Source organism: Chroococcidiopsis sp. CCNUC1, from assembly GCF_023546805.1.
Taxonomy (GTDB): Bacteria; Cyanobacteriota; Cyanobacteriia; order Cyanobacteriales; family Chroococcidiopsidaceae; genus Chroococcidiopsis; species Chroococcidiopsis thermalis.
Genome location: NZ_CP097480.1, coordinates 4,842,806 through 4,955,832, shown reverse-complemented (window position 1 = coordinate 4,955,832; position 113,027 = coordinate 4,842,806). Strand labels below are relative to the sequence as shown.

Here is a 113,027-nt window from a genome sequence, read left to right as displayed (position 1 = left end):
TAGTTCCGAATTCCGAATTCCGAATTCCGAATTCTCCCCACGCACCAATCGCTTTAAGCCTCGCTTACTGGTAACTGGTAACTGGTGACTGGTAACTGATTCTGATTGTCGTTGACCCAGCTGCGATAGTCGGTTAAAAGTTGATGTAGCAATCGTTGCTTAATCGTCACCAACACGCTTTTGAGTAAGCCATTGCCAGTAGTCTCTACGATTGGTTGGGGTGTCATATTCAAAGGAAAGGGCAGTTCAACCTTTACCTCTAAATCCGCCTTACCTTTCAGTAGGGTAATATTCTGATGTTGATATGGAGATAAATGACCTTGAAGATTTAATTCAAAACGTTGGTTGATGTAATCTAACCCTAAAATTTCACAAGCAACCGATCGCAAATTCACCGTACCGTTCGGTTCCGTCCACACTTTCAAATCTGCGGTTGGTTGAATGTTCAGGGTCATAAATGAGAGCGGACGGATCTTCAACCGAAAGCTTTCACAATCTAACTGCTCGATCCGGCTGGGGTCTACCAGAGCTTTTACCAAACGTTGGGGTTGACGCAGGTAGTGTTGGATCGGTACGGGTTGTTCTGGGACAACAATTTCTACAGACTGAGAGGCGGTGAACCGAGTATACATGGGTTGCAATGTTGCCTATAGAGAGAATTTATAGTTTCTTTAAGCCCATGAGTTCATCCTACTGGAATTCAGTCCAAAAGATGAACGAATCATGAAGGTAATCTTTACACTTGTTAATGATTATAAAGTACTATGAAGTTCTTTGCTCAAATCAGTGGCTAGTGGCTGGTGACTAGTGGCTAGAATTGCTCCCTTGTCCCCCTTGTCTCCCCTTAGCTCCTCTGCTCCCTGCTATATTGAGTTATGACTTTTAGCGGCGCTAGCAGGCGAACATGACCGTATCGATCGCCCATTTGGGACCCAGTGGCACTTATTCCGAACAAGCTGCGATCGCCTATCGCGATCGATTGCAACAGGAAGGACAAGAGACAGTCTTGCATCCCTACCCCAGCATTCCTCAAACTCTCAAGGCTGTGGCGCAAGGAGAAGCACAGATTGCTGTCGTACCAGTCGAGAATTCGATTGAGGGCAGTGTTGCCGTCACTTTAGATATGATGTGGCTGTTGGATACTCTACAAATTCAACTAGCTTTAGTCTTGCCAATTGCCCATGTTTTGCTTTCCCACGCTCAAAGTCTGGATACGCTGCAAGTCGTCTATTCTCATCCTCAAGCACTGGCACAGTGTCAGTTGTGGTTCACGCAATTTTTGCCACATGTCCAATTGATTCCGACAAATTCTACAACTGAAGCATTACAGCACTTAGAGCGGGAGAAAACTGCGGGGGCAATATCTTCTCTACGGGCAGCAAAACTTTATAACTTACCCGTGTTAGCTAGTGGTATCTCTGACTATCCCGATAATTGCACGCGGTTTTGGGTACTCAGTCGTCAGTCCTCAACCGTAGGCAGTCACACGTCTCTAGCTTTTAGTTTACCCGCCAACGTTCCAGGTGCATTGGTAAAACCGCTTCAGGTATTTGCCCAAAGAAATATCAATCTCAGCCGGATTGAGTCTCGTCCGACTAAGCGATCGCTAGGAGAATATCTCTATTTTATTGACTTGGAAGGTGACTCTCATAACAGTGCTGTGGAGTCAGCTTTAACAGAATTAACGGCACATACAGAAATCTTAAAGAATTTTGGCAGCTACAAAGTCGTGCTGCTCAACCAAAACAACTAGGCAGGATGAATAGAGAATAGCAATTTTTCACAAGTATGGCGATCGCTTTCATATTTGTGGCGATCGTATTGCAATACTTAGAAACATTAGCACTAGCGATCCACTGATATGAGATCCTAAAAAATAGAAAACGCGATTAATAATGATTTAAGAAAATGGCACAACAGCAATCGACCGTTGTTATTACAGGAACTTCTTCGGGTGTTGGTTTGTATGCAGCAAAAGCCTTCGCTAAACGAGGTTGGTATGTCGTTATGGGATGTCGGGATATACCCAAAACAAAAGCTGCGGCTCAGAGTGTCAGCATACCGGAAGATAGCTATACGGTCATCCATCTGGACTTAGCTAGTTTAGAGAGCGTGCGACAGTTTGTCAAAGACTTTCGGGCAACAGGCAGACGCCTAGATGCTCTGGTGTGCAATGCAGCAATCTATATGCCCTTACTCAAGGAGCCATTACGCAGCCCAGAAGGATATGAGTTAAACGTTGCTACCAATCACCTCGGTCATTTTCTCCTATGCAACCTCATGTTAGAGGATTTGAAGAATTCGCCAGCTACGGATAAAAGGCTCGTCATTTTGGGAACCGTAACCCACAATCCAGACGAACTGGGTGGGAAGATTCCACCGCGTCCAGATTTAGGGAATTTAGATGGTTTTGCAGCTGGATTTAAAGCACCAATTTCGATGATTGACGGCAAGAAATTTGAACCCGTCAAAGCTTACAAAGATAGTAAAGTGTGTAACGTGTTGACAATGCGGGAACTACACCGTCGCTATCATGACTCTACAGGAATTACTTTTACGTCTCTTTATCCTGGTTGTGTTGCCGATACACCACTGTTCCGCAACCACTATCCGCTGTTTCAAAAACTCTTCCCATTGTTTCAAAAACACATCACGGGAGGATATGTATCTCAGGAGTTGGCTGGCGAACGGGTAGCTGCTGTAGTTATCGATCCTGAGTACAAGCAATCTGGTGCTTATTGGAGTTGGGGAAATCGTCAGAAGAAAGAGGGCAAGTCATTCGTACAAAAAGTTTCGCCCCAAGCCCGCGATGATGAAAAGGCAAGAAAAATGTGGGATTTGAGCGAGAAACTAGTAGGAATTGGGGTTCCGGTGTAGGCTATAGCTTTCTAAAATTGAGCTAAATTTTAAATGCGATCGCTTGTCTTTGTAAGGATGGGCGATCGCATTCGCCACTAAACGAAGCATTAAAAGTGGCAGCTTTACGCTACAAGCAAATAAAGTAGCGATTACAGGTTTAGATTAGGATGAGGGGTATTGAAGATTTAATATGTCAACCACCATCCAAGAAATTTATACTCAAGTTATTCGCACTTTGTCACCAGCAGAGCGGTTACGCTTGGCAACACTGATTTTAAACGATCTCGTACAACACGATGCCGAGCTTGTTGACCAAAGCGATACATGGACAGAGCAAGATCGACTTGATTTAGTGGCTTTTTCCATGCAGTATGCTGAAACGAGCTATCCTGAAAGCGAGGAGTTAGCCTAGTGACATTCGATCCAGGTGATGTTGTCACTGTTGATTTTCCTGGTGTCACAGGTGTTAAACGTCGCCCTGCTGTCGTTTTGTCTTCAGCAACGTATTATGCAAATCGTCCTGATATAATAATTGGGCTGATTACAACACAAACGACTGGGATAGGTGTAACCGATTATGTACTTCAGGATTGGCAAGTAGCAGGTTTACGGGTTGCATCTATTTTTCGGAGTTTCATTGTGACGTTGCCTTCCTCTGCTAACTTAGTTTGTATCAGGCATTTATCACAGCGCGACTGGCAAGGCGTTCGAGCTTGTGTAAATATAGCTCTTGCAGAATTAGACAATTCAAATCTCTCGTCAGAGTCATAACCGTGAGTTTTGTTGTTACGGTCGCCTCTCCTCAAAATTAAAGAAATTTAGAATATGCGATCGCTTTACCCAATATTTTGATTCAGTCTAATCCAGTAAATATAAGTTTTTTTGTTTGGTAAGAATAGTGCTTAAGACGGATCGCGTCTTGTACTTGTTCGAGCAGCTTTTTCGAACGCTGTTCCATAGGATGTTATACAGAAAAATTCCGTTTAAGACTCGCGATCGGGATGTTATACAGAAAAATTCTGTGTCACACCAAGGGATATACGGAAAAATTCCAGATAATCCTCTCGTGAAGGGTAGTTATACGGAAGAATTCGGTATAGTCCTCGAATAGGGATGTAAAAAAGAAATTGTCCATATATTCAGACAAAAAGTAGCTGTAATGCTTGATATATCTCGATCTAGAAAAAGATTATATGGAAACTTTCCGTATAATCAATAGTTATGCGGCTTCGTTTCTGGGTTAGGGCGTAGCCGAAAGTTGTCTGCGGGGTAGCTAAAATCAAGTGCTGCTAAGTTGATTACCGCAGCCTCAAACCCCATCGCTCATAATTCTGCTGTTATGCGGCGTGGAGATCGGATGCGAAATATCTGGGCGTTTGCTTGGGGAGCTTTAGTTGGGGTTCTTGGTGGACTCATTGGTTTGGGCGGTGCTGAATTTCGCCTTCCTGTTCTAGTAAGCATTTTCAACTACCGAACCCTACAAGCAATTATTATCAATCTCATTGTTAGCCTGGTCACAGTGACATTTTCATTTATATTTCGGAGCGGTGTTGTCGGTCTGGAAAATGTTGTTACAAACTGGGAAGTCATCATCAATATTTTGGCAGGCTCCCTGATCGGCTCGGATGTCGGCGTTCATTATGCAACTCGAATCAATGAGCGAGTACTAAATCGAGTGGTCGTAGTTTTTCTAACTTTTCTCAGCATTGTACTGATAGGGCATAATCTCATCTTTAGTCTCGGCAGTTTTCAACTGCCGAGCCTTGTGAAAATCAGCGTTGGATTCTTGGCGGGAATCATCATTGGTATCTTCAGTAGTATGTTGGGTGTGGCAGGTGGTGAATTAATCATCCCAACAATCATTTTGTTGTTTGCAGTAGATATTAAGTTGGCAGGAAGTTTAAGCCTTGCGATCAGCATTCCAACAATTGTGATGGGTCTATTCAAATACAGAAGCCAGCAAAGACTTAAGGAGGTTAAATCAGAGCAAGGTTTTATCGGGTCAATGGCATTCGGCTCAATTCTGGGTGCGTTTATCGGTAGTAGTCTTTTAAGGTATGTATCCAGTTCTTTGTTGTACTTAATCTTGGGTTTAATTTTGTTGTTGTCGGCGCTGAAGTTAGCGAAGCACAAGACAGCCGCATAACAACCCCCTTGCAGCAGACGGTCGAAAACTGTCGGTGCTGAGTTTGAGGTTACTTACCGCTGCTGAAGGGGAACGTTAAATCACTGAATTATCGATGAGAAAATGACGAAAGATTATCTATAGAAATACGATCGCATCCCCAGTTTTAAAACAGAATGCGATCGCACTTATTATGAATAAGAAAAATACAGTTGAGCGACTTCACTAACTTCTGATGCGCTACACTTGATGTATCTTCAGGAGTGGTAACTTGTCAACGCAGAAATAGTTAGAAATGACAGTATTCCTTTGTCAGGTGCTTTCTAATTTCTACCAGCCAATTCAAGTTTTTCGTTACGATCGAAAGTTAAAAACGCTTTACATCCAGGCTGGAAGGACTGATGAAATTACGCTGATAATATAAGAGGATGGAAACTGGAATTTTGTACCATGATGCCAGACTTATACCAAACGACAAATGCTGAACTAAAGCAATATATTTCTGTACAATGAAGATGAAGCATTTCGAGCTGCTTTGGAAGTTTTAATGAGCCGTCGTAACCCTGCAAATCTTCAGCCTTATCCCTTTGACCTGCCCGATCCTGAAGCTGAAGTCACGGCTATTTTAATAGAGAAATTGAAACAGGCTGAGTAGAACAGTAATATAGCGCGATCGCCTCTCCTCACAAAAACAAGCGATCGCGCCATGCAATACAAGTTGCGTCGCTGACTGTAGCGATCGAAGATAAATATTTAGGTAGTGCGATCGCACCTCATGGCTCGATAGGATGTTATTGGAACCTATTGCCTGTTTTGATGTCAATGACCGAGCAACGCGATCGCGAATTGCCCTCGTCCGACCGAATCACACATGAGACAGTTAAAGAGTCTCAGAGTGACGGGATTCATGCTGTCTGGAACCAAACAACAGCAAAGATAATGCAACTTCTGCCTGTAGATCGAGCAGCACAAACGATAGTCAACTGGTTCAGCGTCAGCGATGAACGAGTAGCGGAGATTTTAGCGACGGTACGCGCCGAACTACCCACGACAGAAGCTTTACTCATTGGCAAACCCCAGGCGGGAAAAAGTTCGATCGTGCGCGGCTTAACCGGAGTTTCAGCCGAAATCGTCGGACAAGGATTTCGCCCTCATACGCAACATACCCAACGCTATGCCTATCCGACTAACGATCTGCCGCTACTCATTTTTACCGATACAGTGGGATTGGGAGATGTAAATCGAGAGACGCAAGCGATCGCCCAAGAACTGATTGGCGATCTGCAACAAGCTAGCCATTGCGCTAGAGTCTTGATTCTCACGGTAAAAATTAACGATTTTGCTACCGATAGCTTAAAACAAATTGCACAAACGTTGCGCCAGAAATATCCAGATATACCCTGCTTGCTAGCTGTCAGTTGCTTGCATGAAGTTTATCCTACAGGGACAGCGGATCACCCAGACTATCCACCTCAATTTGATGTCGTGACTCGCGCCTTTAGTGCCATTCAACAGAACTTTAGCGGCTTATACGATCGCGCGGTTCTTATCGACTTTACCTTAGAAGAAGATGGCTATAACCCAGTGTTTTATGGTTTAGAAGCCTTGAGAGATACGTTAGCTGATTTGCTCCCAGAAGCCGAAGCTAAGGCAATCTATCAGTTATTGGATGAAAAAGCAGGTCAGCAAATTGGCAACCTCTATCGGGACGTGGGACGGCGCTACATGCTTGCCTTTGCGATCGCCGCCGCTACTCTAGCAGCCGTACCTTTACCCTTTGCTACCATGCCCGTACTCACAGCCGTACAGGTGTCGATGGTTAGCCTCTTAGGGAAATTATACGGACAGACATTAACCCCGTCGCAAGCAGGGGGCGTAGTCAGCGCGATCGCAGGGGGTTTCTTGGCACAGGCAATCGGGCGAGAATTGATTAAATTCATTCCTGGCTTTGGTAGCGTCATCGCTGCTTCCTGGGCTGCTGCATATACATGGGCGCTAGGAGAGGGGGCTTGTGTCTACTTTGGTGACTTGATGGGAGGTAAAAAGCCCGATCCGCAGCAAATTCAAGCCGTGATGCGATCGGCGTTTCAATCAGCACAAGAACGATTTAAAGGAATTAAACGTTAAGAAACCAAAAATATTGCTAATTCTTCAGTAGAGCGGATGTTTGATGTACCGGTTCGGTGCAGCATAGATAGTATTATGCAATGCAGTAGTCTTTGAGGCAGAAGAGGATGGTATCTACTTTAAATGAAGCCCTAGAATTTATCGCAAATTACGTGCCACCGAAATCTCCCGATGGTCGTGTTGCTTATCCAATATTGGAAGACGGTCTGAGTTACGCAGAAATTAAGCAAAAGCTGAAAGATTTACCCTTTGACTTACCCACAGAAGTTTACGAATTATATCAATGGAGTGATGGCGGCTTTTTAGGCAACTTACCATATCCAAATCGAAGCGATCGCAGCGAATACGCTAAAATCGACAAATTTATCTCTTTAGGGAGAGCTGTATCCCTGGCGAAAGAGTGGGGGAACGGTGCTTTTCCTCTATTTGAATACGAAGATGGAGATATTTGTTTTACTGTTGGTTCTCAAGTCAAGCAAAGAGTTGCGCCTATCTTTTGTCGCCATAAATCTTCAGTTGCAGAGCAACCGAAATACGATAGCTTGACGACTATGATGGTGAAGCTGGTAGAAGGAATCCAATCGGAAACGAGTAGGAGATAAGCAAACTAATTTACTCTCTATCAATTGGAGTTTGAGCAGGTTTTACATTGTTGCAAAACTCCTATTAAGTTTTATTTTTAACTTAAAAAATCTACTGTAATATGAATTGCAACGCAGATAAAGATAGGTTTTTACGAAAAATATCCACTTAGCGAGCTTCTTTGCGTCTAACGCTACGCTTCGCCTACGGCTGATGCGTGACATAAAACTTTATCTTCACTGAGTTTGAAAAATATTTTGTACCATTTTCTTATCCGTACTTGCCGCAGCGCGATCGAGTGCGTCAACTTCACTAGCATCCAATCGCCAACCCAAAGCCCCCAAATTCTCCTTTGCCTGCGCTACCGTTTTCGCTCCAGGAATGGGAATAGTGCCTTTACATATACACCAATTAATTGCCACTTGAGACATAGTTTTATTTCTCGAACTTGCGATCTCTTGCAAGCATCCTAACAACGGACGCACTCCTGGTAATAGCTGCCGAAATAATAAACCGCGAATTCCTTTGGGAAATGAACTTTTCTCAGTATACTTTCCAGTCAAGATTCCCAACGCTAAAGGACTATAGGCAATTAATTTGATCCCCAATTCATCGCATACATCTTTAATACCTAATTCGGTAACGGGATAGGTAGATAGCAACGAATACTGAACTTGTAGTGTTGCGATCGCAACGCCGCGATCGCGCAACTTTTTATAGACTTGTTTCAGCCGTTGGGAACCATAATTTGATAAACCAACTCCCCTGACTAAACCTTGTTCGTACAAATCGGCAAGACCATCCAACAGCGCCCACTCCTGCCAAGGGGCATAATTAGCTGTAGACCAATGCATTTGCACCAAATCGACATTTCTACCCAAACGTTCAGCAGAAGCTTTACCAGCCTTAACCATCGATTGACGGGTCAATCTCCAGGGATAAGCAGCTAGTTTAGTGGCAATACAAATATTTTCTTTCCCAGTCCCCTGATATTCTCTCGCAAATCGCCCCAACAGCATTTCGCTGCGTCCGTTTAAGCGCCCAGTACCATAAGAATCACCTGTATCGAATAAAGTCACGCCATTGCTGACACAGAGATCGAATACTGCTTGTAACTGGTCGTCCATGCTTTCATCGTAGCCCCAGAGCAAGCGATTACCCCATGCCCACGTACCGCAGCCCATTTCTGGAAGGTAAAGTTGACGAGTTTGCATACTTTTCTACCCTCGTTTTAGATCCCCCTAAATCCCCTTAAAAAGGGGGACTTTGAAATGCTGATTCTCTTCATAAAAAGGAGGACTTTGAAATGCTGATTCTCTTCATAAAAAGGAGGACTTTGAAATGCTTGTTCTTCCTTTTTCAAGGGAGGCTTTGAAATGTTTGTTCCCCCTTTTTAAGGGGGCTAGGGGGATCTTCTTACTTCGCGATCGCCTCTTGCAACCGTTGTTTATCTAAATCTTTCTGATGCAAAATCAGCCACGATTCAACGAGATCGGGACCGTGTAAGTCACCAGTGAGGGCAGCACGGAGCGATCGCATCACCAAGCCTTTTTTGACGTTTTGCTCCTTCATCACCTGTTTAATAATCTCCTGGGTGCTGTCTGCGCTTAATTCAGCCCTGCCATCCAGAGCAGTGATAATTCCTTGAACCACATTATCAGCCCCCGCTTGCTTGAGTTGTTCGGTTGCTTCGGCGCTGAATTCTACAGATTTGACAAAGAATAACCGACACATATCCACAGCATCCGGTAGCCGCGTCAAACTCGCACCAACTAAGGCTGTAATTTTTTCCAACCAAGCGCGATCGCTTACCGGATCGAATTCGTATCCTGCCTCTTGCCAATAGGGTATCAGCAGATCGGTTAACTTATCTACGGGCATACTGTGCAGGTATTGACTGTTAATCCAATCTAGTTTTGCCCAGTCAAATTTTGCCCCAGCTTTATTCACGCGATCGAAACTAAAGAGCTTTGCAGCTTCTTCTAAGGTAAATATTTCTTGGGTAGAATCCGGTGGCGACCATCCTAATAATGTCATGTAATTGACGATCGCCTCTGCGACAAAACCCATTTTCTTAAAGTCAGAAATGGATGTCACCCCATCTCGCTTAGAAAGTTTCTGCCCTGTCATATTCAAAATTAAGGGCGTATGGGCAAATTCTGGCACGCTTGCGTTAAAAGCTTCGTAAAGTAGAATTTGCTTGGCTGTATTGGCAATGTGATCTTCACCGCGAATCACATGGGTAATGTTCATATCCATGTCATCCACGACAACGGCAAAGTTATATAAGGGCTGACCGATGTTACCATCCTCCGAGCGACGTGCAATAACCATATCGCCGCCCAAGTCAGTTCCTCGCCAGCGCATCTCTCCCCGTACCAAATCGTTCCAGACAATTTCACGATCGTCGTCAATCTTAAATCGAATCACAGGATGACGACCTTCAGCCGTAAAAGCTGCTTCTTGTTCTGGGGTTAAATTTCGGTGGCGGTTATCGTAGCGGGGTGCTTCGTTTCTGGCTTTTTGCGCTGCCCGCATTTCTTCCAATTCTGCTTCGGTGGTATAACAGCGATATGCTAAGCCTTTATCGAGTAAGTCTTGTACTCGTTGCTTGTAGATATCTAGGCGATCTGATTGAAATATGGGACCTTCATCCCAGTGCATACCGAGCCAGTTTAAACCGTCGAGAATATTTTGAGTATATTCAGGGCGCGATCGCTCCGTATCCGTGTCCTCAACCCGTAAAATAAACTGTCCCCCGTGATGGCGGGCAAACAGCCAATTAAATACTGCGGTTCTTGCTGTACCGATGTGTAAGTTACCAGTAGGACTGGGAGCAATACGAACGCGAATCATAGATCCAGGTGATTTAGGTTAAACCAATGTAGAGGCGTTACATTGAACGTCTCTACATCAATACATTTTAACGGGACTGACGGGGCTCGAACCCGCAACTTCCGCCGTGACAGGGCGGTGCTCTAACCAATTGAACTACAGTCCCTTAGTCGGACGATTTATCATCATGCCATGTCTATTCTAGCTTGTCAAGCACTGTAGTGAATTTTTTTCAGAGGGAGCGATCGCTTCAAGTACTTGTTTCACGATCTTAGGATGTAATACCCTGCCAGCATGGAAAGGAATTACAACCCTGGTATCTTCTTTAAAATAAATTCTGTGACTTCCTCTTGTTCTGAGCAAGATGAATCCAGCATCAAACAATAATTTTTCTGCTTCTTGGGCAGTCAATCGCGGTAACCTAGGCAACTTGTACCTCTAATGTCATTGTCGATATCTCTTTATTGAAAACATCCCGTTTTTCCTCGTCTGAGAGTGTTTCTAGGTAGAGTTCAACTGCTTCTTGAATATTTGCTTTTACTTCTTCCAATGAATCACCTTGAGTTTGGCAACCCTCTAAACCAGGAGAATAAGCATAGTAGCCATGCTCATCTTTTTCAATTACGATACTAACTTTGTAATGCATAACTACATTTCTTAATTAAATTTGTCTTCAGTCCGCAAAGGCGAACTTTGCCTGTGTATTTCCGCGAATTCTATTCGCCTATATTTTGTAATTGTACTATGTTTACATTAACTATTCATCTGCTGAACAATCTTCATTGTCTCTACGCTTACCGTACAGACTCTTGACAGTAAATCGATGACTTGGGCTTTATAATCTGCAAAGCGATAGGTATTGAATTTTTCGGCAATTGTCAGATCTTTGGGTTTCTTTTCTTTGTATTGATCCAAAATCCATTCTATGGCGGAACGGTTGCCTAAAAGATATTCCCAAGCAATTTTAGGTACGCCTTCTAAAGTTGTGTTTTCGTCTAAAATGATGCTTCCTTTAGTTTTGTCTACTTTCAACTTTGGTTTAGGTGTACGTGTATTATCTCCGCAGGGTATATCAATTTGTTTTAGAGGATAAGATTCGACGGTTTCATAATTGATATGTAAATCCATCAACTGTTTACCCCAGTTCACCCATTTATGAAAGTCTTCATAGAAGGGTAAGCGCGGAAATTCTCGTTTTAGGTTGAGTTCGTATTTTTTTCGATATTCGGGATTGTGTAATACAGCGTAGGTATAGTGAAAAATATCGAGTTTGGTAATTGCAGAGTCGTTGTAATGGTTTTGGAATTGTTCTAATCCCCAGTTGGTAATGTTGTCAATGCGGTTTCCTTCTTTGTCGTAGCGGTAGAGAGGAATACATTGAGAATCACCTGTTAGATGTAAATCAATTATTGTATTGCTAGCTAAGCAGTGAAATGATTTGGTATTTCCGATTGCTGAAACAGCTATATATTTATTATCGGGATCATTTTTATTAAAAAGATCGAGCCATTGATAAGTCATTCCATTAAAATGCTTATCAAAGTAAAGACTCATTTTAACAAACGGTCTATATATGCTTTGCTTTATACTTTGAGTATCAAAGCTCTTACTTATACGTCGCTCTAAATATTTCGTAAGTTCTCTATCCCACTTAATATCTAATCTATCCTCGTTGAAGCCAGCAAGTTTATTTTTGTATACCTCTATAAAATAGCTCATCTTTTCAGTTAGCGTTTGAGATGAAAAGTCATATACCCATTCATCACGCTGAGTTGCAATTCCTCTTGAAAAGACTTGAAACACTGCTTGTTGAGCTTTTCCAGTTTTTACATCTTTATCAACTAAAGGTATTAAATTATCAAAATCATTCTCGACCTGGTTAATCCAGTTATGTTTTTTGTCTGGTGTAATATGTTCAAAATCAAGTTGAATAAATTTATTCGTAGATAAAAAATGTAACTTAGCTTCGGCTGTATCAAATTCTGAACAGCGACTATAAAAGATTTTACAGGAATTTAGAGACGCGCTAAAGCGCGTCTCTAAATTTTTTTTCACCATAAAGCATATAGCAACACCTGTTTGAATTCCAAAAACATTATGTGTAGTACCTGAGAGTTTGGGATTCTTTCTTACATCTCCACCTAAATCAATGAGATAAATTTCGCTAAACTCATCAGCAACTATTTTTCTAAATCCATCAAAAGTTCTACCATTGATAAAAGACGAATTTGTAATAAATGATACAACGCCATTCTTACCTAAACGATCCGATGCCCAACGTAAAAATCGAGTATACATATCATATACAACGATTCTGTTCTGAGCTTTGCTCTCTCTAATATATGTATCTTTAATTCTTTTGTCTATCGCTGTGTACGTGCGATTAGCATTATTCTCATTAAAATTCCCTTGTTTAGCATTATATGGAGGATTACCAATAATTACGGAAATAGTTTTGTCATTCTGGCGCTTAATCCTCGCAGTATTTTCCACAGATAGCGCAAACATATCTAGTTGCTTCTCATGAAAACTGGTATGTTCAAGCGTATCGACAAAACAGATATTATCGAACTCCTGATATTCACCCATTTTTTGTTTATAGGTGAACTCGATATTCAAGTTTGCAATGTAATACGGCAGAATCGCCAACTCATTGCAGTGAATCTCATTCTTATATTTGTATTCAAGTTTATTCTTAGGTAAATACTCAATTAACTCAGTAATGAAAGTACCCGTACCAGTAGCCGGATCTAAAATTTCAACATCTTTATCAGCTAAAATCTTACCAAAATGTTTATGGGTTAAATAATCTACACTTTCAATCATGAACCGAACGATTTCATTCGGCTTGTAGACAATTCCTAACCTGTCAGCCGCCTTCGGATTATATGCTTTGTAAAAATTCTCGTAAACGGCTTTTAAAAACTTCTGCTTCTCATGATGGTTGTAAATATTCGCCGCAGTTCTTCTAATCACTCCATAATAACGCTCAATTGTACCGAGCAAGTTTTTCTTCGTACCACCTGTAAAGAAGGTATCGATAACTCGCTGTAATTCCCGTGCAATATTATTTTCTCTATGAAACTGCGATTCATTAAATATATTAATAAAAATATCTTCGGTCAAAATATGCTGAATCATCATTTCCCGCACATCTAACAACGTGACTTCAGGATTGATTGATTTTTTGCAAATCTCCCAAAAGTTGTTTCTACACTCTCTAAATGCTGCATTACTTTCATTTTGCCGCTCAATTGTATCTCGTAGCGCATCTAGAATTTTTGGTAAATCTTGTTTAAAAGCTCCAATTGCAGTCCGAAAATCTTTGACTTCGGGACGAACGTAATTAATAAAGGTGGAAATAACTTTATCTAACGCATCTCCATCGCGCATAGGAACGCGCAAGATTTCATTGCTACTCTGAATTAAAACTGCTGTCTGGGAATCTTCAAATAGAATGTTGCTGTCAGGATAGCCTTTCTTCAGCTTTTTATCGATTTCTTCGTCTAGATTATCAAATTGATCTTTACTTTCCCAATACCCCCAGTCTAAGCGCAAAGCGTCTTTTACTGTACCGTCAGGATAGACAAGTTTGCCATTTCTAGTTTTGTAGTCTAATTCGGGAATTAGGTAAAATTCTCTCGGTTTGCAATATTCGTTAGGTAAGTTTTGAAAAGCCACCCGAATAGAAGTTTCTTTGCGCGAACCACCGTATTGAATTACTTTATCTACTTCAGCATGATATTGACTAATTAGTAGCCTAGACATAATTCAATTTATGAATTTTTCATGTCCAAGCTAGCCTGATGAATATGAGGGAAGCTTCAGAAGGTTTGCCGATTTTTGTTATAGAGGTAGACAATAAATATTGATGTGATAGTTCAATATCTCAGTAATAATGCGCTTGAAAATTTGATGGCATTAGACAAAAGTTTGAATTGACTTCAACTCAGTAATTTTAACTACGCAAAAATTCAGGATGCATAGCTATACACCCTATACGTTGATGCACTATGTTGCTGTAATATTCTGGCGATCGCTCTCTACAACTCGTACTGTATCGATATAAGATCGTAGGATTGCGATCGCTCATTTTTACTAATGGCTTAGCAATAGAATTTGTCAGGGTTTCATAACCCAAACTCTATTGTTATATGAGAGTTAAGTCAATCAATATTGAAACCCAAGCCTAGAATTTTTACTATAGAAATTAATCTATATTCAAACAAGAAATACCCTATTTGTTAAGTTATAAAATTGTTTATTAAGTTGTGAAAAATGCTAATGACTTTTGCAACAATAAAGTCAACAATTGTTTTAGAGGAAACTAGTTTCGTCCTATCTCACCGGAGGATAAAATAATGAGCCTTGTTGCCCAAGTTATAGCTCAGTCTGATGAAGCAGATCGCTTTCTTAGCCGCACGGAATTAGATAAACTACAAGATTTTTTTAAAACTGGAGAGACGCGACTTAAAGTAGCGCAAATCCTATCGAAAAACGAGCAAAAAATTGTCCAAGAGGGTAGCCAAAGATTTTGGAAGGTGATACCAAATACTCCTAGCAACAGCGGCGATCCGAAAAAAACTGCCTTATGTCAAAGAGATCAAGCCTGGTATCTCCGACTTATTACATATGCCGTATTAGCTGGGAACATGAAACCCTTAGATGATATCGGCATAAATGGAATGCGGGAAATGTATGTATCCCTGGGTGTTCCTGTCAGTAACATTGGCAGTTGTATGCGCTCTTTAAAAGAGGTTGCTACAGGTTTAATGAGTCGCGAAGAAGCCGATCTTGTCAAACCTTATTTCGATTATTTAATCCGAGCCATGTATTAAGTTTTGGTGAGGTAATTGGAGTTTGCCCTTGTTAAGGTTTAGACAACTCAAAACATCAAACTTTCAGCACATAAATTCTGCAATTAAAAACGAAGCAATCAGTTGGAGAAAAAATTATGCAAGACACGATTACTTCTGTTATCAATCCTGCGGATCGACAAGGTAAATATCTCGATACACCTGAGTTGGAAAAGTTGAGAAAATATTTCCAAACAGGAGAGTTGCGCGTCAAAGCAGCTGCTACTATCAGTGAAAATGCCTCTAGTATTGTTAGCCAAGCGGTAGCAAATTCGCTCCTATATGGAGATATCACCTGTCCTGGGGGTAATATGTATCCCACTCGTCGCTATGCAGCCTGCATTCGCGATTTAACCCTATTCTTGCGTTATGCTACCTACGCTATGTTAGCTGACGATCCTTCCATTATTGAAGAGCGGGTTCTTTTTGGGTTGAAGGAAACTTTCAGTACTCTGGGTGTTCCGATTCAACCCACCGTGCAAGCAATTCAAGCATTAAAGGAAGTCACGACTCGTTTAGTTGGTGCGGAAGCTGGGCAAGAAGTTGGGACGCATTTAGACCACATTTGTAGTGGTTTAAGTCAGTGACTGGTAGCTAGTTACCAGGTCGTTTAGATCCCCCAACCCCCTTAACAAGGGGGGCTTTTAGTTACCCCCAACCCCCCTAATAAGGGGGTCGTTTAGATCCCCCAACCCCCCTTAACAAGGGGGGCTTTTAGATCCTGTATCTTGCCACCAGTCACCAGCCATCGATAACTGATAACTTTGTACAGACGTTACATGTAACGTCTTTACACTGATAGCTGTTAACCCCCATACAACTTGCTAGATTTTTGTTTTTGGTAAGTAGTCTCGTAAAGATTCTGAGGCATGGGTGAGGGGTATTCTAATTTCGATTTTCCCTCACGACTAGAGCTTTCGTAAAAAGTCTTTTCTTCGTCATTGGGATAGTTGAATTGGTAAAGCACTTGTCGATGATTGGGCTGTAATTTTGTCCTTGTGGATGCAACTGAATTTGAAGAGGGTTCGTAAAGATAGTTCAAAGATTTTTGAGCAGATTCTTGGTAAGCAAAAGCTGGCTGAAGCTCAACTTGAGGAGATTCATAGAATGTATTCCAATTGGGTTGAGGCTGATGGCTGAAAGATCGCTGATACGCTACATTTGCAGTTCTAATTTCCGAGAAAGCTGCTTTCCAAGATTGTAGAACGGGTTCAAAGTAGCCAGATGCCAATCCAAAATGCCAAAGGGAACCTTGAAGAGTGAAGAACGATAGGTAAAAGTAGGTATTTGCCAACCAAACGCGAGTTGTAGGTTCTAATTGGTTTGGGTCAAAGTAGTGCGGTAATAAGGACGATTTGAGGCTTAAGGGCGCACCATAAAACTCAACTGGGTAGGCGAGGGTATTAAATCCGCAAAAGTAAGAGCCAGCAAATCCTGTCAAAGCAAGACTAAATAGAGAGTAAGAAAGAATGGCGTTACCAGAGAAGAGAAAACGTCGTTTGACCCAATCCCACGGTTCGCTAATCATGTGCCATATTCCTGCCACAATTAACAGCGCACCAACATAAATGTGACCGCCAACAACATCTTCGAGATTGTTGACATCAAAAAGATGACCGATGCGATCTATAATTATTCCAGGACTTAAAGTGGGATCGGTAACGACGCGCACTTGTCCGATATTAGCATCGTAAAGTCCGCCAAAAAACATGGCTTTTGCTACTAACAACAAAGCCCCTATTCCTAAGAAAATCAAGTGATTTCCTAAAATAAAACTCAATTTTTTGGGGTCGTCCCAACTAAAATGATATTGCCGCGCTAGAGGATTTTTGGACTCTTCTAAGCTTGCCGGAACTTGCCAGCGGTGAAATAAAGTGCCTGCTGTAAAAACTGCGGCGGAAACAAGCAGTACAACTCCAAAAGCAAAAAAGGGATAAGTGTCAGTCACTTGACCGTCAGAAACCTGACTCCAACCTTGTGTAGCCAGTCGAGGTAAGAGAAACAACCCTTGTTCTGACATCGGACGGTCGGGAGAATATCGATTAATTTCTAACAGTATCAGCGCACCAATACTAAAGGATACGATCGCAGCATGGGCAATGTGAGCAGTCAAAAATGTGCCTGATAAATTAGTTAGGCGCGCATTACCAGCCCACCAAGGATATTGGGCTTTGCGATCGCTTGCAGTTTCGATCATTATTTATTGTCCTCACTTTCAAATCGGTCTACTGAAAGTCGAGATAGCTTGTGAAAAAGCTTCTGTTACAAAACTTCAAATTAAGCGCTCAAAAATGAAAGAACGATCTTGACTTCCAAGCCAAATTCGGACGTGAAACAGCGCTGCAAAGATGGGGATTCCCTCTTTACCAATTTCGATCGCTTCAATGGAGAAAACTGTTACGATGAGCCTGCCAAGTCATGCAACAACAGTTTCAAGCAGATGCGATCGCAGTGAATGGAAATTTTAATTATTTTCATCTTTCATTATTTCGGAACTTGCAAACTATTCGCAATCACGAGAATTATTTCGTAATATTTATATATATCCTTTAATTTGCTTTTGCTAAGATTTATTAGCGATCGCGCAAAATGAAGACTAGATCGCGCGAAACGAACGCTCTTTATCGTTAAAGTAGAAACTCTAACTCCTTTCGTTCCTATGGTTGCTCTATCTCCTAGCTTGCAAGCTAGACTCTCAACACCTCTTAAAATCGGCTCGTTTGAAGTTAATAGTCGAGTCTTACAATCACCGCTATCGGGTGTAACTGACTTAGTGTTTCGCCGTTTAGTGCGCCGCTATGCTCCAGAGTCAATGATGTACACCGAAATGGTGAATGCTACAGGGCTGCACTATGTCAAAGAGCTGCCTAAAATTATGGAGGTAGAACCGCAGGAAAAACCGATTAGCATTCAATTATTTGACTGTCGCCCTGACTTTTTGGCAGAAGCAGCCATCAAAGCTGTTGAAGAGGGGGCAGATACAGTTGATATTAATATGGGTTGCCCGGTCAATAAAATTACCAAAAATGGTGGTGGTTCTTCACTGTTGCGACAACCAGAAGTTGCGGAAGCGATTGTCCGTTCTGTAGTGCAAGCCGTCGATGTACCAGTGACGGTAAAAACTCGCATTGGTTGGACGGATAAAGAAATAACCATCCTAGACTTTGCCAAGCGGATGGAAGATGCGGGGGCGCAAATGATTACCGTTCACGGGCGTACCCGCGCCCAAGGCTACAACGGTGCGGCAAAGTGGGAATGGATTGCACGGGTAAAGGAAGTGCTGTCGATTCCTGTAATTGGCAATGGCGATATTTTTTCGGTAGCAGCAGCAGTGAAGTGTTTGGAACAGACAGGTGCAGATGGGGTGATGTGTTCGCGAGGGACGCTTGGATATCCGTTTTTAGTTGGAGAAGTAGATTACTTTCTCAAGACAGGGCGAGAATTACCGTCTCCTACACCAGTCGAACTCTTGCAATGTGCTAGAGAACATCTTCAAGCACTGTGGGAATACAAGGGCGATCGCGGTGTGCGTCAAGCCCGCAAACACATGACCTGGTATGCTAAAGGTTTTAACGGTGCAGCTGAATTACGGGGACAACTCAGCGTTATTGAATCTGTGAGTGAGGGGTTAGAACTACTCGATCGCGCGATCGAACAACTCGACCGTCAGTTATCAGTTGTCAGTTAACAGTGACTAGTGACTGGTGGCTAGTGGTAAGTGGGGTATGGGGTGTTGGGTATGGAGAGGGATTGTAAATTTCTTTCTCCCTCATCTGGGCGACTCTCCCTTGTCTCCCCCCTCTCCCTTGTCTCCCTTGTCCCTCCACTCCCAACTCCTATACGGGCAGGTTTAGAAACTCGCCCCTACCGACTCCCAATAAAACAAGGCAAGAGACAACTCGATCCCTTGCCAATTTGGATCGCGCCTAACTCTTGAGAGTTTGACGCTTAAAAAGTTTTGTCGATGAAATCTTTAGCTTTATCTTTAACATCTTCTTGAGCGTGCATTGTGGCTGCATCCTCTTGTTTTGCTTGTCCTTCCAACTTATCTTTGGGATCGCCTGTCAGCTCGCTCATCGCTTCTTGAACTTTGCCTTCAACGTTCTTAGCAACTGCTTCAACTCTTTTTTCGATGCTCATATCAATCTCCTACTAAAACTACTGTAATGTCTGCTATAAGCAGGATGTAAAGTATTTATACGTATAGCTTGTGGGATGAACGAGAGATCTAACATCGCTCGTCAGTCAGATTTTCGAGGTGGCGATCGCCTATCTTAAGACCGATATCTGTGAGTCTTTAGAAAGATTTGAGTGTCAGTGCAAGAAAACAAAAAGCAGAACACTGAAGACTTACAGCTTTAAAATCGCCTTTTTCAACTATGTAATTACTATTACCAGGCTGTACCAGCATTGTTAATCGATGCTAAATAGACCTCCTGCGTGAATACTTGAATTGTCATCCACACGCGAAGCGAAACATCTGGGAGATTCTTCACTACACTGCGTTGCGTACCCTTCGGGAAGGCTTCGCCAACAGAATGACATCCATGATTTTTTGATTCATGCAGGAGGTCTAATGTATAGCTAGAGACAGCAACAATATCACCTCTCGTTATAAGCCGTACAGCAAATTTTAGGTAATTAACTGTACTAATCGATAAAATTATTTTTTAACTCTAATAAGAACAACTAATAACTTGCCGATCGAAGTTAATCACTACTCGATTTCAACCCTCGCAAACATAAAGAAATTATAAATTTATGACTGTCAGCAACTAGGAATAGATAACTCTCTTCTTGTAAAACTATCTCAAAAACCGTTCTGCTGAAGCTACCGCTACTAAAGGGGTTCAGGATTAAATCTCTATGAAGATAATCGGATTTAGCATCCGACTTTTCCGTAATTAGTAGCTGATTTCTAGTCGAACAATCGTTTTTGCAGTCCGTGGAAGTTCCGTATTTCGTTAAATCGGCATTTTCACTGAATCGACTCGCAAATTTTTCTTAAAGTTCAGCTTGTTTTTAACTATTGCCCGTAAAAATACTGTGGTTCCAATAATGAATCTAATATATATTTTTTAAGGATTTTGAAAAACTTAAAAAAAATTTGAAAGTTTTTTGACAGTTGTTGAGTATTGACGCGATATAAGAGTGCGAAGATTTTATGTAAAACAGTCAATTTATTTGATAGTAGAAATAATAAATATAGCTGAATTCACTAGGCTATAAAACAACAAAAAAGTCTGGTTGTAAAATTTCAATTTTAAAGGAGCGAGTTTATGTATTTAATGATGGTGTTAGTTGCCGCATTTGCTTATACCTTGGGTGGCATGTATATGAAACTTTCCAAGGGACTATCTGAACTCGTGCCTAGTTTGCTAGTTTATTTCTTTTTAATTGCCGGGGCTAGTATTGAAGCCATAGCCATGAACGACTCTAGTTTAGGAGTCACCTATCTTTTCGTGGTTGGGTTAGAATTTATTTTGGCATTTTTAGTTGGAGCTTTGCTTTTTCGCGAAAGCTATTCTCATGGCAACCTATTTGGTGTATCTTTGATTGTTGCCGGAATTATTCTTTTGAGTGCAGGAGAATGCTAAGCAGATGCTTCAGCGATCGCTTCATCTAAATTAAGTACTATAAAAAATTTTGACAGGGCAGTAAAATTAAACGTGTTTTCCCGATCGCCACTACAGCCACTAGTCAAAGCCCGATCGTACCTAAACAACTTCAATCAAACTTTTAAAAGAGATCTATGGGTCGTTCATTGTTGTTTCAAGACCTTAAACGTGCTATAAAAATCGGAATTTACGCCAAAAAAAATCATCTCTCAATCAGTCAGGGTATCGAACAGATAGCTCAGATGCAAGCCAGCGCTGCTCAATCCACGGTACGAGAAAGAGAAACCCAACTAATGGGAACGGCTTTGGGGAACGTAGCGATGCAGCTAGAGCGCTCTTACGTCTCGCCTCAGGGGGAGCGAGATGTCAAAATTGGCATTGTAGGCGCGGGATTGGCAGGTTTAGCTTGTGGCTACGAACTAAAACAGCAAGGCATCTCTGCCACAATTTACGAAGCGAGCGATCGCGTCGGCGGACGTTGCTATTCGCTGGGTAAAACATTCCCTGGAGCCGCGAAATTTCCTCACCAAGTCATCGAACGGGGTGGAGAACTCATCGACAGCCAAAACAAAACTATCCTGCGCTGGGCGCGACAATTTCAACTCACGCTGGAAGACGTGTCTCAGCAGCCAGGAGAATTCGCTTGCTATTTCAACGGACAGCATTACACTGAATTGGCGATTTTAGAGGAATATCAAGCGTTTCTAGCTGAAATAACGCGAGATTTACAAGAAATATCCGCCATGCCAACTGTAGATTGCTTTACGTCGGCGGACGCACGGTTTGACAAAATCAATTTATTGGAATATCTAGAAAAACACCAAGTAGGAGATACAATTAAGGCTGCGATGAATGCAGCCTATATGGCAGAATATGGGCTGGAGTTGGAAGATCAAAGCTGTCTGAATTTTTTGTTGGTGGTACGAGACATTGAAACATCACAAGCTTCTCCCTTTCAAATTTTTAGTGACGAGCGTTATCACATCGTTGAGGGTAACGAGCAAATCGTCCGAGGATTAAGCCAAGAACTCCAAGGACAGATTGAGTTGGGGATGAGACTGGTGAGGGTACGCAAGAATTCAACAAACCGCATAGAAGTCACTTTCGACAACGGCGATCGCACGATTGATGTCGCATACGATGCCGTAGTGTTAGCAATTCCTTTTGCATTACTGCGTCAAGTCGAACTAGACGCAAACTTAGAACTACCAGATTGGAAGCAAGAAGCAATTCATAAACTCGATCAAGCAACTCACGCCAAAATGATGCTGGGTTTTAACGGTCGTCCTTGGGCAGATCGTGGCAGTAGCGGTGCATCGTACTCTAATTTGTCCCACCATCAAACCACTTGGGAAACAAACCCTACTGGAGCAAGTGGCGATCGCGCCATATTAGTAGACTTTTCTAGTGGTAGAAGGGGAGCGACGCTCGATCCCAATCGCGTGCAAACAGAAGCGCACCTATTTTTGAAAGATTTGGAAAAAGTTTATCCAGGGGCGATCGCCCAAGCAACACGCGATCGCGCTGGCGATTTACTCGTACATCTAGAAAACTGGACTGCTAACCCCCTCGCCCAAGGTAGCTACTCCTGTTACAAGCCAGGGCAATTTACCACGATCTGCGGTAACGAAGGCAAGCCAGTTGACAACCTGTTTTTTGCAGGGGAACACACAAATTCTTTCTATGAATGGCAAGGCTACATGGAAGGAGCAGCCCTATCTGGGATTAAAGCCGCTAGCGACATTTTGCAACATCTCAAGCTGACCATCTTGCGATGCTGAAAATTTCCATAGCTAAAGTTTGCTAGCTAAATTTTGCATAAACCAACAAACACTCTAACAGGCGGTGATACTACCGTTTTCGGGAAGAACAATTTTTTGTAAAGAAAGAGATTAGCCCTATGGAAAAGCGATTCGATTTTTACGGTCGGCATTTGCTGCTGAATTTTTCTGGTTGTGAAGCTGACATGGACGATCTAGAACAGATCGAACGCGATATGGTCAGAGCAGTTAGTGCAGTAGGAGCTACCATTGTGGCGCATCTCAAGCACAAATTTGAACCTTGCGGTGTTTCGGTTGTGTTAATGCTTTCCGAGTCTCACGCCAGCATTCACACATATCCAGAATACCGAGCTTGTTTCTTAGACATATTTACCTGTGGCGATTTAGATGTCGTACCCTTTGGTGAAGTATTAGAAACACTCTGGCGACCGAAATGGGTGTCCAAGCAATTGCACGAAAGATTCGATCCGGCGATCGTTCAAGCCTCGCAGTTGCCTTTAATGCTGAGAAAGTGAGGTAGAAATGGTAGTGACGCACAGCCGTGCGCCACTACCAAAATAGACATCAGGAATCCATCAAATATGAGCTTAGAATTTAGTAGCTGGCTGAGCGATCAGACAACCTCAGAGGAAATTCGCCTGTTGCGGCGAGTCGGAGGTATGGAGGCTAAATCGACTCAGTTTCAAGCGATGGAATTTGCCAAAACAGCAGCTTACGGTGACGTGCTGGTGTTGGATGATACGATTCAATCGGCTGAGGTCGATGAGTATCTGTATCATGAGGCGTTGGTACAGCCAGCAATGATGACTCATCCCAATCCGCAACGAGTGTTAATTATTGGTGGTGGGGAAGGTGCAACACCGCGAGAAGTTTTGAAGCATCCCAATGTCAAATCTTTGGTGATGGTGGATTTAGATCGGGAATTGGTGGAATTTTGCCAGCAAAAACTCCCTTCTTGGCATCAAGGTGCTTTTAGCGATTCGCGATTGGAATTGTTACATACTGATGGTCGCGCATATTTGGCGCAGCAAGAAGCTCAGTTTGATGTCATTATCCTCGATATTACTGATGCTTTAGAAGAGGGACCCGCGATCGCGCTTTATACCAAACAGTTTTATTCCCTTTGTCAGCAGCGACTCTCAGAGTCGGGGGTAATGGTAGTCCAAGGGTTTTCTCTTTCGCCTCTGAAGTGGACGGAACACGCTACAATTCGGCGGACTATTCATAGTGTTTTTCCTGTCGTCCGCAGCTATTCTATCTTTATTCCCTCTTTTGCTTGTACGTGGGGATTTATTATTGCAACTAATAATATTGACCCTGCTAATTTGAGTGGAAGTGCAATCGAGCAGAGGATAGGCGATCGCAATTTAGTAGATAAACTTAAAGCATACGATGCAGTGAGTCATGCAGGTATGTTTGGCTTACCAAAAGATTTGCGGCTTAAATTAGCACAGCCAGGAAATATTCTTGAGGATGGTAAACCTCTAGTTTTTGAGTAGAAAGAAATCGTTGGCTAACACTTTATGTTAGTAAGAATTTCATCACGATCGTAGATGAAAATATGTATAAATGTAGGAGTACCTGTAACGATTGCTACTCCGTTTTTCCAGAACTAACTGAGATATTTTTTATACTCGATTGGCAATCCGTGCAGAGATTTGCAGTAATTATTTTTTCTAACTAAAATTTAAGCAATTGTTCGTGCAAAGAAGGGTAAAATTAAGCTTTTCTATATGGCACTTAGCGCGATCGCCGATGCATAATAACTACTTAAACCTCCAACAGCAGCTACGCAGTACTAATTCTCGACTATTTTTTGCTTCAGGTTTTTTGATTTTCGATTCAAACAAGGATTCATTTTAAAAAATCTCAAGTTTGACTACACGATCGAACATTTTCTTTACAATTTGCAATTATTAGTAGTGCGATCCGCTTTAGATGAAATAGCATTGGTTGAATCGAGCTTGACGACGTGTTTTTAATCGAATTTAATGAAGAGGCATCAGGTAGCTATTGAAGTTAAAATTTCCAAGTCAACAGCAAAAATTAAAAACCATGTACTTTTTTATTACTTTTTTCAGTTGATGCTAGAGGCTAGGGTTATGTTGCAATTTACTGGGAAGAGAAAATGAGTACTAGAAAAATATCGCTCTTGCAGTCAGTAGCAACCATTTTAGCTGTACAGTCTCGCTCATCTCGTCAGCAGCAAACTCAACCTCACTGCTCGCAAGTCGTGCAGAAGCGAGGTGAGATCGTTAAATTGCTTGCCAAATCCAGTCAACTATTGCTGCTAATGCCATCTTATGACGCTGCGTAAAAAGACATTAATCATTACTGGCATGACGCTATTCAGTCTATTTGTAGCGCTGTATAGCACTTCCAAAACAATTTTATTGGATGGGTTTATCCAAGTGGAAGAACAGGATGCCGATCGAAATGTCCGCCGCATCGTGCAAGCATACAATGATGAGCTGAACAAATTAAACATCATGAATGGCGACGAGGCAGAGTGGGACGGTACTTATACCGATATTGAAACTGGCAATCTTAAATATTTTCAAAACGCATTTAACTATGCTTCGCTCGTAAGATCGAATCTCGATCTAATTATGTATATCCGTCGCCGCGATCGACGCATAGTTTATAATGGCTTCATAACGCCTTATGCAAAACAGGCTTTACCAGTACCGAAAAGCCTACAAAAATACTTCCAACAACCAGAATTTCTACTACAACCAGATAATGAAGAGCGACAGCAAATGGGGCTGTTGCAGCTACCTGAAGGACTGATGTTGATTGCCGTGCGGCAAATTTTAACCAGTGAAGGCAAAGGTCCCAATCGCGGCATTCTCGTCATGGGACGCTATCTGGATGTCAAGCAGCTAGCAGCAAAAACTCACTTCGATATTGCCTTAGAGCGATTAGACCATCCGCCCATACCCTTAGACTTTCAAAGAGCAGAGCAAACTTTAATTAAAAACGAGCAAGTCTTCGTGCGATCGCTAAATGAAAGTACGATTGCTGGCTACGCGATGCTGCGAAATATGCAAGGGAATCCGGCTGCAATCTTGCGCGTAAATTTACCAAGGCAGATCTACCAACGCGGACAACTCAGCGTTCGTTATCTGGTGTGGTTATTGTTGTTGGTTGGTTTGGTCTTTAGCGTCACGACTTTACTACTATTAGAAAAATTAGTCCTGTCGCGCATAGCGCGTTTAAGCAGCGATGTCAGCCGAATCGGGGCTAGTAGCGACCTGCGTTCCCGCGTTGAAATACCTGGTAACGACGAATTAGCCTGTCTAGCCAGTACGATTAATTGGATGCTAACTCAACTGAACCAATCTCAGGCAGCACTCCTGAAAAGTGAAGAACGCTATCGCGTATTTCTCGCCCAAAGCTCCGAAGGTATTTGGCGTTGCGAATTAGAGCGACCAGTAGCAATTCAAGCTGCTCTAGAGATCCAAGTCAATGACTTTTACCAACACGGCTATCTCGCAGAATGCAACGAAGTCTTGGCACGCATGTTCGGTTACGCCAGTGTAGGTGAGATGCTAGGAGCGAGGATCGGTGAATTTTTACCCAAGTCCATTCCCGCTAATATAGAGTTTTTTCGCGCCTTCATCAGTTCTGGCTATCGCCTGGTAGATGCTGAATTGTGCGAGTTCGATCGCCACGGTAATCTCCACTACTTTCTCAACAATCTCATCGGTATTGTCGAAAATGGCTATCTAGTGCGAGTTTGGGGCGTACAACACGACATCACTGCCCGCAAACAAGCAGAAGAAGCTCTCGTCAGGGCAAAAATTGCTGAAGCTGCCAACTTAGAACTAACGCGAGAAATTAACGAGCGCAAGCGGATCGAACTCGCTCTTTCGCGTGAAAAAGAACTAGCACAAGTGACATTACACTCAATTGGCGATGCCGTCATTACCACAGATGCAGAGGGTTACGTTCAATCGCTCAATCCCGTAGCAGAAAAACTCACCCGTTGGGATGGCGAACAAGCTAGAGGACTACCCCTCGATTGTGTCTTCAAGATCGTCAATGAAATTACGCGGGAGACATTAGACAATCCCGTAGAGCGAGTTTTAGATGAAAGTCGGATTGTCAAATCCTCATACAACACCTTGTTAATCGGACGGGATGGGACGGAATTTGCGATCGATCACTCAGCTGCACCGATTTATGCTAGCGATCGCCAACTGATCGGTAGCATTTTAGTGTTTCGCGACATCACTCAAGCCAACACGATGGCGAGACAACTGGCATGGCAAGCCAGCCACGACCCCTTAACCGAACTCTACAACCGACGAGAATTTGAGAAACGTTTGGCAACTGCCGTCCACAGCGCCCAAAATGGTAGCATTCAGCACGTCCTCTGTTACCTCGATCTCGATCAATTCAAAATTATCAACGATACTTGCGGACATGCAGCCGGAGATATGCTGCTGCGTCATATTAGCAGCTTGCTACCGACTCAATTACGTAAAACCGATACTCTAGCCCGCTTAGGCGGAGATGAATTCGGCATCCTGCTCTATTCGTGTCCTTTAGAACAAGCGACTCAAATTGCTAACGTGCTGCGGCAGCAAATCAACGACTATCGCTTCGTTTGGCAAGACAAAACCTTTACCGTTGGTGTCAGCATTGGTCTAGTAGAAATTAATATTACCACTCCTAGTGTTGCTAGCGTCTTAAGTGCTGCTGATGCTGCTTGCTATGTTGCCAAAAACAAAGGGCGTAACCGCGTCCACATCTACCAACTTGACGACACCGAACTTGCCATTCAACAAGGAGAAATGCAATGGGTGACGCGCCTACCTCAAGCATTGGAAGACAACCGCTTTCGGCTATTCTATCAACCCATCGCCGCGATCGCTCCGACCAGCGTTGGTTCGCCGCATCACTGTGAAGTGTTGCTGCGGCTGGAGGATGAGACGGGAAAATTAGTCTCGCCGATGGCATTTATTCCTGCTGCCGAACGCTACCACCTGATGCACCGGATCGATCGCTGGGTGATTCAAACTTTGTTTCGTCACTTAATGCTGTCCTCAACGGCTCGTCTGCCTCATGTTTATGCAGTTAATTTATCTGGTGCAACTCTAAATGACGAACAGTTTATTTCTTTTGTTCAAGAGCAATTTGCTCTCACAGAGATTTGTCCCCAGTTAATTTGCTTTGAAGTGACGGAAACTGTAGCCATTACGAATTTAGCGAAAGCCGCAGCCGTGATGCGCCAACTCAAAGCGCTAGGCTGTAGTTTTGCCCTAGACGACTTTGGTAGCGGCATGTCTAGCTTTGCCTATCTGAAAAATTTACCTGTAGATTATTTAAAGATCGATGGGGTATTTGTACGGGAAATTGTCTCCGATCCGATCGCCGCTGAAATGGTAGCAGCGATCGCTAAAATTGCTAGCGTTATGGGTATTCAGACCATCGCTGAATTTGTTGAAGATGAGTTTATTTTAGACAAGCTGCGCCAATTAGGAGTTGATTACGCTCAAGGTTATGGCATTTCTCAACCGAAAGCGCTTACGCTCAATCGCCCTGTGACACGGCTGCATAGTCAGTTGGGGTATTGCAGTTAAATAATATCGAAGGCTCGAAATGGGATAGGGGTTGAACCGGATGTTGCGCCAACCACCGCTGAAAAGAGCGCCCACCTTGCTCGATATATGATTCAAGGACGTTCAAACAACTGCGACGATAGAAACCGCACAAAGGCTCCCAGCCTTTAGGATGGCGCGGAAGCAGAGCGATCGCCTCCTTCGGCATTTCTACCAGTTCGCGCGTCCAATCTTGCAACACTTCCAACCGCAAGCAAGGCAAATCGCACGCCAGTAACAGCACCCACTCCGTTTGTACGTGAATTAATCCTTGGGCAAAGCCTGTTAAAGGGCTATTGGTAATTGGTGAGTTGCTGGCGGCTAGTGACTGGTGACTAGAATTGCTTCCTTGTCCCCCTTGTCCCCCTTCGCCCCCTAATCCCCACTCCCTTCGGTCGCGGGGACCCCGAGTTCCCCCTTGTCCCCTTGTCCCCCTGTCCCCCTGCTCCCTGCTCCCCGCGCCCTGCTCCCTAATAAACTCACACCCAACGGGAAGCAAATGCTCATAGCGCTCTTGCCAAGGAGTCACGACGTAAACGCGATCGCATAATCCAATTGCTACCTCACACACTTTTTGCAACAACGGTACGCCATCAACTGAAAGTAGAGCTTTATCCCGTCCCATTCGCGAACTTTTACCCCCGCTAGAACGATGCTAGAAAGGGAAGTCGGGAGTGGGAGTGGGAGATTGGGAGTCGGCAATTTACCTTTTAACTTTTGACTTTTAACTTTTGACTTTTAACTTTTGACTTGCACTCATATTGCCAAATAGCGCCGTAAAAAACTCTCTAGGTTTTCCATTTTTAGATGATAGATTTCCTCTAACTGAGTAATTTCTTCGCGAGTGCAGAAAAATTCGTTGTCTAGTAAAGTGCGGAAAGTGCCTAAAGCTTTTTGCAACGACGGGTTGAACAAACCCGTTACAGTTCTAAATCCGTCTACTGCAAGTAAGGGAGGATTAATAATAATTGGCTCGATATTGAAAATCCTCCCGAGAATGTGCGGTACATCTTGCCGTTGTAATATTTCCCCGCCTCCAACGGAGAAAGTTCGATTACGCGCCTCTGGAAGCATGAATGAGTTAACAATTATTTGTGCTAAATCGTCAGTACTAACAATAGAAGTGCGGTTTTTGCCATCACCAACTAGTAAATAAAGTCCTGTTTGCCGAAATCTTTCTGCTAATGGTAGGAGGTTAGAAGCAAGTCCGGCTGGACGCAAAATTGTATAATTAATTCCGCTTGCTTGCAAATACTTTTCTACAGCACGCTTTGCTTTGAATACGGGTGCATCTTCATAACCGCGATCTGCGCCTAAGACAGAGATAAAAACAAAGTGCTGTACTTTCTGTTCTTTAGCTCGGTCGATCAACTCAATATTGGCATGGTAGTCTAGGGCGAAGGCATTGCCATCGGAACCGTGAGCGCTAACAATGTACTGTACTCCCTGACAAGCTTTTTGAATATCTCGATCGACTTGCAGATCGCCGATAAAGATTTCTGCGCCTCGATGTTCTAACTCACTATAGCGAGACAGCAGACGCACAAAAGCACGCACGGGCATTCCCCGTTCTCGGAGCGATCGCACCACCCTCCTGCCAATTCCTCCTGTTGCTCCCGTAACCAAAAACATGTTGCTAACTCCCTAGAGGATAAAATGTACGCTTGAGGCAAGTCACAAATTCTCTAGTACCTCATTCATGTTAATCACTACAACAGGAATTAGGGGGAAATTTATTCTTTCGGGTAAAAGCTTTCCGTTCGAGCAATTTAACCAATTTATTTTATAGCTGATGTCAGCAAGTCAAAAGTTTCATCTGGGCGGGTTTATTGTTAAAGAGCGCATAACTCAGGTGAGATTTATTGTTGAAATATGCGATCGCACAACCAATGAGTTTAATTGGATTAACTCAAGCATTTGACTCAGCGACCGCAATAAATAGCAAAAAACGGGCGATCGCAACTCACCCGTTATCAGTTGTCAGTGAAGAGTAACAGGTGACTAGACCAAAACTAAGAATCTAGTTCCACCAGCCACCAGCCACTAACCACTCATGACTTACTCTATTGGCTATTCACCGATAATTTCTGGTTGAGTCAACTCGTCAGACATCTCAATGATGGCGCGGATGACTGGTTTCATCATCGGATCGTCTACATTATCAAAATCTTCATAACGGCGACGCTTAGCGCGGTTGGCGACTTGGACGGTAATTCGATAGCGGTTCGATGCTGCGTCGATCAGCTCCTCCGCACGGTGCATAATTTGAGATTGGGTTGTCTCGAACTTAGAACGCTTCAGCATGGTGATTGGTCGTTGAAGATAACTCCCATTGTAAGTCACTTAACCAAAGCAACCGCTCACACATTCTTTGGTAAGGTCTTGCTTGAGGCTGTTGAAAATATCTTCTCTCGTATCGTACTGCTATGGCAATAACTTAATTTGTAATTGAGGACCGGATTTAGCCAGTCGAATCACCGTACCATTTATGACTGAAATCGATTCTGTAATTGGTTGACCATCTATATATGTGCCATTAGCGCCTAAATTCACTAACTGCCATTGCCCCCTTGTCGCATGTAATTCGGCATGGTAGCGAGAAACAACAGCACTGTATAGAATTACCTGATTGTCTGTTGCCCGTCCAACGCGGACAACAGATTCAGTTTCAAACGTCCAATTTTGGACGGGAGTACCGTTTTGAGGATGTAGCAGAGTAATTGTAATCACTTTAGCCAGGTCGAGAATAAGCTACAAGTAGCTATGAAAGTTGAAACAGAAAAGTTACTAAGTCTCCCTTACCTAAAGCAATGCGATCGCCCATCCGCAAACGGTGACGATTACCTGGTAAAAGGGGCATATTGTTGATGTAAGTTCCGTTGGAACTGCCCACATCTTCTATGTAGTAAGCATCTCCTTCAATGCGAATGTCGGCATGAATCCGCGAGACGATTTCGGAATTAGGAAACCCAGCCACGTCAACATCTGGAGGAATGCGATCGTTAGGCTTACCAATATGCACCACAGAAAGAGTTGGTGGTAGCTCGATGAGAGTATTGGTCTGGACGTGAAAGAGCTTGGCAATCTGCTGCTGCAATTGGGTTTTGGAACTCGAAACCACGGGCATTGCTGGCATGGGAGTGGGTGGGGATACTGCTGGCGGTGGTGGTGGTGTTGGTGTTGGCGGTGTGAATGGTGCTGGCGGGGGAGGAGGGTTAATACTGCTACTCTTACGAGATTCTGCGATTGGTTCTGGCTCTGGAGTCGGCGCTGGTGCTATTATCGGTTCTGGCTCTGGAGTCGCTGATAGGTCGCGATGAATGATTTCCACTACAGGTGCAGGTGTTTCTAGCTCTATAGCTGGCTCGACTCTGGGTTCCTCGACTCTGGGTTCCTCGACTCTAGGTTCTGGAACAGCCAAGCTTGGTTGAGTCGGTGGTAGGTCACCAAGATCTAGCGGCGTTCCTTCGGCGACAGTTGCTAAGTCAGCACTGAGATCGTAGCCACATTGTCCGCAGAACCTTGCATCAGTTTGTACGGGTGCGCCACAGTTAGGACAACTAGTAGTAGCTGGTAGAGGTGTGTAGCAAGCTTCGCAGGCTTGCGCCCCTTCTGGGTTGAGGTGATTGCAATTAGGGCAAACGATCATGAAGTCAATCCCTGTGAACAGTTTTTGATTTTAAGCGCTACTCTTCGGGTAATTGCAAGCCTTGTCCGGCTGCTCGATCCAACAACCACCAAAGTTCTCCTTGGGGTTGAACGAACCGTGCAGGATAGGTATAATCGTCCGCTACGGATGCAAATACCTGTGCTAACGCCGCTTGCTTGTTCGCACCAGAGACTAAAAATATGGTGCAACGAGCTTGGTTGATAGTAGGGATAGTAAATGTGATCCGAGGCTGTCCATCTTTGTTCCCAACTGTAACTATGCGATCGCATACTTGTAAAGCCGCAGTATGAGGAAATAAGGACGCTGTATGTCCGTCGTCTCCCATCCCCAATAAATTTACATCTAAAGCGGGAAATTCACCCGATTTTAGTTGAAAAAACTCTTTAAGATGGGTTTCGTATTGAAGGGCAGCGTCAGCAGGATCGGCTGCACTGGTGGGCATGGGGTGGATATTCTCGGCAGGAATCTCGACTTTATCTAACCAAGCTTGTCGTGCCATCCGCTGATTGCTATCTGGGCTATCGGGAGAAACGTATCGTTCGTCACCCCAAAAAACGTGAACTTTCTCCCAAGGTAATGCTTGGGCAGCGATCGCTTCATAGAGAGGTTTAGGCGTGCTACCACCCGATAGGGCAATGGTACACAGTCCCCGTGCTTGAATGGCGTTGTGCATTTGGGCGAGGGTGAGTTCGAGCGATCGCTGGACTAGCGCCGCTAGATCTGGTAGGACTTCAACTTTTTTGTGCATTGTTATAGCAGTGTTATAGCAGTGCAATTTATACTCTCAGTTAAAATGTACCGAAGCTGTTACATTTTACAAGGGGCTAGGGGCTAGGGGCTAGGGGCTGGAGGAAGAGAGCTGAGGGAGAGCAGGGAGCAGGGAGCAGGGAGCAGGGGGACAAGGGGGACAAGGGGGACAAGGGGGACAAGGGAGAGAAGAGAGCTGAGGGAGCGATCGGGAGCTGAGGGAGAAAAACAATCAACTACCAACTACCAACTACCAATTCCCCATACCCTGTTCGCTGACAACTGATAACTGATAACTGTAAAGTTTTGTTCTGTGAACGCTACTAGAATTATCCGAGAAAGTTTAATTATTTTCACCCGCTACCCTGAACCAGGGAAGACAAAAACAAGACTGATCCCAGCTTTAGGTGCGGAAAAAGCAGCTTTATTGCATCGCCAGATGACCGAGCATACCCTGACGCAGGTGAAGCGACTGCAAGCACAACGTTCTGTCAGGGTAGAAGTTTGTTTTGCTGGTGGAAACTCAAATTTGATGATGCGGTGGTTGGGAAATGACTTAATTTATACAGTCCAAGGAGAGGGAGATCTCGGGACTCGCATGGCGCGATCGCTTGCCACTACATTTCATGATGGTGCTGACTGTGCTGTAATTATCGGCACTGATTGTCCTGGGTTAAATGTAGAGATACTAGCAGAAGCTTTTAACCAGTTACAGTGGGCTAACGATCTCGTTCTTGGTCCGGCTGTCGATGGCGGTTACTATCTACTCGGTCTGCGTCGTTTTATTCCAGAGTTATTTGTCAGGATTAATTGGGGATCGCCTGAAGTCTTGCCTCAAACAGTTGCGATCGCCAAACGGTTAAATCTATCTGTTGCTTACTTACCCCAACTACCAGATGTCGATCGCCCTGAAGATCTGTATATTTGGGAGCAGAGATCGTGAGGGGAGACAAGGGAGAGGGGGGAGACAAGAGAGACAAGGAAGAAAGAATTTCAATTATTATTCCAGCGGTGAATGAAGCACGCCCAATTGAAAAAACTTTAGCTAGCACGCAAACAGGGACAAATGTAGAAGTTATCGTCGCGGATGGTGGCAGCCAAGATGATACTGTGGCGATCGCATCTGGTTGGGGAGCCAAAGTGTTGTCTATTCCCAAAGGACGTGCTAAACAAATGAATCTGGGTGCAGCCGCAGCTACGGGAGAAATTCTCCTGTTTCTCCATGCCGATACGCTTCTACCACTTGGGTTTGATGTGATGGTACGCGCTGCACTCGTAAAACCTCACGCGATCGCGGGAGCTTTTCGATTACAAATTGATTCGCCTTTAAGTAGCTTGCGGTTAATTGAATGGGGAGTCAATTGGCGATCGCGACTTCTGCAAATGCCTTACGGCGATCAAGCTATTTTTTTAAGATCGTCTTTATTTCATCAGTTGGGTCAATTCCCCGATTTACCAATGATGGAAGATTTTGAACTGGTGCGACGCTTAAAATGCAATGGACGCATCGTTATTGTGCCTGCACCCGTCATTACCTCTCCCCGTCGCTGGCTCAAACAAGGTGTTTGCCAAACTACACTCAAAAATCAAATTGCAATTATTGCTTATTTGTTAGGCGTTTCACCTAAAAAGATTGCCGCTTGGTATCGTGGAAAAGTTAGTAGTTGACAGTTGACAGTTGACAGGTGACGGTCAACTAATTACACAGTTGTCACCGCGTATTTAGCTAACTGAAGCAACCGTTGTCGCAGGGTTTCCAAACCCAAACGGTTTTCGGCGGAAATAAAGACAGCTTGAGGAAATTCAGATTGCGCCAGCGCTAGAGTATCGCTATCGGCTTGGTCAATTTTATTCAGTGCCAATAAAATTGGACCTGGAGTAACGGGCATTTCTGACAAGATGCCCATCACGGCACGGATTTGACTTTGCCAAGCTGGATGGGATAAGTCCACGACGTGGAGTAAAGCATCGGCTTCCGTCACTTCTTCTAATGTTGCCCGAAAAGCATCCATTAGCGATGCGGGTAGTTCGTGAATGAATCCTACTGTATCTGTCAGGACAATCTCTTGCGGCGTACCTGTATCCGCATCCGTAATGACTAGACGGCGTGTCGTCGGGTCGAGGGTAGCAAATAGCTGGTCGGCAGTATAGACTTCAGCATTTGTTAAAGCATTTAACAATGTCGATTTACCAGCATTGGTATAACCAACTAAGGCGATTGAGGGGACTTCTTGGTGTTGGCGCTGTTGACGCAGTCGCGATCGATGAGCTTGGAGTTGGTTGACTTCTTGTTGCAGTCGTGATATGCGACGACTAATTGCCCGTCGTTCAGTTTCTAATTTTGTTTCCCCAGGACCGCGAGTTCCAATCCCACCACCCAATCGAGACATGGCTTGACCTCTACCCGTCAGACGGGGCAGCATGTATTCTAATTGGGCGAGTTCGACTTGCAATTTACCCGCTCGTGACTGGGCGCGTTGGGCAAAGATATCTAAGATAACTTCAGTGCGATCGACGACTCTAATCCCAATTTGGATTTCCAAGTTACGCACTTGGGCGGGAGAAAGATCGCGATCGAATACAATCAAGTTGGCTCCCAAAGTTTGGGCTGTGAGGGCAATTTCTTGCACTTTTCCCGCACCCACCACTGTTTGAGGATGAATGTGAGGGCGTTTTTGTTGTACTACCTGCAACACTTCGCCGCCAGCTGTTTCTACTAAGCGTCCCAATTCCGCCAAACGGTCTTGAAATTCTCGTGCCGCAGCATTATCCGTTACTACTCCAACTAATAACACGCGATCGCGGTCTGTATCGACTTGCTGACCGACAAATTCTCGTCCGAACTCCGCTTCTAATCCTTCTACCAAGTCGAGAAAATCTTGTTTGGTGAGGCTGTCTAAACTTAGAGGTGGGGATATGCTCCAAGCGGTTTGGAGAGTCGGTAGGGGCGCACCGCTGTGTGCCCGTACGGAGTCAGTAGGGGCGGGTTTAGAATCCCGCCCGTACGGGAGTGGAGATTCTATACTGGTGCTGGGTACTAAATGTGACAAATAAGCTTCTTTCACGTATCCCGTGACTCCGCCACCCCGCTTTTCAAAGCCAGCACTGGTAATGTTGAGCGTTACTAATGCATCTAGTCTTTGCAGCGCCATTGATGTTAGCGCGGCTTCGTTTGGTGGCTCTGGCTTAAGCTGTGTGGCAATGCAGCGAATACCACTGAGTCTTTCTGCGCCGTAGCGGGGCAATTCTAAAGGCGGGATCTGAGTTTGTCTGGGTGTCCCTACTCCGACTCTGATCGCTTGTCCGCGACGGTTAATATAAACACAGACTGGCTGGTTAATATCGCTACTAATTGCCGCTAGCCTTTGGGCAAATTCAGGCGTAGTGAGGCGATCGCCTGGTAAGCGTTGGTGGTAAAGTTTAGCTAGTTGCTTCAGTTGGCTAGACTTTAGACCCTGTAAGTTGCCGTAGATAGTCTCGATAGGCTTTTTTATCCTCTGAGTGCTTCATTACTATTCTACAAAAAGCTTGTTGTTCTTTGACTGTTGACAGTAAACGCTTCGCTACACTTCGTGAAGACGGTTGACAATCAATTTTCTTCGCTTATCCCCTGAATTAGTTTCTGAAACCGCTCATCTTCCCGAATGGCATCAAAAGTTGGGTCATTTTTTGCCATTTGCCGATATTTTTCGGGATTTAGCTCAATTGCCCGTTGCAAATTTTCAATTGCTTGCTCCAGGTTTCCTTGTAAGGTATAACAGCAAGCTTTGCAATACCAAGCACTGTCATAATTTGGATTGATTTCTATGGCTCGGTCAAAAGATGCGATCGCCTCTTCATAACGTCCTAAATTTCTCAGTGCATTGCTGCGATTGTACCAAGCCCTGTCATAATTTGGATTGATTTGTATAGCTCGGTCGCAAGATGCAATTGCCTCTTGATAACGCTCTAAATCATTCAGGATATAGCCGCGATTGTTCCAAGAAATGTCATAATTTGGATTGATTTCTATGGCTCGGTCGTAAGATGCAATTGCCTCTTCATAACGTCCTAAATTATTCAGTGCATAGCCGCGATAGTTCCAAGCCCTTATAGAATTTGGTTTGATTTTTAATACTCGATCAAAAGTTGCGATCGCTTCTTGATATTTGTTTGCAGTAAGTTGTAGATTCCCTAGTTTAAACAGTAAACTAACTTTATTACTGGATGTCCAATCTTCTTCAAGTAGCTCCTGAATTTCTATAATCCTTTGAATTCGTTCTTCACGAGTTAGGGCAAGATATTTCTGATAATCTCCTTCGAATAGAATACGCGACGATTCTTGCTCTATGATTTTTATATTTGTAGAAAATTCAAATACTCCAGAGCGCCAATCGAAAAAATCTGGAGCGCGGCGAATAAAATATTTTATGGAAAATGAACGTAAGAGAAAAACAAAACAGATATTATTAAAGTCGTCTCTAAATCTCTCTCGTTGCTGGTTTAAGTGATTTAAAATTTGCGGTACGCCTTTCCAGTTATAGTTATAGCGATCGCTGTTTTCACCGAAATTTAGATTTTCATATTCATAGAATGAATGCTCTAACCCTTGGATAAATAATATATTTATTTGCTCTCTATTTGGTAATTTAGCAACAATTTCATATAAATTATCAATTGGTTTATCAAATTCCAAAAATTCAACTTTTTTCTGGGAAAGATCTGCTTTAACTCTTACAACCAAGCGATCGCCTTCAGCAGGCGAACACCGGACAAAGAACAAACCAAAGCCTTTTTTGCGCCTCAAAGTGCGTACTAAGGCTTGATATTCTTCCTCTGGTTCGGAAAATAAATCTTCGTCCCAATTAATTGATTCTGATGTCATGGCTGATTCTGCGCCACAGCTTCTTTAAATTCTTCAATTCCTTTAATCAACGGATGAACATCGCACCAGCGCCTAATCTCGCCCTCATCATCCACATAACGATATTCTAGAAGACAGCGATTAAACAACAAACTTCTGTACTTATCATCGTTGACTACACGTTTAGAACGAAAAACTTCAGCCAACAAATCCCATTGTTCCTGTTCCACTGTTCGACGGTAGGTATCTCGTGCTTGAGTAACTGCTCGTCGTACTGCTTGCACAGAAATTGGTAACTCTTGCGTGCGTCCGATCGCGTCTTGAGTTAACAATAGCAAATTCCTTACATGACCTCCACTCATCAGACAGAGTTGGTTTAAAGTTTCTGAACTATCAAAAATTTCCGTTTCCAAAGATAAATTTGGTGCAAACTGCTCAACTCGCCTACAAATCACTTCTTTGATTTTCTCTAGTCCTGGATTGTAGATTTCTCCAGCGTCAGTTCGCACCATAACCATAGGCAAAACTTGAGTATCGCTATAAATTTCTCTCAAGTCGCTACTGCGGCGGGAGTAAACTAGTGATATGGGGACAGTATAAATTAAGTGGCAATCTAAATCTGTTAGTTGTTCGCTACGGTTGATAAAAATTTCTTCATGGTTGGTTTCTCCGTTTTCTTGGATAATTGGTGCAATCCGGTCTAAATTATCCACTATCACGGCTAGCTGAGTACAACCATTCGGTAGGTGCTTTTTCGCTTCTGATAGAAACTGATTCAAAACCTTAATTAAGGTATCAGTCTGAGGATTGACTTTCTCCCGAATTTTGTGGCGCAGTGTTGGTTCCGCTCTTAAATTTGCAGTTAGCTTGGCAAATTGAGAAATTTGTCCCTCAACACTCATCTTCTCAAGCGATACGTCAGTCAGTGCTAAATCCCTTAATTCTTGCCAGCGGCTTTTCAACCAGTTCAACAGTGGATTAGGATCGGCACTATTTTTCAGATCTTCTAAAATATGGCGGGTACAGGCGAGGAGAATATCAGTATACTGAGCGTCCTTTGCTTCAATATCTTCCTCATCGGCGGCAAAATAGACAACGTAAAAATTCTGCTGCTCTAAATCTTGCTTCAACCTCAGCAACTCTGTAGATTTCCCAGCACCCCGATGACCAGAATAAAGCTGACAGGTTTTCTGGTCAGAACGCTGAAGCCGGATACCCAAATCTACGAGAATATCTCCATCCCCTCGCACTTCCCGACAATCAACATAAGTCGGGTCGCCTGCGGCTAATGGTTGAAACGGGTGAAAAGCGTTGTAAAGGTTGTCAATTAAGGACTTCTGTACCATAAACTCAAAACTTATAGCTCAGAGCAATTTTAAGGCTAAATTCTGGGAAAATTCTGTTCGCCATTGTTTCACAGCCATTTGCAACTGTGGTGTCAGCCAGTTGTCATATTGAGAATATACAGGTAGTCGCGGTACGAGTTGCCATCCGGCGGGTTCTAGAATTTTGATTAATTTTGGTGCAGAAAGATGAGGATAATCGGGGTTAACTTCATCTTTAGGACTAATTCCGCCTAAATCTCTAGCACCAGCTTCTATACAGGCTAATAACCATTGCGGATCTAGTACTAAATTCGGGGGAATTTGAATCGTAATATCTGAAGGTAAAATTTCTCTGGCTTGAGTAATAACTTCTGGCAGTTGATGCGGGTTAAAAGCTGGTGCGTCGAAGCTTTGCTGACTCCCAGGACTGTGAGGCTGCAAAATGACTTCTTGAATGTGTCCCCAACGTTGGTGTAATGATGCGATCGCCTCTAATGTATCCCACCAATCTGTTTTGGTTTCTCCTATTCCTAGTAATAACCCAGTCGTAAACGGAATCTGTAATTTTCCCGCCCATTCTAATTGTTGCAATCTCAATTGGGGCATTTTACTAGGTGCATGTTGATGTACCGTTTTTAACAATTCTGGTGTCAATTGTTCCAACATCAATCCCATCGAAACATTCACGCTTTTGAGGCGTTCCATTTCCGCAAAACTTAATGGTCCAGCATTGGTATGGGGTAAAAAACCCAGCTTCAAAGCAAGTTCGCACAACTGGTAAATTCTTTCAAACCAAGCATTTCGACGGGGCGATCGCGGATGTACTTCACCGCTTAAAATCAAGATCTCGCATACGCCTTGCTTTTGCAGTCCCCTCAGAATCTTTGCTGCTGATTCTAATGCCATCCAAGGACTTTGACCGGGAGCGGTACGAAAGTTGCAGTAACTACAGCGATTAAAGCATTCGTAAGTTGGAACTAAGGTATAAGCAGGGCTATAGGTGACAGTACCAGTCATAATCAGGGAGTAGGGAGTAGGGAGTAGGCAGCAGTTATCAGTCAGCCAACAACTAATAACCAACTACCAATTTGTAATTAACATTTCTTCATTAAATTATTTATACTCATTTTTATATTTAGATACAATCAATCCGGAGAACTTGATGTAAAGAAGAGTTAAAAATTCTTCAGTCGATTAAATATAAATTTACAAAAATTGTAGCTATTACTGTAATTTGCCATTCTCGCTCTTTCATTGCCGAAAAAACAAAAATTAAACTAAAAAACCTTTACAAAAATCAATTCCTAACGTTAATCTTCAATACAGGTGGTAAACATACTGCCTAAAATTTAATTATCAGTTCATTAACAGTTCAAACCAGCAATTATAGAACTATGACAACCACATTACAGCGCGAGCGCAGCTCCAGCCTGTGGGATCGGTTCTGCAACTGGATCACCAGCACTGAAAACCGCATTTATGTAGGTTGGTTCGGTGTATTGATGATTCCTACGTTGCTATCCGCTACCATCTGCTTCATCATTGCTTTCGTTGCTGCTCCTCCAGTAGACATTGATGGCATCCGCGAACCCGTTGCAGGTTCATTAATTTACGGCAACAACATCATCTCTGGTGCAGTTGTGCCTTCTTCTAACGCGATCGGTTTACACTTCTATCCGATCTGGGAAGCTGCTTCTTTAGATGAGTGGCTATACAACGGTGGTCCTTACCAACTGGTAATCTTCCACTTCTTGATCGGTTGTTTCTGCTACATGGGTCGTCAGTGGGAGTTGTCCTACCGCCTGGGTATGCGCCCTTGGATCTGCGTCGCTTACAGCGCTCCTTTAGCTTCTGCTACCGCAGTTTTCTTAATCTACCCACTCGGACAAGGTTCCTTCTCTGATGGAATGCCTCTGGGGATCTCTGGAACTTTCAACTTCATGTTGGTGTTCCAAGCCGAACACAACATCCTGATGCACCCCTTCCACCAGTTAGGTGTAGCAGCTGTATTTGGTGGTTCTCTATTCTGTGCAATGCACGGTTCTCTCGTTACCTCTTCTCTGGTACGCGAAACTACCGAAACCGAATCTCAAAACTACGGTTACAAATTCGGTCAAGAAGGAGAAACCTACAACATCGTTGCCGCACACGGCTACTTCGGTCGTCTGATCTTCCAATATGCTTCCTTCAATAACAGCCGTTCCTTACACTTCTTCTTAGGTGCTTGGCCCGTCGTCGGTATCTGGTTCACTGCATTAGGGATCAGCACCATGGCGTTCAACCTCAACGGCTTCAACTTCAACCAATCTGTGCTTGATTCCCAAGGTCGCGTAGTTAACACCTGGGCTGACGTACTCAACCGCGCTAACCTGGGTATGGAAGTGATGCACGAGCGTAACGCTCACAACTTCCCACTCGACTTGGCTAGTGGTGAAGCTACTCCAGTTGCCTTAACCGCTCCTGTTATCAACGGTTAATTCAATAGCTAATAGCCGAGATGCGATCGCTCGTGTCTCTCCATAAATGTAAAGAGCGCCTTTCAGAGTTGAGGGGTGCTTTTTATTTATATAGCAGGGAGTAGGGAGCGCACGAGCAGGCGATTTTTATTTCCTCAAACTCCAGTTGTGCGGTTGTTTTAGTGCTTCTACTTTACCTTGGGCAATCAGCCAACTAGCGGTTCGAGTTCTGAAGCGTGCGACAAATATATCTTCTCCAGGTTTGGCATAGACTCCTTGAAATTCATCTACTTTAACTCTGGCGGGTTTACTAGCACAGTAAGTCATCTCTCCCTCAATGCTGACGACAACAGCATTGTCTATCTCATAGTCATCAGGGAGTACAAAAATAGCATAGACTTGATGCCGACCTTTCCAGGGTCTGACGACGACTTTTTCGGGATGTATGCGATCGCTCTTAGTATCAGATCTCGTCAAGGCTTCGCGCGGACATCGCGATACCTCGTCAGGCTTTCTGGGTAGAATCGAGCCGTTCAATAGGGCTATTGCAGCTGCGATAAAAGTTAATGCTGCTAGAGAAAGAATAATTCGCTTCACTGTCGCTAAATCTGGCGCTGAGATGTAATGCTTCGTTCTTTTAAGTTACCGTTACCAGACGGCGATAAATTGTGGCTAACGCATCGGTATTGCCAACATTCCCAGGAAATAAAACTACAGGTAGATTAGGAAATTGTGGATGATCGACTGGTGTGCGTACCATCGAGCAACCAGCTAAAATTTGCCCCAATAATCGCGCAGAAGTCAGGGCGAGTCCGTCACTTAAAACATCGTTGGAAGTGATTCCACCCTTGCTAATTAAAAACCCAATGTCTGACGGTAAACCTTTGACTATATCCATCAACAGAGCTGAAACATCCGCGCCAAATTGCAGGCGAGTTTGCATATCTGGAAAGACTAATTCTTTACGGCTAGTATAAACAACTGGAGTTTTTCCAGAGTTGTGAACGGAGTTAATCTTTTCTAAAGTGCGATCGCGTAATTGGTGTTTTTGAGTTGTCGAATCTTCTAACAAATGAGCTACATCGACTTCAATACCGACAATATCCGGTTCTTGCAGCAACCTTTCTAACTGTTGAGTTGTTTTCTTGACATGAGAACCAACGATGACTGCACCTGGCTTTCCACCCCGTACATATCGAGACATCGCTTCAGCAGGAACCGGTTGAGTTGGTAGAGCCGCTAAAGCCGTCAATAAGCTAGCTGCACTGCGAAACAAAAAGCGCTTTCCCTGGCTAGCGGCGTTGAGGACGTTGGTAGCAAAGCGATTGAGATCGTCTTGCGTCTCTGCATCAACGACAACGCATCGATTTCCCTGGAGCTGCATTAATCTTTCTAAAGTGGAGAAATTATTCGTAATATCTGTACCACTGCGAATATCCGAAAGTAAAAATCTTTCTACTGAGAGTGTAGAAATGCGTCCTTTGGTCTTTTCTTCCACATAGTCAGGTAAATAACTGTATGTATAACCAAAGACAGAATCGCGCGCAAATTCGGTTTCATGAACTGGAGTGGGAACGCCATCCACAATTAAGTAATGCACGCTATCGCGGGTGACTCGTCCGCCTTCAAAAAAAGCTGGAACTAGAAAATGCGCGTCAAAAGGTCCCAGTTCGTCAGCGATCGCGTCAGTTTCAATCGGGTAATGTCCCCGTAATGTAGAATCAGAACGACTGACGATGAGAAAATCTACAATTTCCTCCGCTGCCAAAGCTAGTTTTAAATTGTGGCAGACTTCCTTAGTCACAGTTGCAGCTTTATCAGGAGGTAGCGATCGCGTATTTGTCAGCACGAAGAAAATTGGTGCGTCATCTTGCAACCCCAGCCGCAAAGTATCGACATCCCACCGCGTTAGCAACAAGCAACTGTGGACGGTTTGAGAGCCTGTAGGATCGTCATCAAGGACAATAATTTTCGGTTTGGTTGCCATGTTTGACATTGAGTGCTGCCCTTGTTATTGTCTCATTTTTTGAGGGAGCGCACGAGTAGGGAGCAGGGACAAGGGGACGAGGGGACAAGGGGGACAAGGGGACGAGGGGACAAGGGGGACAAGGGGGACAAGGGGGACAAGGGGGACAAGGGGGACAAGGGGGACAAGGGGGACAAGGGAGAATTCACGCATTCATGCATTCACACCCCACACCCCTTCTTCACGCACCACGCAACTACCAACTACCAATTACCCATTACCCATTACCACCAAAACCAAATTCCGATTGAATCTGCCACTTTTTGCCGTCGTGTCGCAGTAGCGTTAAACAGCTAGCCGTAAACTCAAAGTAGAGTTGTCGCGGCTGAAATTCTTGCCATGCTAAGCGAAAGTTTTGTCTGGTTAAGTCTTTAAACCCTACCGTCATGTGGGGTGCAAAGGGGCGGGTTTTGGATACGCGATCGACAATTCCTAATTTTGCTGCTAATTGTGCCATCAAATCGGCTTGTAAAGCCAGTAATTCAGCCGATCGCACCACGTCTATATAGATTACGCGCGGAGGGAACGCTGCAAAACCATTGAGCGTAATTGGAATTGAGGCGCGATCGCGAGCAAACTCTTGCAAACACTCTTCTAAAGCGGAAGCGGGTGTATTCGCATTTAACCACCTAAACGGAGGTTGCAAAGTTATGTGGGGTGGAGATTTTAGGGCGGCGCGGCTGTGATACTGCGTGGCAAAATATTGTTTAATCTGGGTGGCATAGTCTTGAATATCTAGTGGAGGTAGTAGAGCAACAAAGAATAAACTGGTTTCGGTATTCAAGGTTGTTTGAAATGTACTTTAAAGTTATGTGAAGTTAAAATTTTGGCGATCGCAGTTGAAAATACTAAATGTTACATATTCATATTTAAGTTTAGAAGTTTAGAGGATGAGCGTGAATGCCTTGGTTTGTCAAGATTGAAAAAGGCATAGTTGACAAAACTATTTTTGACCAACACGTACCCGCCCATAAAGCTTACGTTCGCGATTTAATCGATCGAGGACACCAAGCCAAAACTGGTTATTGGGGGTGTTTGGGTGGCGGAATGATGCTGTTTCAGGCAAACTCCATGACTGAGGCTGAAGCAATTGTGGCTCAAGACCCACTCGTAAAATCTAGTTGTGTTAAATACGAACTATACGAATGGCGGATTGTCGTTGAATGATAATCGGTAGTTGGTAGTTGGTAATGGGTAATGGGTAATTGGCAAGAGGTATTTTCACGTACCACGACACGACTTAATTGCGGAGGTTCCCTCCGCAACCGCCCACTTCACCACTTACCACTCACCACGCACTAAAAACTGCTATGATAAAAAAGACTCGGATCTACGCGATCTCAACGCCCAAACCTTGTCAGAACCGGAAGGTAGCAGCAATACGGGATGCTTGTGATAGGCGTGGTCTCCGAGTCGCCTAGTTTATGGGAGCAATTGCAGCCATGCCTGGTTTAGGGGATATCGTGCAAAAAGCGTTTTATCTCGGCGTTGGATTAGCTTCTTATGCCAGCGAGAAGGCGACAGGTAAGCTAGCAGAACTGCGATCGCAGGCTCAAAAACTGGCAGATGAGCTAGTAGCGAAGGGTGAGATGACCGCTGATGAAGCAAAGCGGTACGTGGATGACTTGATGAGGCAAGCTCAACAGCCACCAACTGAAGTAGATGAGAGTAAAGCTTCTAGCGAACCGCGTCGGATTGAAATTCTGTCCGATGATGAAGAAAATCCCACAACCCCAACGACTCAAACTGCTGGCGATGATAATGTAGATCGGTTACGCGAGCAGGTACAAAAACTGCAAGATGAACTCAGACGACTGCAACGGGAATAGATAGATTAGATTATATGACCCACGAGTTTGTCGGTCGTTAATTAATATTTATTTCGATTCAACTGCGATCGCCTTGAATAACCGTTCAAAATAGAATTTTTAGATCTATAAGTAAATAGATTGCGAAATAGATTGGACAGTTAAGTGCTATCCAACTTTATTCAAACATCAAGATTGAGACTGCAACTAGAGTGGATCGCCCCCATAAAACTATGGAAAAGTGGCAAAAAGATTTCTTGGAATTGATCGAAACGGCAGTGGACGAAGTAGAACGGTTGTTTCTGGAAGTGACGACAACTGTGGAAACTCTGTTTGAGCTATCGGGAGAGTTTTCCGAGCATCTCCACAATACGATCGTTACCGAGGTCGAGCAATATCTAGCCGATTTAAATGACGATGTGGATCTCGATTCATATTGGCATCTGGATGACTTGATGGACGATTCGGAAATCTCTTTTCCTTATTCAGTCGAACCTACTCCACAACAACATCCCGCTTGTATGGGTTGCCAGCATTACCACGGACAAGTTTATGGTGGCAATCTCATGGTCTGTGCCATGCATCCCTACGGTTGGGACGATAGCAATTGCCCGGATTGGGAAGCAGAAGAGTTTGACTTTTAAGTGTAATATTGTATTACAAAGAACCCAAAATTTGAGTCAATCTTGAAACCTTCCCCCGATCTCACATCACAGTCAGCAGCAGAAATGTCAGTAGAGGAAATCAAGTACGGCGAACGCCAGATTGCTGAGGGAAAGCTAATTACATTTCCCAACCCACGGATTGGACGACGGTACGAGATCCACATTACTCTGCCGGAATTTACCTGTAAGTGTCCTTTTTCTGGCTATCCTGATTTTGCCACGATTAACATTACATACGTCCCTGACGAACGGGTAGTGGAGCTAAAAGCTATTAAACTTTATATTAATAGCTATCGCGATCGCTACATTTCTCACGAAGAGAGCGTCAATCAGATTCTCGATGACTTTGTAGCAGCTTGCGATCCTTTAGAAGCCCATATCAAAGGTGATTTTGCCCCCCGTGGTAACGTACATACAGTTATTGAGGTACACCACCAAAAGTCTGCTTAATTACCAGATAGAGCCTGGAGTAGATCTAATCCGCATTCTGACTCCTGGCTCCTGCAAGAAAAATCTTTCCGCAGAATCGAGAAAATAAAGTTAAATAATGTTACTTTTGATGCAGTTCTGTAACTGACTCATTCAGCTTGCCATGCGTGGATTTCGGTATTTTCTGGGAATAGCGATCGCCTTACTTGTCTTTGTCACCTTGCCTTTACCTGCTCAAGCTGCCAGTTCCGCAGCCATCCGAGCCTACGATGACGTGCAAGTTCAGACTAAAGATTATTCCGGTCAAAATTTAGTCAGAGCAGAGTTTAATAATACTAAGCTTGCAGAGGCTAATTTTAGTAGCGCTGACTTGCGAGGGGCGGTTTTTAATAGTGCGGTTTTGCGCAAAGCTAACTTGCACGGCGTTGACTTCAGCTATGGTATTGCCTATCTCAGCGATTTATCAGCAGCAGACCTGAGCGATGCAATTTTGACATCAGCCATGATGTTGCGATCGAACTTTAAGGGAGCAAAAGTGACGGGTGCAGATTTTAGCGAAGCCGTGCTAGATCGAGAACAAGTGGTGCAGTTGTGCGAGTACGCTAGTGGGGTTAATCCCGTTACCGGAGTTGATACCCGCGAATCTCTGGGATGTTCCTAAGAAGTTTGTAGAGAAGATTGATAGAACATCTCTACAATTTAATCTCCTGTTTTTGGGTGAGTTGGTCTAGAATTTCTAGCATTTCTCGCTCAAAAGCCACCTGCGCTCGATTGGTTCTGCCACCAACATAAAAATGACCGTCTTTTTCTAAAGCCCAAATTTGCGAGTGGGAAACATAACTCATCACAACTCCCAACATCAACAAGCCAAAACCTGCATAGACAATGGGGATTCCAGGGTCAGCTTTAATTTGTAAGCCCGTACTGCCAACCACCTCGACAATTCTCAGCGTCACACCGTTGACAGTGGTAGCCATTCCCGCCCGCAGGGTATCAACTAACTGACCTTTGGCATCATAAATCAATAGCGTTCCCTGTAAATCTTTTGCTAGCAGAGAAACGCCCTCACTCAAATCTGTTTTCGTAGGAATCCATGTTCCCCACAAACGACCGTTACCATTGGTATTTAAAGCTGCCATTGGTAACTGCAAGGTTGGGCTGTTATTAAACCGAATCCGAATTGCTGCAATTCCCCAGTCGGTTTGATAAAAAGTTACGCCTCGGTAGCGAAAAGGTTGGTTGACAAATATAGTCTTGCGTTTGACTTCTTGCCCCTGGCGATCGAGTGCAGATATATCGGAATAAAATTGGTCGATACTACCAGTCGGAGTGTAATCGATCCAAAAGCGATTGACTTTTAAAGCTAAATCTTTGGGAATTTGCGGTGCTGCTAGTGGACCAGCATCAATGATGTTACGTATTTGAAAGCTTTCACCACTAGGAACCATTTCTTGAGCGACAAAACCCGTCATCGCTCCCCAAATTGCCCCAGCTAAAATGATGACAATACCAATGTGAACGATAATTGGACCAATTCTTCCTGCAATACCTTTACGGGCATATAAGTTATCTTGTTCGCCTTGAAAGACACGGTAGCGCTTTTGTTGTAACAATTGAGTGAGAGAAGAAAGAGAAGCGTTGTCAAGTTCTGCACTCAAAGCCAATTTCTGAAACTGGCGGGGTTGGTCGTATAATTTCCAATTACGAGCAGCTTTAAGAGCGGGTAACTGGCGGGTAAAGCTACAGGCTGTGAGGCTGGTAGCAAATAGAATCAGTAACGATAAAAACCACCACGTACGATATACGTGGTCTAAGCCTATAGTTAAGATAACTTTCCAACTCAGGAAACCAAATAAAGCTGGGTCTGTAGGATAGTTAGCTTTGTAAAACTCGATTGATTGTCCTTGTTCTATTACCGTACCGCTAGCGCTAAAGAAGGCGATCGCTAATAATAAGACGATCGCCAACCGTAAATCTGTGAGGATGGGTAAGAGTTCTGCACGCAGAAATTTACCTAAATGCGATCGCGGTGTTGAATTAGTCGCAGAATTATCTAAAGTCATTTGTCGTTTGTCATTTGTTATTTGTCATTTGTCATTTGTCATTTGTCACAATTAACAAACAACTATTAACTCAGTGGAATTCGAGATAAGAGCGAAAACACTCCAAATCCTACCAGTAACGCCCCACTCACAGGGGTAATCCACCCCGACCACTGCCGCAACTCTAACAACTTCTTAATGCTAGCGGTGAACGTACCAGCTAAGATCAGCGGTGTTACGTAGCCTGCGGTGTATGCCAGTAACAACGCTGCTCCCAGAATGGTATTTTGGGTAGTTGTGACCCAGGCAAGGAGCGTTGCTAGCACTGGGGTGCTACAGGGAGAGGCGACTAAACCAAAGGTCAGACCGATGAGATAGGAGCGTACAGCTGGGGGAAAATCTTTAGAAATCCAATCCATCCCCCCAAACGATGGTAGTTGTATGGGTAAGGCTTCTAATAAATTCAGCCCCATCAAAATTGCGATGATGCTAACAATAATTGGCAGACCAATCCCAACTTGACCGTAAACTTTGCCTACGAGTGCCGCAACTATTCCCAAGGCTGCTAAAGTTGTGGCTAATCCCAACGCAAACCATGTTGATTGAGCTGCGGCTTGCCAGCGACTTTTAGCTTCATAACCACCAATGTAACCGATGGTGATGGGCAGCATGGAAAGCATACAGGGTGTGAGACTAGTCAGCAACCCTGCTGTAAAGATAATACCTATGCTGACCCAGCCCAAATGCGATAACTGCTCGGCGACTAAGAGATCGGCAAATTGTTCGAGTTTGTAGAGCTGAGTTTGAATGGTTTCCAGCATGGACAGCTACGTGATGGAATGCTGACTATGCTTGCATTTTAGCTTAATTCATGTCTTTTCCTGGCGCTAGAGGCGATCGCCCGACTGGAAAAAACGCTAGTATACCACAATTTTGGCAATTATTTAGATTATCGTTAGATTGTTTTTGCAGTTTTGATACATCTAGTTACAACAGTCAGAATCTTTTGCTATTTTGCTGAATAATTGACCTGATTTATTTTATTTTACGAATTGTAATTAAATCTAAATACTTCCTTAGTGAATATTCCGTAAAGTTGCGGATGTCCAGCAGATGTACGGAGGAATAATCTATTGGTTAGCCTTTACGATACACGGTTTCTTAATAAAAAATTTATGAATCATGACTTGAGATTATTTAACACAATTGATAGTGACCAACCAAAAATAATTTAGTCAGCAATATTATGAGTCACTAAAAACCCAATTACAATTTCAAATACGAGCTAGATATGTATTTATTAATGGTTCTGATTTCAGCAATTCTTTTCACCATTGGCGGTGTATTCATGAAGCTATCTGAAGGGTTATCTCAGCCTATCCCTACCTTATTGGTATACATCTTCTTTATTGCTGGAGCAAGTATACAGACTGTTGCCATGCGTAAGGCTACGCTAGGAGTAACATATATTGTCGTACTAGGATTAGAATCAATCCTAGCAGTTTTATTTGGAGTTGTTTTATTTCAAGAAAGTTTGTCTTACATCAATGTCATTGGTGTCAGTTTTATTGTTGCTGGCATGGGTTTTTTACAAGGTAAAAAATAGAGATTTTAAACAAACCGCTCTTGTTTTCGCTCTTGAAAAGGTACAATTTCTGCTTCGCTACTTTCTCGGGCGACACGAATTAGCAATCCAGCAATAATTAAACTTGTCATCATTGAATTTCCACCATAACTCATGAGTGGAAAGGGTAGACCTGTAGTTGGTAGCGCTCCTGTCGCTACACCAATATTAAGTAAAGATTGCCCTACCATCAATATCATTGCCCCGATCGCAACTAATCTAAAAACTGGATTGCGGGCATTAAACGCTACAAGTAAAGCCAGAGTTGCATAAACCATCAACATTAATAATAGTAAAAGGCAACCAACAAAGCCGAACTCTTCAGCAAAAATAGCAAAAATGAAATCGGTGTATTGAATTGGCAAATAAAATAACTTTTGTTGTGATAAGCCAAATCCCTTACCCCAAATTCCACCGGAACCAATAGCAATTAAACTTTGTACTAATTGATATCCATGCCCTGATGCATCTTGCCAAGGATTACGGTACAACATCAATCGCTTCATTTGGTACGGTCGCAGCATTGCACTCAGCGCCGCAGTTCCAACTCCTAATAATGCCGCAGGTACTAAGTAAAGATAGGGTATGGCTGCTGCTAGCGCTACTAACCATATACTCATACCACACAGAGCGGTCATACTCAGATTTGGCTGTAGTAAAATCCCCCCTAGCATCAAAATAAAAATTAATATCCAGAGAATACGATTTCCTGGGCTAATTTGATGCCATCTACCAAAAATCTTCGCACTTTGGAGGACTAAAAATGGCTTGATCAATTCTGATGGTTGAATTGCTATAATCCTCAGATTCAGCCAGCGCATAGCACCATTCACTTTTATTCCCATTCCAGGAACAAAAATCAAAAATAGTAATCCTATTAAAATCAGAAAGAACCAATGGGAGACATTTAAAATTCTTTTAAGTGGGGCATGGATGACGTAGTTAAATCCTAATAATCCAATAAATATCCATGCCAGTTGACGCTTGACATAGTAAAAACCATCTCCCATAGTTTCGCCTTCGACATAGGAAGCAGAAAAGAGAACCGCTAATCCGATGAATAACCAGAGAAAGGTCATCCAATGCAGTAATCTTGGCAGAATTGCCCATTGGGAAACAGGAGGGAAGAAAAAGGTGACGATCCGGCGTAGCAGCTTCACGACAGCTATGGTTGTGTGAGGACAGTAGGAGTATAGCGGATGTTTTTGCAAAAGGGGCGATCGCGCTTTCAATCCGATACATATGTATAAAACTAGTAGGGGCGCACTGTTGTGCGCCCCTACTAATTGAAACCTATGAAGAAAGCTGCAATTACAGCAAACCTGTATTCATTCCAGGCTTGCCAGTAGCTAATTGTACCTTCACAATTTTGCCACCCATTTTCATGATCCGTTGCTGCTCGCGGAACCAGTTGTCGTAAGGAACCAGTTTGGTGAAATAGGTATTTTGTAATTCGCGCTGCGTCCGAATCCGAGTTTGGCTAGGGACGCAAGCTGTTACCTTAAACATCCGCATCGTTCAAAATCTCCTGTAAAGAATGTAGAAAATTTTTGATGTCAACTTATTCGAGTGCTTGTCAGTGCTGCAACGTTCTTACCGAATTAGCACTCTTTTTATTTACTACCCCTAATTCTCCCATAAGTTTCACTGCTATTCGAGAGCGCCAGGTAGATTTTCTCAAAAACTTTTTAATGACTTGACGTGTTAATGACTACACGTGTAATTTTTCTCAGTTAACAGCAATTCCTGACAACTCTGCACAGACGTTAGATGTAACGTCTCTACACTGTTAACTGAATTAATCGAAGGCTGGGAGTAAATCGTCAATACTAAAGCGCGATCGCTTATACTCTTAACGCTGAGTCAGGTAGGCGATAGAACGTTCTAGCACTCACGACCGACTCCCAGACTTGATTTAGACGATTGCCTTAGTAGCCTGCGATCGCAGCTACTACTTTAAAGATCCAACTCTTAGCTCAAGCCAGAGCAGATGTAGTCGAAGTATACGCCCATTTCCTTACCAGCGTCGGGACCAGTCAAGCTAGCGGTGACTTCTTTCATCGCTTGGATAGCTTGTACAGTAGCGCCTACGGGTACGCCGAGGGAGTTGTAGGTTTCTTTCAAACCGTTGAGAACGCGCTCGTCGAGGATGGAAGGATCGCCAGCCAACATTGCGTAGGTGGAATAGCGGAGGTAGTAGTCGAGGTCGCGAATGCAAGCAGCATAGCGGCGAGTGGTGTACATGTTACCACCTGGGCGGGTGATATCAGAATACAGCAGGGACTTAGCTACAGCTTCCTTAACGATCGCAGCAGCATTAGCAGCGATGGTGGTAGCAGCACGAACTCGCAGTTCGCCACTTTGGAAGTAGCCTTTTAGCTTTTCCATAGCAGCGGTGTCCAAGTACTTACCTTGAACGTCTGAAGTGTTGATTACAGAGGTAATTGCGTCTTGCATTTCTTTGCTTCCTTATGTCACACGTAAAAAGATCGACAAGTAGACAAATGCTCTACTGCATAGCTCCGACGAGGTAATCGAAGTAAGAACCAGCTTCGCCAGCGTCTTCACCAGACATCATCGAGGTAGCTACGTTCTTCATAGCGCGAACGCCTTCTGCTACTGCTTCGATGGGTGTACCGAGGGATTTGTACATTTCGCGCACGCCAACAATCCCGATTTCTTCAATGGGAGTAACGTCGCCAGCTACAACTCCGTAGGTGATCAGGCGGAGGTAGTAGTCTAGGTCGCGCAAGCAGGTAGCGGTCATTTCTTGACCGTAAGCATTTCCACCAGGAGAAACAACGTCAGGGCGCTTCTGGAACAATTGGTCGCCAGCTTGCTTCACGATCCGCTCGCGATTGTCGGTCAATGCTTGAGCAATGCGCAGACGGCGTTCGCCGCTGGTAACAAAGCTCTTGATCCGATCGAGTTCGCCAGGGCTGAGGTAGCGAGCTTCTGCGTCGGCATTCACGATGGACTTCGTGACGATACTCATTTAACTGATTCCTCCAAAAAAATGAAACCAGGTTTATATATAACTGGTGTAATCGTGGGGGTGACTGATTGCCACTTCTGGATTTTACCGTAACCCAACAGCTTGTAGGCTATCAGAGTTATTTCGCTTCGCAGAAGACTTGCGCGATCGCATCTACACAAGTTGTTAATCTCAGTTACCTACCGCAAATATTTTGCGGCATTGCGTTCATCTTCTGATTCAGCTCTTAACAGTTTGTAACATTCTCTTTCAGAATTGGGACTGAAAAGAGGAGCTGGGGGCTAGGGATTGCAATTAAACTCTGCAATTTTTCGCAATCGGAATTAGATCCCCTAAATCCCCCTTAAAAAGGGGGACTTGCGGATCTTGCTTCCCCTAAAAACGGGAACTCAGGAATCTATATAGTTCCTATTCCCCCTTAACAAGGGGGGCTAGGGGGATCTTCCCGTGTCAATTACCGCTGCCCGAAGGACTGCGCTAACAACGAAGGAGATAGGTCAGACCAAGACTGCTTCACTAAGTCAGCCGCAGCCTTAACGCTACCCAGATAGTTACCAGCAGGGAGAGACGGATAGCGACGGTATGGTACTACGTCTTCGCCGAAGTACTGGGCATACTCTGGACTCTCCACCATCGCGTCTACAGCCGCTTTTAAGCCGCCCTCAGACAATAATTTGTTGTACTGTCTGATTTCACCCTGAGTTGCAGGTGCGCGTCCCAACAGGTGTCTGAACAGGAATTCAATCACCTTGGTGTTGGGATAGGGGGTGTAGAAGCGACGACAGTAAATTTCGGAGCTAGCCAAGGCACGGATAAATTCGCGCACCGAGATTTCACCATTACGCAGTTTGCTCTCCAAGTCAGAACGACGGAAGTAAACGGGTACTTGACCGCTAAATACATCCATGACCTGACAGTAAATCGCGTTGATAACTTGGGCGATTTCCCCTTGGTTGGCTCCCTGTGTCATGCGGTAGATCCGCGCTGGTTTGCGGCGAGTCGTACCGACACCAACTTCTACAGATTGTCCGCGTCCGTCGTTATAGGAGCGACCGAGTTCGATAAATAGCGGCTTGCTCTTATCGACTTGCCGTGCTTTGGCTGCCATATCCGCGATCGCTTTTGCCATTAATGGCATATTTTCCGTTGCCATGCGCGGTTGTACTGGCTCGAAGCTGGGAACGACAATATCATCGTTCTGCTTCGTCAGCTGGTTGTATAGCTTCTCGGTATTCGGGAAGTTAGCTGCTGGCAAGGTGGGGAAGCGACGGTAAGGCACGTAGTATTCGCCAAATACCTGAGCGTATTCCGCACTGTTAACCATTGCTCCAACAAAGGCACGTAAACCTTGAGTTGCGAGGATTTGGTTATACTTGCGAATTTCAGCTTGGTCGATGGGGGCGCGTCCTAAGAAATGCTTGGTTCCCTGCTCGATAACCTTGGTGTTGGGATAAGGAGCGTAAAACTCTTTGAGATATAAGTTTGAGTTTCCTAACCCTTCGATAAATTCCTTAACAGTAATTTCACCATTGCCTAATTTGCTTTCTAGGGCGGTGAATTCGTTTTGGGCGATGTAGGGTTCGATGTCGCGCTCGAAGATTTGACGGTAAGCAGCACGGATAACTGTTTGTACGGCTACTTTGTCGCTGTTTTCTTCTAGCTTGAAGATCTTCGTTTGTTCCCGCTGCTTGGTAACACCTTGAGCCACGCGAATCTGAATATCTGGCTGCGTCCGCATTTCGGTAACAGCACCCAGTTCGACAAAGCGGGGAGTTTCTTCCTTATCGACTCTTGCGCCAACATCTTCGCGAATGCTACCAGTACGCAGCGATCGCAGTGCTTGACCTTGAGGTGTCAGATAGCGCTCGTATGGTACGGTATCTTCCCCAAAAGCTTCGCCGTATTCCGGGCTGTCAATAATTGCGTCTACCAGAGCGTAGAAGCCCTTCTTGGCACAAATATCGAAGTACTTGTTGTTTTCTTGTCTGCCATAAGTTGGACGACCCAACAGGCGGCGGTGAATGTATTCGATCGCCTTACAGACATAGAATGGTGTCCAATACAGCTTGCGGAATAGATCCGATTTAGCTAAGGCACGGATAAACTCTCGAAGCGAAATTTCACCGTTTTCCAGTTTAATTTCAGCTACCTTCAGCCGCTGTCCTTCGTACACATCCCGTCCGAATACTTGTAGGTAAGCGGCGCGGATCACGGCTTGAGTCGAACTTTCCGAGAATCTAACGCTAGAAGTTGTAGGAGATTTTCTCCCACCCGTTGCTGGAATTTGATCCAAGCGGAAGACTTTTGCGCCCAAAGTGCCAGGGAATTCACCCCGCGCTCTCGGATTGCTGTTTTGGTTATTAATCCCTGGTCCTTGGTGGATCAAGATCCGCTTAGTATCTTTACCAAAAGGTGCAGGGCTGCTGCTAGGGTTGCGGGTTTCTTTCGGGAAGATTGCCCCAAACTGAATTTCTAACGGATCGTTACCAGAACCATACGGATGTTGGTCGGGTAGCGGTCTATTGTACGCCGCAAATGTCGTGATGAATTGCGGTACTTTGCGGAAGGGGGCGCTGTAATTGAGTAAGTCTTGTTGGGGACCCCAGTTACGACACTCTTGCGCTTCTTGACCCAGACCGCGAATATAAGGTACAGTCTCTTCCCCGAAGTAGTCGGAGTATTCCTGAGAATCTACCAGCGCGTCTATTAGTGCTGATAAGCCACCATTAGAAACAATCGAGAAATATTTCTGGACTTCTTCGCGAGAACTCGGACCCCGACCCAAAATGTGACGAAAAGCCAATTCTAGGGCGCGGCTGTTGATGAATGGCTCGTAAAATTGCTTGCGATACAGGGGCGATTTTGCTAAGCGGCGAATAAACTCTTTCATGGAGATATCGCCGTTCTTAACTTGAGATTCCAAGTAAGAAATCGACTGGCTGTAAGCGCGGGTAATATCGCGCTCGAAGACTTGGCGATAAGCAGCTTTAACAATATCGTTCTTTTCCGCTGCCGATAGCCCTGGTTTCATCGCATACTTGGGTCGTCTTTCTGCCGCATTAAAGTAGATTTGTGGCAGTTGTAACCCTTGCTGGTCGGACGAAGGACGCTGACGCAGTTTATTAGAAGGTGTAGGGGCTTTAAATTCTGTAATCAATACGTCCATGTACTGAGCAACAATATTTGCTGCTTCAGGATTCTGGCGGAAATAAGACAGCGCCGATGCCCGCATTTCCTGCAATGCGACAATGGTTGCTTCGCCAGAACAGGCGTTTTCAATGATCTCCCGCAGACCCCGCACGTTAACAGAGATAATATTTGGATCGCCAGCTACGATCGCATACGTCGCATAACGTAAAAACCACGACAAGTCCCGTAGGGATTTTTGCATGTTCCCAGGACCGTAGCGGGCGACGTTGATGGGGCGAAAACCAGGAGGTGTAGGACCACCGCCACCACCACCAGGACTAGCACTGAAAAGCGATCGCAATCCCTCTAAGAAACCGCCGCCCCGACTCTCAACGTAGGTGATAGTTCCTAACTGCATCCCTTGTTTGACATCAGGTACAGTTGCTGCCATCGCCATTTCTGTTTCTCTGGGTTTTTCCAGATAAGCCATTGGCGAACCACCGACAAAGATGCGGTTAGCGGCACGGGATACAATAATCTCAGAATTTTTTGTTAAAGTTTCAGCAATTTCTAGCCGCTTATTGCCAGAGGCGAAATAGTTGGCTAACTCGTCCAGTTCGCCCCGCCCTAAAAAGCGGTCTTGCTGTTCGGCTTGGGAAATGGTTGCGACTGCTAGCGTTTGATATAGTTGCGGACGTGCAACTGAGCTTCCACCACTTGCCTTAACACTCATTAGATTTCTTAAGCTCCCATCAATAATCGTTACTGTGTTAAGTCTGACCAGGGTGTGAATGAATTCACGTTTGTTTATTTTAGGTTTTTCCCTCCCCAGAAAGGGAATTTTTCTTCACTTATATGAGGTGACGATCGCCTGAAATCAACCTGGTCAGCTTTTAGATTAGAACGTTTTGGGCTCTTTACACCGCTATATTAAGAAGTGTGTAGTTTTCTCAATCTCAATGCCGTTGAATGTAGTCTTACTTACAACATAAGTACTGAGAAAAATTATAAGTTTTGTAACAAATACTGAATTTATGTGAGAGGCGATCGGCTTAACTTAAAGTTTTAGCCATCCGAATAGTTCGTCTGCTGCAAGTTGCATAGCTACTAAATCGGGAACGGGTAGAACTTGAGTAGGTTCTTGTAACAGTTGCGGTTGCTGTCCTAGCGGGTAAACTAAAAGCGATCGCTCGTCAGGATCGACTAGCCATCCCATTTTGCTACCGTGACTGAGACAATGAAGAATATTCCCAGTTACCTTAGTTTGGCTTTGGTCAGGTGAGAGAATCTCAATCGTCCAATCTGGAGCAGCTGCAAACGTATTAGCAACGTCTCCATTTTCATCTACGGGAATTCTATCCCAAGCAAACACGGCTACATCTGGTACGATTGAGCGTCCAGCAAAAGTACAGCGCAGTTCGGGAAAAGCGAGTGCTATTCGTTGCGGTTCAACTACTGCGTTAATTGCTGTTACTAGCCTTCCTTGTAACCTACTGTGTTTTCCTTGAGGCATTGGTTTTTGGATAATTCGTCCGTCAATATACTCGTTAGCTGGTTTTGTTTCTGGTAGCTTCAGAAACTCTTCTAAAGTCAGCTTTTCTACTGCTATCTGTGCCATGTGTTGCTCCTAATAACAGCGATTAAATCAATAATAAGTTGTGTGAGAGAGCGAGCGCATTTTTAGTGACATACCAAACATAACTACTAGGTTGAAACCTATGAAACTACCCAAAAACTAAAGTTCTCTAGTAACAAAATTCTATTCTTGAACCTGACTTTCAATCCACTGACGAAATGAACGAATAAGATCTAAGTAATCGATATTAGCATCCATAGCTTGTTGTAAAAACTGAGCGATTTCTGTAATAGCTACTTCTGGAAATGCCAAACTCTCATGAACTTGAATATATTGTCGATTTTGAAGTTGGTATATTTTCAAAAATTTGCCATCGTAGCGCCACACTTCCAGAACTTCAAGATCTGCGTAGACTGCTAAACGATTCTCGGAACTACTCGTAATATCAATTTCTATAACCAAATCTGGTGGTGGATCTGTATTTAGATCGAGTCGTTTTTTTCCTTGAACTGAGCGCCGATTTTGAATATAAAAACACTCATCGGGTTCAACACCACTCAATTCTGGACGTTTAAAGGTTGTAGAACCCAACGGATAAATTTTAACTTTTAACTCTTCAGCCAACGTTTCCACAAAACGACCGATAATTTTTTTATAAAATTCATGCTCTGGTGATGGAGCCATTATTTCTAAATTGCCACGGTAGTAAGTGAGACGCAAGCGGCGATCTCTCAGTTCGGCTAGCAACCGCTCGTAGGTTTCCCAGCTGATACCAGAAAGCTCAATTCTTTGTTCAAGTGGAGTCAGCGTGTCGATAGCCATAAGATCGTAAATGGAGCGAGTATAGTTTTAGTATATACATTAGGAAAAAGCAATCGCATTTTTGGCATAGCTCGAAAGTAGCCGCCAGGTTAAAAATTTTTTTAACTCGCTATCTACGATTTTAGTTCGCTTTAGGAAACCTATTTTATTTCATTTTTTACCTTGCTTTTGCTCGATATTATGATTCATCTACCCTATCTAGAATCAGAGCGTACAGGGCTGAAGATACTCTAAACTCAGACGTAGCAATTAGGCTATTTACTAACGGCTTGACGGCAATAATTAGATTTTGACGTTTAGATTCAACCAAAATACCTAATACTCCAGTAATCCTTATACCCAGACGATCGGCTTCGGCTCTACCACGACGTTCATCTATTAAAAGTAAATCAGCATTCAGTTCTAAAGCAAGAGCGATCGCCTCAGACTCTCCAAGATCCAACCTTACGTCACGCTGGAGCCGTTCAACGACACCGCGATTCACAACTTGCCTAATTTCAACCCAGGAAGCAGCTTGAATTTCGAGAGTTCCTGGCACTGGAGGATCGATGTCTACTAGTTCGCGATATACTGCTTCGGGAATAATAATTTGATTGTAGAGTTGGGGTAAAAGGTACAAGTGCTGAATTGCTGCCAAATTTGTGATGACTGATGTATCGCTGATGACAATCACAGCCGCCCCAATTCTCTTAAATTTTTCAGATCGAGTTCAAAGTCATCAACATCATAAGAGTAGAGCGGAATATTTCGCTGCTTGAGGAGTTGGCGAAAGACACTAGGCTTCATCTCCGCCAGCTGGCTAGCGTAACCCAAGCTTAAACGACCTATTTGAAACAGGTGCAAGGCAATTTCTTGGCGAAATTCATCTAGAGTCAGTCCAGATGCTTGAAGGATTTCGTCTGAGATTACAACACTCATAGCACTTTACCTCATCAATTATTTGAAGGGATTTACAATTGTCAGTTGCCGCTCGATAACTAAATTATCTTGCATATCTTCTGAATACAGAATCTTAGCATTTGTGGATAATGCAGTAGCAACAATCAAACCATCCCAAAATGACAAACTATAGCGAGTTCGTAAGTTAAATGCATTTATGAGAATATCGCTAGTTAACTTTACTACAGCAACTCGGTTATAAAAAGATTGAATAACTTGCTGAATTTGTTCCTCAGTAAATGCAGCTTTCCTAAGTAATACAGAACAAGTTTCATTTATAACTTGAGTACTGACAATACCATTTACGTTGTTAGTTAACTCGATTGCAATATATCGTTTTCTAACCTCAATAGCCTCATTATAATTTGGATCGGTTGTTAGACGGTAAAGCCAAACATTAGAATCAAGAAAACAAAGTGGATCGTTTATCATCTACCGCTCGTGCATTTCTTCCCGCGAAATCATGCGAATTCCTGAGATTGAAACAGGGTTTTGTGCTAGCTCATCCATAATGTCGAATGGAGTTATTTGTTTTCTAGACTGCTTCAATATAACAATCTTTACAGTAGCAACTTCTGATAATTCTTGCTGATATTCTTCAGGAATGACGATCTTGCCATTTTCCACTCTGGCTTGAAATTCAACACTAGGCATCATTAATACTCCTAAACACTATGCTACTTCCTACTCTAAGCATAGCCGATCGCCCAACAGCGCGATCGCGCTTAGCCGATATACTTCCCTAAAAGCGATAACAACGTTTGCGCTTGACTAAGGTATTTTTGTTACATATCAAAAGTAGCCAATAGCTTGAAACTTACAGAACTATACAAGCTAAATCTGCTTGTCCAGATTAGTATAATCTTATAGAAACGCGATATTTTTCAGCTTTGCATTTACAGAACTAAAAACTAGAGATATGAACACACAATTGGTTGAATCCCTTATACAAGTAATTTTGTCACTTTCACCGGAAGAAAGAAAACTGTTAGAAACAAAATTATTTTGGGATACTTCTGAGCCTACAACTGATGAAATCATGAAACTTGCTCACAGCGGAGGAGCTTTCGAGTTCTTAGCAGATGAGCCAGACTTATACTCTCTTGAAGATGGAGAGCCTATCTAGTGAGTTTAGTAAAGGGTGATATAGTCCTGGCTCCATTTCCGTTTACAGATTTGCAGCAGACAAAACTACGTCCTGCTGTAGTAATATGGGCAGACTCTAGCAATCAAGATGTTACCCTCTGCTTTATTTCCTCGCAAAATCTTTCTAAGTTAGGCGTAGGAGAGTTTGTCATTGATTCTTCAGATTCAGAATTTGCGGGTACTGGATTAAAGGTAAATTCTAAAGTCAGAGTAACTCGAATTGTTACCCTTGAACGTAGGTTAATTACAAGGCGGTTAGGCAAATTAGGAACCAATCAAATTCAGCAGTTGAATGCTGTTATGATTCAGGCTTTTCAGCTTTCATGAAAGTTAAAACTTAAAGAGATGAAACGCGATCGCAAAATCCGATATACTTCCCTAAAAGCGATCGCATTTTTGACATATATCAAAAGTAGCCGCAAATTAACCTACGGCTACACAAACAAACTTATTCTTTAATACCAAAATGCTTATATAGCATTTTCCTTAGTACATTACTACTACGCTTTACAAAATCGTCCTCAGACTCATCTACTTGTGGTTCACCAATTTGGTCACTCAATTCGGACAGGAAAGCATCGTTTTGAACTAAACTAGATACCTGTTCTGAAAACTTTTGTTCTTCATTAGGTTTGAAAAACGGTGATGTAATGGCGCTCATTGAAATAGCTAAAGAAGATTGAATACTAGCCAGAGATATGTTTGATGCTGGTAAACTCTGGTCTGATGACTCTATAGCGTTATCCATAAAATCTTTAAAGCTACTCATTTTTTATCCTGACCTTCATTTTTGTAATTTTTATAGTAAGCACGAATTATCTCTTCCATTGCTGAGATAACTAGTTCAATAATTTTACGTTTTGCTTGCTCAGGTAAAATATTCCATAGCTGCAAGACTAGAGAAGTTAACCATGATAACCAATTAAAGATGAACCACATACTTTTTCTTCAAGTGCATGAGAACAAACTAAATGTGCCTATCCATAGTGTTCCCCAAACTTATTAGAGTCAATCATTGTTGAATATAAAGTATGTAATTTCTGTATTTGTTACCACTTTTGTCTAGGCGATCGCCTCGCCCTATTCATCCGCCCGATAGTACCTACTACACTACATTGCGTCAAACCTTTAAAGCATTAGATCTGGGTTGCTGAACTTCACAACACGTACCCATAGTGGCAGAATTGAAATAGAAATCAAGCAATTTGAAGCGTGTTAGATTCGGGGATAGATTCACCTTCTGCTTGCCAAGCTTCCAAATACATTTCAATTACTTTCTCACCATTACGAATTGCTTCCTCGCGAGTTTTACCATGAGTACAAGGCATAACAACGCGATCGCCAAACTCTAGAATTGTGACTAGAAACAGTCTATTTTTATCAGACTATTATTATTTTATTACTTAAGTGAGTAGCATTCACTCATGAGTAGCTTCGCTAAGAGCTTTATGAATCAATTCATCACTTACACCATGACGTTTTAGACTGGCAATTAATGCAGAAACAGTATTACCTTCCAATCGCTCAATATCTACTCGAAGTCCCTGACCAATATATGCTCGAATTAAAGGCTGATAACCGGAGAATCCAAGTAGTGGCGCTAACCGTTTTAAATCGTCTACGACATCTTCAGGAATACGAATGGTAACAGCGATCATGGGGCGATTCTTATCTAATCGTTTTTTCAAAGTTTCAGTTTTCATAGTGTTCGCGCTCCTTACGTGTTGCTCTCCGAGCTGAAATAATCCGAATTATGTTGTCTTGATCGAACTCAATATGAACCACATATAAAAGATTCCATCGACTATCCATGCCAATAATTGCATCCCGTGCTTCATCATTGCGACTGGCATCAACCACAACTAGAAACGGATCGAAGAAGGCTTCTGCGGCTTGCTGAAATGTTATTCCATCATGCTTGTCAAGATTATTTCGAGCTTTTTCCTCATTCCATACAAAGGTAATGCCATTCAGCACAAAGTATGTGTCCATACCTCATAGTGTAGGCAAATCGTATTTACATTGTCAATACAATAACACCTGTAACCCGTATTCCGCTACACTACATTGATGCTGCCCTCATAGCCCATCCATGTCAGACTCCCAAAGCATTAGTGCTGCTGTCGCCAAACTCTACGATACGTATCCCTTTCCTCCAGAACCGCTACTCGACGAACCGCCTCCTGGCTATAACTGGCGCTGGAATTGGCTAGCCGCCTATAGCTTCTGTACCGGACAAAAACCGCAAAAACAAGATATCCGCATTCTCGATGCTGGCTGCGGTACGGGGGTAGGAACGGAATACTTGGTTCACCTCAACCCACATGCCCAAGTTGTAGGAATCGATTTGAGTGCGGGTGCTTTGGCTGTGGCGCGGGAACGCTGTCAGCGTTCGGGTGCTAATCGCGTTGAATTTCAACACCTGAGTTTGTACGATGCGGAACAACTACCAGGGGAATTCGATTTAATTAACTGCGTGGGAGTGCTGCACCACTTACCAGATCCGATCCGTGGGATTCAAGCCATTTCATCTAAACTAGCCCCAGGCGGAATCATGCACATCTTCGTGTATGGAGAAATAGGGCGCTGGGAAATCAAATTAATGCAACAGGCGATCGCACTGCTGCAAAATGACAAACAGGGCGATTATCGCGATGGCGTACAAATTGGCAGAAAACTATTTGCTTCTCTACCAGAAAACAATCGTCTTGTCAAACGCGAAAAATCACGCTGGGCGATGGAAAATCAGCGAGATGAATGTTTTGCAGACATGTACGTTCATCCGCAAGAGATTGACTACAATATTGATACATTATTCGATTTAATTGATGCTTCTGGGTTAACTTTCTTGGGCTTTTCTAACCCAAATTTTTGGCAAATAGAGCGGCTTTTGGGCAAAGATCCGAGTTTATTGGAGAGAACTAACCCATTGAGCGATCGCGCTAAATATCGTTTAATCGAACTATTAGATCCAGAAGTTACCCACTACGAATTTTTCTTAGGTCGTCCATCGCTACCGCAAGCCGATTGGTCGTCAGATGCAGCCTTACTCGCAGCCATTCCCGAACTAAACCCTTGTATAGATGGCTTTCCGAGTCGCTGCTTGTTTAACTACGACTATCAAATCGTTAATCTAACAGAAACCGAACTGGAATTTTTACAGGCTTGCGATCGCAACTTAACAATAGGTGAAATTTTAGCTAACGTAGAACTGGGCATAGAAGGGGTGCGATCGCTCCTTTCCCAACAACTAATCGTACTTTCGCCTGGTTAACTCTTTTTTAAGTATTGTTACCGTAACGTGGTATGATTCTACGTGGCTCATTAGAGTCGAAACATTAGCGTCAGCGTCATTTGCGAGTTTTTGTGAACTTGTCAGACGAATCAACAACACCAACACCTGCAACTGAGGAATCTCAACCTGGTTCCACTACCACACAAGACAAGACTTCCTCAATGCAAGAGTTTTATCAACTCTTCCAAGGATTATTGTCAATCACCCTTGGATTGACGGGGTTTATTTTTATCTCTGTGTGGATTTTCTATTCCCTCAACACTGCCCTGAACTATTTGCTCGGAGCAGTCACAGGTATGGTTTACTTAAAAATGTTGGCTAGAGACGTTGAGCGGCTAGGTCAAGAAAAAAGACAACTGAGTAAATCTCGGTTTGCCCTATTTATTGGTGTGATTGTAGTCGCAACTCAATTGCGTCAACTACAGATTCTGCCGATATTCTTGGGGTTTCTGACTTACAAAGCCACACTTCTCGTCTATACGATTCAATCTGCTTTCATTCCTAACTCTAAATAAGTTAGGAAACCGCAAAACCAATCGCCCCATTCTCGCTTTTTGGGAAAACTGCTTGAATGCAAATGCTTAGCGTCACAAACACCTTTAATTTATTCCCTCTTGCCTCGTTGGAAGTAGGTCAACATTTTTTATGGCAATTGGGCAATCTCAAAATTCATGGGCAAGTGTTTCTCACCTCGTGGTTTGTGATTGGCATTCTAGTAGTTGCTTCGATAGCAGCTACTCGGAACATCCAGAAAGTTCCTAGTGGTATCCAAAATTTAATGGAATACGCGCTAGAATTCATTCGGGATTTGACCAAGAATCAGATTGGTGAGAAAGAGTATCGTCCTTGGGTTCCATTTATTGGCACGCTATTTCTGTTCATTTTCGTATCGAATTGGTCTGGTGCTTTAATTCCCTGGCGGTTAATTAAGTTGCCATCAGGTGAATTAGCCGCTCCAACTAACGATATTAATACAACAGTAGCGCTGGCGTTGTTAACTTCTTTAGCGTACTTTTACGCGGGTTTTAGCAAACGCGGTTTAGGGTACTTTAAAAAGTATATTGAGCCAACGCCAATTCTGTTACCAATCGCAATTTTGGAAGATTTCACCAAACCTCTTTCCCTAAGCTTCCGACTATTTGGTAACATTTTAGCGGATGAATTAGTAGTAGCGGTTTTAGTTCTACTCGTACCTCTGTTTGTACCTCTGCCAGTGATGGCATTAGGTTTGTTTACTAGTGCGATCCAAGCCCTGGTTTTTGCTACCCTCGCAGCAGCATACATTCATGAGGCGATGGAGGGTCATGGTGGTGAAGAACATGAGGCTCATTAGAGCAACTCATGATGAAGTCAGAAAGTCGGAAGTCAGAGTTAATTGATAACTGATAACTGACAACTGAAAAGAAAGTTTGTTGTGTACTCAAAGTAAGGAAAATCAAGATGGATCCATTAGTTTCTGCTGCTTCAGTTCTAGCTGCCGCATTAGCAATCGGTTTAGCTGCAATCGGTCCTGGTATCGGTCAAGGAAATGCTGCGGGTCAAGCAGTAGAAGGTATTGCTCGTCAACCCGAAGCAGAAGGAAAAATTCGCGGTACTCTGCTGTTGACTCTAGCATTCATGGAATCGCTAACCATTTACGGTCTGGTAATTGCCCTAGTATTACTGTTTGCTAACCCCTTTTCCTAAAACCTAAATTCTTATCTTTGTAGAGACGTTCTTAAGAGCGTCTCTACAACTGAGTGAGAACTTTTTTCAATCGGATCGCGTGTAAATTGCCTCTCAAACAACAGAGGATTTTTAGAATATGAAAGGGTGGATGATGTTGCTTGGCATGAAAACAGCCATTCAAGCCAAAGGGGAGAAATAATGTTTGATTTTGATGCTACCTTGCCCTTAATGGCGTTGCAGTTCCTACTGTTGGCATCTGTATTGAATGTCATTTTCTACAAGCCACTAACAAAGGCACTGGACGACCGCGATAATTACGTCCGCACGAATAATGTTGAAGCAAAAGAACGTTTGGCGAAAGCAGAGCGATTAGCAAAAGAATACGAGCAGCAAATAGCAGATGCTCGTCGTCAATCGCAAAAAGTTGTTGCCGACGCTCAAGCAGATGCACAAAGAATAGCGGCGGAAAAAATAGCAGAGGCACAAAAAGAAGCCCAAGCACAACGAGAACAAGCAGCTCAAGAAATTGAGCAACAACGACAAGCAGCTATGGCTTCGTTGCAGCAACAGGTAGATGCCCTCAGTCGCCAAATCGTAGAAAAGCTGTTAGGAACAGTAACCAGTTGAACAGTGACCAGTGACCAGTGACCAGTGACCAGTGAATTCTAACTTCTGACTCCTGATTCCTGACTCCTGATTTCTGACTCCTGACTCATAACTGATAACTGATAACTGACAACTGACAACTGAAAATGTGGATGGGTATGATGGGAAGTTTTATCTGGTTGGTGACACAAGGTAGCCCACTACTTGCTGAAGCGGCAGAAGCAGAAGCAGAAGCAGGCGGGTTTGGTCTTAATTTTGATATTTTAGAAACAAACCTAATTAACCTGGCTATTCTTGTTGGCGTACTAGTATATTTTGGCAGCAAGGTAGTAGGAAAAACCTTGAGCGATCGCCGCGAGCGCATAGAAACAGAAATTGTAGCGGCAGAAAACCGCGCTAAAGAAGCAGCAGCAGCACTGCAAAAACAGCAGCAAAGATTGACAGAAGCTCAAGCGGAAGCCGAAAGAATTCGCCAAAGCGCGACAACGAACGCTCAACAAGCCAAAGAGCAAATCTTGGCTCAGGTGGGAATAGATATTCAACGCTTAAAAGAGACAGCAACTCAAGATTTAAATACGGCAAGAGAACGAGCGATCGCTCAACTGCGAGCTTCTGTAGTTGCAATGGCTTTACAAAAGGTAGAATCCCAATTGGAATCGGGATTAGACGAAAATATCCAACAACAAACAATCGATCGCAGCATAGCACTACTAGGAGGCAGTAAATGAGCAGCAATGCCATGAACGAACAGGTAGTGCAGCCTTACGCCCAGGCATTGATGTCTGTGGCGCGTAGTAATAACCTCACGGAACAATTCGGCGAAGATGCCCGTACTTTAACGAATTTGTTGCGGGAATCAGAGCAATTTCGTAACTTTCTCGCTAACCCCTTCGTCAGCATCAGCGACAAGAAGGCAGTATTGGGGCGAGTTGTCGGCGATAATGTCAACCCCTACATGCGTAACTTCTTAATGCTGTTGGTAGACCGCCGCCGCATTATTTTGTTAGAAGGGATTTGTCAACAGTATCTCGCCCTCCTGCGGCAACTGAATCAAACTGTTTTAGCCGAAGTCACTTCAGCTGTCGAACTGACTGAAGAACAAAAGCAAGCTGTGCGGGATAAAGTCATTGCCATGACCAACGCCCGTCAGGTAGAACTAGAAACAAGAATCGACCAAAGCTTAATCGGTGGTGCGATCGTCAAAGTTGGTTCTCAAGTGATCGACGCTAGTATCAGAGGACAACTGCGCCGCCTTTCTTTACGACTTACTAGCGGCACTTAAAAAGGACGAAGAAAGAAGGACAAGGGAGACAAGGAGGACAAGGAGGAAAAATTCTCCCCCCTCTCCCTTGTCTCCCCCCTCTCCCTTGTCTTCACCACTCCCGATTCCCAAAATTCCTTAACACAAACTCACCATGATCAGTATCAGACCTGACGAAATCAGCAGTATTATTCAGCAGCAAATCGAGCAATACGACCAAGAAGTTAAAGTTGCTAACGTTGGTACGGTATTGCAAGTAGGAGATGGTATCGCCCGGATCTATGGCTTAGAAAAAGCTATGGCTGGCGAACTCTTAGAATTTGAAGATGGAACCGTTGGTATCGCCCTGAACCTAGAAGAAGACAACGTAGGTGCGGTATTGATGGGTGAAGGTCGCGACATCCAAGAAGGTAGTTCCGTTACCGCTACAGGTAAAATTGCCCAGGTTCCAGTTGGAGAAGCCACAATCGGACGTGTTGTGGATGCTCTCGGTCGTCCGATTGATGGTAAGGGAGACATAAACACCTCAGAATTCCGTTTGATCGAGTCTGGCGCACCTGGTATCGTAGCGCGGCGTTCGGTATACGAACCAATGCAAACAGGAATTACCGCGATCGATGCAATGATTCCTGTAGGTAGAGGACAGCGGGAATTAATTATCGGTGACAGACAAACAGGTAAAACCGCGATCGCCATTGACACGATCATCAACCAGAAAACCGAAGATGTCATCTGTGTATACGTCGCGATCGGACAAAAAGCTTCCACCGTTGCTAACGTAGTCCAGACCTTACAAGAGAAGGGCGCAATGGACTACACCATTGTCGTTGCAGCTAACGCCAGCGACTCTGCTACCCTCCAGTACCTCGCGCCATACACGGGGGCAGCATTGGCAGAGTACTTCATGTACAAAGGCAAGGCAACTCTAATCATTTACGATGACTTGTCCAAGCAAGCTGCTGCTTATCGCCAAATGTCCTTGTTGCTACGTCGTCCACCAGGACGGGAAGCATACCCTGGAGACGTATTCTACCTCCACTCCCGCTTGTTGGAACGTGCGGCAAAACTTAGCACCGAACTAGGCGAAGGCAGCATGACAGCCCTACCAATTATCGAAACCCAAGCAGGGGACGTATCGGCTTACATTCCTACCAACGTAATTTCCATTACCGACGGTCAAATCTTCTTAACTTCCGACTTGTTCAACGCTGGTATTCGTCCGGCAATTAACCCTGGTATTTCCGTATCGCGGGTAGGTTCGGCAGCTCAAACCAAGGCAATGAAAAAAGTTGCTGGTAAGCTGAAATTGGAGTTGGCACAATTTGACGAATTGCAAGCTTTCTCGCAATTTGCCTCCGACTTGGATAAAGCCACCCAAGACCAGTTGGCACGGGGTCAGCGTTTGCGGGAGTTGTTGAAACAGCCACAAAACTCGCCACTATCGGTATTCGAGCAAGTTGCCATCCTCTACGCTGGGATTAACGGCTATATGGACGACATCGCCGTAGATAAAGTTACCACTTTCACCAAAGGACTGCGGGAATACCTGAAAACCAGTAAACCCAAGTATGGTGAAATCATTCGTAGCGAACGACAACTTACCGATGAAGCCGAAAAGTTGTTGAAAGAAGCAATTACCGAATACAAACAAACCTTCTTGGCAACTGCTTAGGTAATGGTTAATGGTTAATGGTTAATAGTTAATGGTTAATGGCAATTAACTATTAACTATTAACTATCAACGAATACCAACTACCAACTACCAATTACCAAAAGACGATGGCTAATCTCAAATTAATCCGCGATCGCATTCAGTCGGTCAAAAATACGAAAAAAATTACAGAAGCGATGCGTTTGGTGGCAGCGGCTAGGGTGCGTCGCGCTCAAGAACAAGTACTTTCTACTCGTCCGTTTGCCGATCGCTTGGCACAAGTACTGTATAATCTACAAACTCGCTTGCAGTTTGAAGATGTCAACCTACCGCTATTCAAAAAACGAGACATTCGCTCCATTGGTTTGCTGGTAATTACAGGCGATCGCGGCTTGTGCGGTGCTTATAATACCAACGTGATTAAACGGGCAGAAAACCGCGCCAAAGAACTTCAAGCTGAAGGCTTGGAATACAAATACATCCTTGTCGGACGCAAAGCCATCCAGTATTTTCAACGCCGCAACCAACCCATTGATGCAACGTATACGGGTTTAGAGCAAATTCCTACAGCGGCAGAAGCTTCTAATATTGCTGACGAGTTGCTTTCCCTGTTTTTGTCGGAAAGCGTAGACAGAGTGGAGTTAATCTATACCAAATTCGTCTCGTTAGTTAGTTCTCGCCCAGTGGTACAAACTCTGCTACCATTAGACGCTCAAGGTTTTGAAGCTGCAGACGATGAAGTTTTTCGGCTGACTACCCGTGGTGGTGAATTTGAAGTGGAAAGACAGAAAGTTTCTGCCACTGCACGGAGTTTTCCCAAGGATATGCTATTTGAGCAAGATCCCGTACAAATTCTCGATGCTCTGTTGCCTTTGTACCTGAATAACCAATTATTGCGTGCATTACAAGAATCTGCTGCTAGCGAACTGGCAGCACGTATGACAGCCATGAATAACGCCAGCGACAACGCTAGCGAATTGATTAATACCCTTACGCTGTCTTACAACAAAGCACGGCAAGCCGCCATTACCCAGGAAATTCTGGAAGTTGTCGGCGGTGCGGAAGCTTTGAAATAAGATTTCCCCAACCCCCCTTAACAAGGGGGCTAGGGGGATCCTCTGTATCTGCCTGCCAAAATCTCCACGACGAATTATAATGAGATAAGAAGTACATGGGGCTTTCAAGGTTTCGACAGGTTGGCGAAAGCTGCTCTGTGATACAGGTCGAGAGTGAGTCTCCTCTCGTAAATCAAAGGCTCAAAAAAACGTAACTGCGAACAACATCGTTCCTTTTGCTCGTAAGGCTGCTCCTGTAGCTGCCTAATAATCTCTCAAAGATTCGAGCGCTTGTAGTTTGACTCCGTTAAGGACTACAGGCAAACCCCAACGGATGCTCTAGCAAGGTTTCTTCGATTTACTTGCTAGTTAAGACTTAATCGAAGCATCCTACGTGCGGGATAATGCACGATCCCCGCCTTGAGGGTCAAAAAGGCTAAGCCTGTGAACGAGTGGGGGGTTAATACCCAATTTGGACACGGGTTCGATTCCCGTAAGCTCCACTTAAAAACCAAAACTGAGTTACCCACCTTGATGTTAAATTCCGGGTGGGTAATTTTTTGGCGTAACCATAGATATAAAATGTTGGTGCGATCGCCACCGCAATAATACAGATTTTTCCCAACAGCGTCTTAAATTATTTCCGCAATCTTCACCAAGAAGATTAGCTGTTGCTTGTGCCAATGTTAATCTAGCAGACTTGCGAGCGGTCTTGACTAGTACTGCTAATTGTACTGGGTTCGTCAGCTATGAGAACTTGTCTGAAGTTTACTGTATTATTTCGCGTCTGAGAATTTCTATGAATTTCCAATTTAACTTGTTAAAGTTTCCACTGTGGCAATATTTGACTCAGCCTATATTTGATGCCAATACGAAATTAGTTCTCAATCCTCAACAGTTTGAGGCGCAACATAGAATCCTGCTTTTAGAGCGTTGCTGGTGTAAAGAGTACGACTCGAAGGATAGTTTTTTCAATAAGTAGGACGGGTGAAAAAACCGCATAATCCTAAAGTTTAGTAAGCGGGTGATGGGACTCGAACCCACGACATCGACCTTGGGAAGGTAGCGTTCTACCACTGAACTACACCCGCAACTTAGCTTTTGAACACATACATATCTGTATATCGTACTCAAAAAATACTCAATGGGCAAGAAGAAAAGAAGTCCAAGAGGCGGTGTACATATGGAAGCTGTCGGGAATTCGCTGAGAATCAGATTTATGGCAACCGCTGGTGGAAAACAAATATGCTTTCACCCATGAGATTTCCAATTTTTCACTACCTTCATGCATTCCTTTGTTGCCTTTAGGTGTTCCTGATTTTCCTTAACATGTTCCTGCGAAGCTTTGATAAACTCCTCTTTTGAGTTTTCATTGTGCTTCCGAGCCGCTTGGGAGTGTTTCAGTGAAGCATCAGCGTGTTTTTGCGCAGCCTTACCGTATTTTTCGATTAGCTCTCCATGCGTACTCTGTGGCTCTCCAAGATTTTGTAAGAGCTTTCCAGTTTCCTTAGTATACTTAGCCTGTTTCTGTGAGGCTATGGCGTGTTCCTCAGCAGCCAATGCATTCTCTTCTGACACCCCAGACATAACCTACCTACAGATAACTAAGTTTGTCTAGTGTAGCCCTGGTGTCTGCTTCTGCTCATCCGGCAATCGGCTGATTATTTGATATGTACTAATAAAATTCCCACCAACTAGCGTTGCGGTAGGAACGGCTGGTAGGAAGGACATGAAAAACCTATATTGTTGCCTTATCCAATATTGATTTACTAATATGCAGTTTTCATTAACCAATAGGCTGAACTATTTGTCATAAGTGGTTGTTAATTAGAACACATACTAATCCTTACAGTATGTACTCTATTGCCTAGTTTTTACTGGAGAGATAGTAACGAATAATGTTTTCTAACTCATCAATGCTGTAAGGCTTGGTAACGCATTCTAGACAACCCTTGGAGATTCAAAAAGAGATTATCTACTCGCTGCTGAGACTAGTCCTGTGTTATGCTGCTGACGAAAGAAAATCTTGGTCAGAATTGGGGCTGCCAAATTATGGGTGCAGCGATCGCCCGTCATGTCATAACTGTATTAACAGCTAGCAGCTTGTTTGTCGCTCAACCAACATCAGCAATCCCTGCGAGCGAATACCGTGCCTTGGGATTATCCTATCGTGCAGCGGCAAAATATCCAGAAGCGATCGCGGCTTTGCAAAAGTCTGTAGAACTCGAACCGCAAAATCTCTCTGGACGAGTTTTGTTAGGCTGGACGCAACACCTAGCCGGACAAAAAGAAGCGGCGGCTGAGTCTTTAATTCAAGTTTTATATCGCGATCCGATTTCTATTCCAGCTCTCAACGCTTTGGGAATTGTTTATTTAGTCAGTGGTAAATTGAATGCTGCTGTATTCGTTCACGCATGGGCAGCAATTTTACAACCAAAAAATGAGATTGCCTATTACAATCTCAGCTTAGCTTTTGAGCGATTGCAGTCCTACGAACCTGCAATTAGTGCGGCAAAACGCGCCGCCCAGCTAGAACCAACCAACCCTCATCCTTTAGTTGCTCTCAGTCTCGCCCATTGGCAGAAGGGCGAGCGCGCTGCGGCTGAAGCTGCTTATCGACAAGCGTACAACCTAGATGCACGGTATGGCGATCGCATTTTTCTCAACCATCTCCTGCAAGCTGGGTTCAGCCAGTCGCAGATTGAGATGACAAAACACATTTTAGCCGCAACTTTTCCCTAACTCTCACTCGAAATGTAGTTTTTTAACAAGGTTTAAACAAAAAATAAATAAAATTTGCTTGCATAAATAATTAATATTGATTAACTGTTCTTGAACTTACAAGAATACTGTTATATACGAAACTATAGCAATCCTAGATGGATCGTGAAATCGATTGTCCGTATAGAGACGTTACATGTAACGTCTCTATACGGGAAACGTTCACACATCAATTTGGATTGCTATATAACCATTACTAAAATCTTTTTATGATGGATAATTCGTATCCCTTCGAGGACAATCAACTTATAGAAGAATTAGCTAGAAATCTCAATTTGGCAACACCAGAATATTCAGCATTGCCAGAAGCAGAGAAAACAATAGATCGGCGGGCGATTGAAGATGTATTTAACCTACTGCTAAGATATATCATTCTGAAACAAGAAATATACATTTCTACATCGAATTTATCCAATCGACAACAAATCACAACTATCTTCGATCGCCTTGCTCCGACAATTTGGATGAAGCTATCTATAATTGGAGCGAGTTTTTTTATTTCGGCTGCTATTGGATTAGGTTTGTTCAATCCAACAGCAACAGCACCTATCAGAATATATATTTATCTTTTTGGTTTTTTTGGCTTATTGTTTGCCATCCTTTGGGAAGTTAGATGGTTAAGACAGTTATCGAGTCAACAAGTAATTCGCAACCCAAAAGAAATAGCCTGTTTGGATTTTGAAGTAACTAGAGCACACGCGATTGGCTATGAATTAGATTTAGTCGATAAAATTATTAAAACGGCAAATTTCAGCAAACAAGCGCTCCAGTATGTTGAAAATAAAATTCACTCCGAACTATCATTTCAGACGCAACAGGTAAATCTAGCACATAAAATTATTAAAATAGCTGCAATTTTTATTGTTCTAAGCTTAGTTTATACTTCTATGCCCTTGCAGCTTTTACTAAACTCAATTTTGTTAAATAACCTAGCAATACTCAACTCTATCGTGGCAGTTATAGCCGTATTGGGTGCAGGTGTAATTCTATTTGTAGAATGGGTGGGAGACACAGTTGTACAGAGAAAAATTATTAGCTACAAAATTTGTGAGAATATATTAAAACAAGCGCGAGTGCTGTTAGAAGATTGATTTGTCTTTCATTAAGAAATCGGCAGTTGGAAGTTGGAATTCAGCAGATAATATTTACCTCTCACCAACTACCAACAACCAATTACCAACAACCAATTACCAATTACCAATTACCAATTACCACCCTCATTTCTCCACTCCTGAATGCCCTACAAGATCGCCCACAGGTTCAAATCGCCCGCCTAAGTATTTTGCTAAAAATTCCTCGGCTTTAGCATAGAAATGCAAGCGATTTTCGGGACGGGCAAAACCATGTCCCTCATCTGCGTACAGCAGATATTCAACTGGTCGATTGGATTGCCGCATTGCTGCCACAATTTGTTCGCTTTCTGCTTGTTTTACCCTCGGATCGTTAGCTCCCTGTCCAATTAACAAAGGTTTTTGGATGCGATCGCAGTAAAATAAGGGCGATCGCGATTTGAGAAATTCTGGTTCCGTCTCTAAATTTCCCAAACGATGAGCAAACATAGCTTTCATCGGTTCCCAGTAAGGCGGAATACTCTGCATCAGCGTAATTAAATTGCTGGGACCGACGATATCAACTCCAGCTGCAAATACCTCTGGCGTGAAAGTTAACCCCGCTAGCGCCGCATAGCCACCGTAGGAACCACCCATAATCGCTACTTTTTGAGGGTCAGAAATACCTTGTTCTACTAACCAATTGACTGCATCGATCAGATCGTCGTGCATCTTTGCGCCCCATTCGCGGTTTCCCGCATTCAGAAACGCCTTACCGTAGCCAGTAGAACCGCGAAAATTGACTTGCAATACCGCATAACCTCGGTTCGCCAGCCATTGCACTTCTGGATCGTAACCCCAAGTATCCCGCACCCAAGGACCTCCATGCACTAGAAGAATTGTTGGTAAGTTCTTAGCTGCAATTCCTACAGGTGTTGTGAGATAGCCGTGAATTGTTAACCCATCTCTTGTAGGGTAGGAGACAGGTTGCATGGTTGCTAATTGCAACTCTTCGAGTTTGGGTTGGTTGCTAAAAAGTAAAGTGCTACTTTTGGTCGTGCGATCGTATGTGTAGTAGTAAACTGGTCCATTGTCAGTGATGTAAGCCACTAACCAAGTTCGATCTGCCAAGTCACGGCTAGTAATGTTGTATTCTCCAGGGCGGACTTGGGCAATTACTTCTAGATCGTCAGCTATACTGCGATCGAGAATTTGCCACTCTTGTTTGTCGCGGTAAAAAGAAACCGCTTGCAAAACACGATCGGTTGGGTGAACGATGACACTATCAACATCGTATTCTGGATCTTCAGCAATAACAGTCTCTTGACGAGTCGCTAAGTCTAGGGCGAGGAGGCGTTGGGCGTTAGCATCGTGACTGCCGACGATATACAAAGTTTTGTCATCAGCAGAAAAACTAACAGCGTAGCCTTCATCCTCAGAACTCCAGTGGCGTAAATTTTCCCAAGCTGCCTGTGGGGATTCGCGGTAAAGTAGGTCGTACCCACCATCAGCCGTAGCTGCGATCGCAGCTTGAACTTGAAACTGAGTATTCACAGTCCAAGAGACAATGTTACCTGGGTTTTCCGTGTCAAACTCTACTGCCCCATTTTTGAGGTTAACGCGGTAAACATCGTGCTTGCTTAAATCTGGCAAATTTAATCCCACCAAAAATTCATGCGGGAAGTTATGGTCTAAGGCGAGGGGTTGCGCCTGTACCCCTTGAAACGGAGTCAGGTCGCGGACAATATTCGTATTGATATTGACTGCATAACAGTGCCAGTTTTCATCGCCATCGGCATCTTGAAGGTAGATTAGCTGTTCGCCATCAAACGTCCAGAAGTACATGCGGATACCCCGTTTTTTATCCTGGGTCAGTTGGCGATCGTCTTGTTGTCCTACAGTACGCACCCACACTTGAAGGATATTTTTTTCATCTGGAGCAATATACGCCAAATACTTGCCATCTGGGGAGAGTTGAGGACGGGCGCGTTCTGGGTTGCCGAAGAGAATTTCCCGTGGAATTAATGGTGGTAGTTGCGTTTGAGGTTGACTGACTGTTGTTGTCACCATACTTGCCTCCTGATAATTGCTCTTTTACGATTGTTACCGCAATTGAGCAAAAGCCGCAGGATGGTTAGGGAATGCGATTGGCGATCGCTATGATTTGTGTACGTCACCACTTAAAAGCGAAGCCAGCGATCGACAGCAATCCCCAGAAAACTAGTGCGCTGCCAATGCCAAACCAAAGCGACGGAATTTCTTGTAGAACTACAGATGCAAATAACACTGCAAACATTGGCTCTAGCAGTAATATTGCAGTTGCCAGTACGACTGGTAAACGCTGCGCCGCTACTGCATAGCATAAAAATGGTCAAGCAGTGGAGAAAATTCCCAACCCTAATCATACGAGAATAACTTGTCGATCGATTTCGATTCCAATTGACGCTGGGAAGAGAACTGCGCACAAAAAAGATAAGATACTTCCTACTGGAGATTAGACTATTTTCCGGTGCGAAACCTAAAAGTCTTACAGTGATTGAAATAGAAGTTTTAGGTACTCAATCCGAGTCAGACTGGTGAGGGGTGTTACGAAAGAAATATCACATGGATAGAAAATTTAGCACTCTGGTGCAATTAACTGGTCAGATGGATGCTGAAATGGTTGAGATTGACCGTCTTCTGGATGATAAGAAACTAATGGAGTTAGTTGAAACTGATTTATCAGAGCGTTCTCCCCATTCTACCAAAACCGGAAGAAATTCAATTCCCGTAGAAGTCATACTACGGATGATAGCTCTGAAACATTTACGTTATCTAAGTTACGAAAAACTCCTCAAAAATGTAAATGAAAGTTTAGTTTTAAGACAGTTTTGCCGAATATATTTTCATCCACTACCGAGCAAGAGTACGCTAATTCGTTAGTCAAATCAAATTAGGAAAAAACTTTGAGTAAAATTAATCAACGGCTAACTCAAATAGCTATCGAGCTAAAATTCACTCAAGCACAAAAAATGAGAACAGATGGAACAGTAGTAGCCACAAATATTCACTTTCCTTCTGACAATAGCTTATTAGTAGATGGAGTGAGAGTTCTGAGTCGTCTCTTGTGTAAGGCTAAAGAAATTCTGATTACAGACTCAAAAATTCATCCTCGATTATTCCAAAACCGTCATCGGACAGCTAGAAAAATTTCTCGCGCTTATTGATAGTCTATCTCAAGCTCGAAGCCAATTGGGTCGTCAAAATAGAGAACAAGCTTATCGCCAACTACTTGAATTGACCCAAGCTAGTTTAAGACAAGCTCAAAAAGTACAGGTTCTTCTCAAGAATACGAGCGGTTCGCGAGTCGCAAAAATCGTTCGAGATTTGGCTATTTTTCTACCTCTTTCATGGGCAATGACGCTGGCTAATTGAGTTTCGTTCTGGGCGAATCTCATCAACCCCGTGTGGACGTAGACAAAACCGCCCATTGTGGCAAAAGCATTAACGCTATTATTATTTACGACTTGAAACGTATAGGGAATGTCAGAGCGATCGCTACTTTTTACCAACCGCTGCCCGATCTGATTCACGTATCGCTCGATCTGGGGATTGCGGTATAGTTTAACTTCTTTTGTAACTAGCTGCTGATTAATCTGCTTGCCTAACTCAACTTCTTGTGAATCGGAAATAGTAGACAATTGAATCACTTGCACTCCCTGACGCAAAATATCTAACCAGGGAATTGCCTGGATAATTTGAGGCGAACCGACAAAAAGACCAACCGCCATCAAGAACGCTAGAAATGGATACTAGGAACGGCGAAGACGACGGGTAAAGAAAGAAAAAAGGTTAGACATAAATTTGAACTGAGCATAGTTATTTAATTCTCTGGCGGAGAACTGCGGACTTCTTCCACTTCTCCAACTTCAAAAATTAGAGTGAAACGCTGTCCCATTTCGCGATGAATAAAATCTTCTAATAACTGCACCTGTCGAGGTGTCACTGGTTCCTTTGCCCGCACGTTCAAGCGAACTTGGGGTGGATTTGTAAACCAGTTCGTCTCTTTGCTAAGCAACTCCAACCGTTGAAAAGTAATAGTTTGACTTACTAAAGCTCGTTGCAAACTAGTTTCTAGCTGTGTCTGTCGGATCAGGCGGAAAAAGCTAAAACCGAGGGGCAGCAGCAGAATTACTGTTAAGAATATAGTCCAGATGAGGGGTTTTTTTGCCTGTGCCAGCGAGGTATAGCCTACTACTAAAAAAGTGAGCATACACGCTAGAGTAATACCCAGCAGGTTAGTTAAGTAAAGGATTGTTGCTCCCAGACTCAGCCACCAATCAGCCCGTGATAAACCCAAACCGATCGTGCAAATCGGTGGCATCAAAGCCACAGAAATTGCAGTTCCGGCAAGACTGCCAGAAATTTTTGGTTCTGCCTTGGCATAGCCGCTAATTGCACCAGCCGCCACAGCAATACCCAAATCTAATAGCGTTGGTCGAGAACGGGATAAAATCTCGCTGCCAAAGCTGGGAAGACTGACAATTAAACCCAAGCAGTAGGAAATTATCACGGATAAAAACGTTCCTATTCCCAGCGCGATCGCGCCTTCACGGAACAAAATAACACGACCTTGCAAAGCACCTAGAGCTATGCCTCGAATTGGCAACATTAAAGGTGCGATAATCATTGCGCCAATAATCACGGCAGCACTGTTTGATAGCAAACCAAGGGTGGCAATGACACAAGAACTGATAGTTAAAGCTAAATAAGACGAGCTTAACTTTGATTCCTCCAGCAACTCTGTATGGAGTTGCTGAATTTCTAACGGATGAGATTTTTTGTTCCTGAAGTTATGGAAGCGATCGCGAATATTACTGAACAAGCCTTTCTCCCACTTGGTTGCTGGTCACTGGTCACTGATAACTGAATTAAAGTCCTACCTCTAGAGGCTCGTCATAAGCACGCGAGTCTGACTAAGATTGACTTTTGAAGTGAATAAAAATTGACGCATGGTAATGGAATTGGCGATCGCAGAGGCAGCAATTGAAACCAACATCAAGCAATTTTTGTCAGTCCTAGCAGTGTCTCTAGGCGTGGCAACGCTACCGCAAGTCTTTAGCTGGTTTCGCCAAATCCCTTATACCCTACTACTCGTCATTGTAGGTCTGGGATTGGCGTTTGTAGATGTGCGCCTGGTCGAACTATCCCCTGGACTGATTTTGTCAATTTTTCTACCACCGTTGCTATTTGAAGCTGCTTGGAATCTGAAATGGTCGAGTTTGAAGCAAAATCTCGTGCCAATTTGCCTTTATGCGGTAGTGGGTGTAGTTATCTCAATTGTGGGAGTGGCATTTAGTTTAAATCAATTTGCCGCACTGCCTTTGACAACAGCTTTACTAATTGGCGCAAGTCTCTCTGCTACCGATCCGGTTTCCGTGACTGCTGTATTTCGAGAATTAGGCGTAAGCAGTCGTTTGACAACTTTAATGGAAGGCGAAAGCTTATTTAATGATGGGATGGCAGTGGTTGCCTTTGAATTTTTAGTGGCACTGTCTTTCGGAAACACGCAGCTTGGAGTTCAGCCAATTTTAGTCCAGTTTTTTGTGGTTGTAGGCGTTGGTGTTGCTGTAGGAGGTTTAATTGGTTTTGGTATTTCCTACCTGACGCAAAGATTCGATTTACCTTTAGTCGAACAATCTTTAACTCTAGTTGCTGCTTACGGCACTTACATAATTACTGAGGATTTGGGCGGTTCTGGAGTGATTGGAGTCGTGACTTGCGGCTTAATTCTGGGAAACTTTGGCTCTCGCATCGGCATGAATCCTCGCACGCGAATTATTGTCAGCGAGTTTTGGGAGTTTTTGGCGTTTTTTGTCAACTCGATCGTGTTTTTGCTAATTGGCGACCAAGTTCACTTTACAACGTTGGGAGAGAATTTAGGCATAATTGCCGTAACGGTAGGGGCAATTGTTGTCATGCGAGCGATCGCAATTTATACTCTCAGCCAGTTGAGTAACTATCTTGCTAAATCTACCATCCCCTTACCAGACCAAACGGTACTTTGGTGGGGTGGGTTGCGCGGTTCCGTCTCCATTGCTTTAGCATTGAGCGTATCGGCTGCTCTCCCAGAGCGAGATAAAATTATTGCTACGGTGTTTGGCGTAGTATTATTCACCTTGCTGTTTCAAGGATTGACAATTAAAACTTTACTGCAAAAGTTAAACTTATTAGGCGATCGCCCTCGTCAAGAGCAATATATGGAATTTATCGCGCGACGGGTTGCCCTCGATCGCGTGTTAAAACAGTTACAGGCAGACCAGCGCCCAGGTATCGACCCAGAGTTTTATCGCTACCAAGAAGCACTAATTAAAGGCGGCATCGAAGATTTGCAAAAAGAAATCGAGCAATTGCAAAACGAGTATCCCGACCTGATAAATTTTAGCGCCGAACAATTACGCTCCGAACTATTGGCAACCGAGGCGAATACATATGCGGAATTTGTCAAAGCCGGACGATTAAATCGAGAACTGTCGCCGTTTCTCCCAGAAGTGTTACAAACTGGAGATGGGCATAGCGATTAAGCCATAGGCGATTAAATTTTCTACAGTCCGCGCAGGCGGACTTCGCTTGTGTAGTCGCGAATTCAATTCGCCCAGGCTTTCTAAGAGGAATGCTGCCATCGATCCAAAATATCTTTAAACAAAGTTTCTTCAATCCAGGTTTTAGCAACTACTGCGAGGGGAAGTGCCATCAGCAATCCCAAAGCCCCAAAAAAAGTAGTAAAGAAAATTTGTGCCGTCAGCGTAACTGCTGGTAGTAGCGCAACTTGATGAGCCATTACGGTTGGCGTTAGCCAGTAACTTTCAACATTCTGAATGATGATATATAAAACTATAACGGCGAGAGCTTTCCAGGGTGCATCCAGAAAGGCGATCGTCGCTGGTAAAAATACACTCAGAGTGGGTCCAATGTTGGGAATAAAATTCAGTAATCCTGCTAAAACTGCATGAGCCAACGCTAGCGGTACTTGCAATATCCACAAACCAATTCCACTCAAAGCACCGATAAATACCATTTCAATCAAAGCACCAACCGTCCACGCACCCAAACCATCGGCACAGCGAGTCAGGATTTCATCTACTCTTTTGCGATAAAATGCGGGAAAACAACGGATAAAAGCTTTGCGATAAGGCTGAGGATTAACTAATATCATTAAAGTTAAAATCAGCACCAGCAAAAATTCTAACAACGCACCCACAGAGGTAGAAAAGAAAGCTAACATCTGTGCTGGGAGATTGGCAATGTAAGGCTGAATCTGTTGGATAATTTGATTTAAATCGGGAACTTCTGGCAAAAATGGCGCAACCCGCAGCTCTAACCAATTAATTCCTTGTCGAATTCGTTCTATTCCAGACGGTAAAAGTTCTACCAAGTCTTGAAACTGATTGATAAAGGGAACTACAATCAGCCAAAAACTCACAGTTAGTAGAGCAACAACAATACCTAAACTCAACCATACCGCTCCAGCTCGTTTCATGCCCGATCGCCCAAATCGTCGCACGAGTTGATTAATTGCTACTGCTAATACAGATGCTGTAAATAAAAGTAACACTAGCTGTCGAATTTGCCAGAGGATGTATAGGGAAACAATCAGTGCAAATAATCCCAGCCATTGCCCAATTCTCATTGCTTGTTTGACTCCTTGCTTCTGCCTGTCCTTGACTCATAAAGGAATTTTCAACCACAGCCAAAAGGCAGAATTAATATTTTGCTGACATTTTCTACCGATTTGAGTCATGAGGCATACGAGCATTGCTAGCCTCATTCCGATTTAACAAATGACTAATAACCAATGACCAATGACAGTCACATCAAAAGATCTTATGACCCATTGAGGATTACCAGATAACTTGCTATTTCTAGAATTGTTCCTAATTGTGATGGAAAAGTGATAGTAAGACAAGCATATTTTTTTATCATTTTCTAGTCACATTTGACTTCAAAACTAGAAACAAACTGATGAAATAACTTGAAAATGCCGAGCTTGTACTTTTTGTAATTCAGACCAAACGAGATTTTCATATCTTGCAGATAACCGATCGCGCGATCGCTCAATTAAATTGTAAATCTAAGCACAGAGCTAATTACTCCGAATGATAGAGGTAGAACGAGTAGTTGTAGTTATTTGCTTAAAAGGCAAATATCTAGACAGTAAATATCCAAATATTCACCTTTTTCAATAGCAAAAGCACATTTTGGCTAATTATTAGTGGAGCCAACTGCGATTTGTATTAACAACTTTCATGAGGTAAATTATGGATTGGCAGGCTTTGTGGCATTGGCTTTATATTGCAGGGATGGCGATCGGGGCAATCCACTTCATCATGCTTGGTAGAAATCCTCGTGGTGTCCCCAGATATGAGTATTTAGTTGCCGCTTTTATTCCGATCTGGTCGGGACTGGCATATCTGTCGATGGTTTTACCAGGTGCGGAGTTAGAACAAGGAAAGATTGAGGTGGCGGGACAGGTGGCTCATTTTGCCCGTTACATCGATTGGATTGTCACTACACCGCTATTGTTATTAGCCCTGTCTTGGACGGCAATGCATCGCCTGCACAAAAAAGACTGGACGCTGATTGCCTCTTTAATGGCTACTCAAGTCATTGTAGTTGTTTGCGGTTTAGTTGCCGATCTGTCTGTCATCCCTTGGGTGAGATATTTATGGTACATCAACGGTGTAGTTGCCTTCTTTGTTGTTTTGGCAGGAATTTGGGGACCATTGCGTGCCAAAGCCAGCAGTCAAGACTCAGCTCTGTCTAGTTTTTACACCAAAATTGCTACTTATTTCACAGTGCTATGGGTTTGCTATCCGATTGTCTGGATTCTCGGTCCTTCCGGTTTTCGGGTTTTCGGTCAAACTGTAGATACATTTTTGTTTTGTCTGATTCCCTTGTTTTCCAAAGTCGGATTTAGCTTCTTAGATTTACATGGCTTACGCAATCTCAGCAGTCCTGACACGCAAACTCGTCTTGATGAAAGTGTAGGCGGTGTAATGCGGATGATGGGATTTGCAACTGTCGTAGCACAACCAAGGCGATCGCAAGCACAGAGAAAAACTCGTTATTTATCAGGAGGTATGCGATAATGCAACCAGTTGGACATACAAAATGGGCAATCGCAGAGGGTTATATCCCAGCTTATAGCAATGGACCCGAACCTCAATTTACCAGCCATGAAACCGTATGTATTCTCAATGCTGGTGACGCAGATGCCCATGTTGAAATAACAATCTTTTACAGCGACAAAGAACCCGTTGGTCCTTACAAAGAAACTGTTCCAGCCCGACGCACGAAACATATTCGCTTCAACAACCTCAAAGATCCAGAACCAATCCCCCTCGACACCGACTTTGCCAGCGTCATTGAGTCGGACGTGCCAATTGTCGTCCAGCATACCCGTTTAGATTCCCGTCAAGCAGAGAACGCCCTTCTCAGCACCATTGCCTACGCTAGCAATTAGCTTAAAAAACATAGGCAAGAAAAAGAATGGTTCTTTTGGGTTGCGGGTGATAGTCGATCGCTCCCTGCAACCAATGGTAGATGATCATCGTCGCCGGATCGCGCAGGATGAAGCAATTGTCAGCTTATTGCCTGATTTTCAAATACTAAGTGCCCTAGCTTTGCACTTCAATTTTTAAGAGGAGAATATGAGCAACAAATTTCTTTTTCTAGCTCCAGTTTTAGGGCTGTCCCTGCTTATTGGTGCTTGCGAACCCACGGGTACAGGCGGTACTGGTGGTACTGGTACTACTGATACTACTAGTCCTGCTGAAACTCCTGCTACTAGCCCCACAACTCCAGCTGAGACTCCAGGCACGACGACCACCCCACTTGAGACTCCAGGCACGACAACCACCCCACTTGAAACTCCAGGCACGACAACCACCCCACTTGAGACTCCAGGCACGACAACCACCCCACTTGAAACTCCCACCCCAACCGTCACGCCTTCACCTTCCCCATAACTTGTCTTTATCGACTCGACTTGCGATCGCCAGTTGTAGCGATCGCTGGCATTGAAAATTCTCATTGTTGATGGTGGAGTTGTTAGCTCTCCACTGTTGGCAATTTTGTCATGCAGTTCATGTTAGTAGAGCAGTTGTTTCGTGACATCTCAAGTACGAACAATAAATTGAGCGATCGCCTTGACAAACTATTCCTAAGATGAATAAGGAAAATTTAACCAAAAATAAACGGCAACAAAAACGACCGTGGAAATTATGGATAGCATGGACACCGATCGCCTTAACTCTAGTAGGATGCGAGCCTGCTAGAGATATTTTTTCTAGAATTCCTGGGCTGGGACCACCTGCTACCGAACAGCCAAAAACCCCAGCGAAATCTCCTGCTGTTGCCGAAATGGAAGCAGAGATTCGGCAGCGTATTAACGATATTCGGCAGCAGAATAATTTGAATCCGCTAGAACATAATGAAAGGTTAGCTCAAGTAGCCCGCGATTACAGCCGTCAAATGGCGCGGGAAGATTTCTTCAGCCACACTAGCCCTAGTGGTAGTACCCCAGCGCAAAGAGTCAGTGCCGCAGGCATTACTTATTTAATGGTGGGGGAGAACTTGTTTAGAAGTACCAACGTTCCTAACCCCATTTCCTCATCAGTTAAAGGCTGGATGGATAGCCCAGGACATCGGGAAAACATTCTGCGTTCTGCTTTCAACCAAACAGGTGTTGGGATTTGGCAAGATGGCAACAGATTTTATGCCACGCAATTATTTATGCGATCGCTTTTTTAATTCAGTGAGTAGTGAGTAGTAAGTAGTGAGTAGTGGTGAAAATACAAATTACAAATTACCAATCCTTACAAACATTTCATAACTCAAACAAAAATAGTATAAATTATGTGAATCAGTGTTGAGCAATCAATTTGACAGAACAAGCTTGGCAATCTTGGAAAATTAAATCATCTTATGCTCGATTGGATTACGAATGTTATTTCTAGAATGGGCTATCTGGGTATTACCTTGTTGATGGTGCTGGAAAACTTCTTTCCTCCCGTGCCAGAGGAAATCGTCATGCCATTGGCAGGGTTTACCGTCCAAAGAGGCGAATTAAATTTTCTATTTGTGGTGTTAGCGGGAACAACGGGAACTGTTCTAGGAGCGATAATTTGGTATCACGTTGGCAAGCTGGTAGGTGAAAAGCGGCTGCGGAAATGGGTAGATAAACATGGCAAATGGATCGGTTTATCTGGTGAAGATATCGATAAATCCAAGCGATGGTTTGCTAAATATGGGGGAATTGTCGTGTTCTTCGGTCGATTTATTCCAGGTATTCGCACTTACATTTCCATCCCTGCTGGTTTAGAAGGCATGGCTTTACTACCTTTTGTGTTGTACTCGTCAGCTGGTACTTTTTTGTGGATAGGAATACTAACTTATGCAGGTTACGTGCTAGGGCAAAACTATCAGTTAGTAGAAAAGTTTCTCAGTCCTGCTTCTACAGTTTTCTTCGTATTAGGGTTTGTATGTTTCGGAATTTGGGTGATGTATCGCCGTCACAAGCAGAAACAGAAAGCAAAAAGATAACAAAATTTCTTCTGCCATCTGCCCTCTGCTTTCTGCCTCCTGCTATAGTTTTGCAGATTCTAAAGGTTTTCTTCGATTTAATTGACGGTTAGCAATCTTATCTGCAATCTGGTTGAAAAAATGCTCTGTATTTGTATCTTCTCCACCCCAAGCAGGAATTTTTGCCCCAATTCTAGTAAAGAAATCATACACGATAAATTGAGCGATTTTTTGCTTTTTCCCTTTAGCTGACCAAATAATCTGACAGGGATATGCGAGAATGCCCGCAGTCGGAATTAATCCCACTAATAAAGCAACCCAAGGAATTTCTTGTCTGGCGATCGCCGCTTGTAATGCTCTCCAAGATGTATAAATCGTGCGGTAAACTGGACCACCAACAATCAACCAAGTTATAAATACCAACTCATTAATCAAGCCTACGAAGTATAGTAGTGGCACTAATACATATTCGATAATTTTAACAAATAACTTGATGCCTAAATGAACGCCAAAATCAGTTAAATATTCGCTGCTTTTTTCCCGCTCTAAGCTTTGAAACAAACTGTCAGCTTCTTCGTTAATTAAATGCTTTCTGTTTTGCCAATTCTCGATCCTTCTTGCTACATAGTTTCTAACTATATTAATTCTATATCTTTGCGATAAAATAAATCTCCAAAGGTTATAAAAAAATTGGAGATACGGAATATTAATAATTTTGTGGACAAGAGCAATAGGTAATTGAATTAATAGTTGATTGATAATTTTTTGAAAAATATTCCAAAATCCCCGTGTATACCACAACAAGAAATGCTCAGAATACCATCTCGCTTGTTGCTCGTCGATCGCGCCTTTTTTCAATTGATATTGAATACTGCGATCGACTCTCCTCATTGATTTCCATTCGTCTTGATGATACTCTAATCGGTCAACCCACCCTAAAACTTCCTGATATTTCTGGCTGCCTATATTTGCTACTAATTCTACTTGATAATTATGTATATATCGTTTTAACTTATAATTATCTACATCATCAAACATCGCCCGTTTGTATTTTAATGTCTTGGGCAAGTAAAATGAAAATAGAGCAATGATATTTATCGGGAATAAAGCTGGAACACCCGATTCTAAATCTATCCAAACAAAAACAGGCTGGTTTGAAGTATCACTGGCTAATAAGAAATTGTTTAAAGCTGTAGGAGTACCTTTGCCAGCTTGCCAAACTAATCCGTCTAAGCCTGCCTCAATTAATTTTTTTTGCAATGGTAGCATGATACCGCGAACTAATGCAGGTAATTCGATTGCCCGTTCTCGGCTACACGGTTGAAGCAGCGAAACATGTCTTCCCTTGATAAATTCTGTATCTATTTGATAAGCTTTAAACTCTTGATTCCACTTGGTAGAAAGAGCATCTGCAACTGTGAGGCGATCGCCAAACCAAAATTGTACTAATTCACCGAGAATTTTGCGGCGATAAAATGCACAAGCGATCGCATCTTTGTTCCAAATATAAGGATTAGGAGAACCAAAGAAAAAGTAATGAATTATGTTAGCAATCGTATCTGGATAAAATATTTTACGGGCGATCGCACCTGACTGGCTCTCAACTAAAAATACCTTCCCCGATCTTCCTGCTCCTAAAAGCTTAGCAACAGAGGACTCTTGTAAAGCTGCCATTAATTTGCCCGCCTTAAAGACATAGTAAGTGTTAATATTACCTATATGTCTTTGTTAAAATCTCTACCAAGGGAAAGGGCTATTGAGATAATATATATCTACTACTTCAGCTTCGTTATACATCCGCACGCAACCGTGAGAAACAGCTTTGCCTACAGACTCAGGATTAGGAGTACCGTGAAAGCCAATTGAATTTTTACCATCTGTCCAAAAACCAATCCAGCGAGTACCAAGTGGATTTTCAGGAGTACCACCAGGGACAGTTTCCCCTGTAAATGGGTGTATCCAAGTAGGCTGTTTTAACATTTGACCGACGCGGAAATTACCAGTAGGAGTTTCCCAGTCTTTGCGACCTATAGCAACAGGATAAGATTTAACTGGAAGTCCTTTTTGAAAGAGCGTAACTCTACGGCGACTGAGACTTAACCTTAAGCGTGTGGGTTGAGTGTTTGAATTTAGTTGAGTTGTTGAATTTATCAGTGTAATATTTTTGACTTCTGGTTGTTTTCTTTTCTGACTTTCAGCTTCAGTTGCCAACAAAAACTGAGGAATATATAATAAACCGCTCAATAAGAGCAAACTCAATAGTCCGAGCGATCGCTTTAGCATTAGAAAAAATTACCTTGTAGAGAAAAACTATCACACATATCAACTAGTAAATTCAATTACTTAACATCCCTCTTAGGTAAGAAGTCTTTTTGTGTTGAAAAGCAAGAAGATTCACATATGTTTTATCACTTTTGAGTCACATTTGTTATTAATCCTGGAGATAGAAGATTTGGTGTTTATTTAGTATTCGTAATTACAAGTTGTGCGATCGCTACTTTCACTCATGAGATAGACACTGAATCCAACAATAGAAGGTAGCTTGACTATTAATGTCGCTACATTAAAGATTTTGACGGCTGCCAATCGTATCGAGTCAAGAGAACGAGGTAACTTATGGATCGGTTAAAGTCTTTACCAAACTGGTTGCGTCCGACTCTTTTACTCGGATTAATTCTTTTGATTGTTGCCTTTGTGGGTTATCAACTTGAGCTAACTCTACCAGGAAGACCGCCAAATATTAATAATACCTATACCCCACTGACAAAATCACCACCAAACTCAGTAGGTTCGTACGACGTATTAGGTTATGCCCTCAGCAAAGAGGAAGCCGACCGAGTTCTACAAACCGAGGAAGGACGAGAACTGTTATCTGCCGACAATGGCGCAGTTAAAGTAACAGAAGAACTTATAGACCTGGGACGTGATGCTTTTTATCGAGAAACCTTTGGCAATGAATATCTATTTACCGATGTCGTTGGTGTCTTAGATGGTCCGATTAATCTCGGTAGTGTTGCTAAAGCAGTTTTAGCTTTGAAGGGAGACGCAACAACTAACCTTCAGATTCCCGTAGATAAAGATGTCATAGTGGGAGATCGTTCCTTCAAAGCAGGCACAGTCCTGAATACTGGTTTAGATGTACCCAAAGGTTCTCTCTTTCCCTTGGGAATGGTGACTCATATTGACAATGCAAAACCTCGCGTCGGCATTAGCTGTGCGTTGTGTCATGCTACTGTCAGTGACAAAACAGGGCGCGTTCTGGAAGGGGCAATCAATACAGATATCAATCTCGGTGCGCTGCTGGCGCTGGCGAGTAATTCAGCCGCACTCTTTCGCCAGACAGATGTTAATCCAACCAAAGTTACTACGGGTCAGCAGACTTACATCAATGCTGACGGCGAAAACGCATATCTCCCAGATGCAAAAATTCTGGAAGATAAAGTAGACGCTGCGATGCTGTCTTGGATTCCTGGCAACTTTGTCTCGAATGGCGACCTCAAAAACAACTCAGCACAGATTCCAACTTCTTACACTCACGGCGCTTGGCCCTATGCGTGGAGTGGTGTTGCTTCTATTGGCTGGTTCCACGGACTCACGACTTTGAACAACGCCGTATTCGGCGTAAATGCCGACCCTGCAACCACAGCAGATGCAGCCGAGGCTCTTGCAGGTATTGATAAAGATACTTATTTGGGTACGATGCTACAAAATGCATCCAATCCCATGTATCGCTTGCCAGAGGCAGTTAAACCATCAGAATTCTTTGACAAGATCGATCCGACACCAGGAGAACCTGGCTTCAACGAAGTGATTCGGATGCCAGAATATCCCAAGGCTTCACTGTTCATGCAAAATGGGTTAATGGCAGCCTCGCCAGGATACCAAGTAGCAGAACAAATCAATGCCATGTCTGCGTATCAGAATACATTAGCACCACCTCCCCACGAAGCTGCCGATCTGGAGACACTCAAACGCGGTGCGGCAGTTTTTAACAAAGCTAATTGCGCCCAATGTCATAGTGGTAGGTACTTCACCAATCATAGAGTGATTGCCCAAAAGGAAGTCAAGACGCAACCAGCACGGGGACCAGCTTCATCGGGTTTTGCTACTAAGTTGTTCGTACCACCCGACACTTATCCGCCGAACGTACCCGTACCTCTACCACCCGATCCGCCAGTGCTACCAGTACCAACGGATATCACACCCCAGAAAGACATCGAACTTGCCTATGCTCAAAGCGATCCGGCTGGTGGTTACAAAGTACAAAATTTAATTGGACTTTACCTGAGTGCGCCTTACTTGCATGATGGTGGTGTGGCAGCTGGCGCAGCAGCCTTTAAACAAAATGCTGATGGTAACTATGAAATTAGCGATCGCACCCAGTTGGGTGTAACAGGCACTCTAATGCAGGGTATTTTACCCGATCCAGAGGCAAGTTTGAGAGCATTGCTCGATCGCGATTTACGCGAACCGATGCTAGCGGCTAACCGCAACAATTCTGACTTGCAGCGATCGAACGTCAGCGGTGAAGGACACGCCTACTGGGTCGATCGCGCTGCTGGTTTCACGACTGGCGACCAAACCAACCTAATTAAATTCTTGTTGTCAATTGATGACGATCCAGCAGTGCTACCGAAATCATCCAAATGATAACAAACAGGAGCAGTAATTCATATCTGCTCCTGTTCTACTGAGTATTAAACCCAGATTTGAACATTTCAAACAAACTGTAGCCACCTACAAATAGGGAAATTAAAATCGACGTAGTGAGAACGGCTGCGATCGAGCAAACCACTAAACCACCTAGACTAATAGCACCATCATCATCTAGTAAACCAAATCCGGTGATAAAAATGCCAATTGCAGGTAAGGTGTTTGTGCCAGGAATGGGAATCATCATGGAGACAGCCATCAAAGCGATCGCAATTCCAATTACTACTCTTCCTACCAAGCTGGTACAAACATAGGTCAGGCGAGGACGAGATATTGATTCAATCCGCCTTAACCAGGGAAGACCTCGATCTAGAATAGCTCGAATTTTCTCCAATTGAATCGGGCGATCGGCTAACCATTGCGGTAGCCAAGGACGCTGAGATCCTATTGCTAGCTGAATCGCCAATAGGAAAATGAGCAACCCAAAGGGGATAGAGTAACCAGGTGCGGGAACTGGCAAGGCAGAAGGTAGGGAAAGCAAAACGAACAAAAAGCCAAATATTCTCTCCCCTGCTATAAGCAGCAGCTCTGCTAGTGTAACCTGGGGTGGGCGTTCTGCTTCTAAAAAGAAGTGATGCAATTCTACAGAAAGTCGAGCCATAAAGTAATATCTACGTCGAGCGAACAAAAAGATTCTATTTGGTTTAAAGCGATTACTTCTTCTTAGACCTGAATTCTACACAGTGAATTGCTTCTTTAGTCATAGCAATTGTAGGCTGCACGGCACACTTTAGGTAAGGATTGTGAGAAAAGAAACGACACTTTCTGCAAGGAATTTGAGAAGACATACCTTCAAACATGTCTTCTACATCTTCCCTAGTAACCGCCCACCTTTTTGAATACATTAAAAAACAGATTAAACCGCTGATAAAAATAAGCCCTATCGATACTTCAGAGAAAGGATGATTAACCGTGACCTCCTCTATTTTTATATTGTTAGGTTGCGCTTCGCTAACAATAATCTGACTTGCGTTAGCTTTCTCTGAAAATAAGTTTTTCAAAAAATTATCGGAAGACATATACTTTCCTCCAGCAATTGATGACTTACAAAATTTATTCAGACAAAATTTTCTGAAATTTAAAAACTTATACCTACAGGCATAACGATAGATAGAGGGCGATATCTCTACTATTAGTTTTATTTGGCGATCGCTTCGCTCTACCAGAAGATATAAATTTAAAAAAACTATACTGGTCGATGCATTTTATTGCAAATTGCCGATTTTTGCTCTCATGCCTCATCAGATTGCGATCGTCAAAAACAATGAATGAAACGACTCTTGGAATGCCAATTACATATTATCGATCGCCACTTGCTAAATGTTTGTCATTTTTCAGTCACAATTGACTTTCAGGCTGATAAATATATCCCAAAGTAGAGAGCAGAGCGCCTGCTTACCTTAAGAAACGATGAAACTAAATGTGAATCTAGGGTGGATATTTTTTGGTTGTACTTTATTAATTGGTATGGCTCTGCCTGCTAGTTCTCAGCAGCCACAGCAACAACAGATAGAGCGGATGGAAGGCTACTTAGCAACGCCTCAACAGTTAAAATTTGACGAATCGCTACTGAAGCAATTAAACTTACCAGCGGGATTTGAGATTAATGTATTTGCTAAAGATCTTGGTAATCCGCGCAATTTAGCAATTGCTCCTGACGGCACAATTTATGTCACTCGCCGCGAAGAGGGCGACATTTTGGCACTTCGAGACAGCAATAAGGACGGACGCGCTGACACGCAGCAAACTGTTGCGTCGGGTTTTCCCTACGCAAATGGCATTACCATTCGCCAAAATCGTCTCTACTTTGTTACGGATCGAGAGTTGTATGTAGCAGATTTACGACCAGGCGGAAAAATTAGCAAACCGCAACAACTCATCGGTGACTTACCCGATGGCGGACAGCACCCAAATCGTACTCTTGCCTTTGGTCCTGATGGGGCGCTTTATGTTTCAGTTGGTAGTTCTTGTAATGCCTGTGACGAGTCTAACGAAGAACACGCGACAATGCTGCGAGTGCAACCAGATGGTAGCAAGCGGACGATTTTTGCACGGGGATTGCGAAATACGATTCCCTTTGGCTGGCATCCACAAACAGGGGAGTTTTGGGGTCTAGATCACGGTACTGATTGGCGCGGTAACGACCAACCGCCAGAGGAACTGAACTTAATTCAAGCCGGACAACATTATGGCTGGCCCTTCTGTTGGGGCGATCGCCAACCAGATGTATATTTATCAGCAGATCCCGAAGGTACGACCAAGAAAGAATTTTGTGCCAAGACCGAACCGCCCGTTCTAACTTACACTGCTCATAGTGCGCCTTTAGCGATGGTATTTTATACAGCTTCACAGTTTCCCGCCGAATATCGCAATGATGCCTTCGTCACCATGCGCGGTTCGTGGAATCGCAATCCTCCTGTAGGATATAAAGTCGTGCGATTGCGTTACGAGAATGGCAAACCAGTGGCTTTTGAAGACTTTATTACTGGATTTCTCAATGACAAGAAATCGATACAGTTTGGTAGACCAGTTGGCATTGCTACAGCTCCAGATGGTTCTCTACTATTTACTGATGATACGAATGGTGTAATTTATCGCGTCTCCTACACGGGTAACAAGCAGGCAACTCATCAGCAGTAAAACAGGAATCATAAATCTGTCATTTTCTCATCATATTTTGCCGTCACACTAATAACTAGTTACAATTACGCACAATTGTAACAAAGCTAGCTAGCAGCAAATTGCACTTAGTTGTTAGTCTTGATGGGTAATTGTAAATGAAAGCTAAATTTTACTTATCAATTACTCATCAATTTTTTCTTTAAGTTTTTTGATTTCAAAGTTAATTTGAGTAGGAATACTCAAACAGAGTAGGTTTAATGCTATTAATAATGCGATTTGTTTTCAATATCTATAAAATTTTTTATAAAAACATACTTTTAGGATTGTAGTCAGGACAGTTGCTTGCCTCTTTTGTTAGCACGATTGTTGGGTGTACTGCACACTTGAGATAAAGATTGTTAGAAAAGAAAAGACATTTCCTACAAGGAGACTGAGAAAAACTAGCAGTCTCGATAATATCTTCCAGATCTTCCTGCGTAGCTGCCCATGACTTAGACAGCATAATGAAACAAATAATACAGATCAGAAGTACAATACCCAAAGATAGGTTAGTAACTATAGGTTTGTTCTCAACTTTCTCAGTTTTGACTCCCTCTGACTCTACTTCACTAACAACTATCGACTTGAAGTGAGTTTCTGCTGCTGCTAACCTTTGATGCTTAAATACATCTTCTGAATACATATAGTTTTCTCCAGCCCTGAATGACTGCGATCGCATCCATTAGCGACACAGCTCTAAAATTCGTTATCAAAAATAGTTAGGGCTGGCGATATTCACTAAATCCAATCTAACAAATATTTAGAACATTAGCAAAATTATCATCCCAAAGATAGAATTGACTCTTCTATCGATGTTAAATCATCTCGCTTCTAACCAGCGTTTTTTGCTCACTATTCTTTTCTGTCATTTTCTCATCACAATTTAGCTACACACTAAGAGTAGCTGTTACAGTTTTAACGCTGTAATTAAGTGGCTGGCGGCAATTTGCACTTAGTTGTATGACAGCGGCTATAGATAATTGAAAATCACCAATCGTTCAATTAATAATTAGCCGTCCGTCATTTTTTAACAACATCAACTATAAGCTGACTGAATATCTATGAAAACATTTTTTCATAACTGTATCTTCCGTCAACACAACTTAAAATGGAAAAATATGATGAAAAGATGAGTGGACGATGATTCGCACTTAGTATAGGATTGTTAGATATTTAGTAATTAAAAATTGAATTTTTGAACTCAGATCGCTCTTTTATTTGCTACTCTTTTATTTAAAAACATATAAACAAGATTGAGAGTATTATTTATGATAAACCTCATTCTCAGTTGGTTAGTCACGACTATTAGTTTTTTAATTATCGCTCGATTACCTTTTTTGGGGATTGAGATTGATAACCTTGGTAAAGCAGCAATAGCTGCCGCTGTATTTGGCATTCTGAATGCTATTTTACTGCCCGTGCTAACCATTCTTGCTTTGCCATTTATTCTGATTACATTAGGGTTATTCTTGTTTGTTGTAAATTCCATTATTTTTGAATTAGCTGCGGCTATAGTGCCAGGGTTTCGCTTACGTTACGGCTTTTGGAGTTCTACAATGGGTTCGCTGGCTCTAGCAGTTATTAACTCTATCCTCATGGCAATTGTGCCACCAATTATTTAGAGCAAGATAATAGAGAATTCAAAATCGATAAAACTGAAGTTTTCACAAAATAAAGATTACTCGATTTCTAAACAAGGCTTATGAGAATTCGCTCTCTAATCAAAGTAAATAAATGGTTTGTCGTTGGGTTTTTACTCACAATCGTGTTAGCTATTGGTCAACCATTACTGCTAGCACAGGCGCAGACTTCTACAGCCATATCGCAAGTATCGCCTGCAACCCAGCAGTCCCGTCCCGTAGCTTCACCCAAAGAAGAACTGAGCGCCAATCCAGCACAATTACCACCATTACCATACGAATACAATGCTTTGGAAAAAGCCATTGATGCCAAAACCATGAAGCTGCATCATGACGAGCATCATGCAACTTATGTCGAAGAGCTGAATAGCGCCCTGAAAAAGTATCCCGATCTACGTAACAGAAGCGTAGAAGCAATGTTGCGCGATTTGGATGACATACCAGAAGCAATCCGCACTACTGTACAAAATAATGGCGGCGGTCATCTCAACCATACAATTTTTTGGCAAATTATGAGTCCCAAAGGAGGGGGACAACCCACAGGACAAATTGCTCAAGAAATTAACAAAACCTTCGGTAGCTTTGAAAAGTTTAGAGAACAATTCAATGCAGCAGGAGGCGATCGCTTTGGTAGCGGTTGGGTTTGGCTGGTGCGTAATGCTAAAGGACAACTGGAGATTACGAGTATGCCAAATCAAGACAATCCCATTATGAAAGATCGGTATCCAATTATGGGTAATGACGTATGGGAACACGCTTACTACCTGAGATACCAAAACCGTCGAGCGGAGTATTTAAATAATTGGTGGAATGTTGTTAACTGGGAAGAAATAAACCGCAGATGGCAAGCTTCATCACAACAGCAATAGGAGTCAGATCCCAATGCGAAGCTTATTAATGAAAAATCCATTGACGATCGGAGTCTCATGGATTGGGCTATATCTGTTACTCACGGTTTTACCTCTACTGATTCTGCTGTTCTACCCTCCCACACCCAGTGACACGCGAACTTTTTGGATTGAGTTTTCTGTCGCTCTCGGTTTCATCGGGTTAGCAATGATGGTGCTGCAATTCGCCTTAACTGCCCGTATTAACCGTGTGGAAGCTTCTTATGGAGTTGACCTGATCCTCCAATTTCATCGCTATACTTCTATCGTTGCTTTCGGTTTTATTCTGCTGCATCCGGTGATTTTGTTTATCGACCAGCCGGAGACATTACAACTTCTTAACTTTTTTCAGGCTCCCTGGCGAGCTAGATTTGCCGTTATCGGAACGCTGGCTTTGATCGTGCTGATTGTCACTTCTATCTGGCGCAAGCAACTCAACATACCTTACGAGCCTTGGCGGATTCTGCATGGAATTATGGCAGTTCTTGCAGTTGGTTTCGGTCTAGCACATGCTCTTGGTGTGAGTTACTATCTCAGCTTGTTCTGGAAAGCAGTTCTTTGGGGTGGAATTGCTCTTGTCGCCTTGTGGCTGTTGGTTTATATCCGCTTGGTGAAACCTTGGATGATGTTGAGAAAGCCTTACTTGGTAGAAACAGTCACTCCCCAAAGAGGCGACGTTTGGAATTTGGTACTGCGTCCTAGAGGACATGAAGGATTGCGTTTTCAACCAGGTCAATTTGCTTGGATTACCTTGCAAATTTCACCGTTTCGGATGCGGGAACACCCGTTTTCCTTTGCTTCGAGTGCGGAAAAGCCCGATCGCATCGAATTTGGGATTAAGGCATTAGGAGATTTTACCAAGACAATCAAAGATGTCAAACCTGGCACTAAAGCCTTTCTTGATGGTCCCTACGGTGTTTTTACTAGCGATCGCTACGAGAATACAGCAGGGTTTATCTTCATTGCTGGTGGAATTGGCATTACACCAATTTACAGCATACTCCTGACTCTAGCCGATCGCAATGACGAACGACCGTTAACTTTAATCTATTCCAGCAAGACTAGGGAGGATATTACCTATCGCGAAGAAATTGAAGCACTCAAAGACAGATTAGATCTAACAGTCATCCACGTTCTAAGAGAACCGCCAGATAATTGGTCGGGAGAATCGGGATATGTAGATAAAGAGCTATTAAAACGCTACATTCCTAAACGTCCAGCTACGCGCAATTATTTTATTTGTGCTGCACCAAAAATGATGGATCAAGTCGAGCAAGCGCTGCACGATCTAGATGTACCCGTAACTCACGTTCATATGGAACATTACAATCTTGTTTGAAAAAGTCAAAAGTTAAGCGGGCGATTGGCGAAGCGTCTTCGCCAATATTAGCCGCGTAAAAGTTAAAAGTCAAACCGGTAGTAACTACAACTACCAATTACTAATTACTAATTACCAATTACCACTTTTGTCATGCGTTACAGTATCATGCTTCAGCTAGTTACTGGAATTGCCTTTATTCTGGTTGTTAGTGCAGCCATGTTTGCTTGGTTGCAATATCGTCCTGGTTCAGAACAGGGAACTAACTCGGAGATAAACAGTGTAGAAAAATGGATTGCTATTAACAATATGTATAGCAATAGTTAAGTGAAAACTCATTCTGCTTTGCTATGTCCGCCAAATAATTACAACCAATCGTTCTGGTCGCCGCTGGTGCTGGCTAGAAAAAGCTATAGCCATTATTGGTTTAATCAATTTAATCTTGGTCTGTTTCAATTTAAGTTACATACCTTGGCGAGACTTTTATTTGCAAACTGTTCCTAGGAACGGGATTAGTATTTGGCGAAGTCGTGGATTTAAATATTTTCCCTAGTAGCAGATACTAAAGAGGAGTCAGGAGTCAGAAGTCGGGAGTCAGAATGGCTACTGTACGACACGGCGATTGACTTGAGGGGTACAAGAACTGAGCCAAATCAATGAGTTTGGTGCTACGCGGCTTAATGCGTGAATCGCATTCACGCACCGCCCGCTGACAAATATGAAGAGGAGTTTGAATCTCACCGAGAGTATTTCTCCTGACGACTGGCATCACGGCTCCTGGCTCCTATTCAACGATTCGATAGCTGACTAACATTCGTATTTCTTGACGAGATAGTTTTAGTTCTTGAGCTAGAGTAGCTTTTAACCGCTCGATATCTGTAGTTGGAAACTCCAATTCTAATTGTTTAAGAGCGGCATCAATAGTTTTGATTTCGATTTTAGTTGCTCCCTGTTTTTTGTCAATCTGAGCTAAAATTCCTTGCACGCTGAATTTAAGTTGTCCCTGAATTTGCGTGCCAGATTGCAATCCGGCTTGAGAGGAGAAGCCCAGTTCACGAGCGAGTATAGTTTGAAGCGCGTTTGAGTCTACAGTGGGAAATGCAAATATCAATTTCTTGAGTGGGGATTTGGTAGTTTCAATCTCAACTTCAGTCAACTCTAATTCTTTCTCGATTTCGGCTTTGACTACTGTTGCCTTAATTGGTAGCTGTACTTGTAAATGAGAATTCTCAGCTTGTAGCTTATCTAACCCCACAAAGGAAAGGCTTAGCACATTGTTTGTGAGTTGTTCGCCAAACAGCCCAAAAGCCATTAGGAGTAGCGGTAGCGGTAGCAGAAATCCTAACCTGAAACTAGGAAGTTTGAGCAACCAGTGAAACATAGGTACGATTCGGCTCAGCTAGGTGAAGTCACGAGTCAATTTGGTGGGTGTTGTAACGATTGAACGGGTACTGCTTGTATCAGTATTTCCCTAGAGGGTAGGTTTGAGAATCTGACTAGTGGAGGATATGCCGCTTTAGATGAGCTGGAAGATGCAGGTTGGTTTTTGGCAGGAGCAGCAATGCAACCGATTCGAGAAAGTTACGAACAACTCCAACGTTTCACCTCAGGCAGTGATGAATCTGCTGAGTAACGCCTTTAAGTACACCCCAGTGGGCGGTAGCGTGCAATTGCGACTGTTTACTCGTTTCGATCGAGCCGCGATCGCAGTTGAGGATAGGGGCATCGGCATTCCCGAATCAGATTTACCCTATATCTTCGATCGCTTTTGTCGTGTCGATCCCAAGCGATCGCGCAAAACTGGCGGTTTTGGATTGGGTTTAGCGATCGCCCAGCAGATCGTTCGCGCTCACGGCGGTTATATTAATCAAAAGTGTCTGCGAACAAGGTTCTACTTTTCAAATTCAACTCCCGCTCGCTTAGATGCGATCGTTTTCTTGTCATATTCGATGAAGCTAAATTTGCCAACCCAGAGTCTCAGCAATCTGATTTGCTAGCTGTAATGGATCGAAAGGTTTAGCGATCGTTCCAACAACACCCAAGCGAGCGTAGCTTTCACGGTCAACAGGCTGTACTTTGGCAGTTAGCAAAATTACAGGAATCGCTTGAGTGGCTGGATTCTCTTGTAGCTCCCGAAACAAAGCAATTCCATCTAGATCGGGCATCATTACATCTAACAAAATGGCATCGGGCTGTTGGGTCTGTGCCTTTTGCAAACCCTCGCTGCCCGATTGTGCCGTTAATACTGTCCAACCTCCTAGTTTTCTCAAACACGTCTCAATCACTCTAGAAAGGCGTTGTTCATCGTCAATTAGAAGAATGCGTTTGGATGGCATTTGAATAGGGAGTGGGGAGTGGGGAGGTAGTGGGTGGTTGGGGATCTTTGCTTGCTGGAGATGACAAATTGTTCTCACAGAGGTTTTCAATTGGGTGAAATATACGCCTGGTAGGGGCGCACAGAGAAAGCGCCCCTACAAATGTCATCCACACAATCGAGAATTGCTATCAAAATTAATTTGTTCTCAAGATTAATAGTATCGATCGCCCGTTTTTCTCTGTCGCGCGGACTAAATACAGCAAGTTCTAATAGGCACTTTTTGCTACAGCGAAATCGCGACCGCCCTTACTCTTGAACCAGTGGGATTGTAAAGTAGAATGTGCTGCCCTGTCCTAAAACGCTTTCAGCCCAGATCTGCCCGCCGTGTAGTTGCGCGATCGTGCGACAAATGGCTAGACCCAAACCTGTCCCGCCTCTTTGCCGAGAGTCTGATGCATCAACCTGCTCAAACCGTTCAAAGATAGTTTCTAATTTATCGGCAGGAATACCGCGTCCAGTATCTTTGACGGTAAATAAAAGTTCGGGAGTTGGTGATTGGTAATTGGTAATTGGTAATTGGTAATTGGTGGTTGTGTTTTCTCCCCCAACTCCCCAGTCTCCCCATCTCCCTTGTCCCCACTCCCCACTCCCCACTCCCCACTTCCCAGTTCTGCACTCAACCAAACCGTTGCACCTGGGGGCGAGAACTCGATCGCGTTGCTTAATAAATTAACTAGAATTTGAATTATCCGGTCGGGATCGATGTAAATTCGCATCGATAGCGGTGACAAGGACAGTGTAATTTCGTTCTCTTCTGCAACAGGTTGGAGGCTTTCGACAGCTTGGCGCATAGTTGCAGCAGCATCGCACCACCGTTTAACTAAAGTCAGTTTGTTGGATTCTAGCCGCTCTAAGTCGAGAATGTCATTCACCAAACGTATCAAGCGTTCTGTATCAAGCGAGGCAATTTCTAACATTTCTTGGGCTGTTTCTGGCTCGTTGAGCAGTAGTCCGGCAGAAAGTAACCCGACAGCACCGCGAATTGAAGCTAAAGGCGTGCGTAATTCGTGGCTGACAACAGAGATAAACTCGCTTTTCATTTTTTCTATGGCACGAATTTCGGTGATATCTTCGATCGTGCCAACATAACCGATCGCCTCACTACGGGAAAAGAGCGGCGCTACCTTAACTCGACCAAATCGGACTGTTCCATCCCGATGCAAATAACGCACTTCCCCACAGAATTCTTGATGCGCTGCCACTGCTGGCAACCATTGCGACCAAAGCTGCCTTGTATCATCAGGATGGATAAACCGTCGCCAGCCAGTTTCCAATGCTTCCTCAACCGTAAAGCCACAAATTTCCTGAGCGCGAGAATTGGTGTAGGTGCAGTTTCCTTGAGAATCTAATTTAAAAATGCCTAGGGGTAAAGCTTCGTTGAGAAAACGCAACTCAGCTTCGCGGCGGCGCAGTTCTTTCTCAGCTAGCTGGCGATCGCTGATATCATGAAAAGTTACTACGCCTGCGGTTACGTTACCTGCTGCATTACGGATGGGTGCAGAGCTAACAAGCATTGTCCCCCGCGTACCATCCCCAGCCAAAAAATCGATTTCTTCTTCGATGACGACTTCCCCACTCAGGATCGATCGAGCTAGGGGCCACTCTTGCGGGTTGTAGGGTCGCCCGTCCTGGTGAAACCCCTTATATTCGCAATACTGCTCGACGTTATCGGCAACCAGGAAAGAATGTCGCCAGATCTGCTCTACTTGTTGATTTCCCAAGATCAGCTTACCGGAAGGAGCTTCGGCAATAATCACTCCCGCAGGCATTTGCCGCAACACTGTTTCCAGCAATCCCCGTTCTGTCTGCACCTGCTGTAAAAGTCGCAGATTTTCGATCTCCGCTCGCTTGCGGGAGGTGATATCGCTATTGACTAAATAGTAAACGACACAAATGAGTACTAAACTTAGGAACAAAAGAATTAAAAATGCTTGCGTTGTCAGTTGGGAGATCGCTCTGTAATCTCTAATCCGACGCTCTAATAATCGATTCTCTTCTTGCTCCATCTCGTTAATCAAAGCACGAATAGCATCCATTTGCTGTTTGCCCTGACCGGAAAAGATAACCTGCACTGCTGGCTCAAACCCTTCATTGCTTCGCAAGGCAATAGTTTTCGCCATCAAACCTAGTTTTGCCTCGATCTGTCGTTCGAGCAATTCGTACCGACGCTGTTGCTCTGGGTTATCTGCGATCGATACTTTAAGTTGCTGGAGTTGTGCGTCAATTTGAGCGATCGCCGCGTCATAAGGTTCTAAATAACGTCGATCTCCCGTGAGTAAGTAGCCCCGTTGTCCTGTTTCGGCATCCGCCATGTTCGAGAGTACCGTTTCCAGTTCCAACAGCACCTCATGAGTATGTTGCAGCCAACGGCTTGCTACGTTCTGCCTCAGCGGAATTTGTACCAAGATCGCCCCAGTAATGCTGGCTGTTGTTAATAGCGCCACAAAGCCGATGGAAATCTTGCTGAGGACAGACAGTTTCATAGGGAGTGGGGAGTTGACTCAACTTCTGGGCTGTTGCCGCAAGCGGATGCGTTCTAGACGATTCAAGAGCCGAGTTATCAGTTCGGGTGCGACAATCGGTTTGCAGATATAGTCATCTGCACCAGCCATAAATATCTGGTGAATTAAATCGGCATTTTCTCGCTCTAATAGCATTAGAATTGGTAGATTTTCCCATCGCGGGTCATGGCGTACTACTTGACAAAGTTCAATTCCGCTAAACTGTGGCATAGATATATCTAAAACTAGCAGATCTGGCACTGCGGTTCTCAGTAGTTCCCAAAAGCGTTGCGGTTGGGCTAGAGTTGTCACTTGCAACCCCCAAGCAGGTAGTAGCTCGACGAAAGTTGCTAGAATTTGGGGATCGTCATCGACAACCAGGATTTTAGCTTCTGGAATGGGAGGGGGATCGATGACCTGAGCGATCGCGTTGAAAACCTCACTGATGGAAATGGGTTTGTGTAGAAAAGCGCGTCCGCCTAAACGAGTAACTGTAATCCGGTCAGTCAAACTATCGCGCACGGTAAATGCTAACACGGGAATGGAAGAGTTTTGCTCGTCCAGTTCTGCTAAAAGCTTGAGTCCATCCTCAGTATCTTCATTAAAGCTTAAATCTAACAAAATGGCATCGGGCGGGTTTTGGGCGATCGCCCTTCTACCATCTGCCAAAGTCGTTGCTATTTCTAGATTGAATCCAGCCGCGACTGCCGCTAGTCGTAGTTGGTTGACGAGAATGCGATCGTCATCTATTACCAGCAGTCGCGCCGAAGCAATTCTTGGTGAAGTTGGGGCAATTGGCATAGGGATTGCGACCAAAGCTTGCTTGAGTAACTCTACAAAATACTGTAATTGTCGTGTTGCTGTCTGCCGCAACGCCATTTCACCTTGCAGTAATAGCTCGATCTGCTGTGCCGCTTCAAATCCTTGCGATAAACCTAGAGAGCCTAACGAGCCAGCTAATTGATGAGCATGTCTTTCAGCTTGTCGCCGCAGTTCTCGTTCCAGCGTTCCGGCAGATAATTGGGCAATGACTTGCTCGAACAATGCTGTCTCCTCATTGAGGCTGGCTCTAATTTCCTGTAAAACCTCAGCCGCGACAGCCATAACTTCCTGCTGCGCTGGACTTGGTTCGATTTTGATTGGCAATACAGGCGAGCCTTGTACGGATTGCTCTAGATCGAGTGGAGATCCCAACTGGTAGCCTACGCCATAGATCGTCTCAATTATCTCTACTTTGACACCAGCTGCTTTCAACTTCTGCCGCAGTCCCTTCATATGTGCTGCAACCGTCCCTGCTTTGGCAGACTCCGTCGCCGTCCACAGCCGATCTAAAATTACGTCTTTACTGAAGATCCGTTGTGGATTTTCTAAAAAAAGCTGTAGTAATCTAAATTCTTTTGCGGTTAAATTCAGCGGCTTTCCTTGCCAAGTGACTCTGCGGGTATTGGGAAACAGTCGCAAAGCTCCCCAAGTCAGTGCAGGAGAAACAAATTGTTCTCGTCGCCGCAGCAAAGCGCCCACGCGAGCAACTAACTCTGCTGAGTCGAAGGGTTTGACTAAGTAATCGTCCGCGCCTGCATTCAATCCAAAGACGCGATCGCTGACACTAGCTTTCACGGATAACAGCAAAATCGGCAATTGATAGTTCTGTTCCCGCAGGTAGCAACACAGACTGATCCCATCTAATCCAGGCAGAACCACATCGGCGATCAGCAGGTCATATTCGTAAGACTGCATCAGTTGAATTGCCTTTTCGCTATCAGCAGCCACTTCGACTACATACTGGTGTTGTGCAAGTATTTCTATGATTTTTGCTACCGTATAGCGATCGTCTTCTACTAGCAAAATTTTCATCAGCACCCTTGCTTCGAGTAAAGAGTAACTACCACTTCAGATCGAGAAAGAAATTGCAGGTTTGGCGATTAACTACCTCGTACAACCTCAAATTTCTCAGCAAATTAAAGTTACCTTGCAGCTAAAAGATTTGAATTTTCCTCTTGTTGAGTCGAATATACTACCATAGATAGTTTTTTAACACAAAAAATATGCCTTTTAGTTACAATCTATAAAAATGAAGCAATTTTGAAGAAAACTTCTAATTTTTGTATAGAGGGACTAGTATGATGTGTACACGAGCTGCAAACAACGCACCGTGCTGACCCAAACATCCGAACCTGATTAATTTTTCAGTGAGTCGATCGTGTATAAACCCGATAACCCAACACCTCAAATTCACAGAGTTTTAGTAGTTGACGACATTGCCGACAACTGTTTACTGCTGCAATCTTTTTTAGAGGAAGAAGGCTATCAAGTGGAAACTGCTGATAGCGGTCGCGCAGCCCTTAGCTTAATCGAAACTTTTCGACCGCACTTAGTGTTATTGGATGTGATGATGCCAGAAATGGATGGCTTGGAGGTGACTCGACATATCCACCAAAATGTCAACTTACCCTTTATTCCAATTTTATTAGTTACAGGCTATGACTGCGTGGAGCCAATTGAAGCATTCGGTGCTGGGGCGCTTGGTTTTATTCTAAAGCCAATTAATTTCGATGCACTTTTAAATCATATCCAGCATATCTTGCCGCTCAAACATTCTTCTTTATTTGAATAGTCAATATAGGACTTATTTTATGCAAGACTTTCTACAACATGAATTACATGTAATGCTAAAAAACTTAGACCTCACACGTCGATGTGCGCTATTAGTAGAGTCGTGCGGTAAAATCTTACAGAGATATAATGATTTGTCGTTACAAAAGAACGGTCGTCTTATTGAAGGTTATAGCGAGTTCATCCAGAAGCAAGCGGATAAGTTATTAATGTATATTCAGTTAGCACAGTTGGAAAATTTTTGTTCGGAAGATCTATATCAGCAAGCCAAACAAGCGCAAGCAGAAGCAAGAAAATCATACCTCCAAGCACTTGAAATTTATCTAGAAACAATGCAAACAAGAATAGATGCACTTTCCTCGCACCTCTAGTACTTGCCTACTTTAGAACTCAAACTGCCAACTGGTTAATTAATCCAAGGTAGGATAGAGCAGCTAAAATAACCACCTAAACCTAGTCCCGCTTGTACAAACCTAACAGAGGGGCGAGAATTGCCCCGAAAACGAAACCCCCAGCGTGCGCCCAGTAAGCTACACCACCGCCTACAGAACTGGGAGCTTGGAGGCTAGCAATGCCGTAGAAAGCTTGCTGAACGAACCAAAACCCCAGAAAAAACATAGCAGGGATGCGGATCGTCGTGATGAAAAAGCCCAAGGGAACTAAGGTGAGAACTTGAGCGCGGGGGAAGCGGAGTATATACGCACCCAGAACGCCAGCGATCGCGCCACTAGCACCCAGAGCAGGAATCGGAGAATTTTGAGAAAAAAACCACTGAGCCAATGCTGCCAAAGCGCCACAAGTTAGATAGAAAAATAAAAATTTGATATGACCCAATCGGTCTTCAATATTGTTACCAAACACCCACAGAAATAACATATTTCCGGCTATATGTAAAAAACCGCCGTGCAAAAATTGGGATGTAAACAGTGTCAACCATTCTGGTATGGGTTGCGCGGAGATTTGAGGACAAGTGTTGGAGATTTGGCAAGGCACGACTGCCGCAGAGCGGAAGAACTCTTGTAACTCTTGCCTATTCAGACTCAACTGATAAATAAAAACGGCGATATTTGCAGCAATTAACCCATAATTGACATACGGGGTAATTGTTGTGGGATTATTATCTCGCAGGGGAACCACGGGTGTTTCAGTTTGACAGAATTGTGACAAGTTTGATTCTGCTTATTTCCTAATTTGAACTTTGAATGTGACTAGAAAATGACAATATGGCTGTTATTGGTCATTCGTCATTTGTCATTTGTCAAAAGTAGATATTGGTAACTGGTCACTGGTCACTGATAACTGGTCACTGATATGTGTCATTTTCTCATCACATTTTTAGTCAAGATTATAGATAGTAACTTCGGCGATCGCACTTGAGTTCGCATGAGTTATTTGTTGCTATTACTCACCCGAAGATTTATGCTGTACTTTCTACTCACTTGGATAGCCGCTGCTATCTCACTTTTGATTACAGCCTATGTCGTCCCTGGTTTTACGGTGAATAGTTTTACCACAGCATTAATTGCTGCGGCAATTTTAGGACTAGTTAATGCGCTCGTGCGCCCAATTCTGATAATTTTGACTTTACCATTCACGCTGTTAACGTTTGGTCTATTTCTTTTTGTTATTAATGCCCTGATGTTGTGGCTAGTGGGTTTTGTCACTCCTGGTTTCGTCGTGACTGGCTTTCTACCTGCCTTATTAGGTGCGATCGTACTGACACTAGTTGCTACTGTGTTAGGTCAATTAGTCACAAACGTGAGATGAAGTTGCCGATCTACCTCAAGTTGAATCGCCAGTTGCAAGTATTATTCCTGACTCATCGCTGAAGACATTTCCGATTCATTTCGATCGCTTACTACAGCCAGGGAGTTGCCTAGATGCAAAATCAAAATTCTCCTTCTCTACCAGCGAATATATCGCGACAAGAACTACAGGAGATAGTGCGATCGCAATTGCTGGTACTGCTAGAACAAGAAGACTTGCGCTTAGCTAAAGCTTTACTCGTACCCGTACAGCCTGTAGATATTGCCGCTGTCATTACAGAATTACCAGCTGTAAAACAGGCGATCGCTTTTCGCTTGTTGTCTAAAGATGAAGCGATCGAAGTTTACGAGTATCTCGATTCCAACGTACAGCAAGCTCTGATTGAAGAATTTAAGCAGCAAGATGTCCTCGATATTGTGGATAAGATGTCCCCCGACGATCGAGCGCGACTGTTTGACGAATTACCTGCTAAGGTTGTCCGGCGTTTACTGAATCAACTCAGCCCTACCGAACGCCAAGCTACTACCCTACTTCTAGGTTACAAACCTGATACTGCTGGGCGGATTATGACCCCAGAGTATATTGCACTCAAGGAAAGTTTGACAGTTGCCCAAGCCTTAGAACGGGTTCGCCGTTTGGCAGACGTGACTGAAACCATTTACTACCTGTATGTTACCGATGAGTTTCGTCACCTTACTGGTGTCCTGACCTTACGCGCTTTATTAACTGCTGGCTCAGAGCAAACTGTGGCTGATGTGATGAAACGGGAGGTAGTTGTTGTCCGCACAGATACCGATCGAGAAGAAGTAGCCAGGATCGTTCAGGATTATGACTTTGGGGCACTGCCTGTAGTAGATACAGAGCAGCGTCTAGTTGGCATTATCACTGTTGATGATGTCCTCGATGTGATCGAGCAGGAAACCACAGAGGATATTTATGCACTAGGCGGTGTCGAGTCTGGAGGCGATAAATATTTCCAAACAACCAACTTATTTCAAATTGCTCGAATGCGGGTGAAGTGGTTGTTTATTCTCTTGTTTGCTAATACAGCTACTAGTGCCGTTATTGCTAACCAAGAAGAAATTATCGAACGAGTAGTTGCTTTAGCTGCATTCATTCCCTTATTGATTGATGCGGGTGGTAATGTCGGAGCGCAGTCTTCAACAGTCGTGATTCGCGGTTTGAATCTGCGTGAAGTTAGCGTCAAAAAAGCTCTGAGTGTAATTACCAGAGAAAGTTTGGTTGGGCTGCTGCTGGGGGTAATGCTAGGACTAGCGGTGGTTGTATGGGCTTACTTTTTAGAAAATAGTTGGGAAGTGGCGATCGCGGTTGGAGTTAGTTTGCTGGCGATTACTTTGTTAGCCTCCGTTTCCGGTTCTGCCCTCCCTTTTTTGTTTAGCAAGCTGAGTTTAGATCCAGCTTTGATGTCAGCGCCATTTATTACATCCGTAGTTGATGTTTTAGGTGTTTCAATCTATCTTTGGGTAGCAAGGGTAGTTCTGCAATTGTAGGTTTGACTGAGAAGGTTAGGCATTAAATCTATGTGAGGATTAAACATGAATTATCCTCACTCGCATAAAAATATCTATCCTGGGTTAGAACTTTTTTTCTAGTAAAGAAGAGTCAGAACTCAGAAGTCAGATTATAGCTCAACACCTCTCGGTTCGTGGTTCATTAAACACTCTAAAAAAAATAAATTTTTATCTTTATGCTGTCATTTTCTCATCATTTTTGATTGTAATGCTAAAGAAAGCTGAACAAAAGATAGCTAAACAAAAATCGGTTAATTTTTGACCATTTGCCATAGTTTATGGCGCTATTAACTACTTTTAGAAACATTTGAGGGAACGCTCGTGAACGCAAAACCTATTAAGCAGATTTTTGTTGCGGTCGGCATCGCTACCGTAGCTGTGTTAGCAGGCGGATTGTCAGCCCAAGCTCAGACTGCTAATTCCAATCCTACTCAAGACACGAAAGTTTCAACTTCGGCTGCTGCACTCAGAAATGACTCGGCAAATTCAACAGTGGCTCAAGTTGACCCTACATACCCCAGCACTCAACCAACTACCCCCACTACAGAACCACCTGCAACTACACCCGAAACCACACCAACTCAAACCACACCAGGTGCAATTGAACCAGGTAGAGCTACTCGTGGTGGTTCCAGCTATGTTGGAGTTGGCGGCAACATCGGTCTAGGCGGTGGCGACACGGCTTTGGGTATCGGCAACTTCACAGTTATCAGCAAAATCGGATTCACCGAAGCTGTCTCTGCTCGTCCTGCTGTGGTATTTGGGGACAACACTACCTTTCTGATTCCAATTACTTATGACTTTACCGTGCAACCTACAGGGGTAGCGACAGAAGCAATATCTAGTTTTGCACCCTACGTAGGAGGAGGTTTAGCGATCGCCACAGGAGACAACAGCGATGTAGGACCAATGGTAACTGCTGGTGCTGACGTACCTCTAGGCGATCGACTGACAGCCAATGCTGGTGTGAATGTCGGCTTCTTTGACAGTACTAGTGTAGGACTGACGATCGGTGTTGGTTACAACTTTGAAGGATTGTAAGAACTGTCGAGTTGTCATATTGTCATCATTTTTGGTTTGAAAACTAGAAGCAGATTGTTAATGCCGCTCCTCGCTGGTGGAGAGAAATTAAGCTCAAAAAGCGTTTTCTGCAAAGACTCGCCCGCCAGCACCTGCCCCACTAGCAAAACTGTAAATTTGTGTTGTTGTAAAACTAGCTCGATTGGATGGAGGGAAATATACTGACTATGCAGCAACGACGGATGCTACAGTTACTCGTAATCTGTATTAGTAGCTTGGTATTTGTCGGCTGCACTCAACAGCGTCAGTTTGGCACGGACAACCAAACAGAATCTACTCCTGGCGTGCGGATTTTACAACGGCAACTTGACGTTCCCTACGTACCGACACCTCAGCCTGTGGTAGAGCGAATGCTAGAAATTGCCAAAGTCAACCGCAACGATGTGGTTTATGACCTCGGTAGTGGTGATGGACGGTTGGTCATTACCGCAGCACAAAAGTATGGTGCTAGGGGTGTGGGTATAGATATTAATCCCAGGCGCATCCAAGAAGCAAATACCCACGCAAGAGAGGCTAGAGTTACTAACTTGGTAGAGTTTCGTCAACAAGATTTGTTTAAAGCAGATTTGAGCAATGCCACGGTAGTCACCCTCTACCTTTTACCTGCTGTCAATCTCAAGCTGCGCTCGAAATTGCTCAGAGAACTCCAGCCAGGAACTCGGATTGTCTCCCACGCTTTCGGTATGGGTGATTGGAAACCTCAAAGAGTTGAACGAGTGGGTGGCAGAACCATTTACTACTGGGTCATACCCGATCGCGTGCCGAAAAATTTCCACTCTCAAAACAATCCTGACAAAGCACGAACAGAAGATACTTCCGCACCAGTCCACTACCTAGCATGAGACGCAAACAACACAGTCAAGCTGCGATCGGCAAAGTCGCCTCTCCAAAACCATCGCTGGCATTTGTCGATGCAGTTGCCCTGATTGTAGGGATTGTCATTGGCGCGGGGATTTTTGAAACCCCTGCTCTAGTTGCTGCTAATGTCAGTAGTAATGCAGCACTGATGCTAACTTGGCTGGTAGGAGGTGCGATATCTCTGGTTGGAGCATTGTGTTATGCAGAGCTGGCAACGGCATATCCTCATGTGGGAGGGAACTACTATTACCTCAAGCGCAGCTTCGGGCAGAGAGTAGCTTTTTTGTTTGCCTGGGCGAGGATGACAGTTGTTCAAACTGGTTCAATTGCGCTTTTGGCATTTGTTTTTGGCGACTATGCCTCTAGAATCTTAGGTTTGGGTACGTTTTCTGCCTCAGTTTATGCAGCAGGTGCAATCGCTCTGTTCACGACTCTCAATATTTTTGGTCTGCAACAGGGCAAGCGGACGCAAAACTTACTTACGGTTGCTACGGTGCTGGGATTGTTGCTCATAGTCATTATCGGCATCGCCTTTGCTACCCCTACTTCAATTCCCGCTACAGAATCAACCAACTCTGGAGGCTGGGGATTGGCAATGCTATTTGTTTTGCTATCCTACGGCGGTTGGAACGAAGCAGCTTACATCTCAGCCGAGATTCAGAATAGACAACGCAATATTGTCCGGTCGTTGCTCTGGAGTATCGGCATCATTACAGTTATTTATTTTCTAGTCAACTTAGCTTACCTTAAAGGGTTGGGATTAGAGGCAATGGGACAGTCTCAAGCAGTAGCAGCAGATTTGATGCAGCAAGCCTTGGGCGATCGCGGTGCAATAATTATTAGTCTGCTCATTGTCATTGCTAGTTTGGGTTCGCTCAACGCCACAATTTTCACTGGCGCACGCTCCAACTATGCTTTGGGGCAAGATTTTCCCCGACTGAGTTTTCTTAAATCGTCTGGGTCACGTAGTTCTCCTACTGGTGCAATGCTTGTACAGGGAGCGATCGCCATAGTGTTAGTGGTACTAGGCACGCTGACTCGTAGAGGCTTTGAAACGATGGTAGACTATACCGCTCCCGTATTTTGGTTCTTTTTTCTCTTAACTGGAATTTCGCTGTTGGTACTACGGATGCGAGAACCCGACGTTCAGCGTCCATTTCAAGTCCCGCTTTATCCTTTGACACCCCTACTTTTTTGTGTAGTCTGTGCCTATCTGTTTTATTCCAGTTTGGCGTACACGGGCATCGGGGCGATCGCGAGCATTTTGGTGGTAGGACTCGGTATCCCGTTGTGGCAATGGCATCAAAGCAATTAGCAATTAGCGATAGTTGATTTTTTACAAACACAAGTGAAAGGAGTGCGGCTCGTGCAATTACAAAAAATGCTACTAGGAATAGTTGCAAGTACAAGCGTTGTCAGCTTGGGCATAGCTGGATGCACGCCACCCGAACTAAAAGCTGAGGCACAAACACCGACTTCGACAACTCAATCTCCAGCAACAGCTCCGACAACTTCACCCCAGGAATATCAGTCCAGTATTCCCTACGTTCCAACACCTCAACCTGTTGTAGATGCAATGCTGAAAATAGCAAATGTGGGCAAGGATGACATAATTTACGACCTGGGTAGCGGTGATGGGCGAATTCCGGTGACGGCTGCCCAAAGATATGGAGCGCGAGGAGTTGGTATAGAGATCGATCCAGAACTTGTTGCACAGGCGAATCAGAATGCCAAAGCAGCAGGAGTGAGCGATCGCGTCCAGTTTCGCAACTCAGACTTATTCAAAACCGACATGAGCGAAGCAACAGTAGTGACGCTCTATCTACTGACAGAGAACAACATCAAACTGCGTCCCAAGCTGTTGCAAGAACTCAAACCAGGTACTCGCATTGTTTCTCACAACTACGGCATGGGCGATTGGAAACCTGAAAGAGTCGAGCAAGTAGACGGCAGAACGATTTACTTGTGGACTGTACCTGAAAGGGAGCAGAGGGGCAGTGACCAGCGACCAGCGACCAGTGACCAGTGACCAGTGACCAGTGACCAGCGACCAGTGACCAGTGACCAGTGACCAGTGACCAGTGACCAGTGACCAGTGACCAGTGACCAGTGACCAATGACCAATGACCAATGACCAATGACCAATGACAAATAATAAAGGATAATCCAATGAACGTTCAAAATCGAACTAATTCAATCAAAAAATTAGCTGGATTGGCAGCAGGACTGACGATCTTGCCAATTATTGCTGCTTGCGAACCTCAGCAAACTGCACAAACACCTCCTGCTACTGCGCCGACTGCGGAAGCTACGCCAGGGGCTACTACACAATCTCCTGCTGCTCCAACTGCGCCTCCCGCCGCTCAAGCAGAGGCAGATGACAACCATGTCGTTGATGTAGTACAGGCAAATCCTTCGCTGAAAACCCTTGCTTCTGTCATTGATGAAACAGATGCTAACGAAGTCTTAGAACTTCAAGGTCCATACACGGTGTTTGCACCATCAGATGATGCCTTTAATGCCCTTCCCGCAGAAACTCGCCAAAGGCTACTACAACCAGAAAATCGCCAACAACTAGCGCAGATTCTTTTTTACCATGTCGTTCCTGGTCAAGTGAGCGCCAATCAGTTGCAATCGGGAGACGTGAAAACGGTAGAAGGTGCAAACGTTAACGTTAAAGTTGACCAAACAGCCAACCAAGTAACAGTGAATGATGCCACCGTGACCCAGGCAGACATTCCTGCTAGCAATGGTGTCATCCACATTGTCGATCGCGTCATCTTACCACCCAATTTCTCTATCTAATTCGCTTTTCTATCTAATTCGGTTGAGAGACGCAAAATTCTGCGTCTCTACAAGAAGATGATACGTAGAGATGAAGGAATAACTCTATGAAGGGATTAAAAGGCAAAAACGTACTGGTGACTGGTGCAAGTTCGGGCATTGGACAAGCGATCGCCATTCGCCTCGCCTCTGAAGGATGCAATATTGCCATCAATTACCGCAAAAGTCCTGATGGGGCAGAAGATACAGAAGAAATGGCAATGCAAAAAGCATGTGGAGACGTGGAAAATTGCGGCGTGAAATCTCTGCTGGTACAGGGAGATGTCTCGAAAGAAGAAGACATCATCAGCATGGTCAATACTATAGTTGAAAGATTTGGTAGTTTAGATATTCTGGTCAACAATGCTGGAATTCAAACTGAATCTCCCTCCCACGAAATTGAAACGGTAGAATTCGATCGAGTATTAACAGTTAATTTGCGCGGTGCTTATTTGTGCGCCCGCGAAACTATCAAACAATTACTATCCCAGAATCGTTCTGGAATTATTATTAACATTTCCAGCGTTCACGAAATTATTCCCAGACCGATGTATGTCAGCTATTCCATCAGCAAAGGTGGGATGGAAAATATGACCAAAACCCTAGCTTTAGAGTATGCCAATCGAGGAATTCGAGTTAATGCCGTCGCTCCAGGCGCAACAGTTACACCAATTAACGAAGCCTGGACAAATGACCCA

At 43.7% G+C, this 113,027-nt stretch carries 124 protein-coding genes, 2 tRNA genes, 2 other RNA genes and 2 pseudogenes (2 of these 130 running past the window's edge); 68 read left to right on the top strand and 62 right to left on the bottom strand.

Annotated elements, in window-relative coordinates; genetic code table 11:
- Window positions 1-3, top strand: the final stretch of a protein-coding gene (locus M5J74_RS22865) for a ribonuclease HII (RefSeq protein ID WP_106168808.1). Its footprint begins 729 nt before the window's first position; only the last 3 of its 732 coding nucleotides appear in the window; its start codon lies beyond the left edge, outside the window; it ends in the stop codon at window positions 1-3.
- Window positions 4-53: 50 nt separating this feature from the next.
- Here M5J74_RS22865 and M5J74_RS22860 read toward each other — a convergent pair whose 3' ends face one another.
- A complete protein-coding gene (locus M5J74_RS22860) occupies window positions 54-632 on the bottom strand; it encodes a DUF1997 domain-containing protein (RefSeq protein WP_106168807.1) in 579 nt (192 codons plus the stop codon).
- 272 nt (window positions 633-904) lie between these two features.
- Between M5J74_RS22860 and pheA the strand changes: the two genes are divergently transcribed.
- The 6 genes from pheA to M5J74_RS33635 all read left to right on the top strand — a co-directional run bounded on the left by pheA (window position 905) and on the right by M5J74_RS33635 (window position 5,408).
- Window positions 905-1,753 (top strand): prephenate dehydratase, encoded by an 849-nt coding sequence (pheA, locus tag M5J74_RS22855; RefSeq protein ID WP_106168806.1) that lies wholly within the window; start codon window positions 905-907, stop codon window positions 1,751-1,753.
- Window positions 1,754-1,908: 155 nt separating this feature from the next.
- Entirely contained in the window at window positions 1,909-2,877 is a 969-nt protein-coding gene (locus tag M5J74_RS22850) for a protochlorophyllide reductase (RefSeq protein ID WP_106168805.1), read from the top strand.
- 172 nt (window positions 2,878-3,049) lie between these two features.
- Window positions 3,050-3,271, top strand: a complete 222-nt coding sequence (locus M5J74_RS22845) for a hypothetical protein (RefSeq protein WP_015156305.1) — start codon at window positions 3,050-3,052, stop codon at window positions 3,269-3,271.
- Window positions 3,271-3,630 carry a type II toxin-antitoxin system PemK/MazF family toxin gene (locus M5J74_RS22840; protein ID WP_250013342.1) on the top strand — a complete coding sequence of 120 codons (360 nt, stop codon included), beginning with the start codon at window positions 3,271-3,273 and terminating at the stop codon, window positions 3,628-3,630. The genes M5J74_RS22845 and M5J74_RS22840 overlap by 1 nt, the downstream gene beginning before the upstream one ends.
- 586 nt (window positions 3,631-4,216) lie before the next feature.
- On the top strand, window positions 4,217-5,005 hold the full coding sequence (locus M5J74_RS22835) for a sulfite exporter TauE/SafE family protein (RefSeq protein ID WP_250013340.1): 789 nt from the start codon (window positions 4,217-4,219) through the stop codon (window positions 5,003-5,005).
- 274 nt (window positions 5,006-5,279) lie between these two features.
- Window positions 5,280-5,408 (top strand): hypothetical protein, encoded by a 129-nt coding sequence (locus M5J74_RS33635; RefSeq protein WP_371933981.1) that lies wholly within the window; start codon window positions 5,280-5,282, stop codon window positions 5,406-5,408.
- Window positions 5,409-5,609: 201 nt separating this feature from the next.
- On the opposite strand, the gene M5J74_RS22830 is transcribed toward M5J74_RS33635, so the two are convergent.
- On the bottom strand, window positions 5,610-5,807 hold the full coding sequence (locus M5J74_RS22830; protein ID WP_250013339.1) for a hypothetical protein: 198 nt from the start codon (window positions 5,805-5,807) through the stop codon (window positions 5,610-5,612).
- Between M5J74_RS22830 and M5J74_RS22825 the strand changes: the two genes are divergently transcribed.
- Both M5J74_RS22825 and M5J74_RS22820 read left to right on the top strand, forming a co-directional pair.
- Window positions 5,807-7,111, top strand: a complete 1,305-nt coding sequence (locus M5J74_RS22825) for a GTPase family protein (RefSeq protein ID WP_250013337.1) — start codon at window positions 5,807-5,809, stop codon at window positions 7,109-7,111. The two genes, M5J74_RS22830 and M5J74_RS22825, sit on opposite strands and share 1 nt — an antisense overlap.
- 107 nt (window positions 7,112-7,218) lie before the next feature.
- Window positions 7,219-7,713, top strand: coding sequence for a hypothetical protein (locus tag M5J74_RS22820; RefSeq protein ID WP_015156299.1), 495 nt, complete (start codon window positions 7,219-7,221; stop codon window positions 7,711-7,713).
- A gap of 216 nt (window positions 7,714-7,929) precedes the next feature.
- Here M5J74_RS22820 and M5J74_RS22815 read toward each other — a convergent pair whose 3' ends face one another.
- The 6 genes from M5J74_RS22815 to M5J74_RS22795 form a co-directional block, all read right to left on the bottom strand.
- Window positions 7,930-8,907 carry an aldo/keto reductase gene (locus M5J74_RS22815; protein ID WP_106217316.1) on the bottom strand — a complete coding sequence of 326 codons (978 nt, stop codon included), beginning with the start codon at window positions 8,905-8,907 and terminating at the stop codon, window positions 7,930-7,932.
- 202 nt (window positions 8,908-9,109) lie between these two features.
- On the bottom strand, window positions 9,110-10,549 hold the full coding sequence (gltX, locus tag M5J74_RS22810; RefSeq protein WP_250013335.1) for a glutamate--tRNA ligase: 1,440 nt from the start codon (window positions 10,547-10,549) through the stop codon (window positions 9,110-9,112).
- Between the two features lie 71 nt (window positions 10,550-10,620).
- A tRNA-Asp gene (locus M5J74_RS22805) sits at window positions 10,621-10,694 on the bottom strand.
- Window positions 10,695-10,729: 35 nt separating this feature from the next.
- Window positions 10,730-10,957, bottom strand: coding sequence for a type II toxin-antitoxin system HicA family toxin (locus M5J74_RS33630; protein WP_071925451.1), 228 nt, complete (start codon window positions 10,955-10,957; stop codon window positions 10,730-10,732).
- Entirely contained in the window at window positions 10,950-11,174 is a 225-nt protein-coding gene (locus tag M5J74_RS22800) for a type II toxin-antitoxin system HicB family antitoxin (RefSeq protein WP_015156295.1), read from the bottom strand. Before M5J74_RS22800 ends, M5J74_RS33630 begins: the two co-directional genes overlap by 8 nt.
- 107 nt (window positions 11,175-11,281) lie before the next feature.
- Window positions 11,282-14,296, bottom strand: a complete 3,015-nt coding sequence (locus M5J74_RS22795) for a type ISP restriction/modification enzyme (protein ID WP_250013333.1) — start codon at window positions 14,294-14,296, stop codon at window positions 11,282-11,284.
- A gap of 593 nt (window positions 14,297-14,889) precedes the next feature.
- Between M5J74_RS22795 and apcD the strand changes: the two genes are divergently transcribed.
- Both apcD and M5J74_RS22785 read left to right on the top strand, forming a co-directional pair.
- Window positions 14,890-15,366: an allophycocyanin subunit alpha-B gene (gene apcD / locus M5J74_RS22790; RefSeq protein WP_015156293.1), complete on the top strand. Its 477-nt coding sequence runs from the start codon at window positions 14,890-14,892 to the stop codon at window positions 15,364-15,366.
- A 116-nt stretch (window positions 15,367-15,482) separates the two neighbouring features.
- Window positions 15,483-15,971, top strand: coding sequence for an allophycocyanin subunit beta (locus M5J74_RS22785; protein WP_015156292.1), 489 nt, complete (start codon window positions 15,483-15,485; stop codon window positions 15,969-15,971).
- A gap of 218 nt (window positions 15,972-16,189) precedes the next feature.
- On the opposite strand, the gene M5J74_RS22780 is transcribed toward M5J74_RS22785, so the two are convergent.
- Window positions 16,190-17,581: a chlorophyll a/b binding light-harvesting protein gene (locus M5J74_RS22780; protein WP_250013324.1), complete on the bottom strand. Its 1,392-nt coding sequence runs from the start codon at window positions 17,579-17,581 to the stop codon at window positions 16,190-16,192.
- Between the two features lie 108 nt (window positions 17,582-17,689).
- Here M5J74_RS22780 and M5J74_RS22775 point away from each other — a divergent pair, with 108 nt between their 5' ends.
- Complete coding sequence (locus M5J74_RS22775; protein ID WP_158631782.1) at window positions 17,690-17,839, top strand: hypothetical protein; 150 nt, start codon at window positions 17,690-17,692, stop codon at window positions 17,837-17,839.
- A gap of 204 nt (window positions 17,840-18,043) precedes the next feature.
- Complete coding sequence (gene dusB / locus M5J74_RS22770; protein ID WP_015156290.1) at window positions 18,044-19,072, top strand: tRNA dihydrouridine synthase DusB; 1,029 nt, start codon at window positions 18,044-18,046, stop codon at window positions 19,070-19,072.
- On the opposite strand, the gene M5J74_RS22765 is transcribed toward dusB, so the two are convergent.
- The gene (locus M5J74_RS22765; RefSeq protein ID WP_250013322.1) at window positions 19,065-19,211 is read right to left on the bottom strand and encodes a hypothetical protein; all 147 of its coding nucleotides are present in this window, start codon (window positions 19,209-19,211) and stop codon (window positions 19,065-19,067) included. The two genes, dusB and M5J74_RS22765, sit on opposite strands and share 8 nt — an antisense overlap.
- 121 nt (window positions 19,212-19,332) lie before the next feature.
- Complete coding sequence (locus M5J74_RS22760; protein WP_015156289.1) at window positions 19,333-19,524, bottom strand: hypothetical protein; 192 nt, start codon at window positions 19,522-19,524, stop codon at window positions 19,333-19,335.
- 1,139 nt (window positions 19,525-20,663) lie between these two features.
- Here M5J74_RS22760 and M5J74_RS22755 point away from each other — a divergent pair.
- Complete coding sequence (locus M5J74_RS22755; protein ID WP_015156288.1) at window positions 20,664-20,981, top strand: multidrug efflux SMR transporter; 318 nt, start codon at window positions 20,664-20,666, stop codon at window positions 20,979-20,981.
- Here the strand turns inward: M5J74_RS22755 and M5J74_RS22750 are convergent.
- The gene (locus tag M5J74_RS22750; RefSeq protein WP_250013321.1) at window positions 20,978-21,115 is read right to left on the bottom strand and encodes a hypothetical protein; all 138 of its coding nucleotides are present in this window, start codon (window positions 21,113-21,115) and stop codon (window positions 20,978-20,980) included. The two genes, M5J74_RS22755 and M5J74_RS22750, sit on opposite strands and share 4 nt — an antisense overlap.
- 21 nt (window positions 21,116-21,136) lie before the next feature.
- Here M5J74_RS22750 and M5J74_RS22745 point away from each other — a divergent pair, with 21 nt between their 5' ends.
- From M5J74_RS22745 to M5J74_RS22725, 5 genes are all read left to right on the top strand, one after another.
- Window positions 21,137-22,783 (top strand): NAD(P)/FAD-dependent oxidoreductase, encoded by a 1,647-nt coding sequence (locus tag M5J74_RS22745; protein WP_250013320.1) that lies wholly within the window; start codon window positions 21,137-21,139, stop codon window positions 22,781-22,783.
- A gap of 119 nt (window positions 22,784-22,902) precedes the next feature.
- Entirely contained in the window at window positions 22,903-23,298 is a 396-nt protein-coding gene (gene speD, locus M5J74_RS22740; RefSeq protein ID WP_015156286.1) for an adenosylmethionine decarboxylase, read from the top strand.
- Between the two features lie 66 nt (window positions 23,299-23,364).
- Window positions 23,365-24,282 carry a fused MFS/spermidine synthase gene (locus tag M5J74_RS22735; RefSeq protein ID WP_250013318.1) on the top strand — a complete coding sequence of 306 codons (918 nt, stop codon included), beginning with the start codon at window positions 23,365-23,367 and terminating at the stop codon, window positions 24,280-24,282.
- Window positions 24,283-24,911: 629 nt separating this feature from the next.
- Window positions 24,912-25,100, top strand: coding sequence for a hypothetical protein (locus M5J74_RS22730; RefSeq protein WP_106166755.1), 189 nt, complete (start codon window positions 24,912-24,914; stop codon window positions 25,098-25,100).
- Window positions 25,087-28,371: an EAL domain-containing protein gene (locus M5J74_RS22725; RefSeq protein ID WP_106218740.1), complete on the top strand. Its 3,285-nt coding sequence runs from the start codon at window positions 25,087-25,089 to the stop codon at window positions 28,369-28,371. The genes M5J74_RS22730 and M5J74_RS22725 overlap by 14 nt, the downstream gene beginning before the upstream one ends.
- On the opposite strand, the gene M5J74_RS22720 is transcribed toward M5J74_RS22725, so the two are convergent.
- Complete coding sequence (locus M5J74_RS22720) at window positions 28,322-29,014, bottom strand: molybdenum cofactor guanylyltransferase (protein ID WP_199755537.1); 693 nt, start codon at window positions 29,012-29,014, stop codon at window positions 28,322-28,324. The two genes, M5J74_RS22725 and M5J74_RS22720, sit on opposite strands and share 50 nt — an antisense overlap.
- 131 nt (window positions 29,015-29,145) lie before the next feature.
- Window positions 29,146-30,021, bottom strand: coding sequence for an SDR family oxidoreductase (locus M5J74_RS22715; protein ID WP_015156281.1), 876 nt, complete (start codon window positions 30,019-30,021; stop codon window positions 29,146-29,148).
- A 233-nt stretch (window positions 30,022-30,254) separates the two neighbouring features.
- Here M5J74_RS22715 and M5J74_RS32880 point away from each other — a divergent pair, with 233 nt between their 5' ends.
- A complete protein-coding gene (locus M5J74_RS32880) occupies window positions 30,255-30,383 on the top strand; it encodes a hypothetical protein (RefSeq protein WP_256498587.1) in 129 nt (42 codons plus the stop codon).
- Between the two features lie 76 nt (window positions 30,384-30,459).
- On the opposite strand, the gene M5J74_RS22710 is transcribed toward M5J74_RS32880, so the two are convergent.
- The 4 genes from M5J74_RS22710 to pgl form a co-directional block, all read right to left on the bottom strand.
- Complete coding sequence (locus tag M5J74_RS22710) at window positions 30,460-30,693, bottom strand: DNA-directed RNA polymerase subunit omega (RefSeq protein ID WP_015156280.1); 234 nt, start codon at window positions 30,691-30,693, stop codon at window positions 30,460-30,462.
- Between the two features lie 120 nt (window positions 30,694-30,813).
- The gene (locus tag M5J74_RS22705; RefSeq protein WP_015156279.1) at window positions 30,814-31,119 is read right to left on the bottom strand and encodes an FHA domain-containing protein; all 306 of its coding nucleotides are present in this window, start codon (window positions 31,117-31,119) and stop codon (window positions 30,814-30,816) included.
- 31 nt (window positions 31,120-31,150) lie between these two features.
- Window positions 31,151-32,038 carry an FHA domain-containing protein gene (locus M5J74_RS22700; protein ID WP_015156278.1) on the bottom strand — a complete coding sequence of 296 codons (888 nt, stop codon included), beginning with the start codon at window positions 32,036-32,038 and terminating at the stop codon, window positions 31,151-31,153.
- A 37-nt stretch (window positions 32,039-32,075) separates the two neighbouring features.
- Window positions 32,076-32,807, bottom strand: a complete 732-nt coding sequence (gene pgl, locus M5J74_RS22695; protein WP_015156277.1) for a 6-phosphogluconolactonase — start codon at window positions 32,805-32,807, stop codon at window positions 32,076-32,078.
- Between the two features lie 312 nt (window positions 32,808-33,119).
- Between pgl and M5J74_RS22690 the strand changes: the two genes are divergently transcribed.
- Entirely contained in the window at window positions 33,120-33,749 is a 630-nt protein-coding gene (locus M5J74_RS22690) for a TIGR04282 family arsenosugar biosynthesis glycosyltransferase (protein WP_106166396.1), read from the top strand.
- Entirely contained in the window at window positions 33,746-34,474 is a 729-nt protein-coding gene (locus M5J74_RS22685; RefSeq protein WP_371934075.1) for a TIGR04283 family arsenosugar biosynthesis glycosyltransferase, read from the top strand. Before M5J74_RS22690 ends, M5J74_RS22685 begins: the two co-directional genes overlap by 4 nt.
- 32 nt (window positions 34,475-34,506) lie before the next feature.
- On the opposite strand, the gene hflX is transcribed toward M5J74_RS22685, so the two are convergent.
- The 4 genes from hflX to cofG form a co-directional block, all read right to left on the bottom strand.
- Window positions 34,507-36,288: a GTPase HflX gene (hflX, locus tag M5J74_RS22680; RefSeq protein WP_106218802.1), complete on the bottom strand. Its 1,782-nt coding sequence runs from the start codon at window positions 36,286-36,288 to the stop codon at window positions 34,507-34,509.
- Window positions 36,289-36,395: 107 nt separating this feature from the next.
- Window positions 36,396-37,670, bottom strand: coding sequence for a tetratricopeptide repeat protein (locus tag M5J74_RS22675; RefSeq protein WP_250013313.1), 1,275 nt, complete (start codon window positions 37,668-37,670; stop codon window positions 36,396-36,398).
- Window positions 37,667-38,995, bottom strand: a complete 1,329-nt coding sequence (locus tag M5J74_RS22670; protein ID WP_106218804.1) for an AAA family ATPase — start codon at window positions 38,993-38,995, stop codon at window positions 37,667-37,669. The genes M5J74_RS22675 and M5J74_RS22670 overlap by 4 nt, the downstream gene beginning before the upstream one ends.
- 18 nt (window positions 38,996-39,013) lie before the next feature.
- Window positions 39,014-39,991 (bottom strand): 7,8-didemethyl-8-hydroxy-5-deazariboflavin synthase subunit CofG, encoded by a 978-nt coding sequence (gene cofG / locus M5J74_RS22665; RefSeq protein ID WP_106218805.1) that lies wholly within the window; start codon window positions 39,989-39,991, stop codon window positions 39,014-39,016.
- 377 nt (window positions 39,992-40,368) lie between these two features.
- Here cofG and psbA point away from each other — a divergent pair, with 377 nt between their 5' ends.
- Window positions 40,369-41,451: a photosystem II q(b) protein gene (psbA, locus tag M5J74_RS22660; RefSeq protein ID WP_015156271.1), complete on the top strand. Its 1,083-nt coding sequence runs from the start codon at window positions 40,369-40,371 to the stop codon at window positions 41,449-41,451.
- Between the two features lie 126 nt (window positions 41,452-41,577).
- On the opposite strand, the gene M5J74_RS22655 is transcribed toward psbA, so the two are convergent.
- Both M5J74_RS22655 and M5J74_RS22650 read right to left on the bottom strand, forming a co-directional pair.
- A complete protein-coding gene (locus tag M5J74_RS22655) occupies window positions 41,578-42,027 on the bottom strand; it encodes a hypothetical protein (RefSeq protein WP_015156270.1) in 450 nt (149 codons plus the stop codon).
- A gap of 40 nt (window positions 42,028-42,067) precedes the next feature.
- Entirely contained in the window at window positions 42,068-43,417 is a 1,350-nt protein-coding gene (locus M5J74_RS22650) for a four-carbon acid sugar kinase family protein (RefSeq protein ID WP_041462576.1), read from the bottom strand.
- Window positions 43,418-43,429: 12 nt separating this feature from the next.
- Between M5J74_RS22650 and M5J74_RS22645 the strand changes: the two genes are divergently transcribed.
- A complete protein-coding gene (locus M5J74_RS22645) occupies window positions 43,430-43,753 on the top strand; it encodes a hypothetical protein (protein WP_250013311.1) in 324 nt (107 codons plus the stop codon).
- Here the strand turns inward: M5J74_RS22645 and M5J74_RS22640 are convergent.
- Entirely contained in the window at window positions 43,674-44,240 is a 567-nt protein-coding gene (locus M5J74_RS22640) for a 2'-5' RNA ligase family protein (RefSeq protein WP_015156268.1), read from the bottom strand. The genes M5J74_RS22645 and M5J74_RS22640 overlap by 80 nt on opposite strands.
- 116 nt (window positions 44,241-44,356) lie before the next feature.
- On the opposite strand from M5J74_RS22640, the gene M5J74_RS22635 reads away from it, so the two are divergent.
- The 6 genes from M5J74_RS22635 (at window position 44,357) to M5J74_RS22610 (ending at window position 47,019) form a co-directional block, all read left to right on the top strand.
- Window positions 44,357-44,623, top strand: coding sequence for a YciI family protein (locus tag M5J74_RS22635; protein ID WP_015156267.1), 267 nt, complete (start codon window positions 44,357-44,359; stop codon window positions 44,621-44,623).
- A 154-nt stretch (window positions 44,624-44,777) separates the two neighbouring features.
- Window positions 44,778-44,874, top strand: an RNA gene (gene ffs, locus M5J74_RS22630) — signal recognition particle sRNA small type.
- Between the two features lie 24 nt (window positions 44,875-44,898).
- Window positions 44,899-45,285, top strand: a complete 387-nt coding sequence (locus M5J74_RS22625) for a phasin family protein (RefSeq protein ID WP_371934074.1) — start codon at window positions 44,899-44,901, stop codon at window positions 45,283-45,285.
- 212 nt (window positions 45,286-45,497) lie between these two features.
- The gene (locus tag M5J74_RS22620) at window positions 45,498-45,908 is read left to right on the top strand and encodes a hypothetical protein (protein ID WP_250013308.1); all 411 of its coding nucleotides are present in this window, start codon (window positions 45,498-45,500) and stop codon (window positions 45,906-45,908) included.
- Between the two features lie 84 nt (window positions 45,909-45,992).
- Window positions 45,993-46,379, top strand: a complete 387-nt coding sequence (queF, locus tag M5J74_RS22615; protein WP_051033287.1) for a preQ(1) synthase — start codon at window positions 45,993-45,995, stop codon at window positions 46,377-46,379.
- A gap of 142 nt (window positions 46,380-46,521) precedes the next feature.
- Window positions 46,522-47,019 carry a pentapeptide repeat-containing protein gene (locus M5J74_RS22610; protein WP_015156263.1) on the top strand — a complete coding sequence of 166 codons (498 nt, stop codon included), beginning with the start codon at window positions 46,522-46,524 and terminating at the stop codon, window positions 47,017-47,019.
- A gap of 31 nt (window positions 47,020-47,050) precedes the next feature.
- Here the strand turns inward: M5J74_RS22610 and M5J74_RS22605 are convergent, their stop codons facing one another.
- Window positions 47,051-48,421, bottom strand: coding sequence for a cytochrome c biogenesis protein (locus M5J74_RS22605; RefSeq protein ID WP_015156262.1), 1,371 nt, complete (start codon window positions 48,419-48,421; stop codon window positions 47,051-47,053).
- 65 nt (window positions 48,422-48,486) lie between these two features.
- Window positions 48,487-49,221 (bottom strand): cytochrome c biogenesis protein CcdA, encoded by a 735-nt coding sequence (locus M5J74_RS22600; protein WP_015156261.1) that lies wholly within the window; start codon window positions 49,219-49,221, stop codon window positions 48,487-48,489.
- Window positions 49,222-49,691: 470 nt separating this feature from the next.
- On the opposite strand from M5J74_RS22600, the gene M5J74_RS22595 reads away from it, so the two are divergent.
- Window positions 49,692-50,006, top strand: a complete 315-nt coding sequence (locus tag M5J74_RS22595) for a multidrug efflux SMR transporter (protein ID WP_015156260.1) — start codon at window positions 49,692-49,694, stop codon at window positions 50,004-50,006.
- 5 nt (window positions 50,007-50,011) lie between these two features.
- Here the strand turns inward: M5J74_RS22595 and M5J74_RS22590 are convergent, their stop codons facing one another.
- From M5J74_RS22590 to M5J74_RS22540, 11 genes are all read right to left on the bottom strand, one after another.
- A complete protein-coding gene (locus M5J74_RS22590) occupies window positions 50,012-51,184 on the bottom strand; it encodes an FtsW/RodA/SpoVE family cell cycle protein (RefSeq protein ID WP_015156259.1) in 1,173 nt (390 codons plus the stop codon).
- A 151-nt stretch (window positions 51,185-51,335) separates the two neighbouring features.
- The gene (locus M5J74_RS22585) at window positions 51,336-51,539 is read right to left on the bottom strand and encodes a phycobilisome linker polypeptide (RefSeq protein WP_015156258.1); all 204 of its coding nucleotides are present in this window, start codon (window positions 51,537-51,539) and stop codon (window positions 51,336-51,338) included.
- Between the two features lie 456 nt (window positions 51,540-51,995).
- Window positions 51,996-52,481, bottom strand: coding sequence for an allophycocyanin subunit beta (gene apcB, locus M5J74_RS22580; RefSeq protein ID WP_015156257.1), 486 nt, complete (start codon window positions 52,479-52,481; stop codon window positions 51,996-51,998).
- 52 nt (window positions 52,482-52,533) lie between these two features.
- Window positions 52,534-53,019, bottom strand: a complete 486-nt coding sequence (gene apcA, locus M5J74_RS22575; protein ID WP_015156256.1) for an allophycocyanin subunit alpha — start codon at window positions 53,017-53,019, stop codon at window positions 52,534-52,536.
- A gap of 454 nt (window positions 53,020-53,473) precedes the next feature.
- Entirely contained in the window at window positions 53,474-56,881 is a 3,408-nt protein-coding gene (locus M5J74_RS22570) for a phycobilisome rod-core linker polypeptide (RefSeq protein WP_015156255.1), read from the bottom strand.
- 324 nt (window positions 56,882-57,205) lie between these two features.
- Window positions 57,206-57,766: a Uma2 family endonuclease gene (locus M5J74_RS22565; protein WP_250013306.1), complete on the bottom strand. Its 561-nt coding sequence runs from the start codon at window positions 57,764-57,766 to the stop codon at window positions 57,206-57,208.
- 141 nt (window positions 57,767-57,907) lie between these two features.
- Window positions 57,908-58,546 (bottom strand): Uma2 family endonuclease, encoded by a 639-nt coding sequence (locus tag M5J74_RS22560; RefSeq protein WP_015156253.1) that lies wholly within the window; start codon window positions 58,544-58,546, stop codon window positions 57,908-57,910.
- Window positions 58,547-58,724: 178 nt separating this feature from the next.
- Window positions 58,725-59,219, bottom strand: a complete 495-nt coding sequence (locus tag M5J74_RS22555; RefSeq protein ID WP_250013304.1) for a DUF3368 domain-containing protein — start codon at window positions 59,217-59,219, stop codon at window positions 58,725-58,727.
- Entirely contained in the window at window positions 59,216-59,464 is a 249-nt protein-coding gene (locus M5J74_RS22550; protein WP_015156251.1) for a UPF0175 family protein, read from the bottom strand. The genes M5J74_RS22555 and M5J74_RS22550 overlap by 4 nt, the downstream gene beginning before the upstream one ends.
- 18 nt (window positions 59,465-59,482) lie before the next feature.
- A complete protein-coding gene (locus M5J74_RS22545) occupies window positions 59,483-59,917 on the bottom strand; it encodes a PIN domain-containing protein (protein WP_106218196.1) in 435 nt (144 codons plus the stop codon).
- Window positions 59,918-60,142: a hypothetical protein gene (locus M5J74_RS22540; RefSeq protein WP_015156249.1), complete on the bottom strand. Its 225-nt coding sequence runs from the start codon at window positions 60,140-60,142 to the stop codon at window positions 59,918-59,920.
- Between the two features lie 262 nt (window positions 60,143-60,404).
- Here M5J74_RS22540 and M5J74_RS22535 point away from each other — a divergent pair, with 262 nt between their 5' ends.
- Both M5J74_RS22535 and M5J74_RS22530 read left to right on the top strand, forming a co-directional pair.
- A complete protein-coding gene (locus M5J74_RS22535; RefSeq protein ID WP_015156248.1) occupies window positions 60,405-60,611 on the top strand; it encodes a hypothetical protein in 207 nt (68 codons plus the stop codon).
- Window positions 60,611-60,958, top strand: a complete 348-nt coding sequence (locus M5J74_RS22530; RefSeq protein WP_106218197.1) for a type II toxin-antitoxin system PemK/MazF family toxin — start codon at window positions 60,611-60,613, stop codon at window positions 60,956-60,958. The genes M5J74_RS22535 and M5J74_RS22530 overlap by 1 nt, the downstream gene beginning before the upstream one ends.
- A 121-nt stretch (window positions 60,959-61,079) precedes the next feature.
- Here M5J74_RS22530 and M5J74_RS22525 read toward each other — a convergent pair whose 3' ends face one another.
- The 5 genes from M5J74_RS22525 to M5J74_RS22505 all read right to left on the bottom strand — a co-directional run bounded on the left by M5J74_RS22525 (window position 61,080) and on the right by M5J74_RS22505 (window position 62,623).
- A complete protein-coding gene (locus M5J74_RS22525; RefSeq protein WP_015156246.1) occupies window positions 61,080-61,400 on the bottom strand; it encodes a hypothetical protein in 321 nt (106 codons plus the stop codon).
- Window positions 61,397-61,570, bottom strand: coding sequence for a hypothetical protein (locus tag M5J74_RS22520; protein ID WP_015156245.1), 174 nt, complete (start codon window positions 61,568-61,570; stop codon window positions 61,397-61,399). Before M5J74_RS22520 ends, M5J74_RS22525 begins: the two co-directional genes overlap by 4 nt.
- A gap of 257 nt (window positions 61,571-61,827) precedes the next feature.
- Complete coding sequence (locus M5J74_RS22515; RefSeq protein ID WP_127024209.1) at window positions 61,828-62,001, bottom strand: type II toxin-antitoxin system HicB family antitoxin; 174 nt, start codon at window positions 61,999-62,001, stop codon at window positions 61,828-61,830.
- Between the two features lie 48 nt (window positions 62,002-62,049).
- A complete protein-coding gene (locus tag M5J74_RS22510; protein WP_015156244.1) occupies window positions 62,050-62,334 on the bottom strand; it encodes a hypothetical protein in 285 nt (94 codons plus the stop codon).
- Window positions 62,324-62,623 carry a BrnT family toxin gene (locus M5J74_RS22505; protein ID WP_015156243.1) on the bottom strand — a complete coding sequence of 100 codons (300 nt, stop codon included), beginning with the start codon at window positions 62,621-62,623 and terminating at the stop codon, window positions 62,324-62,326. The genes M5J74_RS22510 and M5J74_RS22505 overlap by 11 nt, the downstream gene beginning before the upstream one ends.
- A gap of 100 nt (window positions 62,624-62,723) precedes the next feature.
- Between M5J74_RS22505 and M5J74_RS22500 the strand changes: the two genes are divergently transcribed.
- From M5J74_RS22500 to ssrA, 10 genes are all read left to right on the top strand, one after another.
- A complete protein-coding gene (locus M5J74_RS22500) occupies window positions 62,724-63,905 on the top strand; it encodes a bifunctional 2-polyprenyl-6-hydroxyphenol methylase/3-demethylubiquinol 3-O-methyltransferase UbiG (RefSeq protein ID WP_250013302.1) in 1,182 nt (393 codons plus the stop codon).
- A 92-nt stretch (window positions 63,906-63,997) separates the two neighbouring features.
- A complete protein-coding gene (locus M5J74_RS22495) occupies window positions 63,998-64,441 on the top strand; it encodes an ATP synthase subunit I (protein WP_015156241.1) in 444 nt (147 codons plus the stop codon).
- A 56-nt stretch (window positions 64,442-64,497) separates the two neighbouring features.
- Complete coding sequence (gene atpB / locus M5J74_RS22490; protein WP_015156240.1) at window positions 64,498-65,259, top strand: F0F1 ATP synthase subunit A; 762 nt, start codon at window positions 64,498-64,500, stop codon at window positions 65,257-65,259.
- Window positions 65,260-65,366: 107 nt separating this feature from the next.
- Window positions 65,367-65,612 carry an ATP synthase F0 subunit C gene (atpE, locus tag M5J74_RS22485; protein ID WP_008233924.1) on the top strand — a complete coding sequence of 82 codons (246 nt, stop codon included), beginning with the start codon at window positions 65,367-65,369 and terminating at the stop codon, window positions 65,610-65,612.
- Between the two features lie 180 nt (window positions 65,613-65,792).
- Window positions 65,793-66,221: a F0F1 ATP synthase subunit B' gene (locus M5J74_RS22480; protein ID WP_015156239.1), complete on the top strand. Its 429-nt coding sequence runs from the start codon at window positions 65,793-65,795 to the stop codon at window positions 66,219-66,221.
- 131 nt (window positions 66,222-66,352) lie between these two features.
- Window positions 66,353-66,928, top strand: a complete 576-nt coding sequence (locus M5J74_RS22475; RefSeq protein WP_041463379.1) for a F0F1 ATP synthase subunit B — start codon at window positions 66,353-66,355, stop codon at window positions 66,926-66,928.
- A complete protein-coding gene (gene atpH, locus M5J74_RS22470; protein ID WP_015156237.1) occupies window positions 66,925-67,482 on the top strand; it encodes an ATP synthase F1 subunit delta in 558 nt (185 codons plus the stop codon). The genes M5J74_RS22475 and atpH overlap by 4 nt, the downstream gene beginning before the upstream one ends.
- 133 nt (window positions 67,483-67,615) lie before the next feature.
- Window positions 67,616-69,133, top strand: coding sequence for a F0F1 ATP synthase subunit alpha (gene atpA, locus M5J74_RS22465; protein WP_015156236.1), 1,518 nt, complete (start codon window positions 67,616-67,618; stop codon window positions 69,131-69,133).
- A 107-nt stretch (window positions 69,134-69,240) separates the two neighbouring features.
- Complete coding sequence (locus M5J74_RS22460; RefSeq protein ID WP_015156235.1) at window positions 69,241-70,188, top strand: F0F1 ATP synthase subunit gamma; 948 nt, start codon at window positions 69,241-69,243, stop codon at window positions 70,186-70,188.
- 97 nt (window positions 70,189-70,285) lie between these two features.
- Window positions 70,286-70,673: a transfer-messenger RNA gene (gene ssrA / locus M5J74_RS22455) on the top strand.
- Window positions 70,674-71,186: 513 nt separating this feature from the next.
- Here ssrA and M5J74_RS22450 read toward each other — a convergent pair.
- Both M5J74_RS22450 and M5J74_RS22445 read right to left on the bottom strand, forming a co-directional pair.
- A tRNA-Gly gene (locus M5J74_RS22450) sits at window positions 71,187-71,258 on the bottom strand.
- A gap of 160 nt (window positions 71,259-71,418) precedes the next feature.
- Window positions 71,419-71,754, bottom strand: a complete 336-nt coding sequence (locus M5J74_RS22445; RefSeq protein ID WP_106167218.1) for a hypothetical protein — start codon at window positions 71,752-71,754, stop codon at window positions 71,419-71,421.
- A 417-nt stretch (window positions 71,755-72,171) separates the two neighbouring features.
- Between M5J74_RS22445 and M5J74_RS22440 the strand changes: the two genes are divergently transcribed.
- Together M5J74_RS22440 and M5J74_RS22435 are read left to right on the top strand one after the other, a co-directional pair.
- Window positions 72,172-72,909 (top strand): tetratricopeptide repeat protein, encoded by a 738-nt coding sequence (locus M5J74_RS22440; protein ID WP_250013294.1) that lies wholly within the window; start codon window positions 72,172-72,174, stop codon window positions 72,907-72,909.
- Window positions 72,910-73,157: 248 nt separating this feature from the next.
- Window positions 73,158-74,039, top strand: a complete 882-nt coding sequence (locus tag M5J74_RS22435; RefSeq protein ID WP_106218780.1) for a hypothetical protein — start codon at window positions 73,158-73,160, stop codon at window positions 74,037-74,039.
- A gap of 126 nt (window positions 74,040-74,165) precedes the next feature.
- Here M5J74_RS22435 and M5J74_RS22430 read toward each other — a convergent pair whose 3' ends face one another.
- Together M5J74_RS22430 and M5J74_RS33625 are read right to left on the bottom strand one after the other, a co-directional pair.
- A complete protein-coding gene (locus tag M5J74_RS22430) occupies window positions 74,166-76,067 on the bottom strand; it encodes a S9 family peptidase (protein ID WP_015156230.1) in 1,902 nt (633 codons plus the stop codon).
- 103 nt (window positions 76,068-76,170) lie between these two features.
- Window positions 76,171-76,305: a hypothetical protein gene (locus M5J74_RS33625; RefSeq protein ID WP_371934073.1), complete on the bottom strand. Its 135-nt coding sequence runs from the start codon at window positions 76,303-76,305 to the stop codon at window positions 76,171-76,173.
- A 275-nt stretch (window positions 76,306-76,580) separates the two neighbouring features.
- On the opposite strand from M5J74_RS33625, the pseudogene M5J74_RS22420 reads away from it, so the two are divergent.
- A pseudogene (locus M5J74_RS22420) lies at window positions 76,581-77,381 on the top strand (transposase); the annotation flags it as partial.
- Here M5J74_RS22420 and M5J74_RS22415 read toward each other — a convergent pair.
- Window positions 77,300-77,767 (bottom strand): M48 family metalloprotease, encoded by a 468-nt coding sequence (locus tag M5J74_RS22415; RefSeq protein ID WP_250013292.1) that lies wholly within the window; start codon window positions 77,765-77,767, stop codon window positions 77,300-77,302. The pseudogene M5J74_RS22420 and the gene M5J74_RS22415 overlap by 82 nt on opposite strands.
- Window positions 77,768-77,859: 92 nt before the next feature.
- Window positions 77,860-78,861: a DUF389 domain-containing protein gene (locus M5J74_RS22410; RefSeq protein ID WP_106167213.1), complete on the bottom strand. Its 1,002-nt coding sequence runs from the start codon at window positions 78,859-78,861 to the stop codon at window positions 77,860-77,862.
- 127 nt (window positions 78,862-78,988) lie between these two features.
- On the opposite strand from M5J74_RS22410, the gene M5J74_RS22405 reads away from it, so the two are divergent.
- The gene (locus M5J74_RS22405) at window positions 78,989-80,560 is read left to right on the top strand and encodes a Na+/H+ antiporter (RefSeq protein ID WP_041462572.1); all 1,572 of its coding nucleotides are present in this window, start codon (window positions 78,989-78,991) and stop codon (window positions 80,558-80,560) included.
- An 80-nt stretch (window positions 80,561-80,640) separates the two neighbouring features.
- Here M5J74_RS22405 and M5J74_RS22400 read toward each other — a convergent pair whose 3' ends face one another.
- Window positions 80,641-81,666 (bottom strand): AI-2E family transporter, encoded by a 1,026-nt coding sequence (locus M5J74_RS22400; protein WP_015156225.1) that lies wholly within the window; start codon window positions 81,664-81,666, stop codon window positions 80,641-80,643.
- Window positions 81,667-82,294: 628 nt separating this feature from the next.
- On the opposite strand from M5J74_RS22400, the gene M5J74_RS22395 reads away from it, so the two are divergent.
- Complete coding sequence (locus tag M5J74_RS22395; protein WP_015156224.1) at window positions 82,295-83,125, top strand: bacteriorhodopsin; 831 nt, start codon at window positions 82,295-82,297, stop codon at window positions 83,123-83,125.
- The gene (locus M5J74_RS22390) at window positions 83,125-83,499 is read left to right on the top strand and encodes a sensory rhodopsin transducer (RefSeq protein ID WP_015156223.1); all 375 of its coding nucleotides are present in this window, start codon (window positions 83,125-83,127) and stop codon (window positions 83,497-83,499) included. Before M5J74_RS22395 ends, M5J74_RS22390 begins: the two co-directional genes overlap by 1 nt.
- Window positions 83,500-83,673: 174 nt before the next feature.
- Here the strand turns inward: M5J74_RS22390 and M5J74_RS22385 are convergent, their stop codons facing one another.
- The gene (locus tag M5J74_RS22385; protein ID WP_127024218.1) at window positions 83,674-84,069 is read right to left on the bottom strand and encodes a hypothetical protein; all 396 of its coding nucleotides are present in this window, start codon (window positions 84,067-84,069) and stop codon (window positions 83,674-83,676) included.
- 134 nt (window positions 84,070-84,203) lie between these two features.
- On the opposite strand from M5J74_RS22385, the gene M5J74_RS22380 reads away from it, so the two are divergent.
- Window positions 84,204-84,788: a CAP domain-containing protein gene (locus M5J74_RS22380; RefSeq protein ID WP_015156221.1), complete on the top strand. Its 585-nt coding sequence runs from the start codon at window positions 84,204-84,206 to the stop codon at window positions 84,786-84,788.
- A gap of 174 nt (window positions 84,789-84,962) precedes the next feature.
- Complete coding sequence (locus M5J74_RS22375) at window positions 84,963-85,580, top strand: DedA family protein (RefSeq protein ID WP_106218613.1); 618 nt, start codon at window positions 84,963-84,965, stop codon at window positions 85,578-85,580.
- Window positions 85,581-85,622: 42 nt separating this feature from the next.
- On the opposite strand, the gene M5J74_RS22370 is transcribed toward M5J74_RS22375, so the two are convergent.
- Together M5J74_RS22370 and M5J74_RS22365 are read right to left on the bottom strand one after the other, a co-directional pair.
- Complete coding sequence (locus tag M5J74_RS22370; RefSeq protein ID WP_250013285.1) at window positions 85,623-87,233, bottom strand: hypothetical protein; 1,611 nt, start codon at window positions 87,231-87,233, stop codon at window positions 85,623-85,625.
- A gap of 63 nt (window positions 87,234-87,296) precedes the next feature.
- A complete protein-coding gene (locus M5J74_RS22365; RefSeq protein ID WP_250013283.1) occupies window positions 87,297-87,842 on the bottom strand; it encodes a L,D-transpeptidase in 546 nt (181 codons plus the stop codon).
- A gap of 333 nt (window positions 87,843-88,175) precedes the next feature.
- Here M5J74_RS22365 and M5J74_RS22360 point away from each other — a divergent pair, with 333 nt between their 5' ends.
- The gene (locus M5J74_RS22360; RefSeq protein ID WP_250013282.1) at window positions 88,176-90,209 is read left to right on the top strand and encodes a di-heme oxidoredictase family protein; all 2,034 of its coding nucleotides are present in this window, start codon (window positions 88,176-88,178) and stop codon (window positions 90,207-90,209) included.
- Window positions 90,210-90,246: 37 nt separating this feature from the next.
- On the opposite strand, the gene M5J74_RS22355 is transcribed toward M5J74_RS22360, so the two are convergent.
- Both M5J74_RS22355 and M5J74_RS22350 read right to left on the bottom strand, forming a co-directional pair.
- Complete coding sequence (locus M5J74_RS22355; protein WP_250013280.1) at window positions 90,247-90,873, bottom strand: exopolysaccharide biosynthesis protein; 627 nt, start codon at window positions 90,871-90,873, stop codon at window positions 90,247-90,249.
- Window positions 90,874-90,925: 52 nt separating this feature from the next.
- The gene (locus M5J74_RS22350) at window positions 90,926-91,291 is read right to left on the bottom strand and encodes a hypothetical protein (RefSeq protein WP_250013279.1); all 366 of its coding nucleotides are present in this window, start codon (window positions 91,289-91,291) and stop codon (window positions 90,926-90,928) included.
- A 391-nt stretch (window positions 91,292-91,682) separates the two neighbouring features.
- Here M5J74_RS22350 and M5J74_RS22345 point away from each other — a divergent pair, with 391 nt between their 5' ends.
- Window positions 91,683-92,912, top strand: a complete 1,230-nt coding sequence (locus tag M5J74_RS22345; RefSeq protein ID WP_250013277.1) for a sorbosone dehydrogenase family protein — start codon at window positions 91,683-91,685, stop codon at window positions 92,910-92,912.
- Between the two features lie 283 nt (window positions 92,913-93,195).
- Here the strand turns inward: M5J74_RS22345 and M5J74_RS22340 are convergent, their stop codons facing one another.
- Complete coding sequence (locus tag M5J74_RS22340) at window positions 93,196-93,576, bottom strand: hypothetical protein (protein ID WP_250013275.1); 381 nt, start codon at window positions 93,574-93,576, stop codon at window positions 93,196-93,198.
- A 625-nt stretch (window positions 93,577-94,201) separates the two neighbouring features.
- Here M5J74_RS22340 and M5J74_RS22335 point away from each other — a divergent pair.
- From M5J74_RS22335 to M5J74_RS22320, 4 genes are all read left to right on the top strand, one after another.
- On the top strand, window positions 94,202-94,555 hold the full coding sequence (locus tag M5J74_RS22335; protein ID WP_015156212.1) for a phage holin family protein: 354 nt from the start codon (window positions 94,202-94,204) through the stop codon (window positions 94,553-94,555).
- An 80-nt stretch (window positions 94,556-94,635) separates the two neighbouring features.
- Window positions 94,636-95,442 carry a superoxide dismutase gene (locus M5J74_RS22330; protein ID WP_305883601.1) on the top strand — a complete coding sequence of 269 codons (807 nt, stop codon included), beginning with the start codon at window positions 94,636-94,638 and terminating at the stop codon, window positions 95,440-95,442.
- A 13-nt stretch (window positions 95,443-95,455) separates the two neighbouring features.
- The gene (locus M5J74_RS22325) at window positions 95,456-96,799 is read left to right on the top strand and encodes a ferric reductase-like transmembrane domain-containing protein (RefSeq protein WP_250013273.1); all 1,344 of its coding nucleotides are present in this window, start codon (window positions 95,456-95,458) and stop codon (window positions 96,797-96,799) included.
- 132 nt (window positions 96,800-96,931) lie between these two features.
- On the top strand, window positions 96,932-97,105 hold the full coding sequence (locus M5J74_RS22320; protein WP_015156209.1) for a hypothetical protein: 174 nt from the start codon (window positions 96,932-96,934) through the stop codon (window positions 97,103-97,105).
- 457 nt (window positions 97,106-97,562) lie between these two features.
- Here M5J74_RS22320 and M5J74_RS22315 read toward each other — a convergent pair whose 3' ends face one another.
- Window positions 97,563-98,159, bottom strand: coding sequence for a hypothetical protein (locus M5J74_RS22315; RefSeq protein WP_015156207.1), 597 nt, complete (start codon window positions 98,157-98,159; stop codon window positions 97,563-97,565).
- Between the two features lie 226 nt (window positions 98,160-98,385).
- Between M5J74_RS22315 and M5J74_RS33165 the strand changes: the two are divergent.
- Window positions 98,386-98,701 (top strand): annotated as a pseudogene (locus M5J74_RS33165) (sensor histidine kinase); the annotation flags it as partial.
- A 32-nt stretch (window positions 98,702-98,733) separates the two neighbouring features.
- Here M5J74_RS33165 and M5J74_RS22305 read toward each other — a convergent pair.
- The 4 genes from M5J74_RS22305 to M5J74_RS22295 all read right to left on the bottom strand — a co-directional run bounded on the left by M5J74_RS22305 (window position 98,734) and on the right by M5J74_RS22295 (window position 103,510).
- A complete protein-coding gene (locus tag M5J74_RS22305; protein ID WP_015156206.1) occupies window positions 98,734-99,114 on the bottom strand; it encodes a response regulator in 381 nt (126 codons plus the stop codon).
- A gap of 287 nt (window positions 99,115-99,401) precedes the next feature.
- Complete coding sequence (locus M5J74_RS33620; RefSeq protein ID WP_371934072.1) at window positions 99,402-99,578, bottom strand: ATP-binding protein; 177 nt, start codon at window positions 99,576-99,578, stop codon at window positions 99,402-99,404.
- Between the two features lie 5 nt (window positions 99,579-99,583).
- Entirely contained in the window at window positions 99,584-101,638 is a 2,055-nt protein-coding gene (locus M5J74_RS22300; protein WP_250013271.1) for a CHASE3 domain-containing protein, read from the bottom strand.
- An 18-nt stretch (window positions 101,639-101,656) separates the two neighbouring features.
- A complete protein-coding gene (locus M5J74_RS22295) occupies window positions 101,657-103,510 on the bottom strand; it encodes a response regulator (protein WP_250013269.1) in 1,854 nt (617 codons plus the stop codon).
- A 346-nt stretch (window positions 103,511-103,856) separates the two neighbouring features.
- On the opposite strand from M5J74_RS22295, the gene M5J74_RS22290 reads away from it, so the two are divergent.
- Complete coding sequence (locus M5J74_RS22290) at window positions 103,857-104,270, top strand: response regulator (RefSeq protein WP_015156203.1); 414 nt, start codon at window positions 103,857-103,859, stop codon at window positions 104,268-104,270.
- 19 nt (window positions 104,271-104,289) lie between these two features.
- Complete coding sequence (locus tag M5J74_RS22285; RefSeq protein ID WP_250013268.1) at window positions 104,290-104,640, top strand: hypothetical protein; 351 nt, start codon at window positions 104,290-104,292, stop codon at window positions 104,638-104,640.
- An 82-nt stretch (window positions 104,641-104,722) separates the two neighbouring features.
- On the opposite strand, the gene M5J74_RS22280 is transcribed toward M5J74_RS22285, so the two are convergent.
- Entirely contained in the window at window positions 104,723-105,406 is a 684-nt protein-coding gene (locus M5J74_RS22280) for a rhomboid family intramembrane serine protease (RefSeq protein ID WP_106167693.1), read from the bottom strand.
- Window positions 105,407-105,688: 282 nt separating this feature from the next.
- Between M5J74_RS22280 and M5J74_RS22275 the strand changes: the two genes are divergently transcribed.
- The 8 genes from M5J74_RS22275 to M5J74_RS22240 all read left to right on the top strand — a co-directional run.
- On the top strand, window positions 105,689-106,036 hold the full coding sequence (locus tag M5J74_RS22275) for a phage holin family protein (protein ID WP_250013266.1): 348 nt from the start codon (window positions 105,689-105,691) through the stop codon (window positions 106,034-106,036).
- A gap of 113 nt (window positions 106,037-106,149) precedes the next feature.
- Window positions 106,150-107,547 carry a magnesium transporter gene (gene mgtE / locus M5J74_RS22270; protein ID WP_250013264.1) on the top strand — a complete coding sequence of 466 codons (1,398 nt, stop codon included), beginning with the start codon at window positions 106,150-106,152 and terminating at the stop codon, window positions 107,545-107,547.
- A 342-nt stretch (window positions 107,548-107,889) separates the two neighbouring features.
- Entirely contained in the window at window positions 107,890-108,609 is a 720-nt protein-coding gene (locus M5J74_RS22265) for a hypothetical protein (RefSeq protein ID WP_250013262.1), read from the top strand.
- A 206-nt stretch (window positions 108,610-108,815) separates the two neighbouring features.
- Window positions 108,816-109,490, top strand: coding sequence for a cyclopropane-fatty-acyl-phospholipid synthase family protein (locus M5J74_RS22260; RefSeq protein ID WP_106167697.1), 675 nt, complete (start codon window positions 108,816-108,818; stop codon window positions 109,488-109,490).
- Window positions 109,487-110,821, top strand: a complete 1,335-nt coding sequence (locus tag M5J74_RS22255) for an APC family permease (protein ID WP_250013260.1) — start codon at window positions 109,487-109,489, stop codon at window positions 110,819-110,821. Before M5J74_RS22260 ends, M5J74_RS22255 begins: the two co-directional genes overlap by 4 nt.
- A gap of 51 nt (window positions 110,822-110,872) precedes the next feature.
- The gene (locus tag M5J74_RS22250; RefSeq protein WP_015156195.1) at window positions 110,873-111,535 is read left to right on the top strand and encodes a cyclopropane-fatty-acyl-phospholipid synthase family protein; all 663 of its coding nucleotides are present in this window, start codon (window positions 110,873-110,875) and stop codon (window positions 111,533-111,535) included.
- A 140-nt stretch (window positions 111,536-111,675) separates the two neighbouring features.
- Window positions 111,676-112,311, top strand: coding sequence for a fasciclin domain-containing protein (locus tag M5J74_RS22245; protein ID WP_015156194.1), 636 nt, complete (start codon window positions 111,676-111,678; stop codon window positions 112,309-112,311).
- A gap of 86 nt (window positions 112,312-112,397) precedes the next feature.
- Window positions 112,398-113,027 carry the 5' portion of an SDR family oxidoreductase gene (locus tag M5J74_RS22240; RefSeq protein ID WP_250013258.1) on the top strand. The gene runs 180 nt beyond the window's last position, so 630 of the gene's 810 nt are visible here — the first part of the coding sequence; it begins with the start codon at window positions 112,398-112,400; the stop codon falls past the right edge of the window.

What these genes read in the sequence shown, in the direction of transcription:
- M5J74_RS22525 (WP_015156246.1), bottom strand. Translation starts at nt 61,400, where the DNA reads ATGAGTAGCTTTAAAGATTTTATGGATAACGCTATAGAGTCATCAGAC.
- M5J74_RS22285 (WP_250013268.1), top strand. Translation starts at nt 104,290, where the DNA reads ATGCAAGACTTTCTACAACATGAATTACATGTAATGCTAAAAAACTTA.
- M5J74_RS22670 (WP_106218804.1), bottom strand. Translation starts at nt 38,995, where the DNA reads ATGGTACAGAAGTCCTTAATTGACAACCTTTACAACGCTTTTCACCCG.
- queF (WP_051033287.1), top strand. Translation starts at nt 45,993, where the DNA reads ATGTCAGTAGAGGAAATCAAGTACGGCGAACGCCAGATTGCTGAGGGA.
- M5J74_RS22715 (WP_015156281.1), bottom strand. Translation starts at nt 30,021, where the DNA reads ATGTTTTTGGTTACGGGAGCAACAGGAGGAATTGGCAGGAGGGTGGTG.
- M5J74_RS22255 (WP_250013260.1), top strand. Translation starts at nt 109,487, where the DNA reads ATGAGACGCAAACAACACAGTCAAGCTGCGATCGGCAAAGTCGCCTCT.
- pheA (WP_106168806.1), top strand. Translation starts at nt 905, where the DNA reads ATGACCGTATCGATCGCCCATTTGGGACCCAGTGGCACTTATTCCGAA.
- M5J74_RS22405 (WP_041462572.1), top strand. Translation starts at nt 78,989, where the DNA reads ATGGTAATGGAATTGGCGATCGCAGAGGCAGCAATTGAAACCAACATC.
- M5J74_RS22330 (WP_305883601.1), top strand. Translation starts at nt 94,636, where the DNA reads ATGAGAATTCGCTCTCTAATCAAAGTAAATAAATGGTTTGTCGTTGGG.
- atpE (WP_008233924.1), top strand. Translation starts at nt 65,367, where the DNA reads ATGGATCCATTAGTTTCTGCTGCTTCAGTTCTAGCTGCCGCATTAGCA.
- M5J74_RS22700 (WP_015156278.1), bottom strand. Translation starts at nt 32,038, where the DNA reads ATGATCGTTTGCCCTAATTGCAATCACCTCAACCCAGAAGGGGCGCAA.
- gltX (WP_250013335.1), bottom strand. Translation starts at nt 10,549, where the DNA reads ATGATTCGCGTTCGTATTGCTCCCAGTCCTACTGGTAACTTACACATC.
- M5J74_RS22605 (WP_015156262.1), bottom strand. Translation starts at nt 48,421, where the DNA reads ATGACTTTAGATAATTCTGCGACTAATTCAACACCGCGATCGCATTTA.
- apcA (WP_015156256.1), bottom strand. Translation starts at nt 53,019, where the DNA reads ATGAGTATCGTCACGAAGTCCATCGTGAATGCCGACGCAGAAGCTCGC.
- M5J74_RS22340 (WP_250013275.1), bottom strand. Translation starts at nt 93,576, where the DNA reads ATGTATTCAGAAGATGTATTTAAGCATCAAAGGTTAGCAGCAGCAGAA.
- M5J74_RS22430 (WP_015156230.1), bottom strand. Translation starts at nt 76,067, where the DNA reads ATGGTGACAACAACAGTCAGTCAACCTCAAACGCAACTACCACCATTA.
- M5J74_RS22315 (WP_015156207.1), bottom strand. Translation starts at nt 98,159, where the DNA reads ATGTTTCACTGGTTGCTCAAACTTCCTAGTTTCAGGTTAGGATTTCTG.
- M5J74_RS22780 (WP_250013324.1), bottom strand. Translation starts at nt 17,581, where the DNA reads ATGATCGAAACTGCAAGCGATCGCAAAGCCCAATATCCTTGGTGGGCT.
- M5J74_RS22570 (WP_015156255.1), bottom strand. Translation starts at nt 56,881, where the DNA reads ATGAGTGTTAAGGCAAGTGGTGGAAGCTCAGTTGCACGTCCGCAACTA.
- M5J74_RS22510 (WP_015156244.1), bottom strand. Translation starts at nt 62,334, where the DNA reads ATGAAAACTGAAACTTTGAAAAAACGATTAGATAAGAATCGCCCCATG.
- M5J74_RS22650 (WP_041462576.1), bottom strand. Translation starts at nt 43,417, where the DNA reads ATGGCAACCAAACCGAAAATTATTGTCCTTGATGACGATCCTACAGGC.
- M5J74_RS22295 (WP_250013269.1), bottom strand. Translation starts at nt 103,510, where the DNA reads ATGAAAATTTTGCTAGTAGAAGACGATCGCTATACGGTAGCAAAAATC.
- M5J74_RS22850 (WP_106168805.1), top strand. Translation starts at nt 1,909, where the DNA reads ATGGCACAACAGCAATCGACCGTTGTTATTACAGGAACTTCTTCGGGT.
- M5J74_RS33635 (WP_371933981.1), top strand. Translation starts at nt 5,280, where the DNA reads ATGACAGTATTCCTTTGTCAGGTGCTTTCTAATTTCTACCAGCCAATT.
- M5J74_RS22560 (WP_015156253.1), bottom strand. Translation starts at nt 58,546, where the DNA reads ATGGCTATCGACACGCTGACTCCACTTGAACAAAGAATTGAGCTTTCT.
- M5J74_RS22585 (WP_015156258.1), bottom strand. Translation starts at nt 51,539, where the DNA reads ATGCGGATGTTTAAGGTAACAGCTTGCGTCCCTAGCCAAACTCGGATT.
- atpA (WP_015156236.1), top strand. Translation starts at nt 67,616, where the DNA reads ATGATCAGTATCAGACCTGACGAAATCAGCAGTATTATTCAGCAGCAA.
- M5J74_RS22565 (WP_250013306.1), bottom strand. Translation starts at nt 57,766, where the DNA reads ATGGCACAGATAGCAGTAGAAAAGCTGACTTTAGAAGAGTTTCTGAAG.
- M5J74_RS22475 (WP_041463379.1), top strand. Translation starts at nt 66,353, where the DNA reads ATGGGTATGATGGGAAGTTTTATCTGGTTGGTGACACAAGGTAGCCCA.
- M5J74_RS22380 (WP_015156221.1), top strand. Translation starts at nt 84,204, where the DNA reads ATGAATAAGGAAAATTTAACCAAAAATAAACGGCAACAAAAACGACCG.
- M5J74_RS22550 (WP_015156251.1), bottom strand. Translation starts at nt 59,464, where the DNA reads ATGAGTGTTGTAATCTCAGACGAAATCCTTCAAGCATCTGGACTGACT.
- M5J74_RS22595 (WP_015156260.1), top strand. Translation starts at nt 49,692, where the DNA reads ATGTATTTATTAATGGTTCTGATTTCAGCAATTCTTTTCACCATTGGC.
- cofG (WP_106218805.1), bottom strand. Translation starts at nt 39,991, where the DNA reads ATGACTGGTACTGTCACCTATAGCCCTGCTTATACCTTAGTTCCAACT.
- M5J74_RS22540 (WP_015156249.1), bottom strand. Translation starts at nt 60,142, where the DNA reads ATGATGCCTAGTGTTGAATTTCAAGCCAGAGTGGAAAATGGCAAGATC.
- M5J74_RS22625 (WP_371934074.1), top strand. Translation starts at nt 44,899, where the DNA reads ATGCCTGGTTTAGGGGATATCGTGCAAAAAGCGTTTTATCTCGGCGTT.
- M5J74_RS22320 (WP_015156209.1), top strand. Translation starts at nt 96,932, where the DNA reads ATGCGTTACAGTATCATGCTTCAGCTAGTTACTGGAATTGCCTTTATT.
- M5J74_RS22545 (WP_106218196.1), bottom strand. Translation starts at nt 59,917, where the DNA reads ATGATAAACGATCCACTTTGTTTTCTTGATTCTAATGTTTGGCTTTAC.
- M5J74_RS22435 (WP_106218780.1), top strand. Translation starts at nt 73,158, where the DNA reads ATGATGGATAATTCGTATCCCTTCGAGGACAATCAACTTATAGAAGAA.
- M5J74_RS22300 (WP_250013271.1), bottom strand. Translation starts at nt 101,638, where the DNA reads ATGAAACTGTCTGTCCTCAGCAAGATTTCCATCGGCTTTGTGGCGCTA.
- pgl (WP_015156277.1), bottom strand. Translation starts at nt 32,807, where the DNA reads ATGCACAAAAAAGTTGAAGTCCTACCAGATCTAGCGGCGCTAGTCCAG.
- dusB (WP_015156290.1), top strand. Translation starts at nt 18,044, where the DNA reads ATGGTTGCTCTATCTCCTAGCTTGCAAGCTAGACTCTCAACACCTCTT.
- M5J74_RS22535 (WP_015156248.1), top strand. Translation starts at nt 60,405, where the DNA reads ATGAACACACAATTGGTTGAATCCCTTATACAAGTAATTTTGTCACTT.
- M5J74_RS22520 (WP_015156245.1), bottom strand. Translation starts at nt 61,570, where the DNA reads ATGTGGTTCATCTTTAATTGGTTATCATGGTTAACTTCTCTAGTCTTG.
- M5J74_RS22260 (WP_106167697.1), top strand. Translation starts at nt 108,816, where the DNA reads ATGCAGCAACGACGGATGCTACAGTTACTCGTAATCTGTATTAGTAGC.
- M5J74_RS22345 (WP_250013277.1), top strand. Translation starts at nt 91,683, where the DNA reads ATGAAACTAAATGTGAATCTAGGGTGGATATTTTTTGGTTGTACTTTA.
- M5J74_RS22325 (WP_250013273.1), top strand. Translation starts at nt 95,456, where the DNA reads ATGCGAAGCTTATTAATGAAAAATCCATTGACGATCGGAGTCTCATGG.
- M5J74_RS22825 (WP_250013337.1), top strand. Translation starts at nt 5,807, where the DNA reads ATGACCGAGCAACGCGATCGCGAATTGCCCTCGTCCGACCGAATCACA.
- M5J74_RS22725 (WP_106218740.1), top strand. Translation starts at nt 25,087, where the DNA reads ATGACGCTGCGTAAAAAGACATTAATCATTACTGGCATGACGCTATTC.
- speD (WP_015156286.1), top strand. Translation starts at nt 22,903, where the DNA reads ATGGAAAAGCGATTCGATTTTTACGGTCGGCATTTGCTGCTGAATTTT.
- M5J74_RS22675 (WP_250013313.1), bottom strand. Translation starts at nt 37,670, where the DNA reads ATGACATCAGAATCAATTAATTGGGACGAAGATTTATTTTCCGAACCA.
- M5J74_RS22350 (WP_250013279.1), bottom strand. Translation starts at nt 91,291, where the DNA reads ATGTCTTCCGATAATTTTTTGAAAAACTTATTTTCAGAGAAAGCTAAC.
- M5J74_RS22735 (WP_250013318.1), top strand. Translation starts at nt 23,365, where the DNA reads ATGAGCTTAGAATTTAGTAGCTGGCTGAGCGATCAGACAACCTCAGAG.
- M5J74_RS22360 (WP_250013282.1), top strand. Translation starts at nt 88,176, where the DNA reads ATGGATCGGTTAAAGTCTTTACCAAACTGGTTGCGTCCGACTCTTTTA.
- M5J74_RS22245 (WP_015156194.1), top strand. Translation starts at nt 111,676, where the DNA reads ATGAACGTTCAAAATCGAACTAATTCAATCAAAAAATTAGCTGGATTG.
- M5J74_RS22355 (WP_250013280.1), bottom strand. Translation starts at nt 90,873, where the DNA reads ATGGCTCGACTTTCTGTAGAATTGCATCACTTCTTTTTAGAAGCAGAA.
- M5J74_RS22415 (WP_250013292.1), bottom strand. Translation starts at nt 77,767, where the DNA reads ATGGCGGTTGGTCTTTTTGTCGGTTCGCCTCAAATTATCCAGGCAATT.
- M5J74_RS22745 (WP_250013320.1), top strand. Translation starts at nt 21,137, where the DNA reads ATGGGTCGTTCATTGTTGTTTCAAGACCTTAAACGTGCTATAAAAATC.
- M5J74_RS22395 (WP_015156224.1), top strand. Translation starts at nt 82,295, where the DNA reads ATGGATTGGCAGGCTTTGTGGCATTGGCTTTATATTGCAGGGATGGCG.
- M5J74_RS22635 (WP_015156267.1), top strand. Translation starts at nt 44,357, where the DNA reads ATGCCTTGGTTTGTCAAGATTGAAAAAGGCATAGTTGACAAAACTATT.
- M5J74_RS22440 (WP_250013294.1), top strand. Translation starts at nt 72,172, where the DNA reads ATGCTGCTGACGAAAGAAAATCTTGGTCAGAATTGGGGCTGCCAAATT.
- M5J74_RS22400 (WP_015156225.1), bottom strand. Translation starts at nt 81,666, where the DNA reads ATGAGAATTGGGCAATGGCTGGGATTATTTGCACTGATTGTTTCCCTA.
- M5J74_RS22480 (WP_015156239.1), top strand. Translation starts at nt 65,793, where the DNA reads ATGTTTGATTTTGATGCTACCTTGCCCTTAATGGCGTTGCAGTTCCTA.
- M5J74_RS22305 (WP_015156206.1), bottom strand. Translation starts at nt 99,114, where the DNA reads ATGCCATCCAAACGCATTCTTCTAATTGACGATGAACAACGCCTTTCT.
- M5J74_RS22860 (WP_106168807.1), bottom strand. Translation starts at nt 632, where the DNA reads ATGTATACTCGGTTCACCGCCTCTCAGTCTGTAGAAATTGTTGTCCCA.
- M5J74_RS22275 (WP_250013266.1), top strand. Translation starts at nt 105,689, where the DNA reads ATGCTGTACTTTCTACTCACTTGGATAGCCGCTGCTATCTCACTTTTG.
- M5J74_RS22800 (WP_015156295.1), bottom strand. Translation starts at nt 11,174, where the DNA reads ATGCATTACAAAGTTAGTATCGTAATTGAAAAAGATGAGCATGGCTAC.
- M5J74_RS22610 (WP_015156263.1), top strand. Translation starts at nt 46,522, where the DNA reads ATGCGTGGATTTCGGTATTTTCTGGGAATAGCGATCGCCTTACTTGTC.
- M5J74_RS22710 (WP_015156280.1), bottom strand. Translation starts at nt 30,693, where the DNA reads ATGCTGAAGCGTTCTAAGTTCGAGACAACCCAATCTCAAATTATGCAC.
- M5J74_RS22730 (WP_106166755.1), top strand. Translation starts at nt 24,912, where the DNA reads ATGAGTACTAGAAAAATATCGCTCTTGCAGTCAGTAGCAACCATTTTA.
- M5J74_RS22385 (WP_127024218.1), bottom strand. Translation starts at nt 84,069, where the DNA reads ATGAGAATTTTCAATGCCAGCGATCGCTACAACTGGCGATCGCAAGTC.
- M5J74_RS22445 (WP_106167218.1), bottom strand. Translation starts at nt 71,754, where the DNA reads ATGTCTGGGGTGTCAGAAGAGAATGCATTGGCTGCTGAGGAACACGCC.
- M5J74_RS22815 (WP_106217316.1), bottom strand. Translation starts at nt 8,907, where the DNA reads ATGCAAACTCGTCAACTTTACCTTCCAGAAATGGGCTGCGGTACGTGG.
- M5J74_RS22390 (WP_015156223.1), top strand. Translation starts at nt 83,125, where the DNA reads ATGCAACCAGTTGGACATACAAAATGGGCAATCGCAGAGGGTTATATC.
- atpH (WP_015156237.1), top strand. Translation starts at nt 66,925, where the DNA reads ATGAGCAGCAATGCCATGAACGAACAGGTAGTGCAGCCTTACGCCCAG.
- M5J74_RS22335 (WP_015156212.1), top strand. Translation starts at nt 94,202, where the DNA reads ATGATAAACCTCATTCTCAGTTGGTTAGTCACGACTATTAGTTTTTTA.
- mgtE (WP_250013264.1), top strand. Translation starts at nt 106,150, where the DNA reads ATGCAAAATCAAAATTCTCCTTCTCTACCAGCGAATATATCGCGACAA.
- M5J74_RS22755 (WP_015156288.1), top strand. Translation starts at nt 20,664, where the DNA reads ATGTATTTAATGATGGTGTTAGTTGCCGCATTTGCTTATACCTTGGGT.
- M5J74_RS22365 (WP_250013283.1), bottom strand. Translation starts at nt 87,842, where the DNA reads ATGCTAAAGCGATCGCTCGGACTATTGAGTTTGCTCTTATTGAGCGGT.
- M5J74_RS22835 (WP_250013340.1), top strand. Translation starts at nt 4,217, where the DNA reads ATGCGAAATATCTGGGCGTTTGCTTGGGGAGCTTTAGTTGGGGTTCTT.
- M5J74_RS22620 (WP_250013308.1), top strand. Translation starts at nt 45,498, where the DNA reads ATGGAAAAGTGGCAAAAAGATTTCTTGGAATTGATCGAAACGGCAGTG.
- M5J74_RS22760 (WP_015156289.1), bottom strand. Translation starts at nt 19,524, where the DNA reads ATGAGCATCGAAAAAAGAGTTGAAGCAGTTGCTAAGAACGTTGAAGGC.
- psbA (WP_015156271.1), top strand. Translation starts at nt 40,369, where the DNA reads ATGACAACCACATTACAGCGCGAGCGCAGCTCCAGCCTGTGGGATCGG.
- M5J74_RS22375 (WP_106218613.1), top strand. Translation starts at nt 84,963, where the DNA reads ATGCTCGATTGGATTACGAATGTTATTTCTAGAATGGGCTATCTGGGT.
- M5J74_RS22500 (WP_250013302.1), top strand. Translation starts at nt 62,724, where the DNA reads ATGTCAGACTCCCAAAGCATTAGTGCTGCTGTCGCCAAACTCTACGAT.
- M5J74_RS22785 (WP_015156292.1), top strand. Translation starts at nt 15,483, where the DNA reads ATGCAAGACACGATTACTTCTGTTATCAATCCTGCGGATCGACAAGGT.
- apcB (WP_015156257.1), bottom strand. Translation starts at nt 52,481, where the DNA reads ATGCAAGACGCAATTACCTCTGTAATCAACACTTCAGACGTTCAAGGT.
- M5J74_RS22720 (WP_199755537.1), bottom strand. Translation starts at nt 29,014, where the DNA reads ATGGGACGGGATAAAGCTCTACTTTCAGTTGATGGCGTACCGTTGTTG.
- M5J74_RS22370 (WP_250013285.1), bottom strand. Translation starts at nt 87,233, where the DNA reads ATGGCAGCTTTACAAGAGTCCTCTGTTGCTAAGCTTTTAGGAGCAGGA.
- atpB (WP_015156240.1), top strand. Translation starts at nt 64,498, where the DNA reads ATGCAAATGCTTAGCGTCACAAACACCTTTAATTTATTCCCTCTTGCC.
- M5J74_RS22600 (WP_015156261.1), bottom strand. Translation starts at nt 49,221, where the DNA reads ATGCTGGAAACCATTCAAACTCAGCTCTACAAACTCGAACAATTTGCC.
- apcD (WP_015156293.1), top strand. Translation starts at nt 14,890, where the DNA reads ATGAGCCTTGTTGCCCAAGTTATAGCTCAGTCTGATGAAGCAGATCGC.
- M5J74_RS22845 (WP_015156305.1), top strand. Translation starts at nt 3,050, where the DNA reads ATGTCAACCACCATCCAAGAAATTTATACTCAAGTTATTCGCACTTTG.
- M5J74_RS22795 (WP_250013333.1), bottom strand. Translation starts at nt 14,296, where the DNA reads ATGTCTAGGCTACTAATTAGTCAATATCATGCTGAAGTAGATAAAGTA.
- M5J74_RS22460 (WP_015156235.1), top strand. Translation starts at nt 69,241, where the DNA reads ATGGCTAATCTCAAATTAATCCGCGATCGCATTCAGTCGGTCAAAAAT.
- M5J74_RS22820 (WP_015156299.1), top strand. Translation starts at nt 7,219, where the DNA reads ATGGTATCTACTTTAAATGAAGCCCTAGAATTTATCGCAAATTACGTG.
- M5J74_RS22505 (WP_015156243.1), bottom strand. Translation starts at nt 62,623, where the DNA reads ATGGACACATACTTTGTGCTGAATGGCATTACCTTTGTATGGAATGAG.